The following is a 113,701-nucleotide window of genomic DNA, read 5'->3' on the forward strand; positions in this document are numbered from 1 at the left end:
TCGCGGAATCAGAATCCGCACGCGACCGTGCTGCGCAGTATGCAGACGAACTCGCAATTGCGTTTCAGCCATTCCGCGAGGGTGGGGCTTATGAAAACCTCTCTCACCACTCAGAAGTCGATATCCTCGAGGGCGACAACAAGGTCGTCTATATCGACCTCGGACAGATCGAAGGCAGCGCATCGGGAATCGACCGTCAGACGTTCCTGATGCAACTGTTGCTCTCGATGATCTACCAGCAGGCGAAAAACACCCACCGGAACGTCGAGCTCGCGATCGATGAAGCGCACTATCTCTTCGAAGATCAAGCGAATCTCGACTTCCTCGAGACGGCGTTCCGGCACCAACGCCATGCGGGGCTTCGAATGGTGTTGCTCTCGCAGACGGCTCAAGAATTCTACGAAACTGAGCAGGCAGAGAAGATCATCGGCATGTGCCCGATCAAAGTTCTCCACAAGCTCCCCGAACTGGACGATCGGACGGCCGACAAAATCGGCTTGACTGAAGAGCAGCGTCGGTATGTCAGAGGTGCCGACGCCGGGAAAGAGGACCTCGGCTATAGTCAGGCACTCGTCCACGTTGAAGAACACGGAACGTATCCACTGCACGTTGTCGCTGATGACTTCGAGAAGCGGGTCATCGACTACGAGCCCGAGGACCAGGCCTTTCTCGAGCAAGCGATTCGTGATGAACCAGCGGAACTGCTTGCGTTCGAAGAGTTCGTCGAGAACGAAGCCCAGCGCAACGCGCTTGCGACTCGTCTCAATCTCAGCCCAGATGCGGCTGGTCGACTTCTCGAGGAGGATCTCACGAAAGAGGAAGTTCTCGATGTGATCGTTGAACATGCTCTCGAGGAAGACAGTGAGAAGTCGCCTGTCCGGCCTGATGGCGGGGAACCAGCTACTGAACAAGACACGACTGATCCCGAGTGTGACACTTAAGACCATGACTAGGTTCAAGCAAATCCAGGGAATCCTGAGTTCGTCGCCACAGTACGAGGCGACGAAACTCGACTTTGGAAAGTACGACTCGTTCGTCCAACAGCAAGCAGATACACCAGGAACGCTGCTTCGGATCCGCCCCTACAAAGAGAACAATGGTGTGGTCGATGGAGCGGGCGTTCTCCAGTCAGTTCACGATGTGACGACGAACTTCCGTGGGAAGAATACGAGCGACCACCACTCGTTTGAGGTTTGGTTCGACGAGGGGAAGATCAAATTCTACATGCACGCTGCTACCGAGGCAGCTGCAGACAAGTTCAGACGACGTGTCGGGAACAACTACGCTAACAGTGAGGTCTTCCCGGTTGAGGAGGGCTATGCGTTCCCCGTTATCGACGCTGACCAATACGTCGCTGGAGCGTGGCTCGAGATGGAGAAGATCCCCTACTATCCGATCCGCCATCACAATAGTGAGGGCTTCGAGATGGATCCCTACGGCGAAATTACGAGCGAAATGCTCTCGCTCGACGAGAGTACCGTCGTTACGCAGGTCGTCTTCCGGCCTGCGAAACAGTCGTGGACTGACGGCGACCGGTTCAAGCACAATAGCGTCGACGAACTCGCTGACGCGCTTCGGCAGGGCACATCCGTCGGCTGGCTCAATCCTCGTACGCGACCGCCGACTGAGAAGGACAAACAGGCCGCGAAAACCATCGAACAGCAACGTGGCCAACAGGCCTTCCACGTGAACATTCGCGTCCTCGCTGCCTCGAGCGAACAAGACGAGGCTGAGGCCCGTGCTCGTGGCGTTGCGGGGATGTTCAGGAAGTACTACAACGCGATCACTGAACAGGGCCTGAACGACAATCCAGTCTGGCATCGTCGAGAGAGCAAACGTGCAACGCGGCTTCGGCGGTTCGTCGAGCGGATGTGTGACCGCGAGTGGATCGACCGGCACATGATCATGACCGTTGACGAACTCGCCGGCGTCGCACACATCCCCAATTCGGAGATTGAGACGCCAAAGATCGACTGGCGGTATACACAGCGTGGTGATCGGCTGCCAGCAGATGGGAGCCGATACGAAGCTGACGAATCACCGGTAGATGGCCAGATCCCCGGCGTTCCGAACGAGACTGCAGTCCGTTTTGAAGAGCCAACTCGAGAACAGGGGGAATTCGATAATGTTTGATCGCTTCTTTGGATCCGGTGACGAGGCTTCCAGTGACGACCAACAAGATGCGCACGCCGCTGGAGGCGATGAACAGCCAGAAGAAAACACGACCGCTGAATCGTCCGCTCATCAACAACCCGATCTCGATGAGGGTGAACAATACGATATCGTAGAACAGAACACGACTCGTATTGGCGGAAAGCCGATTATTACGGAAACAGCCGATGAGGGGACAGTTGCAGGCCCGTTCGTTCGAGAAATGTTCGAAGCTGGGATGTACAATGCACCAGCGCCACTCTGGATCGGCTACTCAGAGGACCCCCAGACTGGGTTTCGTGAGGCACCGCTCCGGTTCGAAGCGCTCTTTCGACACACCTGGATCGCTGGAACGACCGGCTACGGAAAGACGACCGAACTCCTGAATATGATGGTCCAGTGGGCGTACTCCGGCTATGGCTTCACGTACTTCGACCCGAAGGGTCGTGACTCTCGAGAACTCCTCCGGATGCTCCCCAAACATCGTCTCAAGGACGTGGTTTGGATTGAGCCCGGCTCGACCACCCACGAGAAGACGATCGGGATGAACTTCCTCGAGGTCCCCGAGTGTGAGACGCGCGAGGAACTCGAGAACGAGATTGAAAATCGGGTCGAGAATCTGAAAGCAGTTTTCGACACCTCCGATTACTGGGGCATCAACATGGAGGCGATCACCGAATCAATGGCGCGAGCGATGATGAAATCGGAGAAGCCGTTCTCGATCATCGATATGTACTTCACGTTGCTCAACGCTGAGCGGCGCGAAGACTTCGCGCTCGATGTTGAGGACCCCTACATCAGGGAGTTCTGCCTCGAGATCGCGAATATGGAAGAAGAGACGATTCGGCCACTTCTGAAACGGATCAAGTCGTGGGTCGAGAATTCGGTCATTCGTCGAATCATTGCCCATCGTGAGAGTACGATCGATTTCCGAGACATCATCGACAATGATCGGATCGTTATCGTCCGAACGCCCGTCGAGAACACGGACATCAAGAAGATGGTCACGCTCGGCGTGATGCGGAATCTCTGGAGTGCGATTCAGCGGCGGTCATATGAGCTGGATACGACGCCGGATCCCTACTTCGTCCTCTGTGACGAGTTCGATGATATCGCCAGTGACAATCTCGACATCGAGTCAATGCTGGCTCGAGCCCGGTCGATGCGGCTCTCCGTGACCCTTGCCTCGCAGTATCCGTCGCAGTTTGACGAGGATACGTTGAAAGCGATGCAGAACAACTGTGACAACCTCCTCACGTTCTCGGTTAACGACAGTGATGACGCCGAACTGTTGATGAAACGGTTCCGCGACTACACCGCAGAAGATCTCATCACGACCGACCAGTTCAAAGTGTGGACGCGGATTCCTCTCTCTGGAGGACGATACTCCGAACCCGTCTTGATTCGGACGTTTCCGCCATATCCGCCTCTCCGTGGGACAGACGACGTCGATGACATCATCGAACAAAGTCTCGAGCGGTATGGGACCGAGCCGCTGACAGATAGCGAGATCCTCCGCAATCTCATCTACCGCGAGTACAATGAGGCGGCAAGTTCTGACGAACTCATCGTTGATCGGCTGATGGCCGAGGCAGTTCGTACCGTCCAGTTACGGGAGGATGTTCGCGACCAGAACGGCTGGGTTCCTGTGACCGACGTCGACGCAGCGGTAATTGATCGTCTCGAGAGTGAGACCGGTGGGACCGCTGAAGCCCTCACTCCAGACACTGCAACCGAGGAGTTCCCTGATGTGCGTCAGGAGTCGCCGTTGATTGACGTCGATCTCAGTGCCAACAATGAGACGGTCGTCGTTCGACTCACTGACGAGGGCGAAGACGTTGCTACACCTGAGACTGGTGATGTGCGCTCTGCAGGTGGCTCGGAACACGATGCCCTTCTCTTTGATCTCGAGGCAGCGCTGACGAAGCTCGGCTTCACCGTTGATATCTATGAACAAGATGGGAGTGAACAGCCTGATGGAACGGCCACACATCCTGATTACGACGGTGAGTTTGCGCTTGAAGCTGAAACAACGACACCGGAGCGGCCAGCGAAGGTCCTGCAGAATCTCAAACGTGCTCAAGAAGACGACCGGATTCCCCTGTTTGTTGTGCGGCCGGGAGACGAGAGGGTTACTCACGCGGCAGCCCGGCTCGAGAGTATCTTTGCGTCGCCAGTCCGGGAAATGGCAGATGGCACAGAGAAACTCTACAATATGGACGAACACGTCACGTTTGGCGATGGAGCGACGGCTCGTGGGGGCGTGACGGCTGTTCGACCAGCTACTGGTGAGTCAGCACGAACGGTCTGGAAACGTGATGGCGGTGAGCGTGTCCTTTCGGACGGCGACACAGAATTCATTCGAACGGCATCGTCGGTTACACTCTCGAAGGATACTGTGCCAGCATACTATAGCTACGACCGTGAGACGGATCAGTATACGGTCTATGAGCAGGGTGAAACCCATGTCTACGATACGTTAGATGCATTCGAGGCAGATTGGACGCCGATCAAGCGTCCCTTTGTTCCTGAGACTGATCTACCGGATCCAGAATTCGATCGAGACAGCTATGGCGTGGTGATCCTGCCAAAGGACGCACCACCACAACTCTACGTGGAAGGCGAAGCAGCACCCCTGACAGACGAGGTCGAGAGGCTATTGGAAGCTGATCAAGAACCCCTACAAGAGGACACGGATACTTCGCCAACAACTGACCAAGATCAGCAGACGGGTGATGGCACTCCAGAGTTGGATCCTGACGGAGATGGTGTTGCTGTCTTCGTCGATCAGTTCCTCATTGCCGATACCGAGGGCTCGGTCTCGAAGAAAGATCTCTATCAGGCCTATGTGGCGTGGGCGGAGAGACATGACCTCGACTACACCAATGATGTCTGGTTTGGGCGAAAACTGAGTGGCCATCTTGAGATTGGTAGCGACCGGCGGCGGAAAGATGGAGAACGTATCACTGTTCATACTGGAATTGAACTGACCGATGCTGGTGTCCGTCTTCTTGAAGAGGTGAATAAATCAGAATGATGAGTGGTTTGTCTGCGTTTCAAAATCAGCTCGTGTCCAGGGTATTTTCGAATCAGAATACCTCCATGAAACCGCGCTTGAAACGTTCTCCGTGCAGTTTGGATCGAGCTGTCCAGGGTAAATCTCTATTCAGGATACGTGCTCATCTTGGTGTCCAGGGTAAAAATCGCAAGACTGCGTTACTGTCCAGAGTAAATGGTGGTCAAAAACCAACTAGTATAGAGAGGGTTGCCGCCGCAAAACATGGTAAAGCAGGGTGGGAGAGCTATTGGGAATCTGTCGTGCCGCTGATAATGTGGCGGCAGCACAGTAGCACGGCGCTACGGTGGTGTTGGAATACATGAAAGAGAAGCAGACACATTCAATCGATACGAGCGGCATTCCCGAGATTCTCCAGGAGTACGACCAGTGGATCTGCTGGCATGCCACGGAGCGTGATGGGAAGGCAACGAAGGTCCCAATTGTTCCTGGGACTGGCGAGTATGCCTCAGCAACTGACCCACAGACATGGCGCCCCTTCGATGAGGCACTCGAGTATTTCGAGCGTGGCGAAGCGGCTGGGGTCGGGTTCGTTTTCACAGACGGTGATCCATTTGTCGGAATTGACCTCGATGACTGTCGTGATCCAGAGACCGGATCTCCGGGAACAGATGCTCGAGAAATCATCCTCGAACTCGAGTCGTTTACAGAGGTATCACCGTCAGGGACTGGCTATCACGTTATCGTCCGTGGGTCACTGCCTGGAGACCGGAGTCGACGTGGATCAGTCGAGATGTATGAGACAGCACGGTTTTTCACTGTGACTGGCAACCATGTCGAGACAACACCGCTGCAGGTGATGGAACGACCTGCTGCACTCGAGAGCGTGTACACCGAGTATATCGCCGAAACAGAGCCGTCTCACAACGAGAGTAAAGTGGGAACACAGCAGGCTTCGACGCATGAAACCAGCCAGAGCGTGACGCTCGAGGATGAAGAACTGCTCGAGCGAGCGCGGAACGCATCGAATGGCGAGAAGTTCGAGCGGTTGTGGCGTGGCTCAACTGCCGGCTACGAGAGTCAGTCAGAAGCAGACATGGCGCTGTGCTTCTTGCTGGCGTTCTGGACCGGTGGCGACGCTGCTCGAGTCGACCAACTCTTCCGACAGTCGGGACTGCTTCGAGACAAATGGGATGAGGTCCATTACGCGGATGGATCGACATACGGCGAGAAGACGGTCGAACGAGCAATCGCGAACACAGACGATGTCTATGATCCATCGAGCAGCGAGGCGTCTCGTGAGAAGCAGACAGGAAAGCGAGGGCAGACGACTATACAGGACCTCGCTCAAGATGGACCGTCATCGGCAACTGACCAGACCATTGGTGGGACTGAAGGAACGCAAGCAGCGTATCTAGCCGAAAAAAACCAGTTATTGACTGAGCGTGTGTCTGACCTCGAGGCGACGCTCGAGCAAAAAAACGAGCGTATCAATGAACTCGAAACAACCAATCGAACGCTTCGCGATCGACTGACAGCTTGTGAGGAACGACTTGAGCAGCACGATCAGCGTTCAGAACGCGAGACAGATGTGGATTCGTCTCCCGATCACGATTCGCTCTGGACTCGTACAAAGCAGTTCGTTGGCAGAAGAGAAGAATAGCTCTGATGCTCTCTCTGTTTGGCTTCCACCTCGAAAAGTGAGTCAACTTGCAAAGGTGAACTGAAAACAAACCAATGTCCCAACCGAGCGAGATTTGGTCTCCTCGATCACATACCTGATTCAATGACGAATCAGCGGCATTCACTGCGCAGATCTACAACCGAGCTGACACCGTGGATAGTGCTCTCGGTAGCTGTATTTCTCGGTTGTACACTTTATCTCAGATGGGCTGTTCCGACTGCCGATCTCTCTACGGTAGCCATCTTCTTGGCAGTCGTGAGTATCCTGGCATCTGCTCTCGTACATTTTGTTGTTTACTCAGCACAACATGTGTTGGCAGAAGTACAGCGGATTCTCGATGAAGAGAGCTCTCGTACGGATGCGATTACACGGATTGCAGTCATCGGATTCAGTCTTCTCGTATCACTCGTCGCTGGTGGACTGCTCATCTTTGGAGAATCACTACTCGAGCTTGTTGTTGCGGTGTTCCTTCTTGCAGGAATGGTGGCGATGTCGGGTACATTCATTCGGAATCATGTCGCAACACGACCCTTGAACAGGCGAGAACGCGCTGCATGTGAGATAGGTTCCGACCAAGACATCGCATTTCGAGTAGTTACTGGCCAGTTCGGGCAGACGATCAACGGAATTGCTGCCGGCGTCTTTCCGGCTTACAAAGTCATTCTGATCAACGAGCACTCGTTTGAAGCACTTGACACCAAGTACATCGCCATGATTGCAGCTCATGAACTGGGGCATGTCGACGAAAACCACGCCGTTATCTCCTTGGTTGGGACGGTAGTGCTGACAGCTCTGTCGGTCCTCTCTCTTCGGTATTTTGTGCAGTACCACTGGATGCTGTTCTTGGTTACCGGTAGCGCCGTGCTCGTTGGACGGGTCGTGTTCGCGTGGACTCGTCGACAGCTAGAGTATCGAGCAGACAGATACGCAGCCAAGCTTCTCGAGGACCCACACCAAGTTGCCAATGGGTTACGCGCACTCAGAGATACTCGAATGGCAGAGACAGCTGATGAACAATCCCCCGGAAGGCTATATGAGAGAGCTATACGCCGAATACAACACTGCTGGACACGCATATTGTCTACACATCCTCCGATAGACGACCGAATTGCACAGATTGAGCGACTGAGTCGGAACGCTGACTGACTAGTGCTGGTGCGGTTTGATGGAATGTCCGTAGCACTCGGCTAACTCGGTCAGACTTCTCCCGCTGCACGTATCCGGCTTTGTTGAAACTATCAGGTAGTGATAGGTTCAGAACTCTCTGCGGTAAGTACAGATGATTCAGTGAACGCTCGCTGCGCTCGGCTCACTTCGTCATACCGCAACGAGACGCGCTCTCGAGCGCGTCTCGACACCGCTCTGGCTGATTCGAAACTGCGAGCGAAGCGAGCAGTTTGCACTTGTAGTGAGCAGTGGTTCTGCGGGAATAAATGTATAAAGAATGGGATCTCGACAGAGCTACGTATTCTCAAACGATCCCACCGGAGTATTTTTTCGCCCCGAGATGGGTGCGGGGCGATCGAACTGCCCCGAGATAGTGAATGACTTCTGAGCGACAGCACCCACGAGACCGTGGTATCGATCGAGTACCAGCCCACCGACAGTCCACTGAACCACCCTGGTCTGGACTCGAGTTACGCGTTCCGAACGACCGAAGTCGGGAGTCACTCGTCTCATTTGTCGAGTGTGTTCTCGTCGAACTCACACATGCAGACGTCGGTGCCGAGTATCGATCATCGAACATTTGGGGAGTTAAACTGACGCAGTACATCGCTGCCGATACGGTTGGCGAGAGATTCAAAAAGCGCCATTACGACGAACGGCTCGGCTGGCACGAGCAGACGATACCCCGACAGGACGTGCGCGAGGAACTGATCAACCGCCTCTCACGGCCCGTGTCACTAGCGACGAATCAGAGTCATACTCATCCTGTTGAGGAACCAGATACGTTCCGGGTGAATCCGACGTGGCAACTGCGAACAGGTCGACGGACCAGCAAGAGGTAGTCATCGGCCGTCGGTACTCCAGCCTGTTGTTGGACGTAGGTCACTGACTCCAGTACGCATTACCTGGTATCTTCGACTCGACTGTGCTTCCAGCAGCGAGTTTCTTGACGCCATGAGGCATGAGGCGCACTCAATAGTGTGCCGTCATGTGATTGACAATGACTGAGCCGAACCCCATTGACGACACTACAGACGATTACAGACAATTCGAAGCCAGACTCGTTGCCCATGATCAGGATGCAACTCGCGTCATGACAGCGGATATTGGCGACACAGCCGCCCGAAAGCTCGTTACTGAACTTATCGATAACGATCTGGTGACACCAGTCCCTGGCAAGCGGGTGTTCGTCCACGAACCAAGTGGGACCGCTTTTGACTCGAGCACCCAGCTTGCTGTCTTCCATCGGGGCTGGACCGCTGCTCGAGATGACGTCACGGGGGAGGAGTCGTGACACAGTAGACACTCACGGGGTGTTCGTTCTGTGAGGCGCCACCCGGAACGGAAACTACGGAAACTGGCACTGCATACACTTGGGGGAAAGACGGGCGAGTCAGATAAGCGAACTACTACACGATCACAGCTCGTGGTCAACGCGAACTCGAAGCCCGCTGAGAGTGGACAGATAAGTACGTCAGAGGTATCTTCTCGAGTTCGGAGTGAGACGACTGCGGCCGCTGAGCGTGCATTCTGAATCGGAGCCCTCGAGTGGTGTTCCAGTACGCACAGCGTCTCAGGATGGCAAGAATGGTAAGGAAGTCTGCCAGTAATATAAAGAATTGACTAGTTGGGTCGGCTTATACCTGCATACGTATATAATAACAAATATTATCTTGCTTGAATGGCTGCACCATGGACGACCTTACAGGATTCCAACGGGACCTACTATACGTGATCGCGGGCGCTGACCAGCCATCTGGACAGGACGTCAAAGAAGAGATTGAGCAGTATTACAGTTCGGAGATCAATCATGGCCGGTTGTATCCTAATCTCGATACGATCGTCAACAAGGAGCTCGTCGAGAAAGGACAACTTGACAGACGCAAGAACTATTACGCGATCACAGGTGAGGGGGAGCAAGCAATCGAAAAGCGTCATGAGTGGGTATCCCAGTACGTCGACTGAATTGAGATCAGAAGCGGTCTGGATCATTTCTTTGCTCCCTGAATCGGTAAGTACAGGTAATACAGTTACCGGAGTCGTGACAGGTGGCGTGCTGGAGTGACGAGTCGTCCACACGGGGGACTTGATATGTGATTACACTTTCCGTCTAATAAATGTCTAATCTAGGAACTACAAAAAATTATATATTTGTATAAAATAAGTTTATCACATGAGTGGCCCCTCGAATGTACGCCTCTTTGCAATAGCACTAGTTTCCGCACTCCTAAGCCTCGTCTTTTATGGCATAATCAATGAGATATATAAAACAAATGATGGTGGATGGTTGACACTAGTAATCGCCGTTGGAGTCTTTTCAATATTAATGTTCGTCGAAGGTTTCATGACAGGTGATAGCTGATAAGATAGAACGGTTATCTTATCTGACAGAGATTCTGGCGTTCAGTCCGCAAACCCATTTATCGGCGTGTTCTCCGTCAAAATGGATGAAATCAACACCGTAGGAAGCGTTCTGTGGCTCCCTATATTTATCCAAGACCGACTTTTCTCCAACTGAATTTAATTGGACTCGAGGTCTCGAACGTCGAGTTCACCGGCGAGATACTGTTTGCCCTCACGAGTAATGTCGTAGACACCGTTGCCAAGATGAACGAGAAGTCCATACTCGACGAGCGTCTTGCAGCGAGCGTTGATGTGTTGTCTAGAGAATCGTACACGGTCGCTCTCAGCCATCTTTTTGGGTGTATCGGGCCCAGCGTCAGCTAGATGTTCCAGAATCCGATCGTCAGCGCGAGACATCCAGTCAGCGTCAAAGCGCATACTCCACTCTGCTTGCGCCGACAGTATCCCACACGCGCTAAGTCAAGTATTGAGTCTATACGCAACTGTAGTTGACTCCAAACTCTTTAAGCATCGTCAATCCGAAGCACTGATCGTTCAAATGGATCGATCACCGAGAAATGGGGATAGCTCATCAACCGATCTTGTCGTTGCAATCATCGAGACGCTGGAAGCATGTGGACTCGACCGTGACGACTACCAACTCTACGACACTGTTGATCCCGAAGCACTTGAACAGTTGCTGGACTCATCGACTCGAGATCTCGAAGTTCGATTCACTGTTGAAGGTATTCGAATTGCTGTGACGTCGGATGGTATCGACGTTTTGGCTGACGAACAGCCAATGTGTTAGATTAGTCGCGAAGCCCGCAACCACTCGGGTTCCCGTAGACGATATTTTGATACGGACTGCTGTAACTATGTACCGCCGATCGCCAGGACGGGGTCGGCGATCGGCGGTAATTGACTACAGAAGACCGTATGAGACGATGGAAAAGTAGCATAGTGCTATTCCCACAGCTCCTTTTATATCATATAAACTGAACTATTCGTTCATTACGCGTGCGAATGTATCAACGGAAGTCAAAACAGATGGGAATGATAGCATGACACCAGCAAGTACTTAGTCAGAACATTATTATTGTTATATATGAAGCGGCGTACCTTTCTTGCTTCTGTGGCAGGAGGAAGTATCGTTGCCAATTCAGGATGTCTTAGTCAGATTTCGGGATTTGGTCTTGATACAGAATTTGAGACGACTGACGCGGAATTGCCCGCCGAAGATCCACCAGATGTAACTGTTGATGATAATACTGTTACCGTCCGAGGGACGATTGAATACGGCTCAAGTGAATGTGGTGCAGTTGAATTGGCTCACGCGGAGTACGAAACTTCACAAGAAAAATTAGACGTGCTTGTAGTTGCTGCTGACGATTCAGGTTCGCTGTCATCCTGTTCAGACGACCTTGTTCAAACGGGTTACCGTCTTGAGGCCACCGTTAACGATCTCCTCCGATCAGTTGCTGCAACTGAACACCATCTGGCAGGAGAAACATATTCGACAACTATTGATTCTATTGATACCTGATATATAACCGATTTGGACGCTTTATTCTGTTATTTGCTTGCTCTGTAGTGTGCGGATGGGCCACTGAACCAGCTCTGTAAAGGAGTTGATCTCGATGAGTGGCTCGCAATCATCGCTTTCAATAACAGGGAGAAAGCCCCTGGCGCGCTCGAGTTCCGCACCTCGCTGCGCTCCTCACAGGTTGCGGTGCTTGCGTCGGCGGGGTTCCTCGAGCGCGCCAGCCCCTTTCAGACCCACCCACGTGGACTGATCGGGCTGCTGTTGCGTTGGTTGCTCGCTCTTGGGGACCGGCCCGCCCCGCTCGCCGCATGCCGCCCTCCGCGTCGCTCGCGACCGACCATTCCGGGCTGCGGTTCGCTCCTGGCGTCGCTCACCGTTCCGGGCTAAAATGAATCTGGTCTCGGCGCCAGCATTAAGCGCGTTTTCGGTTGCGCCCCTCGCGGGCTTTCGCGTTCCAGCGCTTGGTGCCGCCTGCGCTGTCGCGCGCCACACCGCGGCGCGCGTTCTCGACGACAGTCGCGCTGGACACGGACCCGCAGTCCGGGCCGGACACGAGAAACGGCTTAAAGCTGGCCGCTCGCTTCGGGCGGGTCGCCGCGCGGTGCTGGTTGGGACACCGCATTCAGGCGCGCTCTCGCTCGCGCCCGGATGGGCGCTCGCGAAGGCGCGAGCGCGAGCGCGCAGATGGATCTAGTCGGTCGGTGTCGTCGGAAAACCGCGATGTCACAGCATCGCGGTGGCAGACGCGTGAGCGCCTTTGGAGATCAGAACTCCAATGTCTAGTAACAACTCGAGTAGCAAGGTCGTTACGGTCGATGAACAGGCACTCAAACAGGCGGACGAGCAGGCAGTCGATGAAGACGGCTTCCCGGTCGTCGACGAGACGCCGGAATTCGAGGCAACAGTCGAGCAAGAGATCCAAGCAAAGGTGGATGCGAACCACCCAGACGGCATCGTCGATACGAGCGATGACCGGATCTATGGCGCGACCCTCGAACAGGAAGAGCGCATTCGAGCACGAGAGGATGAGATCGAGCGGATCAGTGCCCAAGCCGAGTTGGGAACACAGGAAGGCCGAGAGAAGCGGACGCGAGCAATCGCTGCGAACCAGAGCAAAGCGCGGCGTCTCGAGTTCCAGAAACGGGCGGCGAGCGTGGATCCGATGGCGGACCCGGAGCGAGCAGATCCCCGGACAGAGCTTACTCAAGAGCAGTTGGCGGCCGTGAACAAGCAGTCGATGCGACTCGCAAAGCAATTGGATGGTTGGTCTCGAGCAGCGATCAGCCGGCGGTTGAGTGAAGCCGTCGTCGGTGGCCAAGACCTGACAAGTGCGGTCGTCAACGTGTTCGAGGAACTGCAGATGGCGCCCGGACACGTGATCCCCATTGGAAAACTCGAGGAGGTCTCTCGGAAAGAGGTGAGCATCGAAGGGCGTGTCGAAACCCTGTGGGATCCCTCGCATCCGAGTATCGCACAGGTCGGGCTCATCGCAGACGACAGTGGACAGACGCGTGTGACCATCTGGAAGTCCTCAGATGCGCCGTGGATCGAGGAAGGCGAGCAAGTGCGCATTCACAAGGCTGCCCGGAACTGGCATGAAGGCCGTGTCTCACTGGCCGTGACCGGGTGGTCGATGATCCACTTCCCCGAGCGCGGCCGCTGGTGGGAATAGCCGAAGCAGACCCCTTTTTTGCTGGTGTGAACGCAGTCACCGCCACCTCCCACCTCCTCCACGGTCCGGGCTGCTCACGGCCAATGGCCGTTCGCTGCCGGGCTTTCGCTACGGCATGAGTCCCGTGCTACCACTATCAACTGAGATGTTTCTGTGCCCCACGAGTGGGTGAGGGGCAGTCGGAGCTGCTCATTGCCTCTCGAGAACACCATGACTCTCAGAGAAATTTATGAGACGGCGTTCGACGAAGACGTCCAGCCCGACTCGAGTGCCAGTTCGTGTCCGAAGTGCAACGGACGGGTTACCACCAACGTAGTCGAAACCATGTGTGAAGACTGTGGGTATCTCGTGGAAACGCAACACAACCAGATGCGGAGACGAGTCAATTACGCGTAGATCGCATGCTATTAGCCAAAATCATACAAGTATTGGAGCAAGACATTTACCGAAGGGATAACAAGAGTTTGGACAATGCCAGAATGTGATGGCTGTGGCTCTCATGTCACTGAGAGCTATTACCGGGTTTTCGCTGTTGATGGGAAGCTCCCAGCGTGTATCCATTGTTCCACCAACCGTGACGCTCGAGAAGCAGGACTCCGCGACCAGTAGCTTCTAAGTAATTCTATTGCTAGCTCTTCTCTATCGAACTATAACCTGCATCGAGACGCAAGATAACACGATCCACTATCCAATCAATGACTGATCGATATTCTGATTTTGAGGAACTTCGTCCGACCGGCGAAGCGTCAGATGTTCCAGATGAGACACTCAGCGAGTGTAACGACGGTGAACCTGATCGACAGCGGGTTGCGACGGCGACGACTGGATATCCAGACACACCAGCGGAAACGGATACCGAGTGTCGGTCCTGTGGCGCACCGATCCCAGCTGACCAGACGAAATGCCTGTTCTGTCTCACCAACCATCTCGAGAACTCCTCTTCTGAGACAGACGCACCAGCACCAGAGTGGACGCTCCTCGGCGTCGTCCACATGCTGGTCGAGTCGTCGACGTTCTACGGCGCCGTCGCGAAAGGCGGGGCCGCTGCGACGCTCCTTGCCTCGAGTGTGACGGGATCAACCGTCGACGACTGCATGATCATCTATGATCTCGAGGACGGGCCCGTAGCCCAATTGACTAACCAGTGGCCTGTGCTTCCTGCTGCAGTACAGATCAAATCTGCTGACGGTGAGCAACTTCTCGCGGCCGCCCGTGATCGAACAAGATGGAGTGACCAACCCCACCCAGCCGCGGATAGTGACCACGAACCTACAACATATCTCTACGACGAAGGTGGGACTGGTATTCGCGACGAGCAGCGACTCACGACGCTGCTCGACAACGCCGGTGATGATGCGTGGTTAGTCCCTGCAATTGCCCTCCAGCAGGCACCTCAAGAGCGTGAAACTGAGAATCAGGACAGTGGCATTCCGACCAAAGAACGCCTCGAGTGTCACCAGTGCGGACGCACAACCGATCATCGATTCAGCGATCATGAATCGGTTCCCGACGAAACCTGGACCGGCCACGCAATCTGGGAGTGCCAGGTCTGCGGGACGCCGCGCTACGGGCCGAACCCAGAATGAATTGCCACGCACCATGTCTTAACCAACAAACGACGATGGTGCAGCGTGGATGTTGGTTAATCGAAGCAGTAGTCCATGCGATCGTGTTCTGTTTGTCTGCGCTGCGATCGGCTGAGTCGCAATCAATGGATCCACGCAACACACCAGATATAGACTGTATCATGCACTCACCCAACTCAACAATCTCGAGGGTGATCAGCTAACTGACGCAGACAGAAACGATCGAGACAGCAACGGCGCTCTTGGAAGAAGTGAGTCTTCTCACTCGACCAGAGCGTCGTGAACCTACTGATACCCACATCAACTCTAACCGAGCGTGCCACAGAATCGATTACAGGGCCATTGGACTCCGTAGTGAACGGTAAGTACAGGGGAAGCAGTTACCGGGCAAGGAATATGCACTCAGTTATTTGAACCACTCACTATTGAGTCTTCCATCCCCGTTCCAATACCAGCGAATATAGGTATAGAAAATAGCGAGTATAACAGCAAGGGAAACGACTGTTCCTATGGGTTGCATAATCCCCTGTACTAATTTGTTTTACATATAACTGGTGGTCACTTCGCACGTCTACTTACCGGCTGATTCAATCAAAAAGAGTTGAAGCAAATCACTTGCAGGGCTTTCTATAACGTGCTCCCTAACCAGCAACTCCACTCGAGCTGGAGATATGAGTTCCGAAGGCGTTCACGTTGATTCGATGCTACCGCCGAGTCAGACGGTCTGCGACCACTGTCAATGTTACTACCGGTCCAGATCGCTCTACCACTCGAGAAATGCGCGCTCCAACAGTGATTTTGTGCGCCGGTGATGGGTGCCGGCGCACTGAGCAGAAACAGACGAACACTGACCAAGGTGTCGGCGAACTAAGGTGAGGAAATGCATATGATCATCTACGCACTGGTAGAGGCATCGACAGCAGAAGAAGCGCTTTCAACTGGACAGACGGTGTTCGATCGACTAGTCGGTGCAGAGCCGCAGTCCTGTGCAGTATTCGACTACTACGTCACCTTCGACGAAGAGGACACGACAGTGGCTGGAAAAGCACGGTGGGGTGACCTGCCGACGGCTGCGCCCATCACATCAGAAGAAGGCGAGGACCTCCTCGAGCGGGCCTGGGAGACCACGAAGAAAGAGTTCCAGCGCAATCTGAACCGAGTGAAGCAAGCACTCGAGGAACGCAGCGACGACGAAATCATGCGCGACGCGGGCCTTGCCCGTCATGCCTTCAAGCGGGTCGGTGCCTCCCAAGGCCCGTCGATCTGCTTGTACGATCAACATGCGACTGGGATCCGTCATCGCGGACACCTCGATCGACTCCTCGAGGAAAAGGGTGAGAACAAGACGTGCTGGATCGTGCCGGCAGACGTCCATTTCTGAGTGACCATGCCACGAATACCCAACTGGACGCGAGAGAGTCGAACACCCACGCTAGCATATCAAAACACAGAGACTGGAGCGCGAGCCGTTCTGCATCGTGCACCGGATTCCTACGCGTACAAGTGGCGAGCAGCGATCCTCGTCGACGGCTATCCCATCTGGTCTCGAGGCTTCGAGACCAAAGAAGCGACCAGCGTTCGGGATGCACTTCGGGACCGACCAGACCCCGAACTCTCGTGTCCAGAGTGTCCGAACGACGATGTCATCGTCGGCCAGAAAGCTGCTGCTGGTGCGAAGGTTAAGCGATGGTTCGACTGTCCTGACTGTGGCTACGAAGCGCCCTCGAAGATCGTCTACGGCGCAGAACGCTAGCAGAACAGATAGTGAGTAGCAACGCAACTCATAGTTTCATCTCATTTCTCTCGAGTAGTTGAGAAGTTGGAACTGATGAATACAAAGCGCATATCTCGCATATGACCGATGTGGCTTCAGAGAACTACTGAGAGAGATCGGCATACAACTGAGTCATTCCACACTCCGGGCAAAGGAACGCGTGAAGCGGAGTTTGATAACCGACACCGAGACGATCAAGCACACCGCCGTCTCTCTCAGTTTTAACGTAGAGGTCTCCGACTCCTTCTGCGGTGACGTTCGTTTTCTCCATTCTAATCTCACAGTTCGGACAGTGGCGCTCACTCATCGGTCTCACATCATTTTCACCGGCGAGGTATATACTTGCGACATCATTCACAGAAACCGATCTGCTGAACTCATTCTCTAAGTCTTGCACGTCAATTTCAACACATTCGTGATCTGTCACACAGGGACGTATGAGAATCGACGCTAATTTCTATGAAAAAGAGAGGGGTTCACACAGAACGGAGTTCACATCTGGAATATCTAATTCGGTTAGTGAACACTCAAAAGAAAATAATCCTCTAATACCAGTCTCGAGGTGAAAACACACCTCAACCAGTAGATGTCGTCTCGTCTTCGATCAGTTGTTCGAAATCGACCACCTCATCGTACTCGTCTCTGTGAGCGAGTGCTGCTTCCCCCTTTGATGTGATTTCGTAGAGTCCGGACTGTTCCTTGGGTCCGATTTTGCGTACGAGACCGTAGTCTGCAAGCATCGGCAGTCGAGTGTTGATGTTCTTTCGCCCCTTCCCCGTATGCGCCTTAAGATTCGTTGCAACGTTTCGGCCTGTTTCCTCGAGTGCCTCGAGAATCAAGAAGTCTGTCGGTTGTCGGAGTTTCATTATGGCCGTCCACTGTCTATTGGGAGTAGATACTATTGTGAGATTATATTAATAACATGATTTACTGGCAGTGCTCAATGCAGTCGTTTTCTCGACTGACAAAGCCTACAAGAGGCTTTTTGATGCCAACTCTGAGTGAAACATACAGCCACTACACATGCTTATTGCGCGTTTGACCGCTCTCAAGTGTCCAAGTTCGGTAGATCCCGACAGGGTCGCAGTTAAAACAGTACGAGGCGTACTATTTTCACATGTTCAGAACAATTATTGGTCTCCTCGGAGTCATCATCGCACTGTTTCCAGCGAAGATTCGCTACCTCTATGAACAGGTCGCTCTCAAGAACCCTGACGAGGTCAACGCGAAGCCCTGGTTCACTCCTGCGATTAGAGCAGAGGGCCTCCTATTCGTGCTCGTCAGCGTACTTGGAGGAAAGGCGTATCGAGTGTCTCTGTATCTCTTGGGATTGGCGGGTGCTGTTGCTCTCTTCTTCCCGCGACGCGCACTTCGAATTAGCGCGAACTATTCCTACGAGGAACCAGAGAGTATCGAATGGAGCAGGGGACTCGTACAAGCGATTCGTTGTTTCGGCGTGCTGTACCTTCTTATTGCGCTCGACGCACTGACCAGTTCGAACCGAGATCCGAACGATGCCTGACGGGAGAAGTGTTCCACCCTTCTCCTGTACTTACCGCAGAGAGTGCCGTCTGCTCACTCACGGCGAATCTCGAAAGTATCGGCACAGTTTGTTGTGCCTCAACAAGAGCAGAGGCACCATTCAATGGGTAACACTCCAGAGCACTCCAACGACTCGAGCGATCTCTCACCAGCGCAGCGCCTTGAGCCACCGAATCCGCGACTCATCGACGCCAGCATCGCAACGATCAACGATATGGACACGTTGCGGGCCTGCGTTGCCTACGAAAACCAGCACCAACAACGTGTCCCGATTCTCCGCCAACTCGAGGAGAGAGCCATCGAACTCCGCGCACAGGATGATGACTAACTCGGCACACCTGCTGACAGATTGAAGGACGACCGAGAGAGACCCTACCAGTCTCTTGCATCGTATATGATGACGAGAAAAATTCAACGGTCGTCATTGTACTCCGTCCCTGCACGGAAGCTTGTGAGGTCGTCAATACGGTCTTCGAGTGCTTCGATTTCCTGTTGCAGTTCCTCGGCTTCTGTTTCCTCACTGGTAGCAAGTCGATCCTTCAATCCTTGGAGGCGTGACTCTTTGACGTCGTCGTCGACATCTGCCTTGCGAACGTATTCGCTCTCATCGATCTCGTAGACATCGGACTCGGTGAGCGTCGTCACCTCGAGTGCTTCGTCGACTTTCTGACGGTCAACGCTCATGACCCGCTCGGGGTCGATCCCTTCCGCCTCGAGCATCAAGAGGACTTCTTCGTCGTCTTTGAGCGAGCGGTTGCGGCGACTCGTGCGCTGGACCGAGCCATACTGACCGGCAACAGGCCGGTCGTGATGAAGCCGTGAGAGAAGCACATCGGCGACCTCCTGGCGAAAGTCGTTGGCATCACGCTGGACATCCGACAGCAGCGTATAGAGATTTACGAGGGTGGCTGTCTCCAAGTCGGGTAGGTCGGTTACGTTGTGGCGCTCGAGTGCATCGATCAGCAGCAGGCCATCCGAGTAGACATCGAGTCCCTCTGGTTCGGTGCGGTCGTCGTCATCAGGTTCGTGTGCCGTGTCGGCCAGTTGGGTCGTCGTCGGTCCGTCTGTCTCAGCGATTACACCCGCGTCCTCGTCGATCTCGAACCGAGGATGAACACTCAACACCGCTGGATACGGATCAGCATCTGGCGGGAGTCGGTCGAGATCGAACCCATCGTGGGCGGTCTGTATCTGATGGTAGAGTGTTTCGAACTGCTCACGTTGGAGCGGACGCTTCTCGTTGGACTCGTCAAACTGGACGATAACGCGGTGTTCCTGGACACCTGTGATGTGGATGCGAGAGTGCGACAACGGTGTGATTAGTGTCGCGTCCGCCGGCAGCTCATCCAGATGCTCGAGAAGCGTGTGCCAACTGACGCTAAATGGCATACACGGAAGTTACGCGTCGTCTCGACTAAACCTTGTTCTCGACGGACAGCAGAGAATTCCTCTATCGGTTTAATCCACTAACTTCGACGGTGAATGTGTCGGTAAGTAGATCTGCTTATTGATCGAAGAGTTACTCCCGGAATGGTGGAACGAGATTAAAAGCACCGGCTGCCACTACAAGCCCAAGTGAAACCAAACCGACGCCGAATAGAACTCCTGTCGTAGAGGACGCAAGTATCACTTGGGTGCCTGCACCTATGAACAAGAGCGCAAATCCGAGAAGAAATACGGTTCCAAATACATCAATAAGTGCGTCCTTGACAGCAGTTTGAACAACGGTATAGAGTTCGTCTTGAGTGAGTCCTGTTATCTCACCGCCATCTGTTTCTCTGTCTGAATCTGTCTCCATACTGTTGATTATATCTTACTGGTTTAAGTATGGCGGTGGTGCAGAAGTCTTCACAGGCCTTGTACTTCCAGAATCTGATTTTCTGAATGGGAAAATTTCAACCCTGTTTGGAATGGTTCTATTGCAGCGTTTGGCCCCTGTTCATATAGTGGGTGCTATTAGAGATCCGCCGAGTTAGACCTTGAGACTAGTTCTGCACCACCGCCGGTTTAAGTATATTAGAGTACACTTTCTGGTCCGACATGTACCTGTTCTGTACTGAACGCTCATTACGCATTCAGGTAGGCGTGTTACCGCTTATTTGATATACTCATATCACACCACGATTCGGGTTGCTCACAGCCAGTAGTCGTTTGCTGCCGGGCTTTCGCCAATTGTATTTCCGATCGAGAAAGTCTATGTTCAATATAATTAACCCCGCTGCAGCCATAGACCAGAATATGTACGACTTGACTGGCTTTCAACGCGACTTGCTCTATGCAATCGCCGGCCATGAGGAGCCACACGGACTCGCGATCAAAGATGAACTCGAGAACTACTACGAGAAAGACATTCACGCTGGACGACTGTATCCAAACCTCGATACACTCGTCGACAAAGGACTCGTCGATAAAGGGACGGTCGATCGGCGAACGAACTACTACACACTAACGCGTCGGGGTCGACGCGAGACCGAAGCACGCCGCGAATGGGAACAACAGTATGTTGGTGAGCTGCTCGTAGACTCATAGCCCAAATACCGTCAAGCAGATTTTCTAAGCGGTCACTCGAGCCCGAAAGCCGTCTCCGTGCTGTCTTATCCGACATTTTCGTAGCCAGTAAGTCAGCACCAGTTGCCATGCTCGCTCTGAATTTCGACATCCGCTGACTAACGAGCTTACAACTGCTCGAGTCTGGCGTGTTTTTTGAGACCCGCTGAGGGGCGGAGGTCTTCTCGAGTTCAGTTCGATTCGATTCGAGAAGCAGTGATCAAACATGGCTACGAGCAGCAGCACCCGGGAGACGTTCGACGATTCGGACACCCGGCACGACGAGATGCACAGTACGATCGAAGCATGGATTCAGGACCTCGTCAATGAGGTCAATTCCGCCGTCTCGAGCGAGCAATTCAAACAATGGTTGGATGTCCAGAGTCGCTTCCACGACTACTCTTACCGAAATACGCTGTTGATCAAACTCCAGTGTCCCCACGCAACGCGCGTTGCTGGCTACCGAACGTGGCAGAACGAGTTCGATCGGCACGTGAGTGAGGGTGAAAAAGCAATCTGGATCTGGGCACCGATTATCGCGAAACAGTGTCCTGAATGCGGAAACTCGCCATCGTACCACGAACGTAGCGACTGTGAGTATAACGACACTGAGCCTGACGACTGGAACAAGGGACTCGTGGGCTTTCGACCCGCGCCGGTCTTCGATATCTCGCAGACAAAAGGCGAACCACTTCCAGAACTCGAGACCGAAGCGAACGGCAACGCCGGCGAATTGATCCCAGCACTCCTCGAGGCGGCGTCCTCGCTCGAGGTAGCTGTCGAGTTCGTGTCTCCTCGAAAGTGGTCTCACGGCAGCGCCAAGGGCGTCTGTCAGTATCGCCTGGAGAAGCAGCCACTCGTGGAAGTCCGCGATCGTGAAAACGAGGCAGATCTCGCCGTCACACTCGTTCACGAGTACGCGCACGCACTGCTGCACGGTGGTATCGATACTGAAGACGAACGGTCGAAACGCGAACTCGAGGCTGAAGCCGTTGCCTACATCGTCGGTCGGTATTTCGGGCTGGACACGAGTGGGTCAGCGTTCTACCTCGCCGCGTGGGAGGGGGACGAACCGAAGACGATCCTCGATCGACTCGAGCGGATTAGTTCGACCGCCCAGGAGATCATCGACGTTGTCGACGAGGTGATGGCTGATGACTGACGAGCCGCTTCTGCTCGAGATTGTTCATGCGCTCGAAGAGCAGGGTCTCGCTCGTGACGAATACCAACTGCAGCGAGTGATCGACGTCGAAGCCCTCGAGCGGGTCGTGGACTCGACGGGTCCACAGACCGATCTCGAGATTTGGTTCTCGGTTGGTGAATTCCGTGTGGTAGTGACACCATCCGATGTGGCCGCGGTCAAAACTTCGTAGAACGGGACGCCAAAACAAGGCTGTCATAGACTATTTGATCTGTTGAGCTGGTAATCGCAATGAATGATAAGTACAGGTGAAGGCGTTACCGGAGCAACATCCAAGGCCCCAGCTATTCTTGATCCTACCACTCAAATACCGGAATATACGATACCAACCATACTAGATAACCGGTTAACACGTAATATAACTCACAAATAATCAGGAGGGGATCCTGACCGTAGTCACTCTACGGTTGAGTCGTCAGAATCACTTTCTTCTTCGTTGCTGCCATCTTCGTCAACGTTTTCCTTGCCACTCCCATCAGCGATTCCCTCCTCAGAGATCATATCCAATGTCGTTTGCTGCTCATCTGGGATATGATCCTCATCAACATCCTCGAGAACATCCTCAACCCGACTCTCACGCACCGTCTGGGTGATTTGCAACACCTCCGAAATATGATCATGTGAGAACTCGTACGTCAGGTCCTCTATGTGATCACACGCACCGATCTCCTGCAAGTAATAGAGTACTCGATTAACTCTGTCAGGAGGCAGGTTAAACACCGGTGCAAAATGATCTCGGACCTGATTCACACTCACCTGCACTGGATCTTCATATCCCATCGACTGTTCACCCCAAATCCCGCAGATGGCAACCGCAAGGATCTCTTTCTCCATCTGCTCAGTCAATACGAATTCCTCCTTCGGGTTCTCAGGTAGTTCAATCCCCCTATCGAATCGATTCTGGAGACGACCTGATTTGAATTCACCAGCCACCCGGCGTAACTGCCCACCGAAGTCCTGAGTGAGAACCGCTGCTTCTTCCTCAAGTCTCTCAAGTTGCTCTTGGCAGTTTTCCCACTCGTTCCGACATTGACCTACCCAATCATCATCGATGTCGTGATAGACAATGCAACGGTCAATCGTCTGGACTGACCCATCATACGGTGTCTTCTCACGTACATTCGCATTCTTGAGTTCTTCTTCCACACCGTCGATGGTGAGTTCATTACACCGCCGCATCTGCTTGATGTGTCTATCCCCGATATTATTTCCAGATTTGATCTCGACAAGCAGGCAGGTGTCTCCATCGTACAGCACGAAATCCGGCTCTGAATTGACGCCAGAGTATGAATCGTTGATTTCTCCGAACTTGATCGGCATGCGCCATCCAAGATCAGCAAGGCAAGGAGATGCACGAGCTGTCATGGCGCTAAAGAATAGATTATAGGTTTGTTTTTCTCTAAATTGCCGATCGACTTCTGGCGACTCCGACATTTCTATTATGGTGCCGCAACAGGATTCTCGACTTTCTCTTGGGAGTATGTCGAGTCGTATTCGTAAATCTGCTGTACAATGTCTCTGAGACTCATCGCAGTTGCTGGCTCACGGGGATAGATGATGATGTCCGGAGGCTCTACAGCAAGATCAAAAATCTCCTCATGCTGAGTATCGTATACTCGTAGCGTATTTTCATCCCGCTGGCCGAATTTATATTGTGGACCGTTCAGGACGTTTTCCTTCAACTCCTCAATCAATGAGTAATCTGTCTCATTGTCTCGATCGGGATCCGTGAGTTCGATAGCTGTGAACCCGTCTACCGAAAACCCGTTCTCGAAGCTGTTGTGCTTTGGAGCGTGATCAATTTCGAAATTCGCCTTATCCAGTTCCTGGTATTCCTCAGAAACGCTTAGCAACGTCTCAACTGCCTTGTCTTGTGATCCATCAACTACCGACTGGAATGATAGACGCCCATCGTTTGTACTCGCTCCCTGAATTGCAGCTTCGGGACTGTTTGTTTGGTCGAACTCAATCCGAGTGGGTTTCGCATTGAAATACTTCTCTGCTTTCTCGAGATCGTTCCTGCGTCCACCATGGAAGCGAAGTGTTGCGTGTCTGTCCGCGTAGGGCGCATGATATTGTGAGGTGAATCCTGAAATATAGGAGTCTTGGATGATATCCTCTTGCGTGAGGGCATCAAGGTACTCGGACGATAGGTACAACCGTTCAACCTGTGGGAGGTATTTGATTAGTTTCTCTATCGTCTTTTCTCGCCACTCTTGACGCACAGTTGTGAGAACCCAAATGTACTCTCCCTGCTGAATCCAAACAGAGTCGTCGGTCCTCGATTTTTCGGGCGTGGTGATATTGACGATCGCTGTTTCGTCATCTACGACTTCTTCTGAGAAGGTGTGCTTCGCTACGTAATTCTGTGCATGTCCACTAATTCGCCCACTCTTCGTGATCTGATTAATGTAGTCGTCGAGTGATCCAATCTCGTATCCCTGGTTGTCTAAGAGATAGAGATTGAGGTCCGTGGACTTCCCGCTCCGGTGTTCCTTCTCCTCTTGATCATCTTTAGAGGTTACTACATGCTCAATGAGCTCTCGGAGGATTTCTCGCTTGCTCATTTGGCGGTACCGGTCGGGGTCAAGATCCATTGTCGTGGTTCAGTGGGTGGTGTTTTAGGTTCGGTACTCTTAGGTTCAGGGATTTTCTGCCGGTCTATGTAATAGTTTGAGAAACAGGCACATAGAGGTGAGCCTTGGAATGGAAGTAAAACTACCTGCTCCCGTGTAACCTCAACGATAGCCGATCGGCTAAAGCAATCAGTGTGTCGTATAGAGGACTCAATTACCATCTGACCAGTCTGGCTCATCATGATGGTTCACCACGACGTGAACAAGAAGATAGAGTGGCAAGAGGAAGATTACCAATAGAGAGACACTGCCACCAATATCCCGAAAGACTTGGTTTGTATCAACTGTGACGGTTTCGAGAGCGATTACAGCCAATAAAAAAGTGATGAGCGCGAGGAACCAATCTGTTCTATCCATAATTCAATTCACTAACAACATATGTTACAAATATTTCGATTCGGCAAATACGCAGATCCGTTTATCGGTCGATTCATCAAGAAATATTGGTAATTAAATTCATGAGAGTTAGTCTGTGACTCTCCCTGTCAAAACTACTAGCCATGTGATGACTTCACTGAACAGGAAAATTTAGGATCAAGTGCTTCGTTCTGGTCGACATGTCTCTCCTCTTCGAGAGTGCGATCGGTGAGTTCGACCTCTCGAGTGCTGCCCTCCATTCACCGGCAGACGAGACGTTCGAACCGGTGCGAGATGACCCCATTCCAATCGATGGGATCGTCGAATATGCGAGCTACCACGACCAACTCTCACATCCCGAGAAAGACAGCTGGATCGTAATTCCGCTTCATACACGCAATAGTGCAGCACTCTCGGGCGAATATCTCGCCTTCACAGAACACGCACTCCATGGCGATGTTTTCATCTACAATGATGGCGACGACTATGCTTCGGTCGATCAAGACACGTTTGCCGTCTCGTCGCTAGCCGACCGGGTACGCTTCTGGCACTCTGATTACGCACCTGACGATCCGCCGTCGTACTTCGACTCACCAATTGCAGAGCGGGAACCACCGCGAAATCCGCTTTCTGACGACAACGACACGGACTCCTTCTTTGACGAACTCGAGTCGTTTGTCCAAGCGGAGATGGACGCCCAACGTGATGAAAACCGAGCGAAAGCAGCCGCGTCGACGCCCAAAGCACTCCGTACCGAGGGGTTCGGTGCGGTTCCATCGCTTGCATCCCTTGGCCACCCAGAAGATGGTGTCTACCGATTCAGAATCGATGACGGGCAAGTAGATCGGCAGCATGACACGCATCGAGTCATCCAGAGCGAATTCCGGATCTTCGAAGGAAACGAAGTGCTCCTCCACCCACCAAGCAAAGAGCACTCACCAGATGCGTTCCCGATTCCAGCGACAGTCGATGCGATTGAGGGACTAACCGTCAGTCTCGCTATCGACTGGTATACGATCGAGAACCGGTCGACTGTCGGTGCGTTCCTCCGCCAGAAGCGACGGGATTTTGCACTCACCCAACTGTTGAATCCCGTTCCGTACGAGCGCGAACTTGCTGCAATTGCGCGCGTTCGCGAGCGTGATGATCAATGCGCGCTCTTGACAGGCGACACAGCAGTCACCTTTGGGGATACGGCTGGTGTCAAGAGTAGTCAGCAAGACGTCGAACTGAACCAGGAACAGGAGCTCGCAGTGTCCTGTGCCCTCCTTGCTGATCACCTCTTCTGCATTCATGGACCACCAGGCACAGGCAAGACGCGAACGCTCGTCGAAGTCGTCAGGCGGTCAGTCGAGGCTGGGGACGACGTCCTCGTCTGTGCCGATTCAAACCAAGCAGTCGACAATCTCGTTGCTGGCTCGAGTACAGCCACTGAGACCGACGACCGATCACTGCACGCCCATGCACAACACGGTGCCGGCGAGTTCGTACTCCGACGCGTGAACGCCAGCAGATCATCGAACGAAGTTGTTAGTACCCAATATGCCACCTGCGATGGACTAGCCGATGTCGTCGCAGCGACGAACAGCAGCGCAGCGACTCTCGAGCGAGAGTTCGATGTGCTCGTCCTCGACGAGGCGACACAGGCGACATGCACCGCCTCGTGTATTCCGCTTGCGCGAGCGGACAAAGTGATCCTCGCAGGCGATCACAAGCAATTACCGCCATTCAGTGCAACCGAAGAACCGCCGGAGTCCGCAGCCGGTCTCTCCCTGTTCGAACACCTCTACGCTGACGGCGGTATTTACGAGGGAGTCGGTATCCAGCTCCGAACGCAGTACCGGATGCATCGCGATATCGCCTGGTTTCCGAACAGCCGCTTCTACGACCGGGCCCTGCGGCAAGGGCGTGACGTTACCGCACTCGAGGAGCAGCCGGCGTTCGTCGGCTACGATATTGGTGGAAGCGAGACGACGATCGACCACTCCAAGCGCAACGACGCAGAGGTGCGACTCGTTGCCCATATCGTCGGTGAACTGCTCGCCGATGCAGCTCTCAGCCCATCCGAAGTCAGCGTTATTACGCCATACACGGCCCAGGCTAACGCGATTCGAGAGAAGCTATCGAGATATCTTGATTCTGGACGGGACATCACTGTCGACACGATCGATTCCTTCCAAGGAAGCGAAAAAGTCGCAATCGTGATTTCGTTGGTTCGGAGTAACACAACGGGCGAAACAGGCTTCCTCGGGCGTCCCATTGACGGCCCTCGGCGATTGAACGTCGCGATGACTCGCGCCCAACGGTTCTGTGCGATCATCGGTGACTGGTATACGTTACGCTCATCCGCAGACGGCACTGACGAAGACACTGGCCTGTACGACGATCTCTACTCATTCCTCGAGAACACCAGAAGACTACGTCAGGTCGAACCGGAATTCATTCCAGTTCCCAAGTAACCGCACGGTTCGGTTTGTGTGGTTCCAGATGGGTGGATACCATGACAGACCAGCCGACGCTTTCGGAGTTCGCCACGAGTGAGTCAACTGACTCGAGACCGAAGCAGTCGGCTACATCGAGTGATGCTTCGAGTTGGATACAGGCGGCTCGGCATTCCACCTCGCTGTGTGACGCGGTGACAAGCCAGAGTCGATCTTCGATTAACTGGGGCAGATCGGTTCGACTGCCCAAGAAATCGCCGACGTTGTCAGCAAGGTGGCCAACGATGAGTGATCGACGTCGAAGCCCTCAATTGACTTGTAGACTCAACAAGCAAGTATACTGATTTCGAGATTCAGCTCTCAATTGGTGAGGTCCGCATGCTAGTGACACCATCCGATGTAGTCGTATTCAAAACGTCGTAGATGAAGTTGAGACACCAGGGGCTTCAGCGAGTTTGACCCGCGTAATATTGGACCAGTTAGTGAGTGAAAGCTACTCCGGATCGTCTCTCAAGCTCTGTTTCTTGTCGTACTAATACGCTTCATGAAGTACTGAGATTACGCTTCTCGCCAGTACTTCCAGAGGTAGGATAGATCACTAGGGTACAACAGTTTTGCAATCTCACGCTTGTTTCCTTCATTAATATCCGAAAGAGTATCTCGAGAGATCTTGTTTAGATCACGTATAAGCCGGTCGTATCGTTTATTTGATGCGAGGTACAGCAATCTCGTCATCATCAAGCGACGGTTTTGTCTGGGTGCGACTTGCTCGTTCCAGAGGTCGTCGTAGACCGACATCTCCTCAGCAGAAGTATCAATTTTCTTCGTAAGGCAGCGATCGGCAGTCATTGCGGCTGCTCGAGCTGATTTCATACACTTGTAAATCCCCTCTCCCCACACAGGATCAACTGACGGAACAGTATCACCAATCGCCATGAACGAATCGGTACTCATCGATCCTGGGGGTTGTACATGTGCCGATCCCCGCACCTGATTATCTGCAATTCGTCTAGCGTTCTCGAAACGCGGGTCAGTATCAAGCCAGTGTTCGAGATAGCCGTCAACGGTACGATTGTGAGTGGCGTGTTCCCGATAGCTCTCATTCTGGATGTAACAGATACCGACTTTCGCTGTGTCATCGCCGGTGTGGAAGATCCACGAGTAACCCCCGGGTGCGTACTCATGGTCCAGCCGTAACATCATCGCATCAGTGAGATTAGCAAAATCAGGATGAGTGAGATCAACGCCCTCAAACAGGTACTCTATGCCAATAGCGTGGTTCTTTCGCTCAAGATTGGCTATTTTCAAGTCTTTGGCCAGTGGCGCAGCCGGGCCCGTGGCATCAATAACAATCTCGCTGTAGACTTCCTGATCGCTGTTATATCGAACACCAACAACATCGCCATCTTCAACGATTGGCTCATGCACGCGAGCGTCAAACCGATACTCAGCACCCTTGTCACGGCCATCCTCAACGAGGAACTTTTTGAACGCCTCGAAGTCCAAGACGAAGCCCGGCTGGTCTTGGATGAAATGCTCATTCGGTGATTCAAGAACCACTGACTCAGTCGCGTGCATAACCACGTCGTTTGGGATGCCGAAGGAGGTCATCATCGACGCAAACGTCCCGCCGGTGGATTTGTTGCTCTGAGACGGGAACTCAGCTTCTGCTTCGGTTTCTAGAACGACAACCTTGTAACCACGTTTGGCCAGATCTCGAGCACACTGCGCCCCCGCTGGACCTGCCCCAGCGACGACCACATCATAACGGTTGGGCATTGTTGGTAAACAAACAATCAAAAGCGGGCGAAAAGTTGTTGAAACACAGTGCCACTTTTCGGTTGTTTTTTCCCTCAGGTTCAGTTTGCGATATTCTTAGTGAGCGGACATCTGCGACACGACGTTAACGCAGTAGACGCCACCGATAATAAGGAGAATTCCGAAAGCCCCCGCGAGGTCGACTGACTCGCCAAAAACAACGGCACCAATAACTGCCACACCGACAATTCCCAATGCTGCCCACGTCGCATAGACGATACTGATTGGTAATTCTTCTAACGACAGGGAGAGCAGATAGAAAGCCATCCCGTATCCGAGAATAACACCAAGGCTGGGAATCGGTTGTGAAAAGCCATCAGAAAGTTTGAGAGCAGTCGTACCGACTAGTTCGGACAGTATTGCACCAGCAAGCAGTACATATGGATGCATATCGCTAGGTCCAGAAGTCATTGATATACGGCTATTGAAACAAAACAGCACTTACAATTCGTTTGGATGTACAACGATAATCTATGACGGAATTGGGCGAGCTTGGACTCTCAAGTTACGAGGAAAAGGTCTATCGAGCACTTCTCGTAACGGGAGCAGTGACAGCGGCCGAACTTTCCGATACTAGTGGGGTTCCAAAAGGCCGTATTTATGACGTACTGAACGGACTCGAAGCTCGCAAGCTGATTTGGAGGGAATCAAGCGATCCAAATCGATACGTTGCCATACAGCCAGAAACCGTCGTTGACAGGCTTCTGGCTGAGCGAGCGTATGAACTGAAACAAGAGTGGGATCGTTACCGTGAGAAGGCAAAAACAATTCGTTCGAACCTTCTTCCAACACCACCGACGGAGAGTAGTTTCTGGCTTGGCTCGCTGGGGAGCGACGAAATGAGCACAGCGTTACAGCAGCATATGCGAACTGCGGAAAACGTTGTCCAAGCGGCCGTTGGGACACCCTACGAGAATGCGACGTGGGAGGCACTCCAATCTGAAGTTGAGGGCTTTTTTGAGGGTGCTAGCGAAGATCTCTCTATAGACCTCCTATTTAGTGAAAAGGTAGTTACCGTACTCCCTGACCGATTCCCGCGCCTAGTTGAAAACCAGTCGGCAGACATAACTGTCAGAATGATTTCTGAAGTTGTACTTTCATTTGATGTGATCGATAACGTAGAGACGACGATCGATATCCCACACCCAGTATCCAGTGAGGATCGAATTGGTGTAGTAGGAATTAAAGATTCGCAAGTCGTTGGCGAGTTTGATCAATACTTCCAACATTTGTGGGCCAAAAGTGAACCGCTTCTCGAGTAAGACAGAGATGATGAACGTGTCATACAATGGTTCCCGACAGCTATTATCTATCGGATAGATACTGAACAAAGCCGACAGTTGACAAGACTTACAGGGAACACGCGAAATGCGAGCTGTGTAAATCGTTAAGTAGAGGATGTGAAACGAACCTATGAGAATCCTACACCTATGACACGCTGAGAACAGGCTACCAGACAAAAGAATCCGAAGATTCCCAAAAGTCCACGTGGACTGTAGGTTACTCAGAAAGTGAATAGAGATTCTGACGGGCGTCTCGAAAGGACACTCGTTGCTCAACTAACTCCTCTTCTTCAAGCCGAGAGATCGCATATCGAACAGTCCGAGATGAAAGTCTGGTTTCCGAGACCAGTTCTTTCTGTGTACACTCTCCCTCGAATTCCAGCGTCTTATAGACCAACTTTGCACTCGGTGGCAAGTCCTCAAGCCGTTCTTTTGCGCTGCTCACTGTCTGTAGTACTTCTTCGAAGTAGACGCTATAGGTCGTTTCGCTTCGGCAACTCGGCTCATTCTTCGAGAGCACCGGGAGACTACGTCAAGTCGAACCGGAGCTCATTCTGGCTGCCAAGTGACCGCGCGGTAGGGTTTCTGTGGTGCCAGATGGGTGCACACCATGACAGATCATCCGACGTTATCGGAGTTCGCCGCGAACGAGACAACTGACTCGAGGCCGGCCAGTCAGCCATCGACTGACGAGACCGTGACGATGACGGCTGACGAGCGGGTCGCAACGTACCTTATCGAAGATCAGATGGCGGATCTCACAGACGCGATCCGTGAAGCGGTCCAAAACGGCATCGACAGTCCTGGGTCATCCCGTGTGCTGGTCAGTATCTCGCCTGAACGATCGCTCATCCTCGATGACGGCGCTGGTATTGACCTCGAGTCGACTGAGGGACGACGCAACCTGTCGGTGCTTGGTGCGGGAAGCAAGCAGCGATCAGATGATGAGACGATCGGAGAGTGGGGTATCGGTAAGGGTGCGATCATTGCGAAAGGTGCCGTTCGTATTTGGAGCCACGACACCGCACTGTGTTTTGACTACCGAGATCGACGCGACTCAGGTCCGTGGGCAGATATCAGCGGTCGTGACGGCCAGCTCGTGGACGCTGAGCATCATCTCGAGGGGATGCTCGTCGAGATCGATCACTACGAGGACGAAGTACCGGATCCGGACAGTTACCGCTGGCGGCGCTACGTTCGTGATCTTCGCAAGCGCTTCGCGTACGTGCAGTCCCGGACGGGCGTCTCGGTCGTGATCAACGGCGAGCCAGTCGATAAGGGAGATTCACTCGAGGCAGTGGCCGACTCGCCACACCCGTCGCTCACACGCGAAACTGAGGATGCGATCCTCGCACTCGAGTACACACCCCACGATGGGCTCGACATATACAGCAACGGACTGTACGTGACGACAAAGCGCGAGTACGGACTCGGCGGGATCGTCGTCTCGAAAGGAAACTTGACGCTGAACTTTGCGCGTAACGACATCCAATCCGGCTGTGACCGCTGGCAGCGGATCGACGACGCACTCGAGCAAGCACGTGACGATCTGTATGCAGATGTCTCGGACGACCGGCTGACTGCCGAGAGTCGGGAGGTGATGATCGAAGCGATGGCATCCGAATCAGAATCGGATGAGCAGTGGGCCGATCGCAAACTGTTCCGGCTGGCAACCGAGTCCCGCATCAGTCTCGAGGAGATCCAGGCAGCACCGAAAATCGGGTGGGTCGACGGTGCCCAGAAAGGTGCGGACAAACTCGTCGAGCGTGGCTACGTTGTCCTCGATACAAGTGATTCAGCGACGCAGCGGCTCCGTGATCTCGCCAGTGACGAGGACACATCGATAACGGTGCCAGAAACGTTCGACGTTGGCGAGCAAGCAGAGTCAGAGGGAGTGTGGACAGGCTATCATCGCATCGAGGATGAATCGCAATTGAACGCTGACCAGCAGCGGTATCTTCGCTTCGCTCGAGTGTTAGCAAGAGAGCTTGGGATTGAGCGAGATGTGTACTACGGCGAGGCGAGTGCCGATGCCTGGACCGACGGCAGGACGTACATTGTGATCACCGACTCGGCCGTGACGAGCCGCCAGCGTGCTGTCTGGATGCACGATCTATATCTGGTGATGTTGCACGAAGCAGCTCATGAAACCTCGAGTCGGGATCGTCCTTCTCATGGACATCACTTCGAGAGTACGTATCGGTCGCTCGTTGAGGATCCAGGGAATCGAAGTTCGTTCGCTGAACTCGTCCAGCAGGTCGTCGACGAGGGATTCGAGTCCGTATTCGAGGGATACGAGGTCACACGGGGATTCGAGTGATTAACAACCAAGGTCGTCTTGAGGGGCAATTTTATTTAGCTGTGGGTACACTGTATGTACAGAGAGCAACTATGGGAACGACTCGAGTAAACTTCCGGATCCCAGATGAATTAGTCGAGAAGGCCGATGTCGCAGCGAAGATCACCCACAAGAATCGGACGGAGATTGTGACTGAGGCACTTCAATCCTATCTAGACGAAATCGAAGACGAGGACGCGTTCAATGAAGAGATCGTCGAGCTATATCTTGAAGACGAGATCAGTTTTGATGTCCTCAAAACGTTTATTGGTCGCCAAGACGCCGAAGCGGTTCGTACCTCAAAAGCCGTTCTTGACCAAAGTGAGAATCTCGCCGACGAGCTTGCGGGGCTGTAGCTGGCAATGATTGTTGCCGATACGAGTGCACTTATTTCGCTAGCCACAGCCGAGGTAGTTGACCTTGTCTTCGCTGAGTTCGAAGTTCACACGACGCGTGTGATTCTGCAAGAACTCGAAGAGACAGCTGAGTATGACGATCCACATGGACAGGCAGCTCAGAATGTGCTCGAGCAGCAGGCGCAATTCTCTGTTCACACTGTTGATGGAGAACAATTTGAGTCATCAACGATCGATCAGGGGGAGGCAAGTTGTATTCGGTTGGAAGAGCAGCTTGAACCTGCATTTCTTCAGACCGACGACCTCCGAGCACTCCCAGAGATTCAGAATCTCACAACTGCCAAGGTCGCACTCTCACCAATTGTACTCCGGGCGCTCGTCAAGCGGGGCGTACTTGAACCAAAGAACGCTCAGAATAGACTCGAGCAGATTGCCAAGACCCGAGACTGGCTTGGTGCGCCGATCTACCGTCGTGCAAGACAGCTCTTTGACGAATAGCTAACACTGCTCTTCTGGGGATGTGATCCGAAGTTCGTCCTCAACTTCGTAGAAATAGCCCCGCTCGAGGAGACGCGTCAGTGCGTACTCGACGTCCCGTTGCTCGAGTGCTAACTCTGCATCGGTGGCCAGAATGTCAGTGGCATCGTCATAATTGATCAGCGGAACACTGTCTTCGCCAGCATCCGGCCGACATGCCTGCGTACACAGCCGGTCGTAGCACTCGAGAATCCACTCCGGAAGTGGTGGCCGTGGATCTGTGACGCGAGCCATTGCAGTTCTGTCTGGTTGTTTCGACAGTCATCCGCTTAACAGTACCCGTCGAATACGGCGTTGATTCTGAAGCCGCAGTTGCAGCACTCGAGATCGGGAGATCAAAATAAAGGCCTGTGCTAATATTAGTAGGTTGAAAGCTTTTGTATTTTTTCGGAGTGGATATGTTCACCGACCACGGGCGTCGTTATGATCGAGTTAGTGACGCGAGCCGGAGCGTCGCATCTGCGTTTTGAGAATGGGGTCGACAAACAGGAGTTCCTCGAGTATCTGGAATCTAGCGAGTAAGACGTACGCGTTAGTCCCGCAGCTGGGCAACGGTCCGTCCGAGTTCCCGAGCACGCTCGCTCTCGGAGATGTTATACCGTTCTTCCAGCGACCGAAGTTGTTCTTCGAATTCCATGGTGTACGGGAGTGTGCTCCTCTACAAACATATAGTGCGTCATGGAATAAGTAAGTTCTCGTGCTCAAGCGCTCATTCTGGGCTGGACGTCTCTGTATCAGCTAGTCGACTCTCCACTTCCTCACAGCGCTCGGCTACTATCGACGCTCCCTCGAGGGGACCATCGGCGTCCAGTGCCGCTCGGTACAGTTCTGCAGTGCGTTCCATCTCCTCTCTCGTTAGTTCGTCTGGGTCCTCGAGCCAGTAGCTATCTGCGAGTTTCTTGTATGCCCAAGGATCCTCGGGATACTCCTCGATGAATGACTCGAATTCCGCCCTGCTGTCGGCGGTTCTGTCCAATTCCACAAGCGAGTCAGCGACGAAGTGACGAAAGTCGAGTAAGAACTCGTCAGATGCATCCGGGAACTGCTCGCAGACCTCCTGACAGAACTCGAGTCGGTGCTCGTGGTACGTCGGCTCGTCCTCCGCTACAGTGGCAAGGTCGTTGTCCGCTGATCGAATGAAGGCCTCAAGCAAGAGAAACGACGGCAATTTTCGGTCTGCTTCCTCGATAGTCGTGATTTCGTCGGGTGTTACGGCGACAATGTACTCCCAGGCAGTTAGCCACCGATCGCAAGCCTCAGCGCGGTTTCCTTTCTCGCGGAGATCGCGTCCCTCCTGAACGAAGTCGTAAATCCGTTCTTTGTTCGGGGTGTCGGGTGCCCAGCGCTCCCAGAGTACTTCTGCCGCCATCCAGATGAAGTCCTGATCATAGCCCGTGACATCAACCTCGTATTCAGCTTCCCACTGCTCGGAGAGTGTCGTCGCCGAATTGAAATTTTCAATCCGACTCTGAAACATCGTCTCGCTCGTTTCGATGCCGTGATCGGCGAGTTTTTCGACAATTTCGTCCGTCGAGAGGGCTTCGACGTCGCTGAGTTCCCACGCATCAGCAGGGTGGGTCCCATTTGATGTGTCGGCTATTCGTTGCTCACGGTGAGCGGGTTGACTTGCTTCTTGGGCCTCTTCGTTGCCACTCTCACCTAATCCGTGTTCGTCGACGTATTGCTCGACACGCTTCCGGTCAATCCGGCTGAGTTCCTTACGTTCATGATCTTCGTATAGATGCTCACGGATCGCAGATTCCTCCTCAAAGGTTTGCTCGCAGTAGCGACACTCGACCATTACTCGAGAGTACGTATGCGGGTAGGAAAAACAACAGGTGTGAACAGGACGTGCGCTCCGGAACGCCGAGGAAATACGTAGCCTGCGATGTCGTCTTCACCGAGGTGTCTACTTCGCTAAAAAGCTGAAACGGTGCATTTGACCGATTTCACGGTGTGGCGGCTACTGTGTCGTCAGTCGCTAGATCGAACGAGAGACTGATGACGAGTTCGTTGAACCAGACGACCGGGCGCTTGCTCTGGTCGTCTTCCTCGAAGAAGATGATTCCCAACTGGGCGAGTCGACTGAGTTCTTCGTGGACGTTCTTGATGTCCCGGTCAACAACCTGTGCAATCTCGTTAATGCTGGATGGCTCTTCCTGGCGGATGGCTTCGATGAGATCGAGGACGCGCGGCGTCAGCGTCTCCATGAGGTCGTCGTGGCTGGTGAACGAGAGCGTCGGCGGGGAATCCACCGCGTCGCCCCGCTCGAGTGCTTCAATGCCGTCGGTGACATCATCGTGGAACTCACTGGACGACTTGACAGTCACGACGAGGGTTGATTCGGCCCGAAGCTGTTCGCGCTCCATCGGGTGCAGCGGCGGCGTGGTATCGTTCATAGGTATCACCGTGGTGTGATGGCCTCACTTGACATCGAACTCGGAGAGCGTCTGCTCACCGTGAAGAGCAGTGAGGGTGTGGAGCTCGCCATCAGTGAGCATACTATTGCATAATAGCTGATTGATATATAAGTGGCTTCGCTATCTTGCAACAGCCGACTGGCCCAGTCAAGTCAGCGCACAGTATTAACGTCGATCCGAGAATCTCCACAGTGCTCTCGAGAGGTTTCCGGTGACAGCTGGCGTCTTCAGACACAGCTACAGGGAAGTCGTTAGAGTAAGACCGACAACGACCGATCAAACGGCGTACTATAGAGTAACAGTACACTGCATACAACCGCTCTTGTGCTGGATATTAGGTGGGCGGATAGAGTGATACCCTTCTCAGGGGTTGTGGGTAGTCGGGCGACACCCGCAACCGTCGACGTCAGGTGTCTCCGGAACCGGCCATTTCACCAGGGATGTCGACATCGTCCATCAACAAGACGCGACGTTCCGTATACTCGAGGCCGTTCTTGCGCTGTGTCCGCTTTTTGACTGCCAACCTGCTTTTCGAGAGATCGAGCAACGCATCGATCGTTCGCGAAACCAGTTTCTTCGCGTAGTCGTCACTGATCCCCTTCTCCTGCCGTCGGATCCAGTGTTTCATATCGCCGGCGGTGACGTACTCTCGAACGCTTGCACTTCCCTTCCGCCAGGGGTTGTCTCCAACCGCTGGATCGGTACGTGCCTTCCAGAGCTTTGCAGCGAGCCGTGACGGAAGCGCCGATGTCGTTGCCCGGAGCATATCCTCGTCCATCTTCGCGAGCTGCTGGAGTGGAAGCAGATCTCCATACGAGAGGGAGACATCACCTCCACGTTCGAGTGGGTCGTCACTCTCGGGCAATCGGAAGTAACTCTCACCGTCGTCTTTGCGGATGCGCTCGAGGCGGCCATCCACAACGTCGATCTCGCCTTCGTCGATATGTTCCTCCAGGAGATGCGCACCCTTCTCGAGTTCTCGTGCCTGGAGTTCACCGACGCGGTCTTTGTTGGCGTTGAGTTTCTTCTCGTGGGCGTCCAGTCGTGCTTCGATCGGTGTCCGTGATTCTTCTAAGTCCTCGAGCCGTGCTTCGAGATCCTTGTTTTCGGTGTGGGCCTCCTCGAGTTCGGCCTCAAGGTTACCTATGCGGTCATCCTTTTGGGAAAGTTCATCCTCGAGAGTAGTGACACGCTCGTGAAGCCGCTCGAGTTCGTCGGCAAGTGTTTGGAGTGTCTGTGCATCAGGTTCGGGACAGTCTGTGTTCGCGCTCATTGGGTTCTAGATTCTGGTTTCGGTGTCATTGTCAGGCGATTCGACTCGCGCTGCTGGTCGATGTCGGGAACGCTGGTAGAGCAGTAGACTACCGACTCGAGAGTCGTCTCGAGGGAGTGCAGTGGCCGTCTCCCCGAACGACGTCTTCGTGTTCGAAAGTCCGGTGTCGGTCTACCGGGGATTGGTGGCTCCGGGTCGAGTGGCGGAGTATGGTCTACTGCGCTGGATAAGTCAACGCGATCCCGAGATGGTTTGCTGGATCAGTTAGCCACCCTCGGGTTGAAGTCGACAGTCATGGCTTGCCAGCTTGGTGAGCGAGTCGAACGGACACTCGCAGATATCGCAGTAATGTCTCTGCTCCGTGAGGAATGTCTCACGGTTCATGTGGCCGCCATCGGGCACGGCAGACTGTCTCTGATGCTCGAGTTCACTGGAATCGTGATCTCTGGGCCGTCCCTGTACGTGAAGATCGACTTCGGTAATCGGTTCGCGACCAGTTTCTCTCCACGTACTATTGCGGCGTTCGTGTTCGATCCACCAGGCTTCGCCACCGGTATCGGGGACAACCATCACCCGTCTGCGACGGCCGTTGATCGTCGTGTACTCGAACACGAATTCGACGGTCGGTTCGGTGGACTGGTCACAGCCGCCGTCGGTTGCAAGACATGGGTCGTCATCGGCATCGGCGAGTAGAATTCCGTCTTTGATCTTGAGAGTATTAGCTTGGGTATCGTCGTCGGCGATAATGATCTCTGAGCCGTCGGTCGCTTCGATGTCGCCTGGTTCGTAGCCGGCGACGGCGCGGGACTCCGCTCGCAGGCGCATCTCGCGAGCGCCTTCGCGCTCGAGTTGTTCGGCACGCTTTGCGACAGCTTCGTGATCGTTGACGAACGTCATTGGTCGCCCACCTCGACAGCGCCGACGATCGCATCAGCCATCGTCTTGAACAGGTACTGCACTTCGAAGCCGCCGCGACGGTCGGCGATGTAGTCGATCCAGTCGTCGATCGTCTTCTCGACATCCTCGAGGTCGTAGCGGACGGTGCGCTCGCCGTTCTCGATAACGTGCACGGACTCGTCGGTCGTCCGGTAGACGTGGTGTGCGCCCTCGTTGTCGATACCGACGGAGATGTAGTCGGCACGTGGGTCGGTAGTCTGTGCTTCCGAAACCGTTTCGTGGGTTCGCGGTTGAACACTCATTGTCCTTACCTTGGGACACAGGTCCGGTGTTCCAGCACCGGGCCGGGAATTCTCCCGAGCCACCCTGCGTCTCTATTCTGGAGTATGCGCCATAGGCACTTAACATTCACGTTGTAAATGTAAACGTTGTTTCTGACCGCAACGTATTTTGCAATTGTCACCGTAATACGCATGTGATACGCGAATGAGCGTAGCAACTATGGATCAGAGCGAATTGGACGCGCTGCACGAATCGATCCTTGACAAGCTCGCCGAAGGCCGCGCAACGCCAAGCTACCTCGCAGACCAAACTAACGAGAGCCGGCAGTTGGTCTCGTCGCGCTTACGCGATCTTATGATGGGTGGTCACGTCGAGAAGATCCACAAGGGCTTATACGAGCTACAGAACGATCCGCGAGCTTCGACGGCTGGCGAGCGTGTGAAAGACATCACTTCGGACGGCTACTACATTGACGGCGGCGACCTCGTCGGCGAGTGTGACCGGATTAGGCTCTCGGATAACGATGGTCTGAGCTTCGATTATGAGATCATTGCGGAAGATGGTACCCTCGTCGTCCAGAAGCGTGATCACGAGGAGTAACCAGCAGCCATTGTCGGATCTTGAGGTTCGCGAACAGCCGCTCACCCAGGTCCGCGACGTACTCGTCGCGCTCCCCTAGTCGCCGATCGGACATTGATATGTTCGGTACCGAGATTAGTCACCTTCAGCAGCAGCTCTGAGACAACTCGTACACACGAACCCAGCTTTTTCAAGAGAGATCAACATCGATACGTAGGCAGATCGTCTAAATAGACACAGACAGGACGTTTACTTCGGAATCCCCAAATTGACAACGTGCACACGACAAGTCGCGGCTCGTGTGCATATTCGGGAATCGGATTCTGACAACGTGTACCCCCAGGGGGTGTGTTGGGGTGAAGAGCTTAGTGAAGCCCGTTTCAGACGAACCCTCGTCGGGTTAATGTCTTGAGGTGTCGAACACCCTGAAAATCTCTACGGATTTAAGTACGAAGACGCGGCCAGCGCCGGCGATGTCATCCGACGGTCGTCGAGACGGCCCCCTGATTGCCGTCGCACTGACCGAGTTCTCGGTCCACTACGAGCAAGCCGATCCCGCGCTCGCCGAACGTGCCTGGTAGCTGGCCGCTGACCGCCTCGTCGGGTACGACGTTGAGCCGCGCAAAATGCAGGGGAGTAGTCCCCGATCAGCGGACGTCTGGATTTTCAACGCGCAGATCGTGATCTTCACCCGTATCGAGGTCGACATAGTCGCCAAGCCCGACCGTCCGGGCCTTCTCGCAGTCTTCCTTACAGCGGGTACGGCGGTCGCCGTCCGTCGTCAGCCATTTCATCTCGCCCGTACTCGGCCGGTAGATCTGGCGCCCCGCGAACGTCGACGTCGATGTCCCGACGATGAGTGCATGGAGCCGCTCCATCATCAGCGACGCCACCATGCCGTTCGTCGTCACAACGCTCGGGTCACGCAACTCGTCGCTGCCGTCGTCGGCCTCGCCGGGCTCCCGCTGCACGTAGAGCCCACCGTTGTCAGCCCTGTCTCGCGGCGGCTGGCGATCCCGGACGACGCCGGAACTCCGGTCGCCCTGCTTCCACGCCTCGAGGCAGTGGAGACACGCTAGGTCCGGGCCTGCGGTCTCGACTGTGGACCGCGCGCCCGATGCGAGTTCGTCGGTCTCCTCGTCGACGCGGAGGTGTGTCCCCCCTGAGATAACGGGAATGAGGTGGGCGTACGCCAGCCGGTCGATGACTTTCTGGACCCAATGGGGGTCTGCAGCGTTCAGAATTACGTCGCAGTCCAGGAGCGCGCCGAGCGCGCTGTAGTCGTCGTTCCCGCGCTCGACGACGCTCCCGTGGACCGCTCGCGCCTGGAAGCCAGGCGCGGTCGCGGCCTTCTCCGCGATTTCACGAGCGAGCTCGGACTTCCGGACGTTCGACCGGGCGTCCTCGGGAGACGCGCCGTAGGCGCGGTTCAGGTTCGCCTCCTTAAGGTGGTCGAAGTCGACGAACACGGCGCCGCCGACGCCGAGGCGTGCGACCTGCTCGGCGAGCAGCGACCCGACACCGCCACACCCGACGACGGCGACGCGGATGCCGCTGAGCCGGGCCTGCCCGCGCTCACCCCACAGTTCCAGCGTGCTGTCATGGGCGACCGTGCCCGTCCCGAGGCCGGGACCGGCCGGGCCCTGCGCGCTGAACGCGGTCGAGAGCTTCTCGAGATACGGCCCATCCCGGACCCTCTCGACCAGGGAGGCACCGAGGACGCGGATGGCGGTCGCATCCGTCCTCTCCGGCGGTGTGCCGCCGGTGAAGTCGTAGGCGCGGAAGCTCCACTCCGGCTCCCCGGTTTCCCGCCGCGGTCGGCTAGCGATGATGCCGGCGCCGAACGGGCGGTCGGCGCCCAGGAGTTCGGCGTCGGACTCCAGCCGCATCGGGTCGGCCTCCAAATCTGGCTTGGAAGGATACGCGCTCCATCCGGGGTGGGAGTGGAAGTACGCGATGCCCTTCCGCGGGTCGTGCTCGATTCCCTCTTTCGCTCGCGCCCGGTACGCCGGGCTGAGCTTCAGACTCCCGTCTCGGATGTGGACGTCGTCGTCGGTCTCCGGCGGGATGACGTCCTCGACGATGTACGTGACCCGGGAGTCGCCGGTGCTACGCGTGAGCGTCGCGATCACGCCCTGCTCGTAGCGGTCGGGCTGGTGCTCCGACCCCTCCGGCTCCCGGTCGGCGTACTCCGGTCGGAGGTGGCCGTACAGCGTCTGCTTGACGTCCTGGGTGATGGCGACGTGGAACTCCTCGGCCTCCCGAACGGGGTACAGCTCGGGGAGCGCGTCGTCGCGTCCGCTCATGCTGTCCCCTCCGGTTCGTCCAGCCGCAGGAGGTACTGCACGATGCTGTGGGCGTCGGCGAGGTCACGCATCCGTTCGGGCTGCCGGTTCATGTTCGACCACCTCCAACTGAACGCTATCGCGCTTTCCTCGTCGGCGACCTCTAGGACCTTCTCGACTTTGTCGTAGTGGCTGTCGCCCGGCTTGGTGAACGCATTACGGCACTGGATGTCGCCGGCGTCCTGATCGTCGACGGTGACGGAGGGCGTCATCATCACCCAGTGCGGGTCACTGCCGTCGAACGACTGGTCGACGAGGATATAGAGGTCCGCAGTGGGGTCGTCCCACCGCTCGCTGTACGCGTGGAGCTCGTACTCGCCGAGCCAGATGAGCGCCTGGTTGCCGTACGTCTCCGCGACGGTCGGCTGCCCGTGCTCGCTGTCGCGCTCGCGCTGGAGCGCGTGCATTGCGCCTTGGAAGTCGTCGTCCAGATTCTCATCCGGGACGGTGGCCGGCGGTAGCGGGCACGACTTGTTGTAGTTACCCCCATGCCCGTCGCCGTCGCCCACCTCCGTGGCGGTCTGGTCTTCGTCGACGGCCATGTCAGGAGTTACCTGGAGTGCGGGGCTCGCTGTTGAACCGTTCGACGCCGGGGTCGCTGAGGTCCACCTCGTCGTCGCCGCTGTAGGTGTTCTCAGTCCCGACCTCGACAAGTGCGTCGTCGGTGTTCTTGCCGAACCGCCCGAGGATGGTCTCGGCGGTCGGGGTGTCCTCGTCGAAGAACTCGACAGGCTCATTGTCGACCTTCACGCCGTAGCGGTCGCGTGCGTCGACGGCGCGGTCCTCGATGGTCTCGATGGTGTCCTCGAGGTCCTCGACCTCGCGGAAGAGGTCGGGGTCGGCGCCGCCGGTCGCGAGTGTCTCCTGCAGGTCGTTGATGTTGTCCTGCGTGGCCTGGACGTCCGCTTCGAAGCCGTCGGGAAGCGATCCGTCGGCGTGCTCTACGGCGTCTTCCAGAGCCTCCACGTCGTCCTCGACGGTCTCGAGGTCGACGAGGGCATTTGCGGGAATGTCTTCTTCGACGGACTCGATGATGTCCTGAGCGCTCTGAATGGACTCAGCGAGGTCGTCGAGCTCTACAACTGCAGTCGTACCATTAGTGGGATCGTCACTCATGTTCGATCACCTGCCTCCTTTAACCCGGAGACGTTGGGCCGACCGGGGTACTGCAGTCGCCGCTATGACGGCCCTTCTGCGAGTTCGCGAGTGACAGAGTTGTCACTCGGAACCCGTAGTAGAGCGGGTCCGATTGAGGGGCGGGCACGTACCGGTCATCGCCGTCGCTCGGCTCACGCTCCGGTCGTGGTTATTTCCGCCGACCTCCTTCCGCGGAATCGCGGTGAGCGGAGGTTGCCAGTGGAACGGTGGGTAACCAACCCGATTTCGGGTAGGGTAGTCTGCGATAAAAATGTTTCGCAGGTGCTTAAAAGTCCACCGAATGAGAATTAGAGGTGAGTTAGGTAGAAAACCGACCCCCCGGGGGGCCTTGTTTAGCCCCCAGAGGGTGCTGAGTAATACTTTCACTTTCACTCCGGTACCGGAAGGGTTTTTATACTGGTTTCGTGGGGATCAGCGCGGGGTAAAAGTGTCTGATTCGCGAACCAAAAACGGCAGCTCGGCTACTCAACGTCGGGGTTTGGTGGGGAAAACAACAATCGCCCCACCGTTCCACTGGCAACCAGTCCTAACGGTCCATCGTTAATAAGAGTACCGGGTGACCCGACGCCTTCTGTCGATTCTCCACCTGCAATGATGGGGGGGGGACTTCACTACTTAAGTCTCTTCCTGGTAGAAAAACAGGCCAACCACTGCGTAAAGTGCCTACTTATTGGATTCTGGCTGATCCTCGAACTCGGCTGTAAGGAGATTCCGGTTATGATAAACGTCGTCGAGAGTCTTCTCGTCAGTCAGTGGCGGGTTATTTGCACCCATGCTCAGATGGGCCTCTCAAGCGAGTGATAACGGTCGGGAATACCGTAGCCTCGTACTGGTGAGACAAATATTCAAACAGATTCAGGATCAGTTCAAAACATAGCCATGCCGATCCATCAGTTGGTACAAGTTGATCGTACGTCGGGCGATGTTGTGCTCCCGAAGAGCGAGCTTCGGGTGCTTGGATTGGTCAACGATGAGGGCAACGTGAAGGATCAGCCAGTGCGGGTGACGCGGACTGATACGGGACGTGGGAAATTTCATTGACAAGCCCGAACGATTGTCTAAAGATATTTGAACACCTTTTACGCATTTCTATTCATTAACCACTACTATTGTATTGGAATATTAGAACTGCAAGTTCACTGGTCGAACAAGTTCCGAATCTTGGCTTGGATTGATTTGTGGACGGACTCTAACTCTTCGCGGTTCTTTACACCACTATAGACTACCTTTCCAGAAGAGAACAATACACAGAACCAATCTTCTTCAGTTGGTTGATAAAACAATCCAGGAAATTGTTCTGGTTCATATTCTGTTTCCATAGAGCCTAGCGCGATCGCTATCTGGCTCAGTTCAAGTTCATAGCCGAGATCTGACTTCCCCACAATATATCGAATCTCAAAACTTGAACCGGGGATTGCACTCTCCAGCATCTCTTCCATCTGATGGACAAACTTCGAGTTCACTTCCCATGCTTCAGTAGCTGATTTCGCCCCTGCTATACTGTATTTTCCACTGGAGAACAATGTGACCGTCCCTTTTGGTTCATGATAGCGGATTATCAAACCAGAAAAATCCTCAGCATTGTACTCGAGATCATCATGGGGGAAATCTGCGTATGCCTCTTCGAGACGTAATTCTCGACCAAGAGCTCCTCCACCCACCACATTAACTATCGAAAGATCAGTCATGTATATTTGGCCTATTACCTACAATCAAAGCTGCTCACTAATATCAATGGCCATCAAAAACCTCATTAGTCACCTGACTCTCCTGCGACTTCATACCTTTTATCAGGTTTGAATTTGGACGTAAGACATAACCGATGCCATCTGATCCAGAGCAGAAATTCCATAGTCTATTCTATTCAGGCCTCTTCAGGTATGTCGAAAACAACGATACGAAGTTCGATAGTGTCTCAATCGAAAAAAATATCGAAGGACGACGAGCAGATATTCATATAGAAAGCAATATCACAGGTAGTTTAGTAATTGAGGTTAAGCGTGATGATATTTCACCATATGACAAGGAAGTTGTAAAACAAGCTCGTGATTATGCAAGAGACGTTGGCGCGGATTTCTTCGCTACCTGTAACTCTAAAGACTTCTATCTCTTCAATTATGACGGCCAAATAAACATTAAGCAGATCCCATATAACTACGCGAATCTACGAGATATCTCTCTTTCAGATGCTACTCTAAATGGATTTGTCCCACAGTTATTGTCGGCAGTTGACCACTTATTTCAGAAGGGTAAACTACCTAATCAGGAGGAAACAGAACGAATAGTTGGCCTCCTGCGAACATTTCACTCGGCTATTTGGCCAGCTTACAAAGAGTTAGCCAAACAGAAGTATGGGAGCAATGAGAAGTTCATCAATATCGTTGATTCTTGGATTAACGAAAATGACTATTCTAACTTAGATCAAGACGAACAATTTGAGATTGCCGCGAAGCAGCACGCATATCTATTGACTAATAAGATCTTATTCTACGAAGTAGTCCGCGAACAGACACCGTCTCCAATCGAGACTAATGATGGAAACCAGCTTGACTCTCTTGTTGGACCCTCCAGCTTGGATTTCCTCGCGGAACACATCAGACGCCGTTTCGACGACATCATAGAACAGATAGATTATAAGCCAATCTTCAATAACTCCGAGATATTTGATGAGTTTCCCGACAATAAGAAAACTCTTGAGCATATTCAGTCTCTTACCGAGAGTATTGAACAGCGAAAAATATCAGGTATAAATGAAGACCTATTAGGAGATATCTTTGAAGAACTGATCCCAGAAGGAGAAAGAAAAAAACTGGGACAGTACTATACACCTCCCACGATCGCCGAAGCCGTTTCGCAGTGGGTTTTGGATGCAAATTCGAAAGGAAAAGAGCCCCGTATCTTGGATCCGGCATCCGGTAGCGGAACGTTCCCTGTTAAGATATATAACGAAATCAGACATCAATACCCTGAATTAAGTCATCAAAATATAGTTGACTTAATTACTTCTGTTGACATCAACAAATTCCCGTTGCATTTGACAGCACTCAATCTGGCCAGCCAGAATATTGAAGAGAGAATTGATCGGATTCACGCTTACCATACTTCGTTTTTTAATCTGGATCCAGAGACGGCAAAACTCGCATCAGCTCGGTTGGATGAGGAATCCACTGAAGAGTTAGGATATTTTAATGGAGTTATCGGTAATCCGCCATACATTCGGAATAAGAACATTCCAGACAAAGCTGCATTCCGATCTCATCTCTCGGAGTTTGGTCCCACTAATCGATCACCGTATCTTGATGGATCGAAAAAGATCAGCAAGAAAAGTGATGCTTATGTTTATTTCATCACAAAAGGAACCCAGTTCCTCCAAGAAGGAGGTCGTTTGGGATATGTGATTCCTCCAAAATGGCTTACAGCACGATATGGGCTTGATCTGCAACAGTTCTTGTTTGACCACTACCGGATAGAAGCTGTTGTTAGCTTTGCGGAGAGAGCCTTTGAAGATGCTTTTGTCGACACATGCCTGCTCTTTGTTGAACGCTGTGAAGATGAAGAGAGTAGACAAGAAACTGTAACTAAATTCATTCGGGTCCGTGAAGAGATTGAACCCGAAGATTTGTACGAGACAGTAACTTACGGGATGGCTTTGGATCAGGAACCGATTGATATCAGAGACCGGCCGAATTATCGTATGGTAGGAGTCAGGCAAGGTTATCTACATGAAACTGGTCCCAAAAAAATGAGTTACTATCTTAATGCTCCACTCGCGCTTATTAACCTCATTGAGCGGACTGACTTTGTACCACTCAAAGAGTTTGCTGATATCTCTTACGGACAAAAGACCGGGGCAAATCGATTTTTCATACTGGATGAGGAAGAGGCTGAACGAAGGGGTATTGACGAGCGATTCCTTTCACCAGTGGTAAAGAGCATCAAGGGTATGGACTCTATTGTTTTCAATAATGGAGATTCCGATAAATTCATGCTTGATGTTCATGATTATGTCCAGCAGGTGGATCAGAGAGTTCGTGACTTTGGATCTGACACCGATCTCGAAGAGGAAGTGAAATCAGCACTACAGCGTGATGGATACGATGGCCTACTTGCTTATCTGCGAGAAGGAGAAGATGACGGAATTCATGAGCGGAGTACATGTGCCAGTCGACCGGTTTGGTTCAATTTAGGTGAGCAGACGCCGCCTGAACTATTCCATCCAAAATTCTTCAAGTGGCGTCTGTTCACTGTCTGGAATCGTGCAGGTGCACTCACCACAAATGCCGTTGATTGTGTACACGTCAAGCCAAATTTCGATTCAAAAGTCGTCATCGGGTTAATGAACTCGAGTCTCTACGCGGCCCTTTTAGAGTGTTGGGGACGTGTGGAAGGAAACGGTGCCTTACAGTTGATGACATATGAATTGAAAAGTGTTCCAGTGCCAGATATCCGTAAATTTGATCAAGAGAGTAAAGAGCGGATAAAGGAAGCCACAGAATTGTTATTAGATGGTGAAGATAATGCGAGAGAAAAGCTGAATAAAGCAGTCTTGGATGCTGTTGGAATTGACTCTATTTCCCCAAATAAATTAGAGGATATGAGAAAAGCAATGACTCATCAGCGACTGCAAGGAGAATTTGAATCCGAGGTCCTACTCAAGGATGTGGATGCCGTTACAGAGTGGTCTGCAGAGTATTTTACTGCAGATGATCGAGAGAAAACACTAGACGACTTCAAATAACCCGAACAATATACGCTTCGATTGATCGTAATCGGTTTGTTAGGTCAAAGTAGTCATGTTATCTTCGAACGCACGGAGAACCTTGTCCGAGAATGACGGTAGTCTCAGACAGAATCGGCCCGATCTCTCCCTCGAGCACTACAAACTCGATTGCTGTCGGCTTTTGTCCGACAGGCAGGCAACACAGACGCCATCAATCTCAAACAGCACGAGAACCGTGACGACATGAAGGTCTGGCTCAGCCAAGAAGTGGAACGGTTATTCGAGGCTGCCGACGGAACCCCATAGCGGATCGCATTCGGTTTTTCTGCGCCTGAGTGGGTGAGGCGCATACTCGTGTGCCTCGAGGCCACGAATGAGTACAGATCGACCAACCCAGAGCGACTCGCATCGAGATCGACTGACAGACGAGTACACGAGCGACCGCGATCGCAGCTATCCAGGAGACGTTGCCCGACTGAACGGACATGAACTCGTCGCGATCGACGAGTGGCTTCCAGGTGCAGAGCCAACACCGTACGAACTCAATCTCACTGATGGCTACGAGTATCGGACACGCTACTGGCGCTGCAGAAAGTGCGGCCAAGAACGCACCCATCGCGACGAGTTCTCCGTCCCCTGCGACAACCCCCAGCCGGCGACTGCCCTCGAGGCAGGTGGCTACTCGATCGACGACCCACGAACTCGCCGTGCACTGAACGAGAAGTTGGATGTCCGCTTTGCGACAGTGGGTCCGATCTACGAGGTCGAGAGCGAGAGCGGGAACACCTACGAGGTCAATATCGAGGCAACAACGTGTACCTGTCCTGATTTCGAGCAGCGCCAGCCAGACGATGGCTGCAAGCATCTTCGCCGAGTCGACCTCGAGATCCGCACTGGACTTGTTCCAGCTCCAGATGGCACGTTCGTTCGCTAACCTGTTCCTCTCGGATATCATGAATCGCTCTCAATCTATAAGTGTATAGGACGCATATCCACTCCCAAGACCATGGATGACTGGACTGAAACGATGACTGCTCGAGACCGGATCGAAGCCGTTGCCCTCACACTTCGTGAGCCAAGGTCGGTCAACTGGATCAAAAAGCAAGCAGAGGTTGGATCCTGGGAAACGACGAAGTCCCAACTCGAGTATCTCACTGATGCAGGGCAGCTTACGACCGTCGAGATAGACGGCGATACGCGCTACAAGATCGATCCAATGCGAGCGTACCTCGACCATATCCAAGAGCTTGTCGTCGAGAATACGAAAGACGAGCTTCGAGACGAGCTTGAGGAAATCGCATCGGAGATTGCAACGTGGAAGCGCGAATACGATGTCGATTCACTCCAGGAGCTCGAGGCATCGCTCGGAGAAGAGTTCCCTCCAGAAGAGGTCCGGGATCGACGAAAAGTGATTACCTATTGGGAGGAAAACAAGCACCATCGCCAGCTACTCACCAACGCGCTTGGGCTATACGACGATCTTTCTGCACAGGATTACGGTACAAATTCGAGTCATCCCCAGCACGCCGATTGAGATGGGACGGTTCACTAGCGGTGGAAACCCGTACGACAAGCGACGTGTCTATCAGCGGATTCACCAGCGGCTGAGTACACAGCCGGATTTTTCCGACGTCCAGTATCTTCCCTCTCGAAACCGCCCTCGCGAGATTCATGCCGTTGTTGACGTTGAACGGTTTCTTGATCACTCGTATCGGTCAACAACCGCTCGAGTCGAAATTGAATTCATATTCCGTCAGGACTGGAACCACTATTGGATTCAATGGGTCGAACCAGAACGTGGCTTTTCCTGCGGATGGCATCAGGATAATACTCACATGGACTTAGGCCGCTGCCACTTTCAGATCGATTATCCAAATGGTTCAGTAGATCGAGAAGAGGCCGCGTTTCTGGATTCGCATCCGCTATCAGTCGTCGAAACTCGTCTACAAAGCCTACCAGAGAAGCTTGCTGAAATGTCTTCCAAGTAGTTGCCAAAATGGCTTTCAGGACCCTGTACGCGTTTGTTCCAACATCCTAGTGGCGATCTTCTTGCCTATCCTATCAACGTTAGTTAAATCTGACTCAGAAGCGCTTTCGATATCAGCTATTGTCTGGTAGCCTTTCTCATTGAGATTCTCAATTATATTTGTTCCCACTCCATCGATTTCTAAGAGAGAATCGAGTGTGTGTTCCTCAGGTGGAGCCTCAATAACACTCTCTGTAATCGTCGACTTGCTATCCTCGCTATCCAGTTCTGAGCGAATAAGACGACGAAGTTCACCTTCGGTCCATCGGCCCTCGTGCCGGGCAGCCGCCAATTCTGATTCGAGCTGTTTTATTTTTTCCTCCAATGCGTCGATGCGCTCCTCAGTACTCCGCTCTACCTCCGGTTCTGTCTCGAGATCCTCGGTTTCAAATTCGTTACTCGATTCATCGTCATTGACAAGTTCGTCCGTAATATGAGATGTATCAACCTCGCTTCGGGGGCGAACGGTCACAGCAGTTGCAGCCCCATCACTTAGATCAACGTTTGTGAGTTCCCCTGAAGAAGCACCATAGACGGGAATCGGCGTTCCCATTGTAGCCCGACTCACGACATCCGCGTTAAGCCTCTTATCAAGGTAGTTTCTGCACTCCTTCTGAGCAGCACTTGGTCCATGAACAAGTGAAACATGCTTTGCGTCAACATCCTGTGCGAACTCAGAGAGGACTTGGCGGGCACAGTGTCCGCTAAAGCCAGAGATTGTTTGAATCCAAGACGTGGGGATCGTTACTGTGGTATTGCCGCTGTCATCGGCCTCAAGATCCAGTTCTGTGAATGGCGTCACTGGAAGAGAGACCTCTATGTGGGTTCCTGAAGCATCTTGAAGGACTCTCCCCGGCGTACCATCTGCCTGGTGACCTATTAAGAAAACACGTGCTTCATCATAATTTTCCGCAAGTGCGGTGAGGTACAGCGGTGAGGTACCCCCAGTAAGCATTCCAGATGGCGCAACGATAATCGGGGCATTGTCACCATCAAGGATCGGGGCACGCTCAGAATTGTCTTCTGGATACCATGCGCAGTCAGGGAGGAAGGGTTCGTTGTCCTGAGCGTTCATCCGCCAGTTGTTGATTGTTTCATTGACAAATTCTCCAATAGAGTAGGCATGATAGGCAGCAGTGGCATCTCGTGCCATCCCATCGTAGACAACCTCCAGTTTCTCTTGGACATCATCCGGTTCCTGTGGAAAACGCTCGCGGAAGATCTGCATCACTTCTTGAGCCCGTCCCACAGCAAATGTTGGTATAAGGACTGGAATACCGTTTTTTACGGCATCTAGAGTTTCTTGGTAGAGCTGATTTCGTGCCGATTTTAATGAACGGTGTTGCTGACGATCCCCATAGGTGCTCTCCAAAAAGAGCGTGTCTGCAGGAGGGGGTGTCTCCCAATCAGGAAGATGCGCTGATCGACCTCCAAGATCACCGGAGAACACAACGCGACGGCCTCCATATTCGATTGCGAGCCAGGCACTACCGAGCAGATGGCCCGCTCCACCGAGTTCATATTCGATATCAGCGGGAGTATCGATCCGGCGGAGATCTCGAGAGAGGGCGTGGGTTCCGTAGCGATGTGGTTTAAATCGCTCAAGAACGTCGTGGACGTCATCTCTAGTGAATTGCTGCTCACGGCCCTGTTGGCGAGTCTCCTCTTCATGGATGTTAATTGAATCGTGGAGGAGAGTGTGGCAAAGCGCAGTTGTTGGTCGAGTTGTAATAAGGGGTGCATCAGATGCGAGGAGATTACGATGCTCCAGTACTGGAAGGCCACCTGAGTGATCGATATGGGCGTGCGTGAGGAATACAGCGTCAATCTGCCCTTCGTCAATCTCCCTCAGTTTCGGGAACTGGCCACCAGAACCCTGATTAAGCCCACAGTCGACGAGGATGTCCAACTCCGGCGTTTGAACATGATAACAAGATCGACCTACCTCTCTGGCACCACCCAATGGAGTAACCACAAGGGGTTGGTCAACTGGAGCACTATCATCGGAAGATCTGCTTCCCTCTTCTTCTGGCTGATTTGGCCTCGATTGCTGACTCATCGGCTCAGGACTTGTTCGGCGTAGAATCGTTCGACGGTTCGAGTCTGCCCGACGAAAGTGAGTTCACGAATGAGATCGGTCTCAGCGAGTCCAGGTAAGAACCGATAGTACTCATCAAGCACGGCTTCAAGAGGACGGCTTCCATCACCAGGGCGACGGAGACGTTTTACCTGCCAAATTGCTGGTGTTGTATCGACTGAGCCGGCTTTTTCAGCTTCGTGCTCAGTAAAGTACCGAGCACGTCCCGCCCGACGGGTAGTCCCCCTTCCAAGGCGTGACGGTTTAGCGATCACTTCATCGAGACGGATAAGCTCGAGCGGTGTTCGAGTCTCGCCAGGAAGTGCCTCATCAAGGTCTTCACGAACGTTGTGGGCACTGAGCGAATTATCCTTTTGGAAATATGCAATCGTCATCTCGGCGTTTTCCTCATACAGTGCAGGTTTCACAGCGTGTGCACCATCGTCGAACGTAAGATACTGAGAAGGAACTTCGGCAATACAGATCCCAGTGAGATAAAGTCGCTGGGGATCGGTAGCAGTATCTTCTTCGAGATGGTTAGCAATTTCCTCCAAGCCGTCAACGAATTCAGCGGTACTCACAGGGTGTGCGTTTTTCGGTGGTCGTTCTGCAGGATTGTCAAAGTGGACCGTCGTCTCCGGGATATAGGGTGCTTCAGCAGGGACGCGAACCTCTACGGGGTAGTCTGGTGGGCGATAATCACGGTAGGCATGATCCTCACGGCTGGTACGATCAAGTTGTATCTTTGCACTGACCGGGAAGACGGTTGGAGGGAGTGACTCGATGATTTCAATAGGGTCGAGGACCCGAAGAATCGCAGCAGCAGCGCGTTCTGTGTCATCGCTTATGTCTTGCATTCCCATATGTGTCTTGGATAGGATATCTAATCAGTCACTTATTATTCTTTCTACGGGAAAGGATTTGTTAGATGACGGCTGCAAGCATCTGCGGCGTGTCGACCTCGAGATCCGGACGGGACTTGTCCCTGCGCCGGATGGTACGTTCAGCCGCTGACTGTCGAGTGATCTCATCACTCGAGACGGTTTGTATCCCCCGAAAGGGTGCGGGGGCTCGAACAGAGCTCACCGCAGCAACCAATGAGACAAAGAGAGACAGCAATCGCGTCGATAGCCACTGAAACAACTCAGCTCCTGAATCGAGGGATCGACAGATGACTGACCGCGATGAGTGCCGAATGCCGACGTGTTCGGAACCTGCTCGCGATCGGACAGGGTATTCTGGTCGGTTCTGTTCGGACAGCTGTGAGGTCCGCTACGAGCATCTCCAAGCGGACGCTCGAGATGCTGCAGTGGACGAAGCCGAGGATCGGTACTGATGTTCGAGCAAATCGATCACCGTGGCAAGCGCTTCACGATCAGTGACGAGAACAGCGTTGACGACGTCGCTCGTGAACGGTGTCGGCGAGCCGAACTGCTCGAACGACAGGCTCAAGGAGAGAACCGTGAACTCGAGCGTGCGAAAGCAGTTGCTGGATCAGACAGTACCGTTTCTGATAGTGGAGTATTTGACCGATGAAACGGAAGGTTCTGGAATGAGGGACCCCACCATGTCCGCATAATTGTGTAAAGCTCCTTGAGGACAAGCCCCGAGGCTTCACCTTGGGGTCAAGTGGTTCGAGGGAGCAACGCTCTCTCGTCATCAAGCGAAATCGACGATTTCGCAGACATCACGAATCGCCGATTCGATTAGTCACAAAAAGCCGGAGGTCGTCTGAACGACCCCGAAGCACTCGCCTTGTTCATCTGTAGAGTAGGGAGTAGAAGTCCCTGTGATGAGTAGCTCCCCCTGATGAGTAGCTCCCCCACCCCACCGTGTCCGCATAATACCTCCGAAGAAAGCAATAGTAAGAGAACAACACAAGAGGGACCCCCCACCGCGTCCGCATAATCTAGCCGCAAGAGTGTCAGACGCTCCGCACTGCAGCGATTTTCATTATATCATATTGTTATATTAATTGGATTTTCGCTAGTGCGGATTTGGTTGTGCCAGATTTAACTTAGTTCTTTCCCTTTCCTAGAGCCTTCGCTGGTTCTACGTGAAGCAGTGGTTCTTTCTCACAGGATTATGCGGACACGGTGGGGTGTGGGGGTATACAAAGAATCGAGTATGCGGACACACTGGACACACCGGACACGGGGGTTTATGATCACTCATTACATTGGTCCCACATGTAATGTCCGGCGACGGAGCGAATTCATCTGATACGGGCCTCAACAGCAATCCATACGGCAGTACAGTCGAAATATTTTCTGATGAGTCTGTCTTGAAAGAGGACTGGCAACCTGAGAAACTCCCAGAGAGGGAAAAAGAACTCGATGAAATCCGGAATGCGCTCGCCCCTGCAACACGCGGTGTTAACGCTCACAATCTATTTCTCTATGGTAAAACAGGTCAAGGTAAGACAGTCGCCATTGATCACGAACTTGATCTCCTGAACGAGTATGCGAACTCTCAGGACGACTTGGAATTAAGCGTCATCAAAACCAGCGCGAACAATCAATCAACATCCTATCAGCTCGCTGCACACCTCATAAAGGAAATTCGCGACGGGTCTAAGAAGCCGAGCGGCATTGATCAACAGAGTATGTTTGATCTGCTCTATGATGAATTACGCGACCTCAATGAAACAATCATCATTGTCATTGATGAGATCGACTCGATTGGCAGCAATGATGATCTTTTATACGAACTTCCAAGGGCCAGGAAGAACGGCCATCTTGAGGATCAATGGATTTCTGTTATTGGGATCAGCAATGATCTAGAATTCCGTGACAATCTTTCTCCAAAAGTCAAAGATTCACTGTACGATAGCGAGATCGAGTTCGCACCATACAACGCTAATCAACTCACGAGTATTTTAGAACGCCGAGCCGAACGTGCATTTATCGACGGTGTTCTTGATGGCGATGTTATCCCACTCTGCTCAGCATTTGCTGCCCAAGACGAAGGCAGTGCCCGGCAAGCAATCCGATTGCTGTACAAAGCAGGAGAACTCGCCCTAAACAACGATGATGAGGTGATCAACGAATCACATGTTCGCGAAGCACGTGAAATCTTAGAACGAAAGCGAATCGAAGAAGGAATGCGGAGCCTGACGACACAAGACCAGCTCGCGTTGCTTTCTGTTGTGGCCCTCGAGATTGAGGAAGAAACACCGGCACGGACACGACAAGTCTATCAGAAATACAAGGATATAGCTACCATTCTCGATTCAAACCAGCTTGTCGAACGACGAGTTCGCGATCACTTGCAATCTCTCGGGATGCAGGGATTCCTTATTGCGGAAACACGGAACCGAGGCATTCAGGGTGGATCACACTATCGCTTTGAGGTGAAAACGGATCTAGAGGCAACATTAGATATTCTTGGAGAGGACAATCGGATCGATGGAGTTGTTGATGATCTAGTGGATATCGCAACTGCGAAGCAACTCCTCTAATCTCAGTACTTCACAAAGCCGGTTAGTTAGAACGTCTGCTTGCTGAAGATGTGTCCAAACACCAGCAGCAAGCAGACAGTGAAATACACGAAGACCAGTTCCTTAACTTCCTCGTCAACCGACTCGACGAGGAAGTTTCTCTGAACCTCGCCAATAACGCTGAAATCGACCCAGAGGACATCTACGAGGTCCTCGTCGGCGCAACCGCCGACGAGGACCTCGATCTCAACGCTATGCAACTCCAGTGAAAACTCACCATCTGCAAACACGATCCTCTATCACCTGCGGACGAAGTTCGAGCCGAAACGGCTCGAACGAGTCGCTAACACACTCCTTCGGCAGGATGTCGTCGAACTGCTCCCCGAGCAGGTGGAGGTCTGTGCAGACCTCCACCTGCGACCCTACTACGGTGACGAAGACGACACAGACGGCCTCTACCACTCGGAAGCAAAGCGAGGAACCACTTCGTTCCACGCCTACGCCACGCTCTACGCACGCGTGCGGAACAAACGCTACACGCTGGCGGTGCGCCGTCTCGAAGACGGCGACACCGCCAGCAGTGTCCTCGCTGAGTTCCTCGGTGTGCTTGACGGCCTTGACACCGAGGTCAAGGCCGTCTACCTTGATCGTGGATTCTACGACAGCAAGTGTCTCACGCTGCTTCAGGCGCACAACTACGCTTACGTCGTCCCGGTCATCCGGTGGGGTGAGGCGATTCAGCAGGAACTCTCGGAAGGGTGGAGTCGCGTCATCCAACACGACTTGACAGGGAAACTCGACGGTCACAGTTGGACCGTCGAGTTTCCCGTCTACATCGACTGTACGTACCTGAATGGACGGTACGACGAACACGGGGTGGCACGTCACGGCTACGCCGCTGACGCGCCGTTCATTGAGACTCCACGCGACGCTCGATACCACTACTCGAAACGCTTCGGTATCGAGTCGAGCTATCGCTTGTCCGAGCAAGCGATAGCGACGACAACGACGCGAGACGCGACGGTCAGACTGCTGTACGTCGTAGTGAGTCTGCTGCTACAGAACGTTTGGCGGTATCTGCACTACGAATACGTGGCGACGCCCCGCCGAGGCGGGCGTCGCCTCTGGTGGTGGCCATACAAGGAGTTCGTCAACATGGTTCGCCGGGCTGCGTGGACGGCCCTCGCGGTGCGTCGGGCCGTCCCCGCAAACCGGCCACCTGACGACCGATTCCACCGACAGTCACTGAACGGGATCGCCGCCTTGTGAGTGGCTACGCTGTCGCGTCGGCGGCTGACCGCCGCCGACAGCGACAGCTCCGTCTTCGATTAGTGTTGTTCAACCGCTATCGACGACTCATCACGACAGAACAGGTGACTCAGGTCAGGCTAACTGGTGATGCTTTGTGAGGTACTGAATCTATAGAGAAAGCAGACCAGGTGCCTCGGGGCTTGACCCCGAGGCGATTTACCTACTTACAGTCCTATACGACCATAGCGCCGAGTCTAATAACATCTAAACGTCATTACTCGAGTAGACCGAGATCTTCGAGACGCTTGACGATCACGTCGACGGCCTGCCTGGCGTCATCTACCTTCTTCCCTCCAGTGACAACCAGCTTCCCGGAGCCAAAGAGGAGGGCAACGACCTCTGGAGCGTCAAGTCGATAGACAAGCCCAGGGAACTGCTCTGGTTCGTACTCGATGTTTTCGAGGCCGAGCCCAATTGCGATCGCGTTCAGGTTGAGGTTGCGGCCAAGATCGGCACTGCTGACGATGTTCTGGACGATAATCTCTGGCTCCTCCTCAACTTGGATATGGAGGTCACGGAGTTCATCGAAGACGATCTCCAGACTTTCGTGAACATCATCAGTGCTTTTTGCGCCAGTACAGACGATTTTTCCCGACCGGAAGATCAGTGCAGCAGACTTGGGGTTCTGGGTACGGTAGACGAGTCCAGGGAACTGTTCGGGATCGTAATCAGCCCCCTCGAGGTCCATCGCGACACTCTGGAGGTCGAGTTCCTGTCCGATGCCAGTCGACGCGACGACGTTTTCGATATTGATGGAGTCCTTTGGGTCCGTCATAAGTTGGTAAAAAGACGTATTTATAACTTATAAATTCCCGTACTACTACCATGGACGCACGGTTCAACTTCCTATGCTACAGAAGACGACGAAGCGGGGGTATTCGGTTAACATCTTGAGGATGCAACTGCCAGAGGATTAGTCGAAGATGACGAACCAAGCGACAGCTACCAGCCTGATATGTTGATTGAACGGGCCAGTGAAACCTATTCTTGAGGCCGAGGACAATTTAAATGTGCATCCGTAAGATTCTAAATTCATTCGAGTGGTAGTGTCGATGAACATAAGCGACACGGTCTCCGTATTTTGACGACGTCGATTGTTAGAACCTCTGTCTAAGAATCTTAGATATGATTCTTATATTCGTGTCTTAGACAACCTTCTAAGATGGTTGCTTGGATATATTTCTATTCACTTCCTCTAAACTGATGTAGTTTCTACGACAGTCGCAGATTGTTAACTTAGGTGTGGGTCTCAGATGCCAATCTTAGATGCCTCCGAGATGGGTCCTCTTGGCTACTGTTACGTTCCTATTCCATACAATCGCTGCAATCCATGTGGTCGTTTTAAACTCTTGACTTGGCTAAGAATCTTAGATCAGATTCTAAGATATCTCACTTAGATATCTTTCTTGGATGCCTTCCGTAGTTTCTTATCTTAGTAACTCACAAGAGACATTCATGCTCTCGTACACAGTGTATTCCGAAGCAGGTGGCGTCGGAAAATCGTCGTTGACAGCGAACCTCGCCGTTGCGCACGCTCGAGCTGGCCTCGACGTACTGGTCGTCCCGTTGGATCCACAGGACGGTGACCTCAGCCGACTGCTCGGTGTCGATGCCGATCGAGCCAACAGTGATGCAGACAACCTTGTCCGTCACATGGTCAACGCACCAAAGGGTCCATTCGAGGAGCTTATCCGAACTGCAGAGGGCGTTGACATCATCCCTGAGCATAATATGCTTTCAGACCTCGCGGATCACCTTGCTCGCGAGCAACAGAAAGCCGAGGACTTTGGCGATGCGTACAATATCTATGCCCAACTGCAGCGCGTCCTCGCCGATGCTGGCGTTGCCGATAATTATGACGTCCTTATCTGTGATCCGCCTGCGACCGAGTCAGACCATCTCTACAACGCTATTTTCGCGACACGAAATCTGGTGATCCCGGTCGAGCCTTCAGCAAAAGGGCGAGCATCAGTGGAAGGCCTCGAGGAACTCGCGAGTAACTTTGCTAACCAGTTGAATATCGAGGTCGGTGTTCTGGCTGCAGTTCCAAACGGATTCAAGCGAACAAATGACCAGAAGGAACTAATCAGTGAAATTAAGTTCCCGACGCCGGAGGTAATCAGCGATCGGACGTCGATGATGGAAGGCTGTTGGAAGCAGCAGTGCTCGGCATTCGAGTATGTCCACAAGCATCGCGACCGCCGACGGGACTACGAGCTTGAGACGCTCGCTCAATTCGATCAGCTGGCTCGCTACCTCGAGCAGGAAGCAGGTCTTGAAGCACCGAACCCGCCAGAGCCTGGTGCACTCGAGGAAGAGGTGAAAGCATGACGGGATTCAAAAGCGGGAGCGCCGGTGATCCATTCAGTAGTGGCGATACAGACGACGATGCTGAGGATGACGAATCGGAGACGCTTGAGACACCGGCGTCAACGTCGAAGACCAGAACCGAAAATAAGTCTGAATCCAGCGCTGATCACGACCAGCGTCGCGACGACGACCGTGACGAGACCATATCGAACGGTCCTTCTAGTATTGGACTCCCCTGGATATACGAGCGTAACAGCATAACTGACGGACGTGCACAAACTGTCCAGTTACATCTTCAGCAATCAACGTTGGATCGTCAGCGCGAGGGGAAAATGGATGTTGAGGCTATTTTGGGAGAGTCTATTAAAAAGGCCGATCTTCGTGAGGCCGCGCTTCTAGTCGGCCTTGAGCACACCGACGAGGTTGCTGATCAGCTTCGGGAGTGGGGCTACGACTTCGAGTAAACTTGGTCTGGAAGGTCGACAACTAGTAGTAGGGCATTCGAGTCACAATTGGCCAAAAAATACATCGAAATCATCCATCCTCCGAAACTGCGGTGGAGCACATTCTTCGCATGCTTATAAACCTACAAATGAAACTAGAAAATTCACGAGCTGGTGACTCCCAATTCGGTGCGAAAATCGGACGAGATCGAATTAGCAACTACGAATTATTCACATATATGACAATCAGTCCGGAAATCCACGAAAATCGACAGCGCAGCCGCTACCGAATTAGTGAACCCGGAGTGAAAAAAGCGTTACCCGAACTCACGCAGGAAGTCGCCCAACGCTCGCACGAACGTCTTCGCCGTGATCACTGGCGGTGACCGGATCGGCTCGTCGAGCGCGACCTTAATCAAGTAGTCCGTCAGCCGCCACAGATTGTAGATCAGCGTCGACAGCGCGAAGTTACACAGCCGAAGCCGGTAGTCCGTCGACGACGTCTTCGGCATGAAATCCTTGATCGACTTGTACTGGTTCTCGATGTCCCACCGACGACTGTACCCGTTCACGACACTCGAGATCTCTTCGGGCTCGACGCGATCCTGGTTCGTCACGAACACCGCGTACTTTCCATCGGCATCGTCGCTCGTACTTGGGGCATAGAGGAACTCTGCCTCGTGGTGTACCTCGCCGTCAATCCCTAGCGGCACATCGTGTTTGACAGCCTCATCTGCCGTTGGATGTTCCTGAATATCCTGGATGGCCTCTAAATCATCTTCGTACTTTGGAACTGGTGAGAGATACGTGATCCCGCGCTCGTGAACGTCTGCGTACACTCGGTTGACGTAAAATCCGCGATCGAACATCACCAGATCCAAATCGACGAACTGCTCAGCACAGTCGAGCAGTCGACTCACTAAATCGGCTTTCGAGTACGATGGAGAGTCGTCGGGCTCCCACGCAGAGTTCTCTTTGACCGGCTCAATACCGAGGACGATCGGTGCGTGATCGCCAACCAGCGTGATGGTGGCGTACTTGTACCCGCGTTTGTACTCACCGTCTTTCTTGTACCCGCTTACCATCTTCGGGTAGTCTGGCTTCGCGATCCCTGCTTCCTTGTCTTCCCACGGCCAAACGTGGAACTGCTCGTGAGTGATGTCGATCGCCGCAACGGTCTCACGAGAGTCGAAAGGGCCGTCGGCACGGATCGAGTTGATGATGTTTTCTGTGGCAGCGTTGAACGCCGTCATGATAGTGTCCCGAATCTTGTCGATCTCGGGCATCGAATCATCATCCTCGAAATCCTCGAACGTGAGCTGGCCGTCCGAATCCTCGGGCGTGGCGATCTTCTTGATTGCGCGGAGGAACGTCGAATCGTCGCAGATGAGGTCGTCGTCGGTGAGCCAGCCGTACTCGGCTTCTGAGTGGGCACTGCCGTTGTTCGCGCAGATGCTCGCGAACATATCCAGCATCACCTCGTCTGAGTACTTCTTGTGGGCCGCTCGGTGTGTGTCGAACTCGGGAATGACGTGTTTGCGAGCAAGTGTTAGCGTCTTCTGGGCCTTCTCTTTCTTGTACTCGTTCTCGCTTTGTGACTCTTCCTCGGTTTCGGCTGGGACTGACGGAACAAGACCTTCCGTGAGGACGTCGTTGTCGAGAGCAACTTGCCGGACGCCAGCAACCGTGCGATTGAGGACTTCTTGAGTATCCTCGCTGAACTGCGCGTGCGTGTACGAGAGCTGTTGTTGGGTCGGTGTATTCGAGAGATCGGTGATATCGAGGTGGAAGCTCTTGACTAAGCTCGGCTCCCGACCAAGTCGTTGCGCTAATTCGTTCTGGGAAATGCCTCGAATCCCTTTGAACAGGAGCGTGCGAAACATCTCGTCAGTTCCAAAGGTTACGCGGTTCTGATTGCGGGCATCCTCCAGTTCGTCGACGGGGATTGAGAGTTTCCGGATGACGTCCCAGAGGTGGTCTTCACGCTCACAGAGTGTCTCCGCGTGGACAATGATTGACTCAGCGACAGCCGACGGATCAGTCGACATTGAGCCACCTCCTAGACGAACTGCTCTGTTTGTGGGCTGTATTCGACCAGATACTGGAGTGATAATATGTAGAAATGTCTGTTGAGCAGGAGTGAATATCAGTATAGGATAGAGTAAAAATTTGATTGTGCATTAGTGTCGATTGTCTGCTCTTAATTTGTAGTGGGAGACATATGAAGAGGCATGTGTGCTATACTTGGAGAATTGATTGTGGCTACAATTCGGTGTAAGTCAAGAATCAGTATGAATAGAATATCACTCGGAATTATAGTGGTGGACCGAGAACAGGTAGGTACGATGGGATTGGACGAACTCGAGTCGTTTCTTCGCAAGAAGGGTGCGGCGGAACTTATCACGGAGATCGGGACGGGGACAGCAACGTTTAACGCACTCGCCGACGCGGTCGCGGTCAGTGGCTCGACGGTGTCCTCGCGGCTCTCGGAAGGTGTTGAGCGTGAGGTGTTCACGGTGAGTCACAGGCCAACCGAGCATGGGACAGAGAAGCGGTATGAGCTCACGATTCTTGGCCGTCGAATCTACGATTGGGCACAGCAGACGGAGTTCGAGCGGAAGATCAGGGAGTTGCGTCGAGTGCGCCACGAGCGGGAGATGGTATTCGAGCAGCTAATAGGGCGAATCAATCGAGATATGGAGATTCGCAAGATGATAGTCGACGTAGACCCACTCAAGAACGAGAACGTAGAGTTGCCTGAGGGTACGTCTGTCGTACAGAAAGAACTATCAGAGGAAGCGGCCCGTGAAGCTCATTTCGAACGGATGGAAGAATCCCTCGAGCCAATCACAGACGACCAATCCGAAGAGAATTGTGAGTGAAGAGGCTCTAACATTATGAGAATCCTGTTTACCTGTAGGTATTTGTCGTGACCACTCTTTGAACGAGTCAGCCGAAAACTGATAGAATCCCTATTAAAGTAATATCTACTCACCAATAGTAATATCTACACACATTCAAGAGTATTAACGGATCTTGAAAAAATTACCACATTCAGGGAATTTATTCTTCAATTAAGTATATCAATCGAAGAATAGTATCTGGAGATGGAAAGTCAAGGAATATAGAACGACACCGGACACCGGCCAGTGGAATAGAACGATAACAACAAGCAAATCAAGCAGATAACATGAACCAGAAGAAACCGCAATCAGCGAAAGGGGCCTCGAGAAGAACCGTTATGAAGACCCTTGGAGTCGCCACTCTCACAGGAATTGGCGCATCAGGTGTTGCTGGTGCTGCCAGTGACGGTGAAGTCGATCCCGACGACCTCCACAGCGATGACAAGCATGTCTTTGACGCCGAGAAGCTGGAATCTGACGAGGCCATGTCGGGGGTCTATAGGGAATCCCCACTGTACCTCATGGAAGAGGTGAGTGATGGGTACCTCGTGTACTACGATGTCGAAGAAGTCGAAGAGGAGTTCGAGACCGTCTCGTACGAAAAGGACGGTCCCTCGATTACAGAACAATTGCAGTCAGACCCCAAAACAAAGAAAGCCAAGGAAGAAAGCAGCAATACTATTGATAAGATCAAAGAAGAGGAACGATCGAACATTCGACCTCAGTCAAGCCACGACTTCACAGTCTTCCTTGGTAGTGATCGGTCCCGGTCGCTCGTCGACGATGGTGACGCAGAGACCTACACAATCTGGGGGAACAAAAACGCGGAATACTCTGTCTCCGACAGAGAGACCCGAACTGATATCAGCGTCTCTCCTACAGCGTTATCTGACCCAGGTGCATATGCTGAACTCAGTTCGGTCTTCCAGGTTTCGGGTAGCGGCACAGAGTCCGCTACTATAACGGTCGAAACGTATCACCAAGGTACCCTGTGGGCAGCAGCAGGTGCGACCTCGGAGATCGACATCGAATTCACTGTTGAGAATCTGAGTGGGTCCGGATCGTGGAGTAGTTCGATTCTTAACGAGCAAGTGTCTGGCCTTGTCAACGACGAGGACTTCCAAGGTAATGAGGAAACCTCCATCACGGTCAACCTTGAAGCAGGAAATCACTACCGCCTAGCCATCGAACAGACGTCGACATGCTATGTTGGCGGTTACAATGGTGCTACTAACCGGTTCGGTGGTTACCTTTCAGGCGGTAATTTCAACGACGAGTACGTCCAACACCAAAACTGGAATATCGAATTCTAGCTTCGTCGCTCTATAATCCCTTTCTTTAACTATCAAAACCCGTTGATATCCTCCCCGCGCTGAAGCACGAAGTTTTGCGCCTGTTCATCCATAAACACTCAGATCAGCCGGTCTAAGACCCTATTCCGATTCGGCTATGGAGCAATATAGGGTATACACAGCAGCGAATGCGATAAAGACGACAATCATACCGATCGCTACACCGACCCACCCTCCATATGGAAATCCATAGCCAAGGAGAAGTAATCCGAGCTGTTCACCCACGTATGCCATCATAAGGATCACACCCAACCCTACAAAAAACCGGACAACGAAATTTCGCTCAATGATATTCTGTTCCATATGTACTTCGTCCCCGCCGATCCACATAAGTTTTCACCTCTGTGATTACCGGAAATCGGTGGGTCTCCCACCTTCTGATGAACAATTCGGATAATGAATAGAAGATATTAGTGGTGAATGCCATTTCGTGGTGGCAAGTGGCGGCCACTGGTTGTCACTCGACGGCTCAAGAGACTATCAGAATGTGAGCAGTCGAATTGCGTCTCACAATGGGTTCATATCAAGTGGGTCGCGATGCTTCTAAACGGTAGCATCGCAGCAAGCCACTTGCTATAGACGATCACCCGGAATATCCAATATTTACCGTTGGTGTGATTACATTTATTATGATTGGCCAAACAATATATAATATGGCTGACGAAGATAGCGCAGAACTCCGGTCGACGCTCCACAAACGACACAACGTACTCGCCGCCCTCGCAACCGAACCCCAGACGAAACCAGATCTCGTCGACGCCATCGCCCCGTCCCGTTCGACAATTGATCGCGCCATTAGCGCCCTTGAAGACGCAGGCTGTATTGAGCGACGTGACAGCACCTACTACCTTACCCAACTCGGCCGTGTATCTCTCGCTGAACATAACCGACACACGAAGACTGTAGACAGCATCGCTCGCGCCAGTGATATCCTTGACTCCGTCTCCACAGATGTCCACATCGATCCCGTCTTCTTCAGCGGAGTATCCGCCCAGACCGCCGATCCGCATGCCCCAGAATCTCCCCTTAAAGATAGCATCGAGGCGCTCAAGACAACCGACCGACTAGTCGGTCTCGTTCCCGTCATCCTTTCGGTATATATTGAGGCACTTACCGACCTTATCCGAGAACACGACATCAAAGCCGAACTTCTCCTCCACGAAAACGCATTTGATTCCCTCCTTGAACACTATCAGGACCAATTTGGTAAGATTGACATCACTGATCATATTGACTTCTACGTGACCGATCAGGACCTTCCCTATACTCTCTGGATCACGGAACACGACGAGAGCTCGCGAGCTGATATCACCGTCCATGAGAATGGTGGCGTGCGCGGCGTCCTAATGAATGATACCCCGGCTGCTCTGCAGTGGGTTCGCGACGAGTTCGCTGAGTATCTCGAAACTGCAGATCCAGTTACAGTTGATCTAATAGGCTCTGGTGAATCACTAGACGGCGGTGACTTCGGGTGAAAAAATAGGTCGCTCGAGGCCCCACACTGGAACAATCATGACTGCAGCCTCGACAAACCCGCTGATGACCAACTGATCTGCCGGTCTCAGCAAGAGGCCAAGACAGTACAACTCGGCGCAGTATGGCGATTCACCAGAGCCATCTAATATGACCTCGCACGCCAATTCTGGATGATCTAAAGACCCGTTGGCGGTGTGTCCGCTGCCCAGTCCAGGCGGCTCACTTATCGGTGAGAATATTCTCCAAAGCGGCGGCCAAGTTCTTTGATGACTACAACGCCAGTCATCAAACGTCAGAGGCCGAGTTTTGTATAGCGACATAAGATTCACGTCAATTTCGGCGTATCTGCTTGTATAATTGCTTAGCTTGGTTGTCGAGCATACGACAACTAACTCAGCGGTAGTTTTACGTGGGTGTCATAAGTACTGAAACACATGAAAATGAGTGATTTAGAAACCACCCAAACCGGAGCGAACGGCCTTCTCGGGTCGGTGAGGGCATGACTCAAGAGGAGGCGATCAACTGGTCCCGCATGTCCCTCGAGGAACTCCAGCACTATTGGAACGCCTACGTCGAGGTCGACCTCGAGCGAGCGGGCGTCGACCTCTCCTCGCGGCCGACCTACGAGGAGATCACCGACGCTGGCTACTCGGGAATCGCCTACGCGCTCCGTCAACACCATGACATGACTCTCACGGAGTTTCTCGCCACAGTCGGCTACGAGGAACCGGGCTCCTCGGATGGCTACTCCTGGGGCATCACCAACGAAACCACTGTCGACGAACTCGAGACGTTCCTCCGATCGCTCTCGCGGCGCCGAGGACTCGTCGACTCGACGATTGATACCAAACAGGCTCGCCTCGCGAAGTACGCTCGCGTGTACGCCGATCTCTACGGACAAGCCGACCTCGTCGACCAGGCGGTAGACCCGTCGAACGAGAGCACAGAGTACGAACGCGTCCTCGGTGTGTTCGACGAGTTCGATCGGGAGTTGACCACCGACGCCTCGAAGCTTCGCTACCACAGCGACGTAAGCCAGTTCTATGACCACCTCGAGCGGCGTTCAAAGGTGGCGTTCAATCCAGTCGCCGAGATTCCCAAGGAGTTCCAATGGGAACCGGGCGACCCGGACAACCCGGCGCTGTCGGCCGACCAAGTGCGACAGATCTACGAGGCCGTAGAGTCGCCGAGTGAAGAACTCCTCGTACTCGCGTTGTGCGCGTGGGGCCTTCGCCGGAGTGAGGTCGCCGCATTGCACGTCTCCCAGCTCACACTCGAGGGCGACGACCCACACATTGCCTTCGACGAGAGTCGGAAGAACGGCCCCGGGACGGTGGCGTTGATCTACGGCGTTCACGAACTCGCCGACCGCGTTGACACCCTCGGCTCGCGAGATCGACGCTGGAACGGCTATCTGTTCCCCTCGAGCAAGTCTTCGAGCGGCCACATCGTCGGCGAGACGGTCCAGCAGCGGTTCCAGCGGATCGCCAAACGGGCGGGTGTCCGAGTAGATGGTGGGCCGCCGACGTCGAAAATGGGTAGGCGGTTCTGGTACACGACGTACCTTGAGGCCCAAAAGCACCTCCTTGAGAACCTACAGGCGATTGCGGCCGACCAAGGCAGTAGTGATGAGGGCGTGGTTCTGAAAAATTACCTCTCGGAAGGTGAGCGGCGGAAGTATCGGCGGGAGTTCATGCGCGAGCGGCTGGCGGACGCGTTCGAGGTGAACTCAACGAGGAAAGCGTCCGAGAACGTTTCTAGACTTCTCTAATCGTTTCTTTCCCAATAGATCGTTCATCCTTCTGATATCGAGCCTCTATACGTATGTAGCACTCCTGCTCTTTCTTGACCCCTGCTGGTGGTATAATCCGGGAATATATGTGTAAAATTCATGCCGTATAACTCTGCTATCAACGATGTAATCGGCTCGATCGTTCCGGATGATCCCGCAGTACGTGTTGCACCCGTATGAGGTGACCAGATAGGGCTAGAACTCGAGCGAGAGAGCGACGCTCGAAGCCAGCGGACCGATAGCCGTCAATAGTAAAGGGTAGTACCCTTTCGGTACAATAATCGATCACGACTGTGAAACGAGAGTACGCCGACGGTGCAGCGACATTGCTGGTAGGGGTGACCCTCTTTAGCGGGGGGTACGCGACGTGGCAAGCGTATCGGCAGTGGACCGCGCTCAGCGACGTGACTCACATGGGAACCTCGATGGCCGCGATGCACGGGACACACCCCGTCTGGTACCTGCTCGGAACGATCCTCGGCGCGGCCGTCATCGGAGGTGTGTACTTGGGGGTTCGCGACCGAATCGTTTCCTCGAGCAACTCCCAAGGGAAGGCGACCGAACACGATATCGACTCGGCGGACCCGAGGGCGAGCCAATCCGAGTCGATCGCCGAGGGGAATTCGACCCGGCAGGTGTTAGACCTCCTTCCGGAGGATGAACGGCGCATTCTACAGCCCGTCATCGAATCCCCCGGGCTGACTCAGATCGAACTTCGGGATCGATCGGACTTCTCGAAGAGCAAGGTCAGCCAGACGGTGACGGACCTCGAGAAACGAGGCCTGCTGTATCGAGAACCCCAGGGCAGGACGTACCGTGTGTATCCCTCGGATGAACTTGAGCGAGGGACCGAATCGTCACTGGCGGAGTGAGCGAGCCGAAATCAGTCCGGACGAACGATCCTCTGGGTACTAAACGACTAGGTCCGTTTAGAAACGTTCTTGGACGATCTCTCGAGTGAATCCACACCCATACCAGTAACTGGTATTCGACCGTAGCATCACCTGAGGTGAATCCAGATGACAACCAAGACAGTCCGGCTGATGGTAGCACTCGCGGTCGTCGTCGCACTCGTCGGGGCGATCGGTCTCGTGAGTGCTGACGCCACGCCGGTCGGCGAGGATGCCGAGCACGCGGGCGCCCATCACGACTACATGGACGACCACGAGCACGGTGAACACATGGGTGAACACGTGGACGCCCATCACGACCACGAGCATGGTGAACACATGGGTGACCACCACGAACACGCGGGCAGTGGAGATGGTCACTGCTAACTCGTGGTGAACCATCCACGTTCGAACGCGAGGAGCCAGCAGGTTCCTAGTTCGCACGTTCCATCGCCCTGAACGGGTTCGGGATCGACGTAGCAGAAACGGACTCGAGACCGATCACCAGACCACGGGACGGCCGACTCGCCTTAGCACTCGATCCTGTAGTGGGTACGCTCGAGTCGGTCGAACCCTGGCGTGGTCGATCACCCGGATCGCGGTGGCGATTGCATCGAGTACGAGACGACGAGAGGTGTGACATGAGATACAACAGACGTACGATACTACTCGCAACGGGAGGTACCGGACTCGCCGGGTTAGCAGGTTGCCTGGGAGGCGAAACCGAGGGAACGCAGGATGACGAAGGCGAACCAGAGGACGACACGGATCGAGACGAGCCCGAAGACGTCGAGAAAGAAGAGCTGGTCCGCACCGATGAACTCGAGGGCGTGAACTTCGAGGTGCTGTTCGTCAATCCGTTACCCGACGGTGAGGTGGACAGTGAGTTACACGACGCGGCCGAAGACGCCCTCGTTTTCGACGTCGCGATGGATACCCACAGCGGCGACCTCCGCGAGTTTGACTGGGATGCGCGGACGTCCCTCCACACGAGCGACGGGGTAGAGACCGACGACCTCGAGTGGGTCTGGGTACGCGAATCCGACCACCATCCCCAGGGCTATTTCCTGGTGAGCAAGACGACCGCCGACGGGACGCCCGTTGTTGATGACGACACCGACGAGATAACCCTGGAGATTTCGATTGAGGACGGGACGGCCGAGTTCACGTGGGACCTCGAGGGATACGACCTCGAGAGCGTGGACGTCACGTACCAGGCGTACGTCACGAACTCCTACGACGGCACCGTCTCCGTGATCGACGACGTCGAGGGGACGGTCCTCGAGACGGTCGACGTCGCCGAACGGACCTCTCACGGGATCGCCGTCACCCCAGACGGAGCCACGGTCTACGTGGGCGATTACGACGACGGAAACGTCTATCCGATCTCCACGGCCGATCTCGAGGTCGGCGAGGCGATCGAGGTCGGCTCGAACGCCCACGGCGTCGACGTCGATCCGGACGGTCGATACCTCTACGTCTCCGGTGGAAGCGTAAACGTTAGGGGGGACGTGGCGGTTGTAGATCTCGACGGTCACGACGTGGTCGAGGGTATCGAAACCGAGGGTGCCGGCCACGTGAACTTCGGGCCCGAGGGCCGATACGCGTACGTCAGTAACGTCGATCTGAACCGGATTGCCGTCGTCGACACCGAAGAGATGGCCGTCCTTGAGACCGTCGACGTCGGTGACGGTCCGAACGAGGCCGTTGCCTCGCCCGACGGCCAGTACGTCTACACGGCCAACGTCGGGGACGACTCCGTTTCCGTCGTCGACGTCGACACGTGGGAAGAAGTAGACCGGATCTCCGCTGGAGAAGGAACGCACGGGATCGATATCACGCCGGACGGTGAGTACGTGTGGACGGCCAACAGAGCCAGCAGTGACCTGACCGTTATCGACGCCGAGACGAGGGGAGTGACCGAGACGGTTACGGACGTCGACGGTGCGAATCACCTCACGATCACTCCCGACGGATCGACGGCATACGTGACCGCACCCGGTGCGGATAAAGCGTTCGTAGTGGATACGGAGACGTTCGAGGTTACACGTCGGATCGACGTCGGTCAGGAACCCCACGAAATCGTGTTCGCATGACTCGAGCGGGACGACGGACGTATCTCGCCGCCGTTAGCACTCTCGGAACTGTCGGGCTGGCCGGTTGTGTGAATATCCTCGGGCCTGAGCGTGATATCGTCAGGTTCGCGGGCGAAGAGTACGATATCGGGATGACGCGAAACGCGTTCGTTCCCGACGAATACGAAATTTCCGTCGGTGAGACGGTCGTCTGGAAGAATACCAGCGGAGCGATGCACACCGTTACCGCGTACGAACGTGCCCTCCCGGAAGGTGGAGAGTTCTTCGCGTCCGGCGGATACGCCACCCAGAAGGAAGCAGAGGAAGCCTGGGATCAGTCACTCGGTGGTGGCATTGACAGGTCTGAAACGTTTGAACATACGTTCAAAATGCCGGGGACGTACTCCTACTACTGTATTGCACACGAGGCCGACGGACGGGGAGACGGAAAGCAAATTGGTATCGTTCGCGTCACAGAGTAGTGTAGCCTCTGTAGCTGTCGTCCACAGACGTTCTAGAGGCGGTTGGGATGTACCTCGATAGCTCGATCGGGGACGTGCCGCCGATGGCCTATCGGATGACGTGTGTAATATTATCAACAACGGACCCGCTTCCTTGCCGGAACCCTTCAAATTCAGTGGTGATGAACGATATCGACGCAGAAAACGCCTAGAGGACTCTATAAACCCTCTCGAACGCTCTGGCGTGTTTGTTCATACCCATGGAAGTAATCCCCGGGTACACTAATGAGGTCACGGAGAGAAACCAAATGCGTGGAAGTAACGGACGAGAGGACCTGTTTACAACGGAACGTATCGTAGAGAACGCGGCGTCACGTCGTGGCTTCTTGAAGGTATCTGCCGGATCGGCGGTAGCCGCTCTCGCTGGCTGTCTGAGTAGCGCGGAGGACGGCGATACACTCGGGTACGCCTACGTCGCCAACGCAGCCAGCGGAACGGTCTCCGTTATCGACCGGAGAGAGCCGTCCGTGACCGAAACGATCGAGATCGGCGATCGGACTTCCCACGGGATCGGAGCCGGGCCGGACGGCGAGTACCTGTACGCGAGCGATTACAAAGGGGGGAACGTCCACGTCGTTTCGACGGACGACTTCGAGATAGACGAGACGGTCGACGTCGGATTGAACGTTCACGGAATCGACGTGAGCCCGGATGGACGCCATCTGTACGTATCCGGGGACAACTACGACGGAGCCGCTGCCGGTAGCGACGACCACGACCACGATCACGGCGATCAGACCGGTAGTCAGAACGACCAGACCGACGACAGCGGAGAGGTGGTCGTTATCGATACAGAGGAGTACGAGACCGTCGGTACGGTCGAAACGCAAGGATCGGGACACGTGACTTTCGGACCCGAAGACCGTGCGTATGTGACGATGTACCACTTGAGCGACGAGCACCGGAGCGTAAACGAGTTCGGCGTCGTCGATCGGAACGAACCGGAGATGGTCGAAACCTTCTCCATCAGTGATAGCGTCGTCAACGCGATGGCCATCTCGACGGACGGTGACGTCGTCTATGCGGGAAGCCGAATGGGGAATTCAGTCACGGTGATCGACACTGAGAGCGGCGAAGAACTGGACCGCATTCGGACGGGGACTGCCACGCACGAACTGACGGTTTCCCCGGACGGCGAATACCTGTGGACTGCCAACCGCGGCAGTGACGACGTCAGGGTGATCGAGATCGACTCCGGGGAAATCGTCGAAACGATCGACGCCGGGAACAACCACATTTCCGTCTCGCCCGACGGCTCCGAAGTCTACGTCACGTCGGTCACGTCGGACGAGGTCATCATCGTCGACAGGGAGAGCTACGAGATAACGAGTCGGATCAACGTCGGCGAACAGCCACACGAGCTGGTTTTCGCGGACGGCGGATAGCTCAACGCGGGTCCGTTACGTGACCACTGCCCGGACGTCCGCCCCTCGTACCGTATGGCACCTCGATTCGAGCTCGAGGAACAATCTTTCCTGAAATAAACGGTCAGGGACCCCCATCGACCGTCTCGAGCGGTTTCGTGAGTGTGTTCACGGCAATATTCATAACTACGGAACCGCCCTACTCGAACCCGATGCCGGAGATCCATATCCTCGAGGCAGACGAACTCACTGGCAGCGATCGTCGCACGTCACAGCGGCTTTACACCGTTCTCGGCGGGTGAAGCTGAACGAAGCAGCTAGACCACGTAATATGATCGAACTCTCACTTCCGAAAAAACTCGCTATCGTCGCGATACTGGTCGCAACCTACAGTTTCACCTTCGAGGCGCTGTTCGGATTCCCGGATCCGGTCGTCACAATGGGGTTTGCAGCGATCGTCATCCTGCCAAACCTCCTCCTTTCGCACGTGTTGATCCACAGGACAGACCTGTTCGGTTCCGAAACGAACGAGGAGCGGTGACAGTCGCGTTCGGTCTCGAGGTCAGATTTCGGAGAACACCGATGTCTCGTCCGTCGCGTCGAGTTCGTAGACCGTCCAGGTCCCGTCCTTTTGGCCACCCATCCCTGGCGATCCAGCCGGCATCCCGGGAAGCGCAATGCCATCGATTTCCGGTTCGTCCTCGAACAGCGTCGCGACGACCTCGGCCGGGATGTGGCCCTCGACGACATAGCCGTCCACCTCCACCGTGTGGCAGCTTCGAAGGTCAGGATCGATGCCGAACTCGGCTTTGACCGACTCGAGGTCGTTGGTGACGACGGACTCGAGGTCCGCCTCGAGGTGATCCTCGAAATAGTCGGCGTACACGTCACAGCAATCACAGTTCGGACCGCTATATATGGTTGCAGTGGTTGCTTGAAGCGGTTCGTCCGTCTCCCAGTCGTCGGTGCTATCACCGAGGCAGCCGGCGATCGACGCGCCAAGGGCGCTCGAACTTGCGAGCAAGAACGCGCGTCTCGTCGTGGTGTCTGTATTCATTGGATGGTTGTATTGTTACGAATGGGTCTAGTTCTTCAATACGGTCTGTAACTCTATTTCTTTTCCCGTGAGGACGTACAACAGTTCTTCCAGAACGCTGGCCGTTTCTGGAAGGATGCGAAAGACCAGGTAGGTGATACCAATCAGGGCAACGACCGAGAGCGGTTGTGAGATGTAGGTGTGTGCGACGAGGTAGGACGTCCGACTCGCCGGTTCTCCCAGATACGTCGTGAAGACGTAGACCAGCGGCTCGTACTGGAACCAGCCCCAGGGAGAGGCGAGTACGATGAACACGTTACGGGTGAGGTTGAGAAACCAGATGATTCCCACCGCGACGATGAGCGCGACGACTTTCCGCTTGAGTGGGGCCGTCGTGGCAGCGATCAATCCGCCGAAGATCGCCATACTGCCGAGGCCGGTACAGGCCATGACGATGTAGGTGGTTCGTCCGGTTACCGTCGCGTCCGGGTCGAAGTTGAATCGACTTTCGTATCCGTTGGGTCCGTCGTTGAGACCTGGACTGTAGTCGAAGACTTCCAGCCCCCAGTGCGTTTGACGGGCGGTCGTCTCGATCAGCCACTGTCGAACGAACGGGATCGTTTCCGCGGGCAAATAGATTAGTCCGATAACTGCAACCGCTCTCGTGAGTAATGAGAGCGATGCCTGTCCGGTGAGCTGCAGGTAGCTCACGTACGCGGACAGCGGGAACGCTGCGAGAGCGAGGACCGTCTGGATCGGGCTTCGGACTTCGCCGTAGTAGTACGGGACCATCGTCAGCCAGAACGTCCCGAACAGCAGCCAGCCACCTGCCGCAATACGACGTGCGGCCGTCGGCTGTGACTGCCACTCGGACCCGATCGCGATCAGGAACAATCCGATCGCAGCCCACGCTATCAGTGACCCATCCATAATATTTATTAGCATATATATATCTATTCGATAGGCGATTGAACAGCGATATTAAACGTATAGACCCGCGAAATTCCGTCATTGTACGATCAACTCCATAGAGGGACCACACGACAGGAGTAATTGTGAGTGGGGGTGAAAACACACTTGACAAACCGTTCGAAAACGATTCTACGGCGATTTAATCGTTTATTCCAGTAGAGATCGTTTGCACACCACGAATTTAACTGATTGGGAATGTTGTCGAAATCACGATCATGCAGCCAATTACGAAACACCCGTCGAAGAAGAGTTAATCGATCATTCGATAATAACTACTCACTCCCTCCTTCGAAATCGAAGGATCGGACGAACCCACCTATAGATATGCTTCTGGTGAGTCCCGGAATGTAGCCCGTGAGTCCTCGCTCTCGAAGTAGTAGATCGACTCGTCGTAGACAGTACAGTAATCCGCGTTCTTGACCGTGATTTCGGTCCCGGTGACCGGATCCTCCACGACCCTGTCACCCGGCGCTCCTTTTCGTCCTCTCACCAGGAGGCCAACAAATCCGATGGCGATGAGGAGAAACACCAGGTTCAGGATTGTAACTGGCTCGAATCCGAAGATCGTCACACCCTCCCCAGTCTCAGCAATGTCCAGGTCCGGAATAAGTCCGAGCACCGCGAAGAGGTAGTAGACGATGATTCCGGTCGTTGCCATCGAGACGAACAGGATAATCGTCATCCTGTTGCCGATCTTCTTCCCCCAGATCTTCCGGTAGATCCGGATCAGCTGTGGAACAATCAGGTCCGCGTAGATGAACGCGATGACGCCCGCGAAGGCGAAGCCCGAGCCCCACAGCACCGCTGCCAGCGGAACGTTCCCGATCGAGCCGACGAACGTCGCCATTGAGATAAGCGGTCCGAGAACGCTGTTATACAGGACCTGGGTGAATCCGGTACCACCCCCTTCGAAGAGGAGCGTCCAGATGGTCTGGGGAACCGCAGCCGCGATCAACCCAGCCAGCAGGAACCCGATCGCCAGCTCCTTCCAGAGCATGTTGAGATCCTTTTTCGTCTGGTTTGCAGCCTCGACCCAGCCGTTCCACGAGGTGATCTTTTCTTTCCACGACGTCGTATGTGCGTCGGGGTTTTGCTCGAACAGCCGTTTACACCCGTCCGAGCAGAAGTAGACCGTCTCGTTCTTGTGTTCGACGGGGATGCCGTTCTCCCGATTGAGCCGCATTTTACAGACGGGATCCGTCACCACGGGTTGTTCTTCCTCGATAAGTCGTTCTCTGGCTTTCTGTGTCTCGTCGTAAGGTATCCACAGGTGGACGAGCGTGATCGCTATCAGGATAAAGATGGGTGCGCCAACTGCCTGTGCGACGGCGAACTCCCAGCCCAAAAGTGCCCAAATGACGAACGTCAGGCCGATGACGAAGTTCGTCGAGGCGATCTTGAACGCGACCGCTGGGATGATGTGTGCGCCCTTCTTAAACAAGGTCTTCGTTGCGGCGATATCACCGAACGAACAGGACGTTGAGGCAGTGCCGAATCCCATCGCGTAGAGGACCGATTTCGCGTTCGGCTCCCCCATGTAGTTGACCATCCCCTCTTTGGAAACGAACGCCTGGATGGCTCCCGAAATTATGAAGCCAAGCATCAGCGCCCAGAAGGCCTGCCAGAAGAAGTCTCCAGCCAGGATCAGCCCTTCGAGGACCGTCTCACCAATTGAAGCAATCACGCCTCACACCACCGCCAACCGCGTGTCACACCCTGTCTATCGAGTGGCGGCCGACTGAATCTCTGTACAGACATATGGTGGATATTCTCTTTCCTTCTTCAAGCGGTTTGTGGCTAGGATGGGCGAGGTATTCTGGAAGTATACTTTGGAATGTAACCCAGAACGGGCGATTGAGTTTCGATATCTATTCGCCGTAGGAGCTGTGCGTTGATCGCCACGATGACAGTACTCTCCGATATCCTCGAAGTCGCACACATTTGGCCTCATTTATCTCCTCGTCCTCGAGGCCGTAGCCGGTTCCGTCGTCTTTCTCGAGGACGCCGACGAGGATCTTCATGAGTGTCGACTTCCCGGACCCGTTCTCGCCGATGATCCCGACGATCTCCTTCGGGCGAACGTCGATGGACGCGCCGGTCAGTACCTCGACTGATCTGGTGAGTGGTACCCTCGAACCGTACGTTTTGGTGATGTCGTCCGCACTAAGTGCGCTGTCCGATACGTCGGCGTCCGTTTCTGGGGTTTGCTGACTCATTGGTCGAACGGTGGGTGAAACGACAGTGGAAAGGCGGTTCGGCTACAGCTCGAGGTTGCCGAGGCGCGTGGAGTTGGTGATGACCGACAGGCTCGAGGTGAACATCGCGATCACGGCGATCACCGGGTGGAGCAGGCCGAAGAAGGCGATCGGGAGCGCCAGCGTGTTGTAGATAAAGGCCCAGAAGAGGTTCTGTTTGATCTTCGCGAAGATCCGCTCGGAGAGGGTAAACGCGTCGACGAGTCCCTCGAGCGAACCCCGGACGAGGCTGACGTCGCTAGCCTGGATCGCGATGTCGGTGCCGGTGCCGATCGCGACGCCGACGTTGGCCTGTTTCAACGCGGGGGCGTCGTTGATCCCGTCGCCGACCATCGCTACGTTCTTGCCCTCCTCCTGGAGGTCACGGACCTTTTCGATCTTGTCCTGGGGCAGGACGCCGGCCATGACGCGGTCGGGATCGATGTCGACCTCCTCGGCGATCGCCCGGGCGGTCCGCTCGTTGTCGCCGGTGATCATCCACGTCTCGATCCCGCGGTCGTGGAGCGTCTCGATGGGGGCGTAGGAGTCGTCTTTGATCGTGTCGGCTGTGGCCACGACGCCGACAACCTCCGATTCGACCCCGACGAGTACCGTAGTCTTGCCCTCGGCCTCGAGGTCGTCGAGCGTCGACTCGTAGAACGGCGGGACCTCAACCCCGACCTCCTCGAGGAACGCCAGGTTCCCGACGTACACTCGCCGGTCGTCGATGGTTGCCTCGACGCCTTTTCCGGGGACGCTGTCGAAGTCCTCGAGGTCGGCGAGGTCGATGCCCTCTTCCTCGGCGTACTCGATGATCGCCTGGCCGATCGGGTGTTCGCTCCCGCGCTCGGCGGAGGCCGCTAGGCGGACGACCTCACGTTCGTCGAGTGCGTCTTCCGGTTCAACGACGCCGCCGTCGCTCTGGACGCCGGGCCCGCCGGCGACCACGTCCGTCAGGGAGTGGTCACCCTCCGTGATCGTCCCGGTCTTGTCGAGTACGACGGTGTCGATGTCTTTCATCGTCTGGATCGCCTCGCCGTCCCGAAAGAGGACGCCGTTCTCCGCGGCCTTGCCGGTCCCGGCCATCAGCGCGGTCGGCGTCGCCAGCCCGAGCGCACACGGACAGGCGATGACCAGCACTGCCACCGAAGCGAAGATCGCGAGCGTCAGCGGCTCGAGTGCCAGGTCGACCCACGGGAGGTACGGCGCGCCGACCCCGGCGACGACGCCCATTGCGTCGGGGAAGAGGAACCACGAGAGGAAGGATAGGGCGGCGAGGGTCAACACGATCGGGACGAAGACGTTCGTGACGCGGTCGGTCAGCGCCTGGATCGGGACCTTCGTCCCCTGGGCTTCCTCGACGAGGTCGACGACCTGCGAGAGGAAGGTATCGTCGCCGACCTTCTGGGCCTCGACTTTGAGCATCCCGGCCCCGTTTACCGTCGAGCCGATGACCTCGTCACCTTCCTCCTTCGAGACGGGGTCGGACTCGCCGGTAACCATCGACTCGTCGACGCTGCTGCGGCCCTCGAGGACGACGCCGTCGACGGGTACCTTCTCGCCCGGCCGGACGACTACCACGTCGCCGACCTCGACCTCCTCGACCGGGACCTCGAGTTCCTCGCCGTCACGGAGGACCCGGGCCGTCTCGGCCTGCATCGACAGCAGCCCCTCGATTGCGGCGCTCGCCCGGCCTTTCGCCCGGTCCTCGAGGTACGTTCCCACGAGGTGGGAGGCCATGATCATCGCGCCGACGCCGGCGTAGTTCTCCATTGGCGTGACGAAGACCATGACGCCGGTCGCCCACGCGACGACCGTCCCCAGTGCGATAAGCGAGTCCATATTGAACGTGCCGTTGCCTAACGCGCGAAGCGCCGACGCGATGGTGGTCCGGCCGTAGTAGAAGACCACGGGGGTCGCGAAGGCGAGTAATAGCACGTCGATCTGGAACCCCGTGAGCGGATCGAGCGGGGTCCACATGAAGACCATCAAGAGCAAGATCGGCGACGTGACGATCCACGCCCGGATCGCCATCCGCCGGAGCGTCTCGAGTTCCTCCTCGTCTTCCATTCCGTCCTCGAGTGACTCTTCGCGAACGCCGTAGCCGGCGGAATCGACGGCCTCGACCAGCGCTTCGGCGTCGACGTCCGACTCGTGGTGGACGTCCGCCCGCTCAGTCGCGAAGTTGACCGACGCTTCCTTGACCCCGTCGACGTCCTCGAGGTGCTCCTCGATCGTCGAGGCACAGGTCGCACACGACATTCCCGTCAAGGAGAGGTCAGTGTGCTCGAGTTCTGATTGTGTAGATGTCATGGTGGATCCCTCGGTTTACTATACGGGCTTATCCTTCAAGCGGTTTCTTGCTAAAAAACCTCGAATCAGGACGGGGCAAATCTTCGAATCAAAAGGATATCCTTGCCGCTAGCTCGGATATGGATGTAATCGCTCGTAGGGCAACTTGTGTTCCAGAGTGCTGTATATGATAGTAATGATAAGTCCCCTCAGTTGTAGGTACGCATTTACCGCACCTTCGATACCTAAGTCTCGGGCTTTGGTGAATCGCCGTACAGAGTCGGGGTGTAGTGTCTCGCTGTCTTCCCGAGATTGGTCACTCGATTCGTTACCGCTGGATTCATCGAGGGAGCAGTCACGATCGTTCCAGTGTGACGCCTCGAGCGACGTGATTCTTCGCGGTAAGTCGCCGCCGTCTAGTGATTCACCAGAGCCATCATTACTTCTCGTACGGGACCTCACGTGCCATCCCTGTTTCCATGTGATAAAGATGGTGGCAGTGGAAAAACCACGCACCGGAGTTGTCAGCGACAAAATCGATTGTAATCTCTCCCATATGGCCGGGAACGATGACTGTATCCTTGAGGGCATCACCGACCACAAAGTGGTGTCCGTGGAGGTGCATTGGGTGGCGCATCGGACTTCGGTTGGCCATTCGGAAGCGAACGTGTTCGCCCTCTTCGATACTGATCGGATCGGCATCCGGATACGCCTGTCCGTTGATCGTCCACTCGTCCCCACCCATCATTTCTCCGGATAAGGTGAGGTCAATCGTTCGATCTGGCTCTCCACGATATTCATCAAGAGAGTCGATCGCGTGTAAGTCCGAAAGTTGGAGCTGACGGGAACCGATTTCACCTTCGGTGACGTCCCCATCAGACTGGTCGTAGTCCAGTAGTGCCCGGCCAGCCGACGTCGATTTGTTGACGGCCCTGACCTGGATCGGCCATGTACCTGGTGATCGTGCTTCAACGACAGCATCGTATCGTTCCCCTGGGCCGATTTCGAGCGTATCGACAGGGACGGGTTCGACAGCTGGACCATCCGTATGAGTAACGACGAGGTCGTGGTCGTCGATACCGATTTCGTAAGTCGCTGCCGCTGCTGCGTTAATCAGTCGTAGTCTAATCCGGCTGCCCTCTTCGACATCAACGGTTGCCGGTTCGTCCGGGAGCCGCCCGTTGATCAGCGTTCCTTCTGCCGGCGGCGCGTCGGGGAATCCACCACCTCCCATACCACCCATGCCGCCTCCATTTCCGTTCGAGGTCTCGACACGTGGCTCAGTCGGGAGATACTCATCCAATACGAGTGTCGCTTCGGTGTCGTACTCGATATGTGGATCTCGCTCTTCGATGATGAGTGGGCCGAGCAGTTCTCGATCCAGTTGCAGACCGACGTGACTGTGATACCAATGTGTGCCAGCCGGTTCCGCATCGAACTCGTAGACGAATTCCTCGCCAGGTTCAATCGCAGCCTGGGTGACGCCCGGAACGCCGTCCATCGCGTTATCACCGTCAAGTACCATCCCGTGCCAGTGAATCGTCGTTTCCTCAGACAGGTCATTCTCGATGGTGACGCGGACGCGTTCACCCTCCACTGCACGAATTTCGGGCCCCGGATATTCACCGTTGTACGTCCAGCCGTTGTAGGACTCACCGCCTGCGACGATCACTTCACTCTCAGTCGCGCTTAGCTGGTACTCCCGATCCGGATCGCCGTATTGTGGCTCTGGCAATTCGCGTTCGTCCGGTGATGGGTCGTTATCGATTGTGGTATCGAGACATCCAGCAATCAGGGTTCCACCTGCGAGAGCACTCGACTTGAGCAGGTCACGTCGGCTTGTTGTGTATGTATCTTTCATTAAGGCTCCAATATGGTATATCGTGATCCGCCGCTTTCTTCAGTAGTCTTTGTACGGTTCGAGCACGCTAAAGTATTGTACACCACATACAATACAGATGTCGGCAGTGGTCAGTGTTCCTGAAGGGCATTCCGAGTCTGGTGGTTAAACTGCTCCAGTTCGTGGCGTGCAGCCTCGGGCAATTCATCAGAAGGGGACCGCAACGCCGGTTGTCCATCCGGATCAAGGTCAGGATCACCGACGATCACGCGGCCAACCATTCCCGTCGATTCGTGGGTCTGGTCTCCGCCGTGATGACCGCCACCGTGATGATCGCCGCCCCGATGACCGTGACCACTGATCGTACAGGTGTAGTCGTAGACTCCCTCCCCTTCGAAAGTCAGCTCGAACGTTTCACCTGCCGTGCCGTAGACGTCGCTCGCCCACGGGTCGGTGCCATCTGGAATTCGTTGCTCAGTCGCTGATGGGAGGACGGAGGCGTTCTCCGGATGGTAGGCGACCGTGTCGTGGACGCCGCTGTCGAGCACCCACGTCACCGTTCCACCCGGTTCGACGTGAACGACGTGTGGGACGAAGTGATGAGCGTCGTCGTCAGACTCCATCGTCACTTCGATCTGTTCCTCCGGATGACCGAGTGTATGATCGATTTCGTGATCGTGGCCATCGGAATCTGATCCGGCTTGGCTTGCATCCTCCTGGGTGCTGCCATCGTCGTCGTTATTCACCGGATTTGTGCTATCGCTCAGACAGCCAGCAAGCCCAATGGTAATTGTACTTCCTGTGAGTGCGAGCGTTCGTCGTCGAGTAAGTAGTTGATTGGTCATTAGGATCACCGATTATCGCTCAGCATCTGGAGTCGGTTTTCGAACTCTTCGTCGTCGATCTCACCACGTGCATACCGTTCACGAAGTTCTGCGCGGGCTGGGTCTGGCTGTTCTGCATTACTGTCTTCGGGTTGGCTTCTGGCCCAGTAGAGCGCAAGTGCGATGAGTCCGAGCACCAACAGCGGCCAGACGAACATTCCACCGCCGAAGATGTCCCAGCCAGTGCTCATCATTCCGCCCCCCATCGTGAAGACTGGAATCACAAGTAAGGCAGCGAGGGCAAGGATGACGAGTATCGTTTTCTCAGTCTGACTCGTGGAACTCACCGGGGCTCACCCCCAGACGGAAATTGTTCGTCTATAGCTGTAATCACTCGTTCAAACCGCTCGTGAACATCCGTCGAAATTTCTTCGAGCTGCGGATTGTCGGCGACTTCGAGGAGTCGCTGGGGATCGACGGCGCTCACAACGATATCATCGTCCGTTTCGTAAACGATCACGTTACACGGAAGTAATGCTCCCAACTCCGGTTCTTGAGCAAGCCCCTGGTGGGCAAGCGACGGGTTGCAGGCTCCGAGAATCCGATACTGATCGACATGAACGTCGAGTTTCTCTTTCAGCGTCGTCTGGACATCGATGTCGGAGAGTACGCCGAACCCTTCGTCTTCCAGTACAGTCGTCACTTCACCGATCACGTCGTCGAACGGTGCCTCGACCGTGGTGGTGATTGTGTATGTCATGGTTTTATCAGCTGATGGTAGCTGCAATATTCCGAGTTGGTCACAGCTTCCGTCGTCGTTTTTCGAACTCCTCGTCGGAGAGTTCCCCGCGGGCGTACTGTTTACGTAGTTCTTCCTGGGCCCGGTCTTGTTGACCTCCGTTCTGCGCCCCTTCGTTACCGCTGGCCATGGAAACGGCGAGAACGATGATTCCGAGGAGTAACAGGAACCAGAGGAAACCCCAGCCTCCGAACACTCCCCAGCTGCCGTCCATCATGCCGCCGCCACTACCACCTCCCTGGGCCACGGCAGATCCCGTGGCTCCGATGAGGAGCGTGATGCCTGCGACGAGCCCCGTCCGTCCAATTCGTGCAGCCGATTGTAGTGGTTGTGTCATGTTGCTCTCACATGTAGATGTACGCCATTGTATATACTAGCCACCATCGCACAACCCGCGGTCAACGGTCTACGCGAAACATACTTATATGTGGGTCCATGTTCGGAGGTGTAGACAGTTTCAGCGTTAGACGACAGCACTTTTCTCCGTTGATTACGTATTTTACGCATCACATGGCGGAGCCAAAATCCGAACGGGTACTCAACCTTCTGGGAGACGACTATGCCCGTCAGATTCTGGCCTATTTGACTAAAGAACCGATGTTGGTCGAAGAACTTAGGGAGCAGTGTGATTGCTCCGAGTCGACAATATATGACCGTCTGGACCAACTCCACTCGATGGGTCTAGTGAGCGAAGATCTCCAGATTGATCCACAAGGTCACCATCGAAAGCAATACGAAACGATACTCAACTCTATCAACGTCACATTCCATGATGGAATCTACGAAGTCCAATTGGAGATCAAAGAAGACCCTCTAGATCGATTTGCCAGAATGTGGAACGGAATGAGAAGGAACTAATCATGCACACTGAACTGATAATCGCCAAACTTGTCGTCATTGTACTTGGACTAGCCATCGCCTTTCAGGCGTATCGGAGTTATCGCCGTGGAAACGGACAACCGATGCTCTATGTTGCAATCGGATTCGTGTTTATTAGTCTGGGTTCTGTCATCGAAGGAATCCTCTATGAGTTGGACGTGTTGACTATTTATCAGTCAAGCTCAATCCAGACTGGAATCGTTGCGGTTGGCATGCTGTTCGTTCTCTACTCATTGTACGGTGGCTCGATGTCATATACGGTCACTCTTCGGGATGAAGAAAGACAGTAATTGTGTTGGTGACTGTAGAGTTCCTGTCGTGGGTTACGGCAGAATAGAACCACTTCATACGAGATTGGCCGACCAATGTCTTGTGCAAGACACGCGCTCTGTATGCAGCAGGCAGATTTTGACAGCTATCAGAAAGCTCGATCACCGTTCCGGCAACTGCTTGCCCTGTACTTCCTTTTCCGAAGTCTGTGTGAGGTTTTCTATGGCACACTCAGTTGTCTTCAGGTTCGGCGTCACCGAGTGGCCCGAGAGAGATTGACTTCGCGAGATCGTCGTGAACGTAGAACCACGGATTGTAATTGAACCGCGGATCGGAACCTCGAGGGCGCGGGTCCTCCGGGTCGACCTCGTTGTCTTCACGACCGGGCATTGTTCTCCTCCAGTTCGTCGGTCTCGTCTATATCGAGTTCCGGGAGCGGTCCGAACTCGACGATCGCCGAGTCGGTCCTGTCGTCCTCGTGGTCGCCTTCGAGGTACATCTGCCGGCGTTCCTCGTCGTTGTACAGGTGGGTGAGTGTCGACCGTGGGGTTCCAGAGTCTTCGGCCACCTGTCGTTTACTCTCGCCGCTCGCGATGCGCTCGAGCGCGTGACGGACGTTGAGAAACTCCTCCGGGTCTACGTGTAATCGACCATCGTCGCCAACGGAGAAGCCACGTGGAGGTCGTGACGTCCACTTACTTGCCTTCTGTGCTGCCCGTATTCCTGAGTTTATCCGTTCGAGTTTCTGCTGTTGCTCGAATTGTGCCAATTCACTCAACAGACTCGTAATGATCCGGTTCACTGCATTGGTTACAGGATCGTCAGCTGCATCGATATTGATCGGGTTTTGAACGAACTCCACGCTACAGTCGTTATCCAGGCAGAGCGTGATGAACTCCATAACTGCTTGTGATCCTTCGCGAGAGAACCGGCTTACTTCGGAACAGACAACGACGTCGTACTCGCCGCTCACGATCTCGTCTTGTAGCTCCTTGAACTCACGCCGATCCCCGGTCGTGCCGGTCTGGATGTCTGTGTACACGTCGACGGTTTCATACTCACTGTCCCGCTCGTCGAGCGTCTCGCGACAGTCTTCGATTTGCCGTTGTGGATCTTGCTCGTTTGTCGAAACACGAGCGTAGATAGCGGCATTCATTCTCACCTATACGTAACCTCCAATCAACTTAAAGAAAAGAGCATATCGACAGGGTGGCTAAGAAGAATACCTTTTCGACAGAAGAGTTCTCGCTATAGATTACCAACAACGTGATCAGTTAGTTACGACTCCAGATATGTTTGGAAAGAAGCAATCCTCTTGGGCTCATCCGTGAAAGTTACTCGTTACAGTCCTGGGGTTTGTAAACTGTATGTCGTTCCCACAGTTGCTCCTGGTGAGTTGGAAACGTAGTAGATGGTGAGTCAGACGGGATGAGGTCCACCGTACTCTCAGTTGTTGTTCCCCACTGGAGCATTTCACCCCGGTCTGTCCAGAAGACGAGTGGGTGTCCCTGAACTGTGGGTTGAGCTCCGCTCGTTTCTAATTCCACAGAGACTGTAGCTGGTAAGTCTACAGATCCAACTGCGATCCACCATGCGAGTCCTGTGTATCCACCGCACCTGTAATAGGAATCAGTAAGAAGCGGGACTGACTCACCATCAATCGACATTGACCACGTCAGTTGCTCGGATAAACTCCGTGCCTCATTGAATAGACGACTTCCCAGGGGGGACTGAATCTGCGGAAGTCGTTCTGGGGTACCTGCGGCAAGCGTCGTCCAGAAAAACAGTGTCGTATTCTGTGGCACCTCATACTGGTGGCGCTCGCGATCAAGAGGTAGGATAAGTTCAACTGCAGGATGGTCAAGATTCCCGGTTTCAACCATCAGTTCTGTATTGGGATAACCAGGGGACCCGTATAGTACTTCGGAAGAGTTGTTTTCATATTTTTGGCCAACACTTTCGACCCGATCCGATAGACATTAGTATATCTGGAAGATACAAAGGATACACGGTATCCAAAAGATAATGGCTCGGAAGAATATCAAAGTGAGCGAGATCGTCCATGAAGAACTGGCTCTTCGTAAGCGCAAAGAAGAAACTTTTGACGATGTACTAAAACGAGAACTCGGCCTGCTTCCTACTGGAATCAGCGACCTTGTCGCGTTTTATCCAGAACGAATGCAAATGGCGGCTCAAGATATAGTCGGGATTATTGAAGCGCAGGCTGACTTCGAAAGCGAGATCAGTGAATATGAAGACTACTACGCTCTTGAGCTGGATCATCCAGACTCACAGCACACAATTGTACAGGTTCAGTTCCATCAAGAACTAGAACGAGGTCTGGAAGCTGTCCACCGTGATGCCCATGGTGAAATGACTGAATTAGTTAGGGTATTCATCCCTGATGAGTATCAGGATGAACTCGCAGACGATGTCTATCCAGTCTATGTTGGGCCAGTCAAACCAGGACATTACGATGAATGGGATTTCGCGGTTGAGGAACAGGAGATTGAACTAGAGGTACGACCCAAAATCACCGGATCATACGAGCGGTGGGGGTAGTTATAATGAGCACCTCAAGAAGTGAAAAGAAAAAGCTGATTCGAGAGTTGGAAAATGATGGGAGAGTCCAATCGGTTGTGAAACCCACGGGATACAAAAGTCGATCCGCGTGGGAAGTAGAGACTGAAGAGTCTACAAAAATGATCTGGGTAACGTACTCGCGGTTTGCAGGTGATTCTACGGCAAAAGAGTCGCCCTTCTACGGATCAACGTGGGACTCAATAAACAATTTGAGACAGCACCATCCACTCTATCTTATTTTTCTTGGCACTTCTGACGAATATCGTTGGACAATTCCTTTTCCTAATTTCATATCAAGATTTGATATTTCAGAGAAGAAAAAAGATCATGCTTGGAAGTTCAATTTTGACCATGGTGATAACAGAAATTTACTTCCCGAGTATCGTGGTATTGAGCCGTTGTTTGAATACTAATTGCGATAGCTATCTGTGATGAATTATCAGGATTAGAAATTATTCACACCCCCGTGAGGTCCACTTGACTCACTTCGAAGGAGGCAAATCGCGGAGTACGCTGGTGAACTAGCAACCTGGAAGCGAGCAAAGCGAACGCACGATCTCGAGATGGTCGCCGCCGAATAGGGGAGTGCCGATCCGTCTGTAGTTCTGAAAACTATCTCTCAGGGTCCGAACAATACTTTCACACGTATCGGAACCCTCGAGCCACCAGTCCCGAACGGGTCGACGTGCTTGAGGTACATACGTACCAGTTACTCAGGGTGTAGGAGCCCTCGGGAGAAACCCCGAGATGGCACGTTTCGATACGAGCGTCTGGTATGAAAGGATTTGGGGAATATGACTCGTTATCGGCCTCAAGTTTTCACTTTGCACGTGGAGTGTAGGCCTATCGCTATCACGACCTCTATCAGTGGGCGACTCCCTCTAGTCGCGGCCAGCAGACACCCGTGCAGGCGACAGTGGGTGGTGACTTCGTCAAGAAATCGGTCCCGTCACAAACTCGTCTAGAGTTCGCCTCTGGTAGCGTCAACTGACACCTCCAATGTCATGGCTGTTTTGGCTGAACGCTCGAGCAGTTCGTCGGCGAACGCCGCGAACTGCTCGGAATCGGCATATCTCACGAGATTGAGCCAGAGGAGCGATTCTAAGCCGGACTCTGTCCATCTCATCCACTGGTTTTTACACCGCTTCGAGATTTCGCCCATGGCTCGTTCGACCACGTTCGACGTCCACAGAACCTCTTGTCCCTCGAGTGCGAGTTCGGCGAACGTGACGGTTGCTTCTGCCCATTTTCGGAGGTACGCCGCTGATTTTGGAGAGTCCTGTTGCTCTAAGCGCCACGCCTCCTTCGTGAGGTTCTCGAGCGTTTGGTCGATCCGCTCGCGGATCGCCAAACGCTCATTCCTCGGTGCATGGAGCGCAACCGAGTTCTTCAGATGGAACAAGTCGTTTGTGACGTCTGAGGCGATCGCTTTCCGCGTTTCGAGCGAAAAGGTACCGTCCTTCCACAGCTTGTATCCAAGCGTTCGACCGACATGAACGAGATCGAGCTGATGAGATCGATAGCTGGTCTCGAAGGCGTCGACGAGGGATTCCTCGGCGTCACTGACGACCGTCGCGTCGTCAGTGATCGCCTCGTTCTCTTCGAGATCTTCTGCTGTATCGTCCCACGGCTCGTTGACATTGACGTCTAAGAGCGTGGTTTCCGCGTTGTCTTCGGTGATCTGTCCGAGAGTGACGTTGACGTCGTGGTACGTGCAGTGATCGTCCTGGCTATGACACTTCGTTCCGTCAGGAACGACAGTGTCTGCATTCGTCCCAGGAAGCCGATCACGAACGAAGTCACCGAGTTTGCTCCCGTACTCACGGACTCGGCGGTTGATCGTCGTTCTCGAAGGCATCGGAGTGAAGCCGTCGCCGTGGGCGACGGCATCACGAAAGCTGAGCGACGTAGCGAGTTCGGTACTCTGGAGCGAAATATCCTCTTGATAGATGCGCTGCCCGTCGAATTTGATGAGATCTTCGAGAGGGCGGAAGTAGGTAGGATTGTCACCGGTGGCAGCGGTATCTTTGACGTGATGAAGGGTGAATTCGTGCTCTCCTGCGGTTGTCACAGCTGTTCGTGTTGAGGTTCCGGCGCGCTGGAAACGGCGATCGCCGTTTCCGCGCGCGTGTTTCTCCCCACAGTACGCCTCGACGAGGCGCTCGTCGAGGCTTTTGACAAGCTCCTCGAGGATCGTCGCCTCGAGGTGAAGCTCTGTGAAAGATTCAGCGAGAGTGGCAAGCGGTAGCGTTTTGTCTAAGTCGATGCTAACCGTGACTTGCGCGTCGATTGTGGCGTGCATGGGTCACTTCGGGGTAGGTACCAGAGGTGACCCTGTTTCCACAGGAGTCAGTTACGACTCTAGACGAGTTTGGGACACGACCAAGAAATCGACTACCCCCTTCGTTCACTCTTCACTCAACGGTTGGGAAGAACATGCAAAGCTGAGTGGATAGCTAGTCCTCTCTCGGATTTACTGGCCCGATGTATTCGTTCTTCCACGAGTCTCCGTCCCGCCACTGCCAGTAGTAATAGTGATAGCCAGGTTTTGTTTCCTTGATTGTAATATAAGCTCCACTTGCAGGGACATCTTCGTAGTCTGTTGGATCGATTGAGATCCCTCTATCTTCGAGATCCTCGAGTTCATCCTCATCAATCCCCTCCTCGTCTCGTTTTTGCTCGAGGTCGTGCTTTCGCTTTGCTCGCTTCCAGGTTGCTAGTTCACCAGCGTACTCCGCGACTTGCTCGAGTTTCTCCGGTGATTGGCTCTCGAGCGGGTTCACGACATAGTCCGGCAGGTCCGGTGGGGATGGCTTTGCTGGACCGGAATTCATAGTTACCCCACACGGTCCAAACAGTTCAGTCTGTGGGGTAACTCTACTTTCGACCTTGCGACTTCTGAGAAAATCAGACTCTCATTATTTCTATCTATTATCTCAAAGAGAAGGAAGTATGTCTACTGATCCAATTAATTTCTAGAATCAATTGATGAATACAGAAGACATATACTCTATCTCGGTAGAACGACAGTCGGTAATCAATGAAGATCTCGAGGAACCGAAATCGAAACTTCTCCCGAACAGATCGGGGTCTGCGCCTTCTGTTGAACAGTAGTTTCACCGCAAGTCTACACAGCGAGATGGTCCGATACGGATCTAGTCGTGGTGGAGACTCTCAATGACGGCAAGTGACTCCCCTCCTATCGGACAATCTCGTTCCACCGGCCTTCGGCAACGAGTGCTACGGAGTGGACTCGTTTCGTTCCTCGTCCTTTCGCTCGTCGCTGTAGACCCTGTGCTGGCACAAGATAGCGTCGTGTGTGACGCTGAGGGGTTGCCAGACATGATCTCTGGATTCTTCCAGATCACGACTGCGCTCGGAATTATGGGGCTGGTTGTGGTCTGGCAGGCTGATTCACTTGTCGAGATGTTCACGATGAACATCGAGCAGAAAAAGAGCCTCAAACAGCACAAGCGGACGGCGATGAAGTCTGCGGTTATCCTCGTGATCCTCGGGCCGCTGTACACGGTTGCTGGATCGGCAATGGGACTGCCACTTGCCGAGTGTGTTGACCTCGTTCCGTGGTAACTCACCATCGCACTCTAGATCGTCTCTGATTCACTCCGCTCGTGCATCACACTCGCCTTCACCTGGTTGCGGTGCTCGCTCTCGTTGCCGTCACGCTCGCGTTCGCAGGGGTGACTGCGGTGAGTGCCGACGCTCCACCACGACCGGGCACTGACGACAGTGAGTTAGACGTCAACGAGACGGCGACGCTCTGGTCGAAAGCTCCGAATGAGTGTCTCAGTGATGCCGAGTACGAGGAGCGATATGATGAGCAGCGAACGGCCATGCAGGAACTCGGCAATTGCACGGACATCACGTTCAAAGAGCCCCCAGATACCGCCGAACGCTGGACGGCGTACGATTATGAATCTCTCGAGGGTGGCGGTACAGAAACCTCGGTCTATCCCACGCATGCAGAGCTCACGGACTCTGTACTCATTGCCGATGCCCACGCGACGACGTTCGCGATCCAGCCGTCGACGAGAGTACACCTGGATGCCGACGAGACGGTTCACTACATCGCTCCAGATGGTGAACTCCGTGGGTTCGTCGATTATCGTGTTCGTCTCGATAGCAATTCATCGGTGCAAACTCACGGAATCGAAGAAGTGCGTCTCCTCCGTGACGACGACGTCCTCGAGACTATCGACGGGACACAAACACCCACGTTCGAATACGAACTCGACCGTGGCGGATCGGCCACCCTGACACTCGAGGCAGATATCAGCGCTCGAGTTGAGCAGGATCTCGGGAACCGGACGGAGGTGACGACGGATCAGGTGACCGTCTCACAGGACCTCGAGGTCGAGGTCTACGATTTGCGGGCATCGATCTACCACGCCTCGTACCCGAATGGAGACCATGGCGTTGCGATCTATCAGGCCCAGCCATGGCACGGCTACACACTTTCGGACGACGGCGAAGCAAGAGTCCGCGGTGTCTGGCGATATTACACCGCCCGTGACACCGGCTGGGACGAACTCACGACGTCCACTCGAGGGGGCAGAGAAACAGCGGACTCCGATGCACTCCCGGTATACGTCCACGCATATCCGTCTGAAGTAGGCCCGCGTACAGAGCCGATCCGCGATGGGCCAGATATCCTCGAAACATGGGGTACTGAGAGTTCGTCACCTGAACCGACGATCCACGAGAACGCGGATATCGACGTCGTTTCAGAGCCGTACACACGATCGTACGGACTCGCCCTCCGTCACGACGAGATCGATCGAGAGGCGATTGCTGTCTCTGGGATCGTTCGAGGTGTTTCCGCAGATCTCGTCGAACCAGATGGGGGGTCAGAACGGCTGATTCGTGAGAGTGATCTCTCCATCGAAATCGTCGAGTCGAACGCGACTGCGACGACACTCCGGGTCGAACTTCGCGATAGTGAGACGGGAGCACCGATCATGCTCGAGGATTCACTGATCGGTCCACGGTTCTCGTTGATCGGCACGACCTCCCGCCAGGGATATATCACGGTCGGCGATCAGGAGGTGCGGACGAACGCAGCGGGCATTGCTGAGGTCACAGTCCACCAGCCAGGAATCTACACGGCAGAGTACCATCCTGGCTCGTGGCGCTCACACAGCCCGGCATATCTCGGTGATACGGCCACTGAAACGTGGCACCCGTTAGCCACCCCGACAGGCTGGTTCACGCTTGTGGTCGACGTCGTGCGATATGCGCTCCCTTTTGCAGTTGCACTGTACGCAGCGAAACGAATCGGATCGTTCTTGAAAATGAAAGACACGCTATGACGCGAAAGCAGAACACTCGACACAGACGTATCGTTCTTGGAAGCATTCTCACAGGGATTAGTACCGCTCTTGCGGGTTGCTCTGCGCTGAGTGATCCCAGTGACGACGAGTCCCCCTCAGATGGAGACGTCATCCAGAGCGTCGATGTCGACGGACTCGAGTTAGTGATCGACCTCGAGCGAGAGGCGATCGACCAACTCAACGTCGTCGCCCCCTCTGGCGAGCTATTTGCCAAGCGAACGATTGAATCGGGGGTGTCTCACACGACCGTCAAGGTTGGAACGGACTATCCACCAGGAGAGTACGAACTCCTCGGTCTCAGTGACGACGAGACAGTCGAGACAACGACGGTTACGCTCGAGCCCGACCTCGAGTTAACGGAGCTCCGGTTGGCCAGAGAGTATCCCGAGGAGATGTACGAAGGTGCGAGTGACTTCAGTACGGAAGCAGAGGGGATACTTACTGTGACAAATCGGGGAACTGGGCCAACCGCAGCTACCACGCTTCGGTTTGAAGGGGATGTCCCCTTTCCATCACATGACAGCTTCGATGAGGCGGGTGAGAGTGGGATCCACGATCCGGAGAGCGATTTTGGAGCGGATGCAGAGTCGATAGCTCTTCCTGCAGGAGAGACAGTACTGATCTACAGCAACACACTCCCCTTTTCGCCAGCGAGCACACGATCGAAGTGTGACTCGATCGGACGAAATGGGCAGTTCACCGTCCGCCTCTCTACAAGCCATGCTAGAGATCTTACTCTTGACTACATCATCCACTATCTCGGTACCACTCCCGATGACTGTGAAATCGAAATTGAGAGGGCCTCGTAATGTCATGGTCACTCTCGGATATCGGGATCAAGTGGTTCGAAGACGCAGTTGACAAGCTCATCGAATGGTTTCAGGAGGGACTGACAGATGGATATAGAGCCGTCACAGCACAGGTTTTCGGCACGCCAACACCGGAGACGGATGGTGCATTCGTGTTCGGTCAGCCGTCGAACACACCGTGGGAAGAGATCCACGGCAATCTCGTTGCTGGGGAGATCATGCTCGTCTCCCTGTTGTTGCTCGTGATGTGTGTCCAGGGCAGACATACGATCCGGATCTTCAATATCGGCAGTGCGTACGAGACGCGAAAGGCAAAGCGCAGTGCCTGGACGGGTGCGTTCCTGATCGTAACGTGGTACTGGGTCGCTGTGTTAGCGCTCTATCTCGTCGACGGCTTCACCATTGCTCTTATTCCAGACATTTCGACAGTGACTGCCACAATGATTGAATTGCTCCGTTTAACCGTTTCGAACCCAGCACTAGCTCTCTTCCTCACTGGAGTTGGCGCTGTCGCCATGTGGATCTTACAGGCGCTGTTCTTCCTTCGCGAGATCCTGTTGTACATCTTGATCTATGCGATGCCGATTGGTATCGCACTGGCCTATGGGAATCTTCCCGTCGTCTCTCACATCGCCCGTACGGTCTGTATGAAGTTCGTGCCGCTTGCGATCATGCCGATTCCAGTGGCGCTGCTATTCAAGGGGTATGAACTCCTGTTCAGTGAGGGGACGGACTCGGCGCTCGTTCCGGATAGTTCGTTCCTGAGCTACCTCATCGCGGTTACGTTGCCACTGCTCTCGATTCTCATCGTCTGGAAGCTGTTCAAGTATGCCAGCCCGATGACGACGAAGATCATCGGAGCGACGACCAAGGGCGCAGTAACAGCTGGCGCAGCCGTTGGGGCCGGTGTTGTTGCAGGCCCTGCTGCAGCAGCCACGACTGCGGCGTGGGGACCGAAAGCGGCTGCTGGCTATACGGCTGCGTCGAAGATGCGCCAAGGCGGTGGCTCACCCCAACAGTCTGGAAACTCGAGCGGCGGCAGCGGAAGACGAACCGACCACGATAACGTTGCGACAGATGCGTACGGCCAGGAAGGCGTCCCGGCGTACCGTCGCACCGAGAACGATCCGGGGTATTACTGAATGACACGAGATCACGATGCAGCTGGCCGTCGAATCATGGACGAACTGGGTGAAGAGAGTCGCATACCGATCTTGAATATCGAGGAAGGAGACGTCTACGTGCTTCTTGGCTTCCCGATTGCTGGTCTCCTCTTTGGTGGCCTCACGGGACTCGATGGTGCGATCTTACCGTTCGTCTTACTCGGTGTCGTCCTTGGTGGGTCGATCGTCTACGCGTCACCCAACCACCTCCCGGCGTCGACGTGGCTGGGGGATGTTTACCGCCACTACTGCAAGCGCCCTCGATTTACCTACAGCACGGAGGCCACGACCGAGTCCACCGAAGCGAGTACCGAAGGCGGGCTCGTGAGCTATACGCCGTTCAAACCGGACGAGCGAACACAGGACCTCACGAACATCAGGCGAGCGTGGCCTGGTGCCGGTGCAATCGAGCGCTCAGATGGCGCGATGGAGGCCTACCTCGAGATCGACCCCGGGAACATGGACTTCGCGATGTCCGGTGACTGGGCTCAAATCCAGCAACTCGGCGAGGAGTTCGCGAACAAGGAACTCGACTTCACGCTCAAATTCCACGCCACGACGCGGTCGTTCCCGGTCGAGAAGCTGATCGAGCGAATCGATGGGCGGCTCACTGACAGCGACGTCAAGCAAAACCCGATCTTCAAAGAGTTACTCGAGGAGTATCGAGAGCAACGTCCGCGAGATCTCGAGGGGACCCAACAGGTACGGTATTTCATCGGCGTCGAAGTCGACCCCTTCGAGGTCTACGATCGGTACCAGGACGAACAATCTCCTGCAGAGAAGCTCACCTCGTTTCCGGTGGTCGGCTTCCTGTTCAATCCGTTCGTGACCCGTCGCAGCGACATGACCGACGCGGAGATTCGGGCGGCCATGTTTGAGAAACTCGAGAACCGATGTCATGGCCTCCAGACGGAGTTTATCCAGAAGGCAGCAGGGTGGTCCGCTCATCGACTGACGACGGTCGAACTGTTTGTCCTCTCGATGGACTTCTGGAACGGCGAAGAACACGAATACGACGACGGAGCGGATGCGATCCGTGATCGTCCGATCGTCGACCATCAACGGAGGGTCGACCAATGATCGAGACACTCCCCGATTCAGGGACACAGGCTGGGCTTGCCCTTTACATCGGTGCAACGGCATTGCTCACGCTTCTCGCGAAGGCGGGGTGGGATCGTTGGCGAGCTGAAGACGTCGAAGAAGTCGAACTCGCGGATCTCCTCGAGGAGACGACCGTCGAAGACGGCCTCGAGGAAGGGCAGATCCTCGACGACATCGCAGAACACCATCAACACGCCGTCGCGCCGGCGGCGATCGAGTGGGATACACGTACCGCTCGAGTCGGTGACCAATGGACGTCCACGCTCTACATCGCGGATTATCCGGATTACCCGAAAGATGGCTATCTGACCGAACTCTTCGAGCTCACGGACGTCGAGTTCGATCTGACGGTCCATATTACCCCGAAGAGCCAGCAGCAAGCTCGAGACGAACTCCAGCGAGTGGCTGACGACCTCCAGGCCGATGCTGACCTCGAGAGTACTGTTCGCGGGAGCTATCTGCAAGAGCGGGCCAACGAGGCGCTGTCGACGTACAAGAGCGTCGAGAACGGGAGTCGGGTGTTCGAGCAAGGCATGTTCATCACAGTTCGAGCGGGGTCACGTGACGAACTTCGTGACGCCGTCCGGACGGTTCGTAGCCGGCTTCGTGAGCAACCCGCTGGGCTCTCGCCGAAGACGGCTATCTGTAAGCAAGACCTCGCCATCCAGACTGCAGCTCCGGTCGGCCCCAACCCGTTCGGCCGAGAGGCAACGGCACTCGGTGGTGCGGTCGGTGCACTTCTCGCATCGCCACACAACGCCACGATCCTCGAGGACGGCGGCGTCGAGTTCGGTGTTCACTGGAAGAACCAGAGCCCGGTCGTTATCGACCCGTTCGCTCGAGAGAACGGCTATGCAATGTTCACGATCGGTGATCCAGGCTCTGGGAAATCGTTCGGCTCGAAGCAAAACTTCATCCGCTCGATCGAACAAAGCGAGGACCGTATCGGGATCATCCTCGAGCCGTTGAACAACTGGGCCGGTGTCGCCGAAGCACTTGGTGGCGAACGAATCACGATCGGCGGCGATATGGGACTGAACCCACTCGAGATCAAGCCCACTCCCGAGCGTGTTCAGAGGGCGATGGGCAAGGACGCCAGCCCGTACCGTGAAAAGCTCGATAGCGTGATGAGCTTCCTCTCGAACTACTTCGCGCTCCGGGGAATCACACTCGGTGACCGCCGGACGACGTTAGAGACCGCGATCGAGCGCGCCTATTCACGCAACGGGATCACTGACGATATCGCGACTCATCACAACGAGAGCCCGACGATGCGGGACGTCCTCGACATCCTCGAGGAGATGGTCGAGACGCCGACGGAGTACGTCGTGCGGACGGACGAGGAAGCGACGAAGATCGGCGAAGACGCGACGTGGCTCATCGATCAGCTTCGCCCGTTCGCGGAAGACGGCCGGTACGAGAACCTGGGACGAGAGACCGAGTTCGACATCCGCGACGAGAAGGTGATCTATCTCGACCTCGCCCAGCAGGAAGGCAGCCTCGGTGGAAGCACGAGTCTCGTCATGCAGTTGCTGATCTCGTTGGTCTACGAGCGTGCGAAGGAGACGGACAAAGAGGTCGTCTTCGTCATCGACGAGGCTCGCTACATCATGCAGGACGCAGCGAGTCTCGAGTACCTCGAGATCGTCTTCCGTCACCACCGACATCACAACCTCTCGATCCGACTCGTGACCCAGACCGTCGACGAGTTCTTCCAGCATCCAGAGTCCGAGGCGATTATCGACCAGTGTGCGATCAAGCAGTTCCACCACCTCGACGGCATGGATCGCGAGTGGGCCAACGAGTTCGGTCTTAACTCGGCACAGATGCGCTTCGTCCAGGAGGCCGTTCCCGGCAACGACCGGACGGGCTATTCAGAGGCGCTCGTCGGCGTCGACGGCGAGTGGCGGGGAATCGAAGTTCGAGCAATGGAAGACGAGGCGGCTGTGATCGACTTCGATCCGAAAGCCCAGTCTCAGGCCGATCTTCCGGGTCGGTCCAGTGAGGCGTCTCGAGACTTCGCTGAGAGTAGGATGTCGTCCACTTCGTCACAGGTGACACAGCCGACCCAGACAGATGGCGGTGAGGATGAAGGTGAGAGGACGGATGGCTAGTCGTGAGTATCTGAAGATCACGCCGTCGTCCGAACCCACTCAGCGAACGGACGTTCCTGCTACGTTGGAGAGCCTTCACAAACTCTCGAATCCAGCTGCGACGAGCTTTTGGAACCGAGCGGATCCACGGGTAGACACTGCACCACCGACGTTCGAGTTCCTCGTCGTCTCTACGGGACCCGACGAGCCAGTCGAATTCTACTATGGGGTTGACCAAGAGGCACACGTCAAGACACTTGAGAAACGCCTCACGTCGATCTTTCCGCACAGTTTCACCATCACGAAGACAGAACTCGATCTCGAGGAAGCGCTCGTATTCGAGGGAGACACCTCACAAGAGGAGCACTCCGACCTCGAGTTAGACGAACACCACCCTTCGAGCGAGGATGAATTCATAGACGCCGCAGAGGGAGACGACGAGCATGTCGAGCCTTCTCCGCTCGGGGTCGAGTGGATGGGCAAGACCGGTCGCAAAGAAGACTGGATGACGACGATCACGCCGTTCGTGATCGACGAGCCGGACGAAGAATACGATGCAGAGCGCCCGCCGCTATCGGCGATCGTTGATGCACTGCACGAGATGACGGTGCCGACCGCATATCAAGTCGTCTGGCAACGCAAGCCGGACTGGCGAGACGACGCTGAAATCCGCAAATCGAATCTTCGCGATGGGCGCGACACGTGGACTGAAGACCTCATCGGCTCGTGGCTCGAACCCGTCGACGCCGATCCCGAAGAGCGTGAACTGTCTCAGGAGACCCAAAACCGGATTCGCCGAATCGAGAGCAAACATCCCCGGAGGACGTTCACTGTGAATGTGCGGGCAATCGCGATGGGAGATCCAGACGATACTGATCTTCACGCAGAAATCGAGCAACTGAAGTCGTCGTTAGATCCGCTTGAGGGACCGTTCTACGAACTCGTTGGCCGTCGAATTCGTGAGAAGGGTATCCTGTCGAGGCGGAAAGCAAAGCGAGCACAACGGCACCTCGAGCGAGTTCTCAATGCGGAGATCGTCACTGGTGGCAGGAAAACCCGGCCTGATCTCGTGTTTAACGCCGACGAACTCGCGAACCTGGTAGTCGTTCCCGGCGGAGAGGACTTGACCGTCGACGGGTCGCGTGGTGTGCGTTCAGAACAGCGGTCGCGAAACCCACTGCCACGGCCAAACCCCGATCTGATGGAACAGTTCCGTGAGGGGATGGCGATCGGGTACGCACTCGACGAAAACGGGACTCCAGAGGACGAACCGACGCGGATCCCACCACAGTTGCTGCCGACACATTACCTTCGAGCAGCAACCACCGGCGCTGGAAAGTCGAAAGCGCTCATCAACGACATGCTCTCACTCTATGAGAGTACTGATGGCCCGATTATCCTCGTCGATCCGAAAGGCGACGGAATGACCGAAAACTACCTTCGAGCCCATGCTCACCGCTTCGGCGTCGACGACCTCGAGGAGAACGTCCTCCACTTTTCGGTTCCGGATATCCTCCCTGGGTTTTCGTTTTTCAACCTCACACCTGGACTCTCACACGGACAACGGCGTGTCGATGCTGTTCAACGGAAAGCCGATCACTACGAGGAGATCCTGAAGCTCGTGATGGGGCGAGACCGATACGAACGGGCAACGGCCTCCCCACTGTTGATCGAGGCACTCATCAAGACACTGTTCGACGAGGAACACGGTCGAGAGAACGGACGCCATCGTGCGTCTTCGGACTACTTCGCTCATCAACAACTCGAGCACGCACTCGACCAGCTCTGGCAGGCTGGACCGCCCAATCCGAACGAGGACGCAATCCCGACCTCGAGCGATCCGGAAGTTACCCGAACGGTACGCCGCCAACTCCAGTCTGACGGGCGTACGTTTGCGAACGTGATGGGCGGAGTCAGTAATCGATTCGCCTACATCTCACAGGATTCGCACCTCCGGCGAATCTTCAACAACACCGATCCGCAGTTCGACTTCAGGGAACTCCTCGACGAGAATCAGATCGTCCTGTTCGACCTCGGCGATCTCCGTGATGATGCTGCACGAATGCTGACCGGCGTTATTCTCACGTCACTCGAGGATGCACTCCGGACACACGAAGACGACCTCGGCCAACGATCCGACGACTACGTTGTGAACCTCCTTATCGACGAGGCAGCGTCAGTCGTTGTTTCTGACGTCCTCAACGATTTACTCGAGAAAGGACGCAGCTTCCGTCTGTCGGTTGGTCTCTCGATGCAGTTCCCAGAGCAGATGCAAGCAGAGGGTGGCCGACGTGTCTATCTGAACGCGCTCAACAACATCGGAAGTCCGATCCTTGGCAAAGTGAACGTCGACCGTGAGCTGGCACGGGCGATGGCACACGAGGATCTCGATCCGACGGCTTTCGCGAACCGGGTGCGATCACTGCCTCGAGGTGAGTGGATTGCCCAACTCCCGAGCCCTGTGTTTGGGGAGACGGGTCCGTATCCGTTCAGTATCAAGCCACTCCCGATCCCACCAGGTCATCCAGAGAGTGACGACCCGCTCTCTGAGTACGAAGAGCGGCAGTTCCAGCGGGCGTTTGCTCGAGTTCACGACCGAACACGACGGGAGTTTGGTGTTCACGAGTCGACTGCACCGACCGCGGAAGCTCCGGAACCACTCCAGGACATTCTTGGGGCGGACAGTTCGGACCTCGACCACGCACTTGCTCACGTTATTCGGAATCTCCAACTCCGAGAGGACTGCCGCGAGGACAACGGCTGGATAGACGCAAAAACCGTCGATGTAGAGCTACGAACGGCATTTGAGGAGGAACACGCAAATTCCGATCTTCCCTCTTTCGAGGAGCTCGCTGATGTCCGTCAGCGGTCTCGTCTCATCGAGGTGGGGTTAAGTCAGACGTCCCGTGACGTCGCTGTTCGGCTTACAGACGCTGGTGAATCTGTCGTAGCACTCGACACCGGTGAGAGCAGGGCAGCAGGTAGTATCCGCCATGACGAGGCGATCACACGGATCGACGCTGCATTGACGAAGATCGGCTGTACCGTCTCGGTTCCAAAACAGGACGGGAGCGAACAACCTGATGCGAGAGCGGTTCATCCTGACTGTGATCGCCCCTTCGCGATTGAAGTGGAAACGACAACCCCTGATAACCCTGCACAGGTACTGGCAAACCTTCGAAAAGCTCAGGACGCCGGCGAGCACCCGATCTTCGTCGTCGAAGAGGCAACGCCGGAGACCTACTGGGCAGAGCGGGTCGATGGGGTTCTCTCATCTCCCGTTCGAGAGCTTTCGACCGGAGAGATACGACTGTACACCAAAGATCGAGCACTCTCGTTTAACGGTGGTGCAACGACAGACGGTGGCGTAACGGCAGTCCGACCAGCTACCGAAAACAGCAAGCAGACCGTCTGGAAACGCCAAGACGGACGAATCGTCCTCGAGAATGGCCAGGGCAACAGTCTCGTAGAGACGACATCGGTAGCAGAACTCTCGAGAGACCACGTACCTGCAGTGTACAGCTACGATCAAGCTGCTGGAGAGTACATCGTTTCCGAACAGGGGCTGCAGTACGTCTACGATTCGAAAGAGGCGTTTTCCGAGAAGTGGACCCGAATCATGGAACCGTTCGTTCCCGAAGCCGAGCTTTCCTATCCCGGCTATGGTCCTGATGACTATTCGATCGTCGTTCTTCGAACCGATGATCAACCGGTCGTCTACACAGATGGGGAGACTGCCGCACTTGAGACAGTGCTCGAACATGAAGACGTGTGTTCAGCGAGCGAGAGCAGTGATGAAGAGGAATCTTCGTTCGAGCCCAGCGAACTGCTACTAGCAGAGATTGCTGATGATGCAGATGCAGTTGTTGGACGATTCGCGAGTCTGTACCTCATTGAGGAGCCGACCAGTACGGTCGCTGCCAGCACAGTGTATGATTGCTATGAACAGTGGGCCACACAGCATGACATTGATCCGGATAGCAAGAGCTGGTTCGCCCGTCGGTTAGGCAACCACATCGAACTCAATCGAATAACGGAGCGACGTGACGGTGAGCTTGTCCGGTGTTACGAGGGTCTGCGACTAGATCACCAAGGGACACTCGAGGAATAGCATGAGCTCTGCTAAAACCCATCGAGAAGCCGTTGTACAGCATTTCCCGGGAGAATTACGGCACAGAATGTGGAACCCGAACGTACTATCGGAAAAACGCCAGACGGGACGGTGTTACGGCAGAGTAGCGTTTGCTGTAACACCGCTCTTTCGACGAGGCGATGCCGTACGTTCTGTAGAGGCGTTACAGAACAGGAATTCTCCCGATTCGGGGGTCCTGTTACGGCAAAAACCAAGTGAGAAAGAACGGGGGGTACCCATTGGAACTGCTGTTGGTCGACTGGGAAGGGAAGAAACTGCGTCGAATGGTGGTGCGACCTCGAGTGCGTCTTCTGTGAGGCGGTCACCTCGTGTGGGGTTTGTTGGACTGGAGAACAGTGGCAGCCAGCGCACTGGAATAGAGTGTGGCTGTTGAATCTATGATTGATAAGTCAATTTTACCGACGGAGATGTGCGGTCGCGAGCAGTGGATCTGCTGGCGAGAAGAGAACCGAAACGGTGACCCGACAAAGATTCCAGTTGATCCGGAGACCGGTGACTTTGCATCGTCGACGGACGACCGTACATGGAGTGATCTCGAGACCGCACTCGAGTATGCATCCACTGGTAGAGCAGATGGGATCGGTTTCGTGTTTACGCGGACGGACCCACTCGTCGGCATCGACCTGGATAAGTGCCGAGATCCAGACACGGGAAGGCCGGATCCGGAAGCAAAAGAGATCATCCAGCAACTCGAGTCCTACACAGAAGTCTCGCCATCTGGAACGGGCTATCACGTCCTCGTGCATGGTGACCTCCCGGACGGAAGAAATCGGCGCGGTGGTGTCGAGATGTACGACCAGTCTCGCTTCTTCACCGTGACTGCAGACCACGTCGACGGGACGCCGACGTCGATCAACGAACGCCAGGACGCCCTCGAGGCAGTTCATGAGGAGTTCGTCGCTGAAGACGATACCAACGACGTCGACGCCACTGACAGTCGACGTGATGAGTCGGGTCAGAGTCAGACGCTCGATCTCGAGGATGAGGTACTGCTCGAGAAAGCCCGCTCGGCGGGCAACGGAGAGAAGTTCGACCGGCTATGGCGAGGAAACATCAGTGGATACGACAGCCAGTCGGAAGCCGATATGGCACTGTGCTGTCTGTTGGCGTTCTGGACTGGTGGAAATCGGATGCAGATGGACCGGCTGTTTCGACAGTCAGGGCTCATTCGAGGCAAATGGGACGACGTCCACCACGCCGATGGATCGACGTACGGGGAGAAAACCCTCAAGCGCGCGATCGCTGCGACGGGTGACTTCTACGAGCCGACGACGCCTACTGTAGAGACGTCAGTGGATACTGCTGCTGAGACTGATACTGACACGGCTTGGACTCTCGAGGGTGGTATCGCGGAACCGGGCTCTGTAGGGGGTGATCGAGTGTACCTCGAGGAGAAGAACGACCTTCTCGAGGCCCGTATCGACGAGCTGGAGCAGATCGTTGCAGATCAACGTGACCAAATCGAACAACTCACAGCAGAGCGCCAGCAGTTACGATCGGTCGTTGAACAACAGGAGAACGACCTCGAGGGTACCACTGAGTCACCTTCCGAGAAAGATGAGGGGCCATCATCACTCCGAACACGGATGCAGCGATTGTGGCGGCGAAGCTGACCTCCGTAGGGAACGCAGCTTTTTGCACGAGTAGTCGTCGTTATTATCGGTGGTTCTTAATTTCTAATCACCTAGCTAGACCACTGAGTGCCTGATTCGGCTGATCGTGGGTTATATTGGTGGTTTAAATGTGTGAGCTAGCGGCGTGCGCTGGCGGACTGCCAACTAAAAATTGTGAAAGCGGTCGATACGCATCAAGATCGTCTGATCACGGCCATGTTGTACGATGTAGAAAAGTCCAATCGTGAGAATTTACACCATATTGTTAATTCATCAAAACTAAGTAAGTTGGGCCGGAGAGTCTTGAAAACGACATCATAGTGATTTGATGGGTGTGCAAGCTAAGATTCACCGACTTTGTCGACAAGAACAGCGTGATCTTCTTGATCAGCTTAACAATGCGAGCGGGTGGCGAAAAGAGGGTGACCTCGGAACAGGTAACGAGGCCGTCTCTGCTGCTCACGACGAGCGAACGATTCTCGAACTGATTCAAAACGCACGCGACGCAATTCAGTCTGGACGCGACAAAAATTCGGAGAGTAGTGATAGGCCTGGTTCCGTCGCGGTGATCGTGGGTCCCGAGTCGCTGTACATCGCGAATACAGGGAGCCCCTTCCGGCTTCACGATGAACAGACCTTCGAGGCTGTTACGGCTCTCAACCGGTCGGAAAAGGCGTACGACCGAGGGTCGATCGGCGAGAAGGGGGTTGGAATGAAGTCAATCCTCCAAACTGCCGAACAGTTCTCGATTCACTCGGTGGTGGACAGTGAGGGAGTCTCGGCACATTTCTCTCGATCTCGGTCGGCATCGATGCTCCTGGAAACGTACGCCGACCTGTTAGACGATCCCGACTTTCGAACTATCCTCGAAGAGGAGTACGAGCCCGCTGTCATCGACGATTGTGTATCGATCGTCGACGATCTCTCGCTGCCCGTCGTTTCGCCAACTCCGGACGAGCTCGACGTTCGAGAGCTATCCCGACTACAGCCGGGGAATTCCGGACGGACACCTCCGAATCCAGTCGAAGTGTTGCGTGACCTGCCTCGACTCTCGCTCTTTCGTTATCCGTTCGCCGACGATCAATCTTCGAACGAGTCGGGAAAAACCCGCGACTTCACCGACGTACTGCTCGATACGCCGACCGACGACTCGTATGGTAGTGCGTCTATAGACGACGCCCTCAAAGACCGGTTGTCTGATCTTGAGGGGGAATTCCGGACAGTTCTGAGACTGGATTACGCCGACGAACGGTGGGCAGCCCTACTCGACGAGCTACAGGAACCATTGACTGAAGGGTCACTTTCTGAACACCATCCGAACGCTATACGGCAGTTCACCGACAGTCGGAGCGACGTCGACGGTGAGATTGCCGACGGGGCACCTCAAAAGATTTGGAACGAATGCGCCGGTCTTGATCGTGAAACGCTTGTTTTGCTCGGGGAGATCGGCGATATCGAATTTCTCAGAGTAACGCGAGACGAAATGACCGACCAGCTCGTCCTCGACACGTCTCGACGAATTGAGATCAGATCCGACGAAGACCAATCGGTCGGTTTCGGATCGGACACCGTCCGAAGGACGGTGACGGTGACGGAAAACACTAATAGATCGGCCGAGCGGACCGAGCGTCTCTTCCGCCTTTACTCCCGTCCAGTGGAAGTTGATACGGAGATCAGCGACGACTCGAACAGTGACGCAGGAACGTTCGACGAACCGATACGGCTCCTGTTCGAGGCACCAAGACCGAACGACGACCGGTGGGCTCCCAAACGGTACCCGTTGTATCTCTTCTACCCGATTGAGGAGGCCAAGACGCCCTTCCCGTTCGTCGTTCACGCGCCGTTTCAGGTTGGGTTCGACCGCCAAGAACTCGACAGAAGCAATGTCAATGCTCAGCTCCTGAAAGAAATTCCAGACTTCGTCTCGGAGGCTGCGATAGATTTGATCAGTACTGAGGATGGGGCTACCCTCAACGACGACTTCGCTGCCTGGATGCCGTGGCTTGTGATGCCCTTCCAGCCCAGGCCTGACAGTTCACTTGATATCACACCGGCAGTGTGTGATGCGTTATGCGAGACGGCTATCGTTCCATCCCACGACGGCGACGTCTTAGAGCCGACCCAAGTACTGTTGGATCCGGACCGACTCCACGCGTTCGAGCCACTCCGAGCAGTTGTCGACTCTTCACCTGTCGTTGCTGAGGAATCCGTTGACCGTGGTGCGATTTGGCTCGAACGCGCACGAGACGCCCGTACGATTCAGTCCGAACAGAACCGCGATATCGCTTCGAAGATCGGTCTCACCACAGTCATAGACCGACCCTTCCACCAGGACGAAGACGCCCCAGGCCTCGTGTCGACGCTCCGTGACGTATGGGGAGTTGATCCTCAAAGATCGGAAGCAAACACCGAGAGACTCTCGTGGGGAGTCACGATCGAGAGCGAGGAGCACGCTCGAGAGTACTTCGAATCGATATGTGCTGCACTCAATAGATATAAAGACGATGATGAAATCGATTGCGACCGGGACCCAGCCCAGAAACTGGGCGAGTGGTACGTCCCTCTCCTCCCCGCAGAGGTACACGAAGACGGTCACGCTGAGGCGGAGTCGGAGATCGGATATCTGGTCCGGGCTTCGAGACGAGATGCCGGTGGGAATCTCGATCGGTACGAGCGTAGTGACCGGATCGTGTTCCGACGGTCGGAGACGAGCGATTCTCCGCAATCGTCGATCGATCATCTCACTGCACCGCCCGAGACGTTAGACGTCTACATCACGCCGTTCGACGAAGATTGGTCGGGGACGCTAGCGGCCAATTACAGAGAGTGGGGCACTCGGGCCCTGCAAGGCCCCGCGACGTACTATCAGCGCATAGCCGCGGAGGTTGGCGGCTTCTCGGATCCGAATGATAGTGGGGTCGACGCCGACGAAAAGACGCGTGGGTACCTTCTCGATCTCTATCACACGATCAGTAACGAGACGTCCGTCAAACGGACACTGTGGTTATACCCTACTCCACACCAGAATCGTCAGTTCAGCGGTGGCGAACGGCAAGTCGGTGTCGAAGATTTGTTGAGTGGGAACTACTTCGGTAGCCTTCCAGACGATCACGACACCTTCCTCGAACGCCGATACTCGCAATGCATTCCGCTCCCGACGGCTTCTGGAGAGGCTGTAGCCGCAGAAAAACTGGCATTCGGTCCACAGTGGATCGATATGTTCGAGAGCGTCGCCGACGCCCTCGAGTCGGGATCGGTCGATGACCCGTTTGCGGCAATCGGCCAGGAGGAGGCGAGTGATCGAGCCACAGACCTTCGACGGTGGGCAGCAGCGATCGAGTATGCCTCCGAGATAGATCGACAGGATACGCCGATGGTTGCTCCTCCGGGCGACCAGTGGGACGCGATCGTCGACGAAGCTGATATCCCAAATGAGGAGCGTGATCTGTGGCTACTCAACTTTTTGATCCACGTCGGCGTACAGATCGGCCCTCACATCGAGTGGGGGTGGTTCTTCCCTGGCGGAAACGGACGGGATCGTCGTACAGGAGCTATTGATCTGGGTGACGCTCGACAGCTGTCGACCGGTGCTGGTGCCAAGCTTGAGGCGAGTCCGATCGATCCGACCGATGACGAACTCGAACAATACGCGTTGATCTGCTGGCGGGCGGAGAATCATCCAGCGTTCAGCGCGAGTCACACTTCAAACTGCCGTGACAATTTTCTCGACTGCGACCCGAGTGAGTGGATCCAGTTAGGGGGGAACGATATCGTCATTCCCACCTGGTGGCGATTTACCGAACTCGATGGACTGAACGCGGAAGCAACGAGGAGCTTTCGTCGTGCGGTCTTACTCGCGTGGCCCGAACTGTCGGGAAATCTGTTCGAAACCGCCTGGTTCTGCACCGATACCGGGCACACCATGGGATCGAATAAACGATCGATCCCGGCCCTGGGACTCGTGCAACTTCGAACCACTTCCCTCTGGCCGACCAAGTGGCCCAACACTGGCGACTGGGAGCACGAAGAGGGGCACCTCGGGCCGTATCAATCGCGTCTTAATCCAGCGTCCCGTCTCGTATTCGACCCCAGTGAAGGTGGTCGCGGGCGGAACGTCGAGGGTGAAATCCCGGCTATCGACGTCGAAATGCTTCACGAAGACATTGACCAAGCATGCGATCGTTTCGAAATCGACGCGTTCGACATCGATATACGGGCGGTTGGATTCTCACTCGGAGCGAAACCGATCGATGAACACACCCCCGCGGAGGCAGCAGCGCAACTCGACTGGTTCTTGCGAGCGCAGGAAGCGGCCGTCGAGGGGCCATCGAGCGGTGATCTCTCCGATCTTCCCCCTGACTCATCCGAGGCGATACGCCGTGCGGCGTTCGGTCTTGTACGCCGGTTTGTGACTCGAGAGCACCTCAGAGAGTACGTCCCGAACAAGGAAGCTGATCTACAGCGACGGTGGCAGCGTCGGGATGTGTGGCATACAGGAACACGCCTGCTCGTGAACCAGGGCGGAAACTTCACCTCCGTGGCGATTGGGGAAGGTGACTTGAGGTCGCCGTCGGTTTCGATCGACATCTATACTGAACGACTTCCCGGATACGCGCGCGGAATTCTGGAAGACCGACGGAGCGCGTTCGTCGAACTTCCGGCGGACAGATCTGGCGATCTCGCACGAGTACTAGGAGACTCTGCTGACGAGAACCCGGTGCTTTCATTCGGGATTCAGACGAGAGACGAAGGCGAAATCCCAGAACTTCAGCCTGCTCAGGGTGCGAGCATCGGCGACTCGTATCGATCGGAACTCCAGACACTGGCTGATGCGATCGACGACAGAATTTCGTATCTCGTCGCAGCGTACGACCGGGCGACAAACGCACAGGTAGATCTTGAGAGCGTGTACTCAGAGCTTCAGACAGTCACCAACAACCCTATCGGCGTCGTCGAACGCTCTAACGACGGCCCCGGCGATCGACGGTCAGCGTTGTGGATCCCACCAGACAGTGAGGAGACGTGTATTGCAGTCTTCGAGGACATCCTTAACGCGACAGACGACGGTTCGATTCCTGAGTTCTACGCGGCCGACGGACTGGTCCAGGTGATAGACGACCAGCCGTCGCAACGAACTCGTAATGCGTTCGAGAACGTGCTGATGAAGGAACTCCCGCATCTGGAACAGGAGTACAAAGACGACTTGATGAATATCGAGGCCCGGATTGCGGAATTGAACGAAAACCGACTCCGCCGCGTCCACTCGGCTCTCGATACGCTTCTTGACCATCTGGATGGTTCGCGATCTCTTCCCGAGGTGAAGTGGACGTCGATCGACGCCGAAACAGTCTGGAAGGAGCTGCTTGACGCCGATCCCGGGTCTGACGACTGGGGCGGTGACTCCGACCTGTTAGCAACGTGGATGGCGAAGTTGTCCAAGACAGGGGGTCTGGACGAACAGGATGTGAAGCGCTGTGTTGTCGCCGCCAGAGAGAGCGATACGAATCACCGACAACAGTTGATGGCTCAAGTCGCGAAGGACGCCTCGAACTTCCAACTCGCAAAACTCGCAGAATCTGATCCGTGGGCCGATCTGGACGAATGGGGTGGCTTAGAAACATTAGATGTGATCGAAACCTACGTAACGGCGATCTCCACTGTCGAGGAATTTTGGGCTGTTGTCACAGAGACAGCCGATCCCGGCGAGGACGTACTCGTTGACGCGATCGAAAAGGCGAGACGACGTGATGTGCCAGGCGCGACCGCATCGACGTCAGAGGTGATCCCTAGACTCCCTGAGAAACGTGCCGAGCTTCGGGACATTCCATTGATCACCCTGCCTGAACTCGAAGGTGGTCCTGTGCCCGCACCACTTCGTGAGGCCGTGCTGTCGTGGTGCCAAGACGAGCGATCCAGGGTACTCGAGATGGATGTCGTGTTCGCCGACGAGGAGAATCGGAAGTTGTTCGACACGCTGTGTGAAGCACTGGAGACGCCGGCAGAGAGCGCCAAAACAGTACGAGCCGGCTTTCGAGAGTTTACTAACGACAAGCAAGTATCGTCTTGTGCTAGGCAGGAGCGAGTTCGGAAGAAGCGGACAAAGGAGTGGCTTTCAGAGGAGTCACGGTTTTCTACGATCGACTTCTCGCAGACCGAACTTTCGAAGCCGAGTGAACCAGAGCTGGGTGGCTCCTCATCCGTGGGTAACAAAACCGGGAGGCCGTCCGAGTACAGTAACGCCGAAATTCCTGCAGACCGGGGCCGGGACGCAGAACTGATCTGTATGGAACGCGCCTGGAATCGTTTCGTATCTCTGAATGAAGACGTGCGTTCCGATATCGTCCGAGCGGTTGAGGATTGGCGGTCCTACGATGACTGGCGGATGAAACCGGCGCCAGCTGTCCTTGACGACCCCGATAGCCCACTCCTCGACGATATCAGCGACTATTCGGACGCTATTGACCATCTTACGGCAACAACGATTGAAGAGGATGAGAGTACTGCCCGGGCCGTTTTTCGGGCACTCGTAGACACCTCCGACGAACGAGGTCCAGGCTTCGATTATATCGACCCCTTCGGCCGCCAATACGATTCGGTAGCCACCGATGGATGGTCACGAGAACAGATGACTCGAACTGAGGTGAAGGCAGTGATGCCCGAGCGGGCAACCAAAGGTCGATTCGAACTGACTGGAAACGAGTTCCGGATGGCTCGTCGTGCGGGACCGTCTGAAGCGGTTGGCGATGACCCGACAGACGGAACCGTCGATCGATACTTGGTCCGGATCATCCTGTTACCACGAAATTGGGAGCGCGAATCGGGGCGAGGAGGCATCGAAATTAGGGATATCGACGACGTTGTCAAGTTCGGCAAGTTCGACGAGGGGAGGGATCCAGTCTGGGAGAAACTCCGAGGCGGAAAATTCTACGTGAACTTCGAATTTGAAAAATGAACCCGTCGATATCTGTTGAGTTTCTGTATTAGTTGTTGCCATATTATTCAGTATTTAGAAAATCTTGGCCGAGTGCTGAAGGAGTAATCACAGAATCGATGTGTGATCAGCATGTGCGTGTGTTGCAAATTTGATTCGATCGACGTTCTGGTTCTTGAGGGACTCGATCACGTCCGAACCCCCCTGACGTAGTCGACAGAAACGATGGGAATCGTCTCACTAGAAGGTTCGATTAGGGGTGTGGCGTCGACCTGGCTGAAGTCGATGTGGTAGATCCCGAGGTCAATGGCTCTTGACCGATGGATTCTGCGGGACGAACTTCGCACTCACACGCCGTGCTCACCGGCCCACGAATCATCCCAACACCGGGGCTCATCTGCGACTATGCCCGCAATGGTCACATGAGCCACGAAGAGGCACGAACGCTTATCGAGTCAATCAGTCCGCATCGAATCTGGAAAAACAGTTCCTATGTGACCCAGCTTCTCACTCTGTTAGAGTGGGTTCAACAACATCGCTGAAAGCCCCTGACTCGCTCGAGTCCCGCGACTCGCTGCGCGCCTCACAGGCTGCGGTGCTTGCGTCGTCGGGGTTCCCCGAGCGCGTCAGCCCCTTTCGACCCCACCCACGTGGGTAGGTCAGCTGGCTGTCGAGGGCGGTTGATTCCTTCTCAAAGACGGCACGTCCCGCTCGCCGCTTCTGCTCTCCACTCACTCTCGCTCTTCGGATGCCAGTATTAAGCGCACTTTCGGTCATCGCTCACGCTCAGACGCGAAAACGGCTTAAAACTGGCCGCTCGCTTCGATCGAAGCGCCGCGCGTTACTGGTTGGATCTGTCATCGGCGCGTCTCGCTCGCGCCCTGACGGGCGCTTACGAAGGCGCGAGCGAGACGCGTGTGATGGATGAGTTGGACAGCGAGAGAGCCAGGGCTGGAGAGTCGTGGTGTCGGAAAGACGCCGAGTGAGCGCCTTTGGAATAAATTCCAATGTCTAGTAAGAAGTCGGTTAGTAAGGTCGTTTCGGTCGATGAACAAGCGTACGAGCAGGAAGCGGATCGAGCGGAGCACGAGGACGTCGTCGACGAGACTCCGGAGTTCCGGGCCACGGTGGAGATGGAGATTCAAGCGAAGGTCGATGCAAACCACCCAGACGGGATCGTCGACACGAGCGAGGATCGGATCTACGGCGTGACCTTGGCCCAGGAAGAGCGCATTCGGGCCAGAGAGGAAGAACTCGAGCGAATCAGTGCACAGGCAGCGTTCGGTCGACAGGAAGGACGAGCGGAGCGAACGAGAGCAGTGGTTGAACAGGCACGTCGGGAGCAGCGGCCAGCCAAGGAAGTCGATCCTCGAGAGAAACTTGGACGAGCGACGTTGGGCCAAGTCAATCGGCAGGCACAGCGGTTGTCAGAGAACGTCGACGGTGGGTACACACGAGCGATCATCGCGAAGCGGATCGCCAGTCGGGTCCTCGAGGGCGCGGACATGTTCGAGGCAGTGATGGATACGAAAGAAGAGATGCAACACGAGGCAGGGACGATCGTGCCGATCGGGGCCCTCGAGGAAATCAGGCGAGGCGAGGTCACTGTGGAAGGTCGTGTGCTCGAACTGTGGGAGCCCTCGAGTCCGAGTATCCAGCAGGTTGGATTGCTCGAAGACGGAACTGGTCGAACGAAGTTCACGATCTGGAAGGCGAGCCGGCAGACGATGGTGCGGGAAGGTGAGCGAGTGCGGTTCAGGGCGGCGGCAAAGAACTGGTACAATGGGCGGTGTTCGATCGCGCTGACTCACTGGTCAGAAATCATCTTCCCAGAGCGCGGTCGGTGGTGGGAGTAGCCGAACGAACTCTCTTTTTTGCTGGTGCCCGATCACCCACTACCCACCTCCCCTCCCACCTCCACGTTCCGGGCAGCTCACGACCTACGGCCGTTTCGCTGCCGGGCTTTCGCAAGTATGTCTGAAATCACATCAGCTGGGTTTATTGAATATCTCAGAAGATGACTGGTTCTGACTGCTGCATAGAGAGTATCAGTTCGTCAAATCGGTTAATTCAATCCTTCATCCCGAATGTCAAATTAAGTGGCTGGTGGGCTGTTGTATCGGTCGTGTAATCAGTATTATTATTATCCGGACTTATTGAGTTTTATAGGGATGAATCAGAATGCTCTTTATGCGCTTGTCGGGATTTTGGTGGTTCTGGTCGTCAGCAGTGGACTCTACTGGTACATCGGGAATTTCGGCCTTGCAGCAGTTACAGGGGTGACGTGGGGAGTCGCACTCCTTCTCCTGGTTCGAGCTGACCGCGAGTACCCGGATAGCATGAACAGTTGGTGGAGTGTGTTGGGTGTCGGGTTCATAATCTCTCTGGCTGCACTACTCGGTGTAAGTCCGACACTACCGATCGCAGGTGACATCCGATTTGGACTCGGACTGCTCGTCATGGGAACCGGGCTCGCTGCATATGTGGCCGGCGTCATGACCGCACTCGAACCGACGGAGAGTAGCGGGTAACATTCGGTTCGACCGTTTTGGGACTCTCCCATATTGAGACTGAATGACCTTCGGAGCTTGACCTCACCCCGTGTCACACTCGCGCTGTCTATTCAGCAAGACTCCTAAAAATCACAGATCAAGGATTTCAACAGAGCGCATCAGTCACAATTCCGTAAATTTACTTGACGACCTCCCATAGAATCGGCCATGTACGACCTGACCGGGTTTCAACGTGACCTCCTGTACGTGGCTGCTGGACTCGATGAACCTCACGGACTCGCGATCAAAGACGAACTCGAGGAATACTACGAGAAAGAGATCCACCACGGTCGTCTGTATCCGAATCTTGACACCCTCGTCGAGAAAGGACTGATCGAGAAAGGTGAAGCCGACCGTCGGACGAACGTCTATTCCGTAACGCGCCGAGGACGTCGGGAGATCGAAGACCGACGACGCTGGGAAGACCAGTACGTCGAAGATACGCTGTGATTTGGGCGGAATCCGTTCTGCAACGCTGCTGAGAACCTTCCTATCTCGTTCACCGTCTCGACGCTGACCGCACGGTAGTTTTTTGAGACCCGCTGATGGCCAGCGGTCTTCTCGAGTTTGACTCGAGGGACCTGAAGTGAACATGGCTACGAGCAACAGCACCCGGGAAACGTTCGACGATTCGGATACCCGGCACGACGAGATGCACAGTACGATCGAAACGTGGCTTGAGGACCTCGTCTGTGAGGTCGACGATGCGATTTCGAGCGAGCAATTCAGAGAGTGGCTCGACGTCCAGAGCGAGTTCCATGACTACTCTCCTCGAAACACACTGCTGATCAAGCTCCAGTGTCCGCACGCGACTCGGGTCGCCGGATACAGAACGTGGCAAAACGAGTTCGATCGATGCGTGAGCGAAGGCGAGAAGGCGATCTGGATCTGGGCACCGATCATTGCGGGGAAGTGTCCCGAGTGTGGAAACTCGTCGTCGTACCACGAACAGAGTGACTGCGAATACGACGAAACGGAACCCAACGAGTGGAACAAGGGGCTTGTCGGCTTTCGGCCAGCACCAGTCTTCGATATCTCCCAGACTGAGGGTGAGCCACTCCCGGAACTCGAGACCGAGGCAAGCGGCACTGCCGACGAACTGGTGCCAGCACTCCTCAAGGCAGCGGTTGTCCTTGAGGTAGAGGTTGAGGTCGTCCCTCCTCGGGAGTGGTCTCACGGCAGCGCCAAGGGTGTCTGTCAGTATCGTCTGGAGAAACAGCCACTCGTGGAAGCCCGTGATCGTGAAAACGAGGCTGATCTCGCCGTCACACTCGTTCACGAGTACGCTCACGCACTGTTGCACGGTGGTCTCGATACTGAAGACGAACGGGCAAAGCGTGAACTCGAGGCCGAAGCAGTCGGCTATATCGTCGGTCGGTATTTCGGGCTGGACACGAGTGGATCAGCGTTCTACCTCGCCGCGTGGGAAAGTGATGAACCGGAGGCGATTCTCGATCGACTCGAGCGCATTAGCTCGACTGCGCAGGAGATCATCGACGTCGTTGAGGGAGAGATTGCCGATGCGTGACGGGCACTGTTGTTCGAGACCATGGAGGTACTCGAGGAACATTCTTAACAATCCTATCGGCTAGACAGGAGTGTTGTCGGTCGATGTCCGAAGGGAGAACCCATGAAAACTCCCCTCCTTCTCGTCGTAGTGAATCAAAACCACGCCAGTAGTGGTGCGTGTGACACACGGACCAGGAGGCCGGTAGGTGGATAGTGGTGGTGGATGGATCCCCCTCCCCCAGTCCGTATTGGTATCTCATTCCTCATTGAGCATATAGGCAGTGGTGCAGAACTAGTCTCAAGGTCTAACTCGGCAGATCTCTAATAGCGCCCGCTATATGAACAGGGCTCAAACGCTGCAATAGAACCATTCCAAACAGGGTTGAAATTTTCTCGTTCAGAAAATCAGATTCTGGAAGTACAAGGCCTGTGAAGACTTCTGCACCACCGCCTGAGCATATAGTCTATGGCCAACCAAATTCAGCTGACTCGATCAAGAACCTCGCGACACTCGAGGACGACCAGGCAGACAACCTTCTCTCGTCGTTGGCCGCCGCCGACACACTCACGCTCGTCGATCTTTAGATGGTTGTTGAGTGGATGTTAAAGAGATGTTCAAGGGTTGAAGATAGTCGTTCTTCAATCAACGAGGATGCGTTTCGACCCAGAGTTCACCCATAGTTCCGAGTTCTGTCTTAGTTCGATTACCAACTCGTGTTCGATCGACTAGCCCCTTCTCTTCGAGCTTTTGAACATTGTACTGAACTTTGCTTTTGAAGGAGTCACCGTCGACCTCTTCATCCAAGTGGTCTGCTAGTTCCCGAGCTAATTCCGAAGTCGACGCCACTTCACCGGCATCATATAGGAAGTGTAATACCGTTTTTTCGAAATCGTGTAAATCCGCAGAAGGGACGGTCGGAAATTCAACATGGAGACCGCCGTTCATTTGTTTCGCTCCCTTGGTAACACCGCTTTGATCAATGTCTTCGACTAAATCACTGATACGCTCATAACGCTCTTCTGCCTGTGGATCTTCGCTTTTGAGGTCTTCG

General features: G+C 54.6%; 98 protein-coding genes and 4 pseudogenes. 62 read left to right on the plus strand and 40 right to left on the minus strand.

Annotation, left to right across the window (positions count from 1 at the left end):
* The 8 genes and pseudogenes from RBH26_RS14250 to RBH26_RS14285 form a co-directional block, all read left to right on the plus strand.
* Positions 1 to 941: pseudogene (locus RBH26_RS14250) on the plus strand (conjugal transfer protein); the annotation flags it as partial.
* A gap of 4 nt (positions 942 to 945) precedes the next feature.
* Entirely contained in the window at positions 946 to 2,133 is a 1,188-nt protein-coding gene (locus RBH26_RS14255; RefSeq protein ID WP_306759047.1) for a hypothetical protein, read from the plus strand.
* Positions 2,126 to 5,188 (plus strand): TraM recognition domain-containing protein, encoded by a 3,063-nt coding sequence (locus RBH26_RS14260; RefSeq protein ID WP_306759048.1) that lies wholly within the window; start codon positions 2,126 to 2,128, stop codon positions 5,186 to 5,188. Before RBH26_RS14255 ends, RBH26_RS14260 begins: the two co-directional genes overlap by 8 nt.
* 772 nt (positions 5,189 to 5,960) lie before the next feature.
* The gene (locus RBH26_RS14265) at positions 5,961 to 6,830 is read left to right on the plus strand and encodes a hypothetical protein (protein WP_306759049.1); all 870 of its coding nucleotides are present in this window, start codon (positions 5,961 to 5,963) and stop codon (positions 6,828 to 6,830) included.
* Between the two features lie 123 nt (positions 6,831 to 6,953).
* The gene (locus tag RBH26_RS14270; RefSeq protein ID WP_306759050.1) at positions 6,954 to 7,997 is read left to right on the plus strand and encodes a M48 family metalloprotease; all 1,044 of its coding nucleotides are present in this window, start codon (positions 6,954 to 6,956) and stop codon (positions 7,995 to 7,997) included.
* Positions 7,998 to 8,395: 398 nt separating this feature from the next.
* Positions 8,396 to 8,860, plus strand: a complete 465-nt coding sequence (locus RBH26_RS14275; RefSeq protein ID WP_306759051.1) for a hypothetical protein — start codon at positions 8,396 to 8,398, stop codon at positions 8,858 to 8,860.
* Between the two features lie 158 nt (positions 8,861 to 9,018).
* Positions 9,019 to 9,312: a hypothetical protein gene (locus tag RBH26_RS14280; protein ID WP_306759052.1), complete on the plus strand. Its 294-nt coding sequence runs from the start codon at positions 9,019 to 9,021 to the stop codon at positions 9,310 to 9,312.
* Positions 9,313 to 9,710: 398 nt separating this feature from the next.
* Entirely contained in the window at positions 9,711 to 9,983 is a 273-nt protein-coding gene (locus RBH26_RS14285; protein ID WP_306759053.1) for a PadR family transcriptional regulator, read from the plus strand.
* Positions 9,984 to 10,538: 555 nt separating this feature from the next.
* Here the strand turns inward: RBH26_RS14285 and RBH26_RS14290 are convergent.
* Positions 10,539 to 10,799, minus strand: a complete 261-nt coding sequence (locus RBH26_RS14290) for a MarR family transcriptional regulator (RefSeq protein ID WP_152943990.1) — start codon at positions 10,797 to 10,799, stop codon at positions 10,539 to 10,541.
* Positions 10,800 to 10,920: 121 nt separating this feature from the next.
* Between RBH26_RS14290 and RBH26_RS14295 the strand changes: the two genes are divergently transcribed.
* From RBH26_RS14295 to RBH26_RS14320, 7 genes and pseudogenes are all read left to right on the plus strand, one after another.
* On the plus strand, positions 10,921 to 11,172 hold the full coding sequence (locus RBH26_RS14295) for a HalOD1 output domain-containing protein (RefSeq protein ID WP_306759054.1): 252 nt from the start codon (positions 10,921 to 10,923) through the stop codon (positions 11,170 to 11,172).
* 297 nt (positions 11,173 to 11,469) lie between these two features.
* The gene (locus RBH26_RS14300) at positions 11,470 to 11,907 is read left to right on the plus strand and encodes a hypothetical protein (protein WP_306759055.1); all 438 of its coding nucleotides are present in this window, start codon (positions 11,470 to 11,472) and stop codon (positions 11,905 to 11,907) included.
* A gap of 775 nt (positions 11,908 to 12,682) precedes the next feature.
* A complete protein-coding gene (locus RBH26_RS14305) occupies positions 12,683 to 13,579 on the plus strand; it encodes a DNA-binding protein (RefSeq protein WP_306759056.1) in 897 nt (298 codons plus the stop codon).
* 210 nt (positions 13,580 to 13,789) lie between these two features.
* Positions 13,790 to 13,939, plus strand: a pseudogene (locus RBH26_RS21360) (transcription initiation factor TFB); the annotation flags it as partial.
* A 335-nt stretch (positions 13,940 to 14,274) separates the two neighbouring features.
* Positions 14,275 to 15,165 carry a hypothetical protein gene (locus tag RBH26_RS14310; protein WP_306759057.1) on the plus strand — a complete coding sequence of 297 codons (891 nt, stop codon included), beginning with the start codon at positions 14,275 to 14,277 and terminating at the stop codon, positions 15,163 to 15,165.
* Positions 15,166 to 16,045: 880 nt separating this feature from the next.
* Complete coding sequence (locus tag RBH26_RS14315) at positions 16,046 to 16,546, plus strand: hypothetical protein (protein ID WP_306759058.1); 501 nt, start codon at positions 16,046 to 16,048, stop codon at positions 16,544 to 16,546.
* Between the two features lie 6 nt (positions 16,547 to 16,552).
* Positions 16,553 to 16,918, plus strand: coding sequence for a hypothetical protein (locus tag RBH26_RS14320; protein ID WP_306759059.1), 366 nt, complete (start codon positions 16,553 to 16,555; stop codon positions 16,916 to 16,918).
* Positions 16,919 to 17,042: 124 nt separating this feature from the next.
* Here the strand turns inward: RBH26_RS14320 and RBH26_RS21365 are convergent, their stop codons facing one another.
* Complete coding sequence (locus RBH26_RS21365) at positions 17,043 to 17,246, minus strand: hypothetical protein (protein WP_345784084.1); 204 nt, start codon at positions 17,244 to 17,246, stop codon at positions 17,043 to 17,045.
* A gap of 268 nt (positions 17,247 to 17,514) precedes the next feature.
* Complete coding sequence (locus RBH26_RS14330) at positions 17,515 to 17,805, minus strand: ArsR family transcriptional regulator (protein WP_306759061.1); 291 nt, start codon at positions 17,803 to 17,805, stop codon at positions 17,515 to 17,517.
* Positions 17,806 to 18,056: 251 nt separating this feature from the next.
* Here RBH26_RS14330 and RBH26_RS14335 point away from each other — a divergent pair, with 251 nt between their 5' ends.
* Positions 18,057 to 18,461: a hypothetical protein gene (locus RBH26_RS14335; RefSeq protein ID WP_306759062.1), complete on the plus strand. Its 405-nt coding sequence runs from the start codon at positions 18,057 to 18,059 to the stop codon at positions 18,459 to 18,461.
* 123 nt (positions 18,462 to 18,584) lie between these two features.
* Positions 18,585 to 18,809 (plus strand): hypothetical protein, encoded by a 225-nt coding sequence (locus RBH26_RS14340; RefSeq protein ID WP_306759063.1) that lies wholly within the window; start codon positions 18,585 to 18,587, stop codon positions 18,807 to 18,809.
* 83 nt (positions 18,810 to 18,892) lie between these two features.
* On the opposite strand, the gene RBH26_RS14345 is transcribed toward RBH26_RS14340, so the two are convergent.
* Positions 18,893 to 19,870, minus strand: coding sequence for a hypothetical protein (locus tag RBH26_RS14345; protein WP_306759064.1), 978 nt, complete (start codon positions 19,868 to 19,870; stop codon positions 18,893 to 18,895).
* Positions 19,871 to 20,000: 130 nt separating this feature from the next.
* Positions 20,001 to 20,279 (minus strand): hypothetical protein, encoded by a 279-nt coding sequence (locus RBH26_RS14350; protein WP_083912373.1) that lies wholly within the window; start codon positions 20,277 to 20,279, stop codon positions 20,001 to 20,003.
* A 440-nt stretch (positions 20,280 to 20,719) separates the two neighbouring features.
* Between RBH26_RS14350 and RBH26_RS14355 the strand changes: the two genes are divergently transcribed.
* From RBH26_RS14355 to RBH26_RS14365, 3 genes are all read left to right on the plus strand, one after another.
* On the plus strand, positions 20,720 to 21,010 hold the full coding sequence (locus RBH26_RS14355) for a PadR family transcriptional regulator (protein ID WP_306759065.1): 291 nt from the start codon (positions 20,720 to 20,722) through the stop codon (positions 21,008 to 21,010).
* 244 nt (positions 21,011 to 21,254) lie between these two features.
* Positions 21,255 to 22,190 carry an ImmA/IrrE family metallo-endopeptidase gene (locus RBH26_RS14360; RefSeq protein ID WP_306759066.1) on the plus strand — a complete coding sequence of 312 codons (936 nt, stop codon included), beginning with the start codon at positions 21,255 to 21,257 and terminating at the stop codon, positions 22,188 to 22,190.
* On the plus strand, positions 22,183 to 22,401 hold the full coding sequence (locus tag RBH26_RS14365) for a HalOD1 output domain-containing protein (RefSeq protein ID WP_306759067.1): 219 nt from the start codon (positions 22,183 to 22,185) through the stop codon (positions 22,399 to 22,401). Before RBH26_RS14360 ends, RBH26_RS14365 begins: the two co-directional genes overlap by 8 nt.
* Before the next feature lie 224 nt (positions 22,402 to 22,625).
* On the opposite strand, the gene RBH26_RS14370 is transcribed toward RBH26_RS14365, so the two are convergent.
* The 3 genes from RBH26_RS14370 to RBH26_RS14380 all read right to left on the minus strand — a co-directional run bounded on the left by RBH26_RS14370 (position 22,626) and on the right by RBH26_RS14380 (position 25,222).
* The gene (locus RBH26_RS14370; RefSeq protein WP_306759068.1) at positions 22,626 to 23,663 is read right to left on the minus strand and encodes a hypothetical protein; all 1,038 of its coding nucleotides are present in this window, start codon (positions 23,661 to 23,663) and stop codon (positions 22,626 to 22,628) included.
* Positions 23,664 to 23,668: 5 nt separating this feature from the next.
* A complete protein-coding gene (locus RBH26_RS14375) occupies positions 23,669 to 24,796 on the minus strand; it encodes a hypothetical protein (RefSeq protein ID WP_306759069.1) in 1,128 nt (375 codons plus the stop codon).
* Positions 24,797 to 25,015: 219 nt separating this feature from the next.
* Positions 25,016 to 25,222, minus strand: a complete 207-nt coding sequence (locus RBH26_RS14380) for a hypothetical protein (RefSeq protein ID WP_306759070.1) — start codon at positions 25,220 to 25,222, stop codon at positions 25,016 to 25,018.
* A 200-nt stretch (positions 25,223 to 25,422) separates the two neighbouring features.
* On the opposite strand from RBH26_RS14380, the gene RBH26_RS14385 reads away from it, so the two are divergent.
* Entirely contained in the window at positions 25,423 to 27,681 is a 2,259-nt protein-coding gene (locus RBH26_RS14385; protein ID WP_306759071.1) for an AAA domain-containing protein, read from the plus strand.
* Positions 27,682 to 28,221: 540 nt separating this feature from the next.
* Here the strand turns inward: RBH26_RS14385 and RBH26_RS14390 are convergent.
* On the minus strand, positions 28,222 to 29,442 hold the full coding sequence (locus RBH26_RS14390; RefSeq protein ID WP_306759072.1) for a digeranylgeranylglycerophospholipid reductase: 1,221 nt from the start codon (positions 29,440 to 29,442) through the stop codon (positions 28,222 to 28,224).
* Between the two features lie 96 nt (positions 29,443 to 29,538).
* Positions 29,539 to 29,871, minus strand: a complete 333-nt coding sequence (locus RBH26_RS14395) for an SMR family transporter (RefSeq protein WP_306759073.1) — start codon at positions 29,869 to 29,871, stop codon at positions 29,539 to 29,541.
* Between the two features lie 83 nt (positions 29,872 to 29,954).
* Here RBH26_RS14395 and RBH26_RS14400 point away from each other — a divergent pair, with 83 nt between their 5' ends.
* On the plus strand, positions 29,955 to 30,743 hold the full coding sequence (locus RBH26_RS14400) for a helix-turn-helix domain-containing protein (protein ID WP_306759074.1): 789 nt from the start codon (positions 29,955 to 29,957) through the stop codon (positions 30,741 to 30,743).
* A 238-nt stretch (positions 30,744 to 30,981) separates the two neighbouring features.
* Here RBH26_RS14400 and RBH26_RS14405 read toward each other — a convergent pair whose 3' ends face one another.
* Complete coding sequence (locus RBH26_RS14405) at positions 30,982 to 31,209, minus strand: helix-turn-helix domain-containing protein (protein WP_345784085.1); 228 nt, start codon at positions 31,207 to 31,209, stop codon at positions 30,982 to 30,984.
* 165 nt (positions 31,210 to 31,374) lie between these two features.
* Here RBH26_RS14405 and RBH26_RS14410 point away from each other — a divergent pair, with 165 nt between their 5' ends.
* From RBH26_RS14410 to RBH26_RS14420, 3 genes are all read left to right on the plus strand, one after another.
* Positions 31,375 to 33,084: an ATP-binding protein gene (locus tag RBH26_RS14410; RefSeq protein ID WP_306759076.1), complete on the plus strand. Its 1,710-nt coding sequence runs from the start codon at positions 31,375 to 31,377 to the stop codon at positions 33,082 to 33,084.
* Positions 33,085 to 33,155: 71 nt separating this feature from the next.
* On the plus strand, positions 33,156 to 33,458 hold the full coding sequence (locus RBH26_RS14415; RefSeq protein ID WP_006066862.1) for a ribbon-helix-helix protein, CopG family: 303 nt from the start codon (positions 33,156 to 33,158) through the stop codon (positions 33,456 to 33,458).
* Positions 33,459 to 33,464: 6 nt separating this feature from the next.
* Positions 33,465 to 33,956, plus strand: coding sequence for a hypothetical protein (locus RBH26_RS14420; RefSeq protein WP_306759077.1), 492 nt, complete (start codon positions 33,465 to 33,467; stop codon positions 33,954 to 33,956).
* Here RBH26_RS14420 and RBH26_RS14425 read toward each other — a convergent pair whose 3' ends face one another.
* From RBH26_RS14425 to RBH26_RS14450, 6 genes are all read right to left on the minus strand, one after another.
* The gene (locus RBH26_RS14425; protein WP_306759078.1) at positions 33,957 to 34,229 is read right to left on the minus strand and encodes a hypothetical protein; all 273 of its coding nucleotides are present in this window, start codon (positions 34,227 to 34,229) and stop codon (positions 33,957 to 33,959) included.
* Between the two features lie 475 nt (positions 34,230 to 34,704).
* The gene (locus RBH26_RS14430; RefSeq protein WP_306759079.1) at positions 34,705 to 35,796 is read right to left on the minus strand and encodes a tetratricopeptide repeat protein; all 1,092 of its coding nucleotides are present in this window, start codon (positions 35,794 to 35,796) and stop codon (positions 34,705 to 34,707) included.
* A gap of 148 nt (positions 35,797 to 35,944) precedes the next feature.
* Entirely contained in the window at positions 35,945 to 36,394 is a 450-nt protein-coding gene (locus RBH26_RS14435; RefSeq protein ID WP_306759080.1) for a hypothetical protein, read from the minus strand.
* Between the two features lie 427 nt (positions 36,395 to 36,821).
* Positions 36,822 to 37,688, minus strand: coding sequence for a hypothetical protein (locus tag RBH26_RS14440; RefSeq protein ID WP_306759081.1), 867 nt, complete (start codon positions 37,686 to 37,688; stop codon positions 36,822 to 36,824).
* 264 nt (positions 37,689 to 37,952) lie between these two features.
* Positions 37,953 to 38,585, minus strand: a complete 633-nt coding sequence (locus RBH26_RS14445; RefSeq protein ID WP_306759082.1) for a hypothetical protein — start codon at positions 38,583 to 38,585, stop codon at positions 37,953 to 37,955.
* Positions 38,582 to 38,887 carry a hypothetical protein gene (locus RBH26_RS14450; RefSeq protein ID WP_306759083.1) on the minus strand — a complete coding sequence of 102 codons (306 nt, stop codon included), beginning with the start codon at positions 38,885 to 38,887 and terminating at the stop codon, positions 38,582 to 38,584. Before RBH26_RS14450 ends, RBH26_RS14445 begins: the two co-directional genes overlap by 4 nt.
* 199 nt (positions 38,888 to 39,086) lie before the next feature.
* On the opposite strand from RBH26_RS14450, the gene RBH26_RS14455 reads away from it, so the two are divergent.
* Positions 39,087 to 39,467, plus strand: a complete 381-nt coding sequence (locus RBH26_RS14455; RefSeq protein ID WP_306759084.1) for a hypothetical protein — start codon at positions 39,087 to 39,089, stop codon at positions 39,465 to 39,467.
* Positions 39,468 to 40,093: 626 nt separating this feature from the next.
* On the opposite strand, the gene RBH26_RS14460 is transcribed toward RBH26_RS14455, so the two are convergent.
* The 4 genes from RBH26_RS14460 to RBH26_RS14475 all read right to left on the minus strand — a co-directional run bounded on the left by RBH26_RS14460 (position 40,094) and on the right by RBH26_RS14475 (position 44,637).
* Complete coding sequence (locus RBH26_RS14460; protein ID WP_306759085.1) at positions 40,094 to 41,752, minus strand: ThiF family adenylyltransferase; 1,659 nt, start codon at positions 41,750 to 41,752, stop codon at positions 40,094 to 40,096.
* Positions 41,749 to 42,333, minus strand: coding sequence for a hypothetical protein (locus tag RBH26_RS14465; RefSeq protein WP_306759086.1), 585 nt, complete (start codon positions 42,331 to 42,333; stop codon positions 41,749 to 41,751). The genes RBH26_RS14460 and RBH26_RS14465 overlap by 4 nt, the downstream gene beginning before the upstream one ends.
* 1 nt (position 42,334) lies before the next feature.
* On the minus strand, positions 42,335 to 42,907 hold the full coding sequence (locus tag RBH26_RS14470) for a hypothetical protein (protein ID WP_306759087.1): 573 nt from the start codon (positions 42,905 to 42,907) through the stop codon (positions 42,335 to 42,337).
* A gap of 1,178 nt (positions 42,908 to 44,085) precedes the next feature.
* Entirely contained in the window at positions 44,086 to 44,637 is a 552-nt protein-coding gene (locus tag RBH26_RS14475; RefSeq protein ID WP_306759088.1) for a TATA-box-binding protein, read from the minus strand.
* 134 nt (positions 44,638 to 44,771) lie between these two features.
* On the opposite strand from RBH26_RS14475, the gene RBH26_RS14480 reads away from it, so the two are divergent.
* The 3 genes from RBH26_RS14480 (at position 44,772) to RBH26_RS14490 (ending at position 49,203) form a co-directional block, all read left to right on the plus strand.
* Entirely contained in the window at positions 44,772 to 47,687 is a 2,916-nt protein-coding gene (locus RBH26_RS14480; RefSeq protein WP_306759089.1) for an N-6 DNA methylase, read from the plus strand.
* 355 nt (positions 47,688 to 48,042) lie between these two features.
* Positions 48,043 to 48,603 (plus strand): SWIM zinc finger family protein, encoded by a 561-nt coding sequence (locus tag RBH26_RS14485; protein WP_306759090.1) that lies wholly within the window; start codon positions 48,043 to 48,045, stop codon positions 48,601 to 48,603.
* A 72-nt stretch (positions 48,604 to 48,675) separates the two neighbouring features.
* A complete protein-coding gene (locus RBH26_RS14490; protein WP_306759091.1) occupies positions 48,676 to 49,203 on the plus strand; it encodes a hypothetical protein in 528 nt (175 codons plus the stop codon).
* 469 nt (positions 49,204 to 49,672) lie between these two features.
* Here RBH26_RS14490 and RBH26_RS14495 read toward each other — a convergent pair whose 3' ends face one another.
* Positions 49,673 to 51,754: an MBL fold metallo-hydrolase gene (locus tag RBH26_RS14495; RefSeq protein ID WP_306759092.1), complete on the minus strand. Its 2,082-nt coding sequence runs from the start codon at positions 51,752 to 51,754 to the stop codon at positions 49,673 to 49,675.
* Positions 51,751 to 52,635, minus strand: a complete 885-nt coding sequence (locus RBH26_RS14500) for a hypothetical protein (RefSeq protein WP_306759093.1) — start codon at positions 52,633 to 52,635, stop codon at positions 51,751 to 51,753. The genes RBH26_RS14495 and RBH26_RS14500 overlap by 4 nt, the downstream gene beginning before the upstream one ends.
* 472 nt (positions 52,636 to 53,107) lie before the next feature.
* Here RBH26_RS14500 and RBH26_RS14505 point away from each other — a divergent pair, with 472 nt between their 5' ends.
* The 3 genes and pseudogenes from RBH26_RS14505 to RBH26_RS14515 all read left to right on the plus strand — a co-directional run bounded on the left by RBH26_RS14505 (position 53,108) and on the right by RBH26_RS14515 (position 56,480).
* Positions 53,108 to 53,308 carry a hypothetical protein gene (locus RBH26_RS14505; protein WP_306759094.1) on the plus strand — a complete coding sequence of 67 codons (201 nt, stop codon included), beginning with the start codon at positions 53,108 to 53,110 and terminating at the stop codon, positions 53,306 to 53,308.
* Between the two features lie 658 nt (positions 53,309 to 53,966).
* Complete coding sequence (locus RBH26_RS14510; RefSeq protein WP_306759095.1) at positions 53,967 to 55,232, plus strand: orc1/cdc6 family replication initiation protein; 1,266 nt, start codon at positions 53,967 to 53,969, stop codon at positions 55,230 to 55,232.
* 50 nt (positions 55,233 to 55,282) lie between these two features.
* A pseudogene (locus tag RBH26_RS14515) lies at positions 55,283 to 56,480 on the plus strand (ISH3 family transposase).
* A 256-nt stretch (positions 56,481 to 56,736) separates the two neighbouring features.
* Here the strand turns inward: RBH26_RS14515 and RBH26_RS14520 are convergent.
* A complete protein-coding gene (locus RBH26_RS14520) occupies positions 56,737 to 57,297 on the minus strand; it encodes a TATA-box-binding protein (protein WP_306759096.1) in 561 nt (186 codons plus the stop codon).
* A gap of 680 nt (positions 57,298 to 57,977) precedes the next feature.
* Between RBH26_RS14520 and RBH26_RS14525 the strand changes: the two genes are divergently transcribed.
* Both RBH26_RS14525 and RBH26_RS14530 read left to right on the plus strand, forming a co-directional pair.
* Positions 57,978 to 58,853 carry a ParA family protein gene (locus RBH26_RS14525; RefSeq protein ID WP_306759097.1) on the plus strand — a complete coding sequence of 292 codons (876 nt, stop codon included), beginning with the start codon at positions 57,978 to 57,980 and terminating at the stop codon, positions 58,851 to 58,853.
* On the plus strand, positions 58,850 to 59,296 hold the full coding sequence (locus RBH26_RS14530) for a hypothetical protein (protein WP_306759098.1): 447 nt from the start codon (positions 58,850 to 58,852) through the stop codon (positions 59,294 to 59,296). The genes RBH26_RS14525 and RBH26_RS14530 overlap by 4 nt, the downstream gene beginning before the upstream one ends.
* Before the next feature lie 296 nt (positions 59,297 to 59,592).
* Here the strand turns inward: RBH26_RS14530 and RBH26_RS14535 are convergent, their stop codons facing one another.
* Entirely contained in the window at positions 59,593 to 61,323 is a 1,731-nt protein-coding gene (locus RBH26_RS14535) for a transposase (protein ID WP_306759099.1), read from the minus strand.
* Between the two features lie 297 nt (positions 61,324 to 61,620).
* Here RBH26_RS14535 and RBH26_RS14540 point away from each other — a divergent pair, with 297 nt between their 5' ends.
* Together RBH26_RS14540 and RBH26_RS14545 are read left to right on the plus strand one after the other, a co-directional pair.
* Positions 61,621 to 62,157, plus strand: a complete 537-nt coding sequence (locus RBH26_RS14540) for a hypothetical protein (RefSeq protein ID WP_306759100.1) — start codon at positions 61,621 to 61,623, stop codon at positions 62,155 to 62,157.
* Positions 62,158 to 62,465: 308 nt separating this feature from the next.
* Complete coding sequence (locus RBH26_RS14545; protein WP_306759101.1) at positions 62,466 to 63,491, plus strand: hypothetical protein; 1,026 nt, start codon at positions 62,466 to 62,468, stop codon at positions 63,489 to 63,491.
* A 120-nt stretch (positions 63,492 to 63,611) separates the two neighbouring features.
* Here the strand turns inward: RBH26_RS14545 and RBH26_RS14550 are convergent, their stop codons facing one another.
* Positions 63,612 to 63,833 (minus strand): hypothetical protein, encoded by a 222-nt coding sequence (locus RBH26_RS14550; RefSeq protein ID WP_306759102.1) that lies wholly within the window; start codon positions 63,831 to 63,833, stop codon positions 63,612 to 63,614.
* Between the two features lie 350 nt (positions 63,834 to 64,183).
* On the opposite strand from RBH26_RS14550, the gene RBH26_RS14555 reads away from it, so the two are divergent.
* From RBH26_RS14555 to RBH26_RS14590, 8 genes are all read left to right on the plus strand, one after another.
* Entirely contained in the window at positions 64,184 to 65,005 is an 822-nt protein-coding gene (locus RBH26_RS14555) for a hypothetical protein (protein WP_306759103.1), read from the plus strand.
* Between the two features lie 500 nt (positions 65,006 to 65,505).
* Positions 65,506 to 66,777 carry a tyrosine-type recombinase/integrase gene (locus RBH26_RS14560; protein ID WP_306759104.1) on the plus strand — a complete coding sequence of 424 codons (1,272 nt, stop codon included), beginning with the start codon at positions 65,506 to 65,508 and terminating at the stop codon, positions 66,775 to 66,777.
* A gap of 314 nt (positions 66,778 to 67,091) precedes the next feature.
* Complete coding sequence (locus tag RBH26_RS14565) at positions 67,092 to 67,670, plus strand: MarR family transcriptional regulator (RefSeq protein ID WP_306759105.1); 579 nt, start codon at positions 67,092 to 67,094, stop codon at positions 67,668 to 67,670.
* A gap of 147 nt (positions 67,671 to 67,817) precedes the next feature.
* On the plus strand, positions 67,818 to 68,075 hold the full coding sequence (locus tag RBH26_RS14570) for a hypothetical protein (RefSeq protein ID WP_306759106.1): 258 nt from the start codon (positions 67,818 to 67,820) through the stop codon (positions 68,073 to 68,075).
* Positions 68,076 to 68,329: 254 nt separating this feature from the next.
* On the plus strand, positions 68,330 to 69,784 hold the full coding sequence (locus RBH26_RS14575) for a YncE family protein (RefSeq protein WP_306759107.1): 1,455 nt from the start codon (positions 68,330 to 68,332) through the stop codon (positions 69,782 to 69,784).
* Positions 69,781 to 70,245, plus strand: a complete 465-nt coding sequence (locus RBH26_RS14580; RefSeq protein WP_306759108.1) for a plastocyanin/azurin family copper-binding protein — start codon at positions 69,781 to 69,783, stop codon at positions 70,243 to 70,245. Before RBH26_RS14575 ends, RBH26_RS14580 begins: the two co-directional genes overlap by 4 nt.
* 287 nt (positions 70,246 to 70,532) lie before the next feature.
* Positions 70,533 to 71,669, plus strand: coding sequence for a beta-propeller fold lactonase family protein (locus RBH26_RS14585; protein ID WP_306759109.1), 1,137 nt, complete (start codon positions 70,533 to 70,535; stop codon positions 71,667 to 71,669).
* A 310-nt stretch (positions 71,670 to 71,979) separates the two neighbouring features.
* Positions 71,980 to 72,189: a hypothetical protein gene (locus RBH26_RS14590; RefSeq protein WP_306759110.1), complete on the plus strand. Its 210-nt coding sequence runs from the start codon at positions 71,980 to 71,982 to the stop codon at positions 72,187 to 72,189.
* 21 nt (positions 72,190 to 72,210) lie between these two features.
* On the opposite strand, the gene RBH26_RS14595 is transcribed toward RBH26_RS14590, so the two are convergent.
* The 10 genes from RBH26_RS14595 to RBH26_RS14640 all read right to left on the minus strand — a co-directional run bounded on the left by RBH26_RS14595 (position 72,211) and on the right by RBH26_RS14640 (position 81,862).
* A complete protein-coding gene (locus RBH26_RS14595) occupies positions 72,211 to 72,705 on the minus strand; it encodes a DUF411 domain-containing protein (protein ID WP_306759111.1) in 495 nt (164 codons plus the stop codon).
* 27 nt (positions 72,706 to 72,732) lie between these two features.
* On the minus strand, positions 72,733 to 73,614 hold the full coding sequence (artA, locus tag RBH26_RS14600) for an archaeosortase A (RefSeq protein ID WP_306759112.1): 882 nt from the start codon (positions 73,612 to 73,614) through the stop codon (positions 72,733 to 72,735).
* Between the two features lie 358 nt (positions 73,615 to 73,972).
* Positions 73,973 to 75,340, minus strand: coding sequence for a permease (locus tag RBH26_RS14605; protein ID WP_306759113.1), 1,368 nt, complete (start codon positions 75,338 to 75,340; stop codon positions 73,973 to 73,975).
* Positions 75,341 to 75,524: 184 nt separating this feature from the next.
* Positions 75,525 to 75,872: an ATP-binding cassette domain-containing protein gene (locus tag RBH26_RS14610; protein ID WP_306759114.1), complete on the minus strand. Its 348-nt coding sequence runs from the start codon at positions 75,870 to 75,872 to the stop codon at positions 75,525 to 75,527.
* 42 nt (positions 75,873 to 75,914) lie between these two features.
* Positions 75,915 to 78,203, minus strand: coding sequence for a heavy metal translocating P-type ATPase (locus RBH26_RS14615; protein ID WP_306759115.1), 2,289 nt, complete (start codon positions 78,201 to 78,203; stop codon positions 75,915 to 75,917).
* A 418-nt stretch (positions 78,204 to 78,621) separates the two neighbouring features.
* Positions 78,622 to 79,917, minus strand: a complete 1,296-nt coding sequence (locus RBH26_RS14620; RefSeq protein ID WP_306759116.1) for a multicopper oxidase family protein — start codon at positions 79,915 to 79,917, stop codon at positions 78,622 to 78,624.
* Positions 79,918 to 80,153: 236 nt separating this feature from the next.
* Complete coding sequence (locus tag RBH26_RS14625; RefSeq protein ID WP_306759117.1) at positions 80,154 to 80,768, minus strand: plastocyanin/azurin family copper-binding protein; 615 nt, start codon at positions 80,766 to 80,768, stop codon at positions 80,154 to 80,156.
* Positions 80,769 to 80,872: 104 nt separating this feature from the next.
* Positions 80,873 to 81,193 (minus strand): SHOCT domain-containing protein, encoded by a 321-nt coding sequence (locus RBH26_RS14630; RefSeq protein WP_306759118.1) that lies wholly within the window; start codon positions 81,191 to 81,193, stop codon positions 80,873 to 80,875.
* Complete coding sequence (locus RBH26_RS14635; protein ID WP_306759138.1) at positions 81,190 to 81,606, minus strand: DUF302 domain-containing protein; 417 nt, start codon at positions 81,604 to 81,606, stop codon at positions 81,190 to 81,192. The genes RBH26_RS14630 and RBH26_RS14635 overlap by 4 nt, the downstream gene beginning before the upstream one ends.
* Positions 81,607 to 81,646: 40 nt before the next feature.
* A complete protein-coding gene (locus RBH26_RS14640; protein ID WP_306759119.1) occupies positions 81,647 to 81,862 on the minus strand; it encodes an SHOCT domain-containing protein in 216 nt (71 codons plus the stop codon).
* Between the two features lie 293 nt (positions 81,863 to 82,155).
* Here RBH26_RS14640 and RBH26_RS14645 point away from each other — a divergent pair, with 293 nt between their 5' ends.
* Positions 82,156 to 82,503: a helix-turn-helix domain-containing protein gene (locus RBH26_RS14645; protein WP_306759120.1), complete on the plus strand. Its 348-nt coding sequence runs from the start codon at positions 82,156 to 82,158 to the stop codon at positions 82,501 to 82,503.
* Between the two features lie 667 nt (positions 82,504 to 83,170).
* On the opposite strand, the gene RBH26_RS14650 is transcribed toward RBH26_RS14645, so the two are convergent.
* The gene (locus tag RBH26_RS14650; protein ID WP_306759121.1) at positions 83,171 to 83,950 is read right to left on the minus strand and encodes a recombinase family protein; all 780 of its coding nucleotides are present in this window, start codon (positions 83,948 to 83,950) and stop codon (positions 83,171 to 83,173) included.
* An 869-nt stretch (positions 83,951 to 84,819) separates the two neighbouring features.
* Between RBH26_RS14650 and RBH26_RS14655 the strand changes: the two genes are divergently transcribed.
* A complete protein-coding gene (locus tag RBH26_RS14655) occupies positions 84,820 to 85,356 on the plus strand; it encodes a hypothetical protein (protein WP_306759122.1) in 537 nt (178 codons plus the stop codon).
* Positions 85,357 to 85,361: 5 nt separating this feature from the next.
* Positions 85,362 to 85,790 (plus strand): hypothetical protein, encoded by a 429-nt coding sequence (locus tag RBH26_RS14660; protein ID WP_306759123.1) that lies wholly within the window; start codon positions 85,362 to 85,364, stop codon positions 85,788 to 85,790.
* Positions 85,791 to 86,338: 548 nt separating this feature from the next.
* On the opposite strand, the gene RBH26_RS14665 is transcribed toward RBH26_RS14660, so the two are convergent.
* Together RBH26_RS14665 and RBH26_RS14670 are read right to left on the minus strand one after the other, a co-directional pair.
* Positions 86,339 to 87,679 (minus strand): ISH6 family transposase, encoded by a 1,341-nt coding sequence (locus RBH26_RS14665; protein WP_306759124.1) that lies wholly within the window; start codon positions 87,677 to 87,679, stop codon positions 86,339 to 86,341.
* A gap of 154 nt (positions 87,680 to 87,833) precedes the next feature.
* The gene (locus RBH26_RS14670) at positions 87,834 to 88,211 is read right to left on the minus strand and encodes a hypothetical protein (protein ID WP_306759125.1); all 378 of its coding nucleotides are present in this window, start codon (positions 88,209 to 88,211) and stop codon (positions 87,834 to 87,836) included.
* 343 nt (positions 88,212 to 88,554) lie between these two features.
* On the opposite strand from RBH26_RS14670, the gene RBH26_RS21370 reads away from it, so the two are divergent.
* From RBH26_RS21370 to RBH26_RS14745, 15 genes and pseudogenes are all read left to right on the plus strand, one after another.
* A complete protein-coding gene (locus RBH26_RS21370) occupies positions 88,555 to 88,965 on the plus strand; it encodes a hypothetical protein (RefSeq protein ID WP_345784083.1) in 411 nt (136 codons plus the stop codon).
* 62 nt (positions 88,966 to 89,027) lie between these two features.
* On the plus strand, positions 89,028 to 90,704 hold the full coding sequence (locus tag RBH26_RS14680; protein WP_306759139.1) for a hypothetical protein: 1,677 nt from the start codon (positions 89,028 to 89,030) through the stop codon (positions 90,702 to 90,704).
* The gene (locus RBH26_RS14685) at positions 90,701 to 91,534 is read left to right on the plus strand and encodes a hypothetical protein (RefSeq protein ID WP_306759126.1); all 834 of its coding nucleotides are present in this window, start codon (positions 90,701 to 90,703) and stop codon (positions 91,532 to 91,534) included. Before RBH26_RS14680 ends, RBH26_RS14685 begins: the two co-directional genes overlap by 4 nt.
* Entirely contained in the window at positions 91,534 to 92,676 is a 1,143-nt protein-coding gene (locus tag RBH26_RS14690) for a hypothetical protein (protein WP_306759127.1), read from the plus strand. The genes RBH26_RS14685 and RBH26_RS14690 overlap by 1 nt, the downstream gene beginning before the upstream one ends.
* Positions 92,677 to 93,777: a hypothetical protein gene (locus RBH26_RS14695; RefSeq protein ID WP_306759128.1), complete on the plus strand. Its 1,101-nt coding sequence runs from the start codon at positions 92,677 to 92,679 to the stop codon at positions 93,775 to 93,777.
* Complete coding sequence (locus tag RBH26_RS14700; RefSeq protein WP_306759129.1) at positions 93,774 to 95,912, plus strand: transferase; 2,139 nt, start codon at positions 93,774 to 93,776, stop codon at positions 95,910 to 95,912. Before RBH26_RS14695 ends, RBH26_RS14700 begins: the two co-directional genes overlap by 4 nt.
* Positions 95,905 to 100,002, plus strand: a complete 4,098-nt coding sequence (locus tag RBH26_RS14705) for a conjugal transfer protein (RefSeq protein ID WP_306759130.1) — start codon at positions 95,905 to 95,907, stop codon at positions 100,000 to 100,002. Before RBH26_RS14700 ends, RBH26_RS14705 begins: the two co-directional genes overlap by 8 nt.
* A 419-nt stretch (positions 100,003 to 100,421) precedes the next feature.
* Positions 100,422 to 101,657: a hypothetical protein gene (locus tag RBH26_RS14710; RefSeq protein WP_306759131.1), complete on the plus strand. Its 1,236-nt coding sequence runs from the start codon at positions 100,422 to 100,424 to the stop codon at positions 101,655 to 101,657.
* A gap of 334 nt (positions 101,658 to 101,991) precedes the next feature.
* On the plus strand, positions 101,992 to 108,609 hold the full coding sequence (locus RBH26_RS14715; protein ID WP_306759132.1) for a hypothetical protein: 6,618 nt from the start codon (positions 101,992 to 101,994) through the stop codon (positions 108,607 to 108,609).
* 292 nt (positions 108,610 to 108,901) lie between these two features.
* Positions 108,902 to 109,130, plus strand: a pseudogene (locus RBH26_RS14720) (hypothetical protein); the annotation flags it as partial.
* Complete coding sequence (locus tag RBH26_RS14725) at positions 109,109 to 109,246, plus strand: hypothetical protein (RefSeq protein WP_306759140.1); 138 nt, start codon at positions 109,109 to 109,111, stop codon at positions 109,244 to 109,246. The pseudogene RBH26_RS14720 and the gene RBH26_RS14725, both read left to right, overlap by 22 nt.
* A 349-nt stretch (positions 109,247 to 109,595) precedes the next feature.
* Positions 109,596 to 110,444: a DNA-binding protein gene (locus RBH26_RS14730; protein WP_306759133.1), complete on the plus strand. Its 849-nt coding sequence runs from the start codon at positions 109,596 to 109,598 to the stop codon at positions 110,442 to 110,444.
* 315 nt (positions 110,445 to 110,759) lie between these two features.
* Positions 110,760 to 111,119 (plus strand): sterol desaturase, encoded by a 360-nt coding sequence (locus tag RBH26_RS14735; RefSeq protein ID WP_306759134.1) that lies wholly within the window; start codon positions 110,760 to 110,762, stop codon positions 111,117 to 111,119.
* Between the two features lie 189 nt (positions 111,120 to 111,308).
* Positions 111,309 to 111,590 carry a helix-turn-helix transcriptional regulator gene (locus RBH26_RS14740; RefSeq protein WP_306759135.1) on the plus strand — a complete coding sequence of 94 codons (282 nt, stop codon included), beginning with the start codon at positions 111,309 to 111,311 and terminating at the stop codon, positions 111,588 to 111,590.
* Between the two features lie 142 nt (positions 111,591 to 111,732).
* Entirely contained in the window at positions 111,733 to 112,668 is a 936-nt protein-coding gene (locus RBH26_RS14745) for an ArdC-like ssDNA-binding domain-containing protein (RefSeq protein WP_306759136.1), read from the plus strand.
* A gap of 624 nt (positions 112,669 to 113,292) precedes the next feature.
* On the opposite strand, the gene RBH26_RS14750 is transcribed toward RBH26_RS14745, so the two are convergent.
* The coding region (locus RBH26_RS14750) for a helix-turn-helix domain-containing protein (protein WP_306759137.1) at positions 113,293 to 113,701 on the minus strand (409 nt) is incomplete at its 5' end.

The organism is Natronolimnohabitans sp. A-GB9, assembly GCF_030848565.1.
Classification (GTDB): Archaea; Halobacteriota; Halobacteria; order Halobacteriales; family Natrialbaceae; genus Natronolimnohabitans.

Coding starts and splice junctions, on each gene's coding strand:
- RBH26_RS14255 (WP_306759047.1), top strand. CDS start 946: ATGACTAGGTTCAAGCAAATCCAGGGAATCCTGAGTTCGTCGCCACAG.
- RBH26_RS14260 (WP_306759048.1), top strand. CDS start 2,126: ATGTTTGATCGCTTCTTTGGATCCGGTGACGAGGCTTCCAGTGACGAC.
- RBH26_RS14265 (WP_306759049.1), top strand. CDS start 5,961: ATGTATGAGACAGCACGGTTTTTCACTGTGACTGGCAACCATGTCGAG.
- RBH26_RS14270 (WP_306759050.1), top strand. CDS start 6,954: ATGACGAATCAGCGGCATTCACTGCGCAGATCTACAACCGAGCTGACA.
- RBH26_RS14275 (WP_306759051.1), top strand. CDS start 8,396: ATGACTTCTGAGCGACAGCACCCACGAGACCGTGGTATCGATCGAGTA.
- RBH26_RS14280 (WP_306759052.1), top strand. CDS start 9,019: ATGACTGAGCCGAACCCCATTGACGACACTACAGACGATTACAGACAA.
- RBH26_RS14285 (WP_306759053.1), top strand. CDS start 9,711: ATGGACGACCTTACAGGATTCCAACGGGACCTACTATACGTGATCGCG.
- RBH26_RS14290 (WP_152943990.1), bottom strand. CDS start 10,799: ATGCGCTTTGACGCTGACTGGATGTCTCGCGCTGACGATCGGATTCTG.
- RBH26_RS14295 (WP_306759054.1), top strand. CDS start 10,921: ATGGATCGATCACCGAGAAATGGGGATAGCTCATCAACCGATCTTGTC.
- RBH26_RS14300 (WP_306759055.1), top strand. CDS start 11,470: ATGAAGCGGCGTACCTTTCTTGCTTCTGTGGCAGGAGGAAGTATCGTT.
- RBH26_RS14305 (WP_306759056.1), top strand. CDS start 12,683: ATGTCTAGTAACAACTCGAGTAGCAAGGTCGTTACGGTCGATGAACAG.
- RBH26_RS14310 (WP_306759057.1), top strand. CDS start 14,275: ATGACTGATCGATATTCTGATTTTGAGGAACTTCGTCCGACCGGCGAA.
- RBH26_RS14315 (WP_306759058.1), top strand. CDS start 16,046: ATGCATATGATCATCTACGCACTGGTAGAGGCATCGACAGCAGAAGAA.
- RBH26_RS14320 (WP_306759059.1), top strand. CDS start 16,553: ATGCCACGAATACCCAACTGGACGCGAGAGAGTCGAACACCCACGCTA.
- RBH26_RS21365 (WP_345784084.1), bottom strand. CDS start 17,246: ATGAGTGAGCGCCACTGTCCGAACTGTGAGATTAGAATGGAGAAAACG.
- RBH26_RS14330 (WP_306759061.1), bottom strand. CDS start 17,805: ATGAAACTCCGACAACCGACAGACTTCTTGATTCTCGAGGCACTCGAG.
- RBH26_RS14335 (WP_306759062.1), top strand. CDS start 18,057: ATGTTCAGAACAATTATTGGTCTCCTCGGAGTCATCATCGCACTGTTT.
- RBH26_RS14340 (WP_306759063.1), top strand. CDS start 18,585: ATGGGTAACACTCCAGAGCACTCCAACGACTCGAGCGATCTCTCACCA.
- RBH26_RS14345 (WP_306759064.1), bottom strand. CDS start 19,870: ATGCCATTTAGCGTCAGTTGGCACACGCTTCTCGAGCATCTGGATGAG.
- RBH26_RS14350 (WP_083912373.1), bottom strand. CDS start 20,279: ATGGAGACAGATTCAGACAGAGAAACAGATGGCGGTGAGATAACAGGA.
- RBH26_RS14355 (WP_306759065.1), top strand. CDS start 20,720: ATGTACGACTTGACTGGCTTTCAACGCGACTTGCTCTATGCAATCGCC.
- RBH26_RS14360 (WP_306759066.1), top strand. CDS start 21,255: ATGGCTACGAGCAGCAGCACCCGGGAGACGTTCGACGATTCGGACACC.
- RBH26_RS14365 (WP_306759067.1), top strand. CDS start 22,183: ATGACTGACGAGCCGCTTCTGCTCGAGATTGTTCATGCGCTCGAAGAG.
- RBH26_RS14370 (WP_306759068.1), bottom strand. CDS start 23,663: ATGTCGGAGTCGCCAGAAGTCGATCGGCAATTTAGAGAAAAACAAACC.
- RBH26_RS14375 (WP_306759069.1), bottom strand. CDS start 24,796: ATGAGCAAGCGAGAAATCCTCCGAGAGCTCATTGAGCATGTAGTAACC.
- RBH26_RS14380 (WP_306759070.1), bottom strand. CDS start 25,222: ATGGATAGAACAGATTGGTTCCTCGCGCTCATCACTTTTTTATTGGCT.
- RBH26_RS14385 (WP_306759071.1), top strand. CDS start 25,423: ATGTCTCTCCTCTTCGAGAGTGCGATCGGTGAGTTCGACCTCTCGAGT.
- RBH26_RS14390 (WP_306759072.1), bottom strand. CDS start 29,442: ATGCCCAACCGTTATGATGTGGTCGTCGCTGGGGCAGGTCCAGCGGGG.
- RBH26_RS14395 (WP_306759073.1), bottom strand. CDS start 29,871: ATGCATCCATATGTACTGCTTGCTGGTGCAATACTGTCCGAACTAGTC.
- RBH26_RS14400 (WP_306759074.1), top strand. CDS start 29,955: ATGACGGAATTGGGCGAGCTTGGACTCTCAAGTTACGAGGAAAAGGTC.
- RBH26_RS14410 (WP_306759076.1), top strand. CDS start 31,375: ATGACAGATCATCCGACGTTATCGGAGTTCGCCGCGAACGAGACAACT.
- RBH26_RS14415 (WP_006066862.1), top strand. CDS start 33,156: ATGGGAACGACTCGAGTAAACTTCCGGATCCCAGATGAATTAGTCGAG.
- RBH26_RS14420 (WP_306759077.1), top strand. CDS start 33,465: ATGATTGTTGCCGATACGAGTGCACTTATTTCGCTAGCCACAGCCGAG.
- RBH26_RS14425 (WP_306759078.1), bottom strand. CDS start 34,229: ATGGCTCGCGTCACAGATCCACGGCCACCACTTCCGGAGTGGATTCTC.
- RBH26_RS14430 (WP_306759079.1), bottom strand. CDS start 35,796: ATGGTCGAGTGTCGCTACTGCGAGCAAACCTTTGAGGAGGAATCTGCG.
- RBH26_RS14435 (WP_306759080.1), bottom strand. CDS start 36,394: ATGAACGATACCACGCCGCCGCTGCACCCGATGGAGCGCGAACAGCTT.
- RBH26_RS14440 (WP_306759081.1), bottom strand. CDS start 37,688: ATGAGCGCGAACACAGACTGTCCCGAACCTGATGCACAGACACTCCAA.
- RBH26_RS14445 (WP_306759082.1), bottom strand. CDS start 38,585: ATGACGTTCGTCAACGATCACGAAGCTGTCGCAAAGCGTGCCGAACAA.
- RBH26_RS14450 (WP_306759083.1), bottom strand. CDS start 38,887: ATGAGTGTTCAACCGCGAACCCACGAAACGGTTTCGGAAGCACAGACT.
- RBH26_RS14455 (WP_306759084.1), top strand. CDS start 39,087: ATGGATCAGAGCGAATTGGACGCGCTGCACGAATCGATCCTTGACAAG.
- RBH26_RS14460 (WP_306759085.1), bottom strand. CDS start 41,752: ATGAGCGGACGCGACGACGCGCTCCCCGAGCTGTACCCCGTTCGGGAG.
- RBH26_RS14465 (WP_306759086.1), bottom strand. CDS start 42,333: ATGGCCGTCGACGAAGACCAGACCGCCACGGAGGTGGGCGACGGCGAC.
- RBH26_RS14470 (WP_306759087.1), bottom strand. CDS start 42,907: ATGAGTGACGATCCCACTAATGGTACGACTGCAGTTGTAGAGCTCGAC.
- RBH26_RS14475 (WP_306759088.1), bottom strand. CDS start 44,637: ATGACTGATCTTTCGATAGTTAATGTGGTGGGTGGAGGAGCTCTTGGT.
- RBH26_RS14480 (WP_306759089.1), top strand. CDS start 44,772: ATGCCATCTGATCCAGAGCAGAAATTCCATAGTCTATTCTATTCAGGC.
- RBH26_RS14485 (WP_306759090.1), top strand. CDS start 48,043: ATGAGTACAGATCGACCAACCCAGAGCGACTCGCATCGAGATCGACTG.
- RBH26_RS14490 (WP_306759091.1), top strand. CDS start 48,676: ATGGATGACTGGACTGAAACGATGACTGCTCGAGACCGGATCGAAGCC.
- RBH26_RS14495 (WP_306759092.1), bottom strand. CDS start 51,754: ATGAGTCAGCAATCGAGGCCAAATCAGCCAGAAGAAGAGGGAAGCAGA.
- RBH26_RS14500 (WP_306759093.1), bottom strand. CDS start 52,635: ATGGGAATGCAAGACATAAGCGATGACACAGAACGCGCTGCTGCTGCG.
- RBH26_RS14505 (WP_306759094.1), top strand. CDS start 53,108: ATGTTCGAGCAAATCGATCACCGTGGCAAGCGCTTCACGATCAGTGAC.
- RBH26_RS14510 (WP_306759095.1), top strand. CDS start 53,967: ATGTCCGGCGACGGAGCGAATTCATCTGATACGGGCCTCAACAGCAAT.
- RBH26_RS14520 (WP_306759096.1), bottom strand. CDS start 57,297: ATGACGGACCCAAAGGACTCCATCAATATCGAAAACGTCGTCGCGTCG.
- RBH26_RS14525 (WP_306759097.1), top strand. CDS start 57,978: ATGCTCTCGTACACAGTGTATTCCGAAGCAGGTGGCGTCGGAAAATCG.
- RBH26_RS14530 (WP_306759098.1), top strand. CDS start 58,850: ATGACGGGATTCAAAAGCGGGAGCGCCGGTGATCCATTCAGTAGTGGC.
- RBH26_RS14535 (WP_306759099.1), bottom strand. CDS start 61,323: ATGTCGACTGATCCGTCGGCTGTCGCTGAGTCAATCATTGTCCACGCG.
- RBH26_RS14540 (WP_306759100.1), top strand. CDS start 61,621: ATGGGATTGGACGAACTCGAGTCGTTTCTTCGCAAGAAGGGTGCGGCG.
- RBH26_RS14545 (WP_306759101.1), top strand. CDS start 62,466: ATGAACCAGAAGAAACCGCAATCAGCGAAAGGGGCCTCGAGAAGAACC.
- RBH26_RS14550 (WP_306759102.1), bottom strand. CDS start 63,833: ATGGAACAGAATATCATTGAGCGAAATTTCGTTGTCCGGTTTTTTGTA.
- RBH26_RS14555 (WP_306759103.1), top strand. CDS start 64,184: ATGGCTGACGAAGATAGCGCAGAACTCCGGTCGACGCTCCACAAACGA.
- RBH26_RS14560 (WP_306759104.1), top strand. CDS start 65,506: ATGACTCAAGAGGAGGCGATCAACTGGTCCCGCATGTCCCTCGAGGAA.
- RBH26_RS14570 (WP_306759106.1), top strand. CDS start 67,818: ATGACAACCAAGACAGTCCGGCTGATGGTAGCACTCGCGGTCGTCGTC.
- RBH26_RS14575 (WP_306759107.1), top strand. CDS start 68,330: ATGAGATACAACAGACGTACGATACTACTCGCAACGGGAGGTACCGGA.
- RBH26_RS14580 (WP_306759108.1), top strand. CDS start 69,781: ATGACTCGAGCGGGACGACGGACGTATCTCGCCGCCGTTAGCACTCTC.
- RBH26_RS14585 (WP_306759109.1), top strand. CDS start 70,533: ATGCGTGGAAGTAACGGACGAGAGGACCTGTTTACAACGGAACGTATC.
- RBH26_RS14590 (WP_306759110.1), top strand. CDS start 71,980: ATGATCGAACTCTCACTTCCGAAAAAACTCGCTATCGTCGCGATACTG.
- RBH26_RS14595 (WP_306759111.1), bottom strand. CDS start 72,705: ATGAATACAGACACCACGACGAGACGCGCGTTCTTGCTCGCAAGTTCG.
- artA (WP_306759112.1), bottom strand. CDS start 73,614: ATGGATGGGTCACTGATAGCGTGGGCTGCGATCGGATTGTTCCTGATC.
- RBH26_RS14610 (WP_306759114.1), bottom strand. CDS start 75,872: ATGAGTCAGCAAACCCCAGAAACGGACGCCGACGTATCGGACAGCGCA.
- RBH26_RS14615 (WP_306759115.1), bottom strand. CDS start 78,203: ATGACATCTACACAATCAGAACTCGAGCACACTGACCTCTCCTTGACG.
- RBH26_RS14635 (WP_306759138.1), bottom strand. CDS start 81,606: ATGACATACACAATCACCACCACGGTCGAGGCACCGTTCGACGACGTG.
- RBH26_RS14640 (WP_306759119.1), bottom strand. CDS start 81,862: ATGATGGACGGCAGCTGGGGAGTGTTCGGAGGCTGGGGTTTCCTCTGG.
- RBH26_RS14645 (WP_306759120.1), top strand. CDS start 82,156: ATGGCGGAGCCAAAATCCGAACGGGTACTCAACCTTCTGGGAGACGAC.
- RBH26_RS14650 (WP_306759121.1), bottom strand. CDS start 83,950: ATGAATGCCGCTATCTACGCTCGTGTTTCGACAAACGAGCAAGATCCA.
- RBH26_RS14655 (WP_306759122.1), top strand. CDS start 84,820: ATGGCTCGGAAGAATATCAAAGTGAGCGAGATCGTCCATGAAGAACTG.
- RBH26_RS14660 (WP_306759123.1), top strand. CDS start 85,362: ATGAGCACCTCAAGAAGTGAAAAGAAAAAGCTGATTCGAGAGTTGGAA.
- RBH26_RS14665 (WP_306759124.1), bottom strand. CDS start 87,679: ATGCACGCCACAATCGACGCGCAAGTCACGGTTAGCATCGACTTAGAC.
- RBH26_RS14670 (WP_306759125.1), bottom strand. CDS start 88,211: ATGAATTCCGGTCCAGCAAAGCCATCCCCACCGGACCTGCCGGACTAT.
- RBH26_RS21370 (WP_345784083.1), top strand. CDS start 88,555: ATGACGGCAAGTGACTCCCCTCCTATCGGACAATCTCGTTCCACCGGC.
- RBH26_RS14685 (WP_306759126.1), top strand. CDS start 90,701: ATGACGCGAAAGCAGAACACTCGACACAGACGTATCGTTCTTGGAAGC.
- RBH26_RS14690 (WP_306759127.1), top strand. CDS start 91,534: ATGTCATGGTCACTCTCGGATATCGGGATCAAGTGGTTCGAAGACGCA.
- RBH26_RS14695 (WP_306759128.1), top strand. CDS start 92,677: ATGACACGAGATCACGATGCAGCTGGCCGTCGAATCATGGACGAACTG.
- RBH26_RS14700 (WP_306759129.1), top strand. CDS start 93,774: ATGATCGAGACACTCCCCGATTCAGGGACACAGGCTGGGCTTGCCCTT.
- RBH26_RS14705 (WP_306759130.1), top strand. CDS start 95,905: ATGGCTAGTCGTGAGTATCTGAAGATCACGCCGTCGTCCGAACCCACT.
- RBH26_RS14710 (WP_306759131.1), top strand. CDS start 100,422: ATGATTGATAAGTCAATTTTACCGACGGAGATGTGCGGTCGCGAGCAG.
- RBH26_RS14730 (WP_306759133.1), top strand. CDS start 109,596: ATGTCTAGTAAGAAGTCGGTTAGTAAGGTCGTTTCGGTCGATGAACAA.
- RBH26_RS14735 (WP_306759134.1), top strand. CDS start 110,760: ATGAATCAGAATGCTCTTTATGCGCTTGTCGGGATTTTGGTGGTTCTG.
- RBH26_RS14740 (WP_306759135.1), top strand. CDS start 111,309: ATGTACGACCTGACCGGGTTTCAACGTGACCTCCTGTACGTGGCTGCT.
- RBH26_RS14745 (WP_306759136.1), top strand. CDS start 111,733: ATGGCTACGAGCAACAGCACCCGGGAAACGTTCGACGATTCGGATACC.